83 protein-coding genes and 2 tRNA genes are annotated in these 104,013 nt (G+C 42.7%); 43 read left to right on the top strand and 42 right to left on the bottom strand.

The window, feature by feature from the left end; all coding sequences use genetic code 11:
• Positions 1–131: 131 nt before the first annotated feature.
• The 15 genes from PR799_RS16655 (at position 132) to PR799_RS16585 (ending at position 16,891) form a co-directional block, all read left to right on the top strand.
• Positions 132–1,079, top strand: coding sequence for a DUF6708 domain-containing protein (locus PR799_RS16655; protein WP_272522876.1), 948 nt, complete (start codon positions 132–134; stop codon positions 1,077–1,079).
• Between the two features lie 33 nt (positions 1,080–1,112).
• Positions 1,113–1,376 (top strand): PAAR domain-containing protein, encoded by a 264-nt coding sequence (locus PR799_RS16650; protein WP_272522880.1) that lies wholly within the window; start codon positions 1,113–1,115, stop codon positions 1,374–1,376.
• 4 nt (positions 1,377–1,380) lie between these two features.
• Positions 1,381–2,559, top strand: coding sequence for a hypothetical protein (locus tag PR799_RS16645; protein ID WP_272522874.1), 1,179 nt, complete (start codon positions 1,381–1,383; stop codon positions 2,557–2,559).
• A gap of 336 nt (positions 2,560–2,895) precedes the next feature.
• Positions 2,896–3,843, top strand: coding sequence for a DUF6708 domain-containing protein (locus tag PR799_RS16640; protein WP_272522872.1), 948 nt, complete (start codon positions 2,896–2,898; stop codon positions 3,841–3,843).
• Between the two features lie 108 nt (positions 3,844–3,951).
• Complete coding sequence (locus tag PR799_RS16635) at positions 3,952–4,218, top strand: PAAR domain-containing protein (protein ID WP_272522870.1); 267 nt, start codon at positions 3,952–3,954, stop codon at positions 4,216–4,218.
• Between the two features lie 4 nt (positions 4,219–4,222).
• The gene (locus PR799_RS16630) at positions 4,223–5,425 is read left to right on the top strand and encodes a hypothetical protein (RefSeq protein ID WP_272522868.1); all 1,203 of its coding nucleotides are present in this window, start codon (positions 4,223–4,225) and stop codon (positions 5,423–5,425) included.
• Between the two features lie 59 nt (positions 5,426–5,484).
• On the top strand, positions 5,485–8,862 hold the full coding sequence (locus PR799_RS16625; protein ID WP_272522866.1) for an ImcF-related family protein: 3,378 nt from the start codon (positions 5,485–5,487) through the stop codon (positions 8,860–8,862).
• A 20-nt stretch (positions 8,863–8,882) separates the two neighbouring features.
• Positions 8,883–10,493, top strand: a complete 1,611-nt coding sequence (tssA, locus tag PR799_RS16620) for a type VI secretion system protein TssA (RefSeq protein ID WP_272522864.1) — start codon at positions 8,883–8,885, stop codon at positions 10,491–10,493.
• A 23-nt stretch (positions 10,494–10,516) separates the two neighbouring features.
• Positions 10,517–12,268, top strand: coding sequence for a type VI secretion system baseplate subunit TssF (gene tssF, locus PR799_RS16615; protein ID WP_272522862.1), 1,752 nt, complete (start codon positions 10,517–10,519; stop codon positions 12,266–12,268).
• A complete protein-coding gene (gene tssG, locus PR799_RS16610) occupies positions 12,244–13,335 on the top strand; it encodes a type VI secretion system baseplate subunit TssG (protein ID WP_272522860.1) in 1,092 nt (363 codons plus the stop codon). The genes tssF and tssG overlap by 25 nt, the downstream gene beginning before the upstream one ends.
• A 15-nt stretch (positions 13,336–13,350) precedes the next feature.
• A complete protein-coding gene (gene tssJ / locus PR799_RS16605) occupies positions 13,351–13,890 on the top strand; it encodes a type VI secretion system lipoprotein TssJ (protein WP_272522836.1) in 540 nt (179 codons plus the stop codon).
• A gap of 1 nt (position 13,891) precedes the next feature.
• A complete protein-coding gene (tssE, locus tag PR799_RS16600; RefSeq protein WP_006662674.1) occupies positions 13,892–14,320 on the top strand; it encodes a type VI secretion system baseplate subunit TssE in 429 nt (142 codons plus the stop codon).
• A gap of 23 nt (positions 14,321–14,343) precedes the next feature.
• Complete coding sequence (locus PR799_RS16595; protein ID WP_272522835.1) at positions 14,344–15,690, top strand: VasL domain-containing protein; 1,347 nt, start codon at positions 14,344–14,346, stop codon at positions 15,688–15,690.
• Between the two features lie 111 nt (positions 15,691–15,801).
• The gene (locus PR799_RS16590) at positions 15,802–16,479 is read left to right on the top strand and encodes a DUF1345 domain-containing protein (RefSeq protein ID WP_272522833.1); all 678 of its coding nucleotides are present in this window, start codon (positions 15,802–15,804) and stop codon (positions 16,477–16,479) included.
• Between the two features lie 151 nt (positions 16,480–16,630).
• The gene (locus tag PR799_RS16585) at positions 16,631–16,891 is read left to right on the top strand and encodes a DinI-like family protein (protein WP_036952942.1); all 261 of its coding nucleotides are present in this window, start codon (positions 16,631–16,633) and stop codon (positions 16,889–16,891) included.
• Between the two features lie 170 nt (positions 16,892–17,061).
• Here PR799_RS16585 and PR799_RS16580 read toward each other — a convergent pair whose 3' ends face one another.
• Positions 17,062–17,301 (bottom strand): hypothetical protein, encoded by a 240-nt coding sequence (locus tag PR799_RS16580; RefSeq protein WP_154628176.1) that lies wholly within the window; start codon positions 17,299–17,301, stop codon positions 17,062–17,064.
• A gap of 161 nt (positions 17,302–17,462) precedes the next feature.
• Between PR799_RS16580 and PR799_RS16575 the strand changes: the two genes are divergently transcribed.
• From PR799_RS16575 to PR799_RS16565, 3 genes are all read left to right on the top strand, one after another.
• Positions 17,463–18,137, top strand: coding sequence for a response regulator (locus PR799_RS16575; protein WP_154628175.1), 675 nt, complete (start codon positions 17,463–17,465; stop codon positions 18,135–18,137).
• A complete protein-coding gene (locus PR799_RS16570) occupies positions 18,127–19,494 on the top strand; it encodes a sensor histidine kinase (protein ID WP_181477285.1) in 1,368 nt (455 codons plus the stop codon). Before PR799_RS16575 ends, PR799_RS16570 begins: the two co-directional genes overlap by 11 nt.
• A 182-nt stretch (positions 19,495–19,676) precedes the next feature.
• The gene (locus tag PR799_RS16565) at positions 19,677–20,252 is read left to right on the top strand and encodes a cysteine hydrolase family protein (protein WP_272522827.1); all 576 of its coding nucleotides are present in this window, start codon (positions 19,677–19,679) and stop codon (positions 20,250–20,252) included.
• 332 nt (positions 20,253–20,584) lie between these two features.
• On the opposite strand, the gene PR799_RS16560 is transcribed toward PR799_RS16565, so the two are convergent.
• Positions 20,585–21,109, bottom strand: a complete 525-nt coding sequence (locus tag PR799_RS16560; protein WP_272522825.1) for an anti-virulence regulator CigR family protein — start codon at positions 21,107–21,109, stop codon at positions 20,585–20,587.
• A 180-nt stretch (positions 21,110–21,289) separates the two neighbouring features.
• On the opposite strand from PR799_RS16560, the gene PR799_RS16555 reads away from it, so the two are divergent.
• The 5 genes from PR799_RS16555 (at position 21,290) to PR799_RS16535 (ending at position 27,409) form a co-directional block, all read left to right on the top strand.
• On the top strand, positions 21,290–22,540 hold the full coding sequence (locus tag PR799_RS16555; RefSeq protein WP_272522823.1) for a mechanosensitive ion channel family protein: 1,251 nt from the start codon (positions 21,290–21,292) through the stop codon (positions 22,538–22,540).
• Positions 22,541–22,848: 308 nt separating this feature from the next.
• Positions 22,849–25,278 (top strand): DMSO/selenate family reductase complex A subunit, encoded by a 2,430-nt coding sequence (locus PR799_RS16550; RefSeq protein WP_154628170.1) that lies wholly within the window; start codon positions 22,849–22,851, stop codon positions 25,276–25,278.
• 11 nt (positions 25,279–25,289) lie between these two features.
• A complete protein-coding gene (locus PR799_RS16545; protein ID WP_036952921.1) occupies positions 25,290–25,907 on the top strand; it encodes a DMSO/selenate family reductase complex B subunit in 618 nt (205 codons plus the stop codon).
• Position 25,908: 1 nt separating this feature from the next.
• Positions 25,909–26,685, top strand: coding sequence for a dimethyl sulfoxide reductase anchor subunit family protein (locus tag PR799_RS16540; protein WP_154628169.1), 777 nt, complete (start codon positions 25,909–25,911; stop codon positions 26,683–26,685).
• Positions 26,686–26,809: 124 nt separating this feature from the next.
• Complete coding sequence (locus PR799_RS16535; RefSeq protein ID WP_154628168.1) at positions 26,810–27,409, top strand: TorD/DmsD family molecular chaperone; 600 nt, start codon at positions 26,810–26,812, stop codon at positions 27,407–27,409.
• 61 nt (positions 27,410–27,470) lie between these two features.
• On the opposite strand, the gene PR799_RS16530 is transcribed toward PR799_RS16535, so the two are convergent.
• The gene (locus PR799_RS16530) at positions 27,471–28,013 is read right to left on the bottom strand and encodes a DUF924 family protein (RefSeq protein ID WP_154628167.1); all 543 of its coding nucleotides are present in this window, start codon (positions 28,011–28,013) and stop codon (positions 27,471–27,473) included.
• Between the two features lie 464 nt (positions 28,014–28,477).
• On the opposite strand from PR799_RS16530, the gene PR799_RS16525 reads away from it, so the two are divergent.
• On the top strand, positions 28,478–28,753 hold the full coding sequence (locus tag PR799_RS16525; RefSeq protein WP_154628166.1) for a hypothetical protein: 276 nt from the start codon (positions 28,478–28,480) through the stop codon (positions 28,751–28,753).
• Positions 28,754–28,828: 75 nt separating this feature from the next.
• Here the strand turns inward: PR799_RS16525 and PR799_RS16520 are convergent, their stop codons facing one another.
• The 5 genes from PR799_RS16520 to PR799_RS16500 are packed head-to-tail and all read right to left on the bottom strand — an operon-like array spanning position 28,829 to position 35,020.
• Positions 28,829–30,571 carry an acetyl/propionyl/methylcrotonyl-CoA carboxylase subunit alpha gene (locus PR799_RS16520; protein ID WP_272522818.1) on the bottom strand — a complete coding sequence of 581 codons (1,743 nt, stop codon included), beginning with the start codon at positions 30,569–30,571 and terminating at the stop codon, positions 28,829–28,831.
• Entirely contained in the window at positions 30,558–32,162 is a 1,605-nt protein-coding gene (locus PR799_RS16515) for an urea amidolyase family protein (protein ID WP_154628164.1), read from the bottom strand. Before PR799_RS16515 ends, PR799_RS16520 begins: the two co-directional genes overlap by 14 nt.
• Before the next feature lie 9 nt (positions 32,163–32,171).
• The gene (locus PR799_RS16510) at positions 32,172–32,978 is read right to left on the bottom strand and encodes a putative hydro-lyase (protein ID WP_154628163.1); all 807 of its coding nucleotides are present in this window, start codon (positions 32,976–32,978) and stop codon (positions 32,172–32,174) included.
• Positions 32,975–33,754 (bottom strand): LamB/YcsF family protein, encoded by a 780-nt coding sequence (locus PR799_RS16505; RefSeq protein ID WP_272522815.1) that lies wholly within the window; start codon positions 33,752–33,754, stop codon positions 32,975–32,977. Before PR799_RS16505 ends, PR799_RS16510 begins: the two co-directional genes overlap by 4 nt.
• A gap of 27 nt (positions 33,755–33,781) precedes the next feature.
• Entirely contained in the window at positions 33,782–35,020 is a 1,239-nt protein-coding gene (locus tag PR799_RS16500; RefSeq protein ID WP_154628161.1) for an NRAMP family divalent metal transporter, read from the bottom strand.
• 429 nt (positions 35,021–35,449) lie between these two features.
• On the opposite strand from PR799_RS16500, the gene PR799_RS16495 reads away from it, so the two are divergent.
• From PR799_RS16495 to PR799_RS16485, 3 genes are all read left to right on the top strand, one after another.
• Positions 35,450–36,112 (top strand): GntR family transcriptional regulator, encoded by a 663-nt coding sequence (locus PR799_RS16495; protein ID WP_272522812.1) that lies wholly within the window; start codon positions 35,450–35,452, stop codon positions 36,110–36,112.
• Positions 36,113–36,507: 395 nt separating this feature from the next.
• Positions 36,508–37,815: a glutamate/aspartate:proton symporter GltP gene (gltP, locus tag PR799_RS16490; protein WP_154602858.1), complete on the top strand. Its 1,308-nt coding sequence runs from the start codon at positions 36,508–36,510 to the stop codon at positions 37,813–37,815.
• 342 nt (positions 37,816–38,157) lie between these two features.
• Entirely contained in the window at positions 38,158–39,666 is a 1,509-nt protein-coding gene (locus PR799_RS16485) for a phosphoethanolamine transferase (RefSeq protein ID WP_154628158.1), read from the top strand.
• A 407-nt stretch (positions 39,667–40,073) separates the two neighbouring features.
• Here PR799_RS16485 and PR799_RS16480 read toward each other — a convergent pair whose 3' ends face one another.
• The 3 genes from PR799_RS16480 to PR799_RS16470 form a co-directional block, all read right to left on the bottom strand.
• Positions 40,074–40,361 carry a putative quinol monooxygenase gene (locus PR799_RS16480; RefSeq protein WP_272522810.1) on the bottom strand — a complete coding sequence of 96 codons (288 nt, stop codon included), beginning with the start codon at positions 40,359–40,361 and terminating at the stop codon, positions 40,074–40,076.
• Positions 40,362–40,804: 443 nt separating this feature from the next.
• Positions 40,805–40,880 (bottom strand) — tRNA-Thr (locus PR799_RS16475).
• A gap of 5 nt (positions 40,881–40,885) precedes the next feature.
• A tRNA-Ser gene (locus PR799_RS16470) sits at positions 40,886–40,973 on the bottom strand.
• Between the two features lie 215 nt (positions 40,974–41,188).
• Here PR799_RS16470 and rcsD point away from each other — a divergent pair.
• Both rcsD and rcsB read left to right on the top strand, forming a co-directional pair.
• Positions 41,189–43,888, top strand: coding sequence for a phosphotransferase RcsD (rcsD, locus tag PR799_RS16465; RefSeq protein WP_272522808.1), 2,700 nt, complete (start codon positions 41,189–41,191; stop codon positions 43,886–43,888).
• A 1-nt stretch (position 43,889) separates the two neighbouring features.
• Positions 43,890–44,540, top strand: coding sequence for a response regulator transcription factor RcsB (gene rcsB / locus PR799_RS16460; protein WP_154628155.1), 651 nt, complete (start codon positions 43,890–43,892; stop codon positions 44,538–44,540).
• Positions 44,541–44,781: 241 nt separating this feature from the next.
• Here the strand turns inward: rcsB and rcsC are convergent, their stop codons facing one another.
• Together rcsC and gyrA are read right to left on the bottom strand one after the other, a co-directional pair.
• Entirely contained in the window at positions 44,782–47,634 is a 2,853-nt protein-coding gene (rcsC, locus tag PR799_RS16455) for a two-component system sensor histidine kinase RcsC (RefSeq protein WP_154628154.1), read from the bottom strand.
• A 146-nt stretch (positions 47,635–47,780) separates the two neighbouring features.
• Entirely contained in the window at positions 47,781–50,384 is a 2,604-nt protein-coding gene (gyrA, locus tag PR799_RS16450) for a DNA topoisomerase (ATP-hydrolyzing) subunit A (protein WP_154628153.1), read from the bottom strand.
• Positions 50,385–50,713: 329 nt separating this feature from the next.
• Between gyrA and ubiG the strand changes: the two genes are divergently transcribed.
• The 4 genes from ubiG (at position 50,714) to yfaE (ending at position 55,476) form a co-directional block, all read left to right on the top strand.
• On the top strand, positions 50,714–51,436 hold the full coding sequence (ubiG, locus tag PR799_RS16445) for a bifunctional 2-polyprenyl-6-hydroxyphenol methylase/3-demethylubiquinol 3-O-methyltransferase UbiG (protein WP_154628152.1): 723 nt from the start codon (positions 50,714–50,716) through the stop codon (positions 51,434–51,436).
• A gap of 334 nt (positions 51,437–51,770) precedes the next feature.
• A complete protein-coding gene (nrdA, locus tag PR799_RS16440; protein ID WP_154602862.1) occupies positions 51,771–54,062 on the top strand; it encodes a class 1a ribonucleoside-diphosphate reductase subunit alpha in 2,292 nt (763 codons plus the stop codon).
• Positions 54,063–54,073: 11 nt separating this feature from the next.
• A complete protein-coding gene (nrdB, locus tag PR799_RS16435; RefSeq protein ID WP_036952796.1) occupies positions 54,074–55,210 on the top strand; it encodes a class Ia ribonucleoside-diphosphate reductase subunit beta in 1,137 nt (378 codons plus the stop codon).
• Between the two features lie 2 nt (positions 55,211–55,212).
• Positions 55,213–55,476, top strand: a complete 264-nt coding sequence (gene yfaE, locus PR799_RS16430; RefSeq protein WP_154628151.1) for a class I ribonucleotide reductase maintenance protein YfaE — start codon at positions 55,213–55,215, stop codon at positions 55,474–55,476.
• A 166-nt stretch (positions 55,477–55,642) separates the two neighbouring features.
• On the opposite strand, the gene PR799_RS16425 is transcribed toward yfaE, so the two are convergent.
• The gene (locus tag PR799_RS16425; RefSeq protein ID WP_006660307.1) at positions 55,643–56,983 is read right to left on the bottom strand and encodes an anaerobic C4-dicarboxylate transporter; all 1,341 of its coding nucleotides are present in this window, start codon (positions 56,981–56,983) and stop codon (positions 55,643–55,645) included.
• Between the two features lie 483 nt (positions 56,984–57,466).
• On the opposite strand from PR799_RS16425, the gene tyrP reads away from it, so the two are divergent.
• The gene (gene tyrP / locus PR799_RS16420) at positions 57,467–58,615 is read left to right on the top strand and encodes a tyrosine transporter TyrP (protein WP_442959927.1); all 1,149 of its coding nucleotides are present in this window, start codon (positions 57,467–57,469) and stop codon (positions 58,613–58,615) included.
• A gap of 206 nt (positions 58,616–58,821) precedes the next feature.
• On the opposite strand, the gene PR799_RS16415 is transcribed toward tyrP, so the two are convergent.
• On the bottom strand, positions 58,822–59,364 hold the full coding sequence (locus tag PR799_RS16415; protein WP_154628148.1) for a YfaZ family outer membrane protein: 543 nt from the start codon (positions 59,362–59,364) through the stop codon (positions 58,822–58,824).
• Between the two features lie 335 nt (positions 59,365–59,699).
• Here PR799_RS16415 and PR799_RS16410 point away from each other — a divergent pair, with 335 nt between their 5' ends.
• Positions 59,700–61,139, top strand: a complete 1,440-nt coding sequence (locus PR799_RS16410) for a catalase (protein WP_154602866.1) — start codon at positions 59,700–59,702, stop codon at positions 61,137–61,139.
• A gap of 88 nt (positions 61,140–61,227) precedes the next feature.
• Here the strand turns inward: PR799_RS16410 and menE are convergent, their stop codons facing one another.
• The 6 genes from menE to PR799_RS16380 form a co-directional block, all read right to left on the bottom strand.
• Entirely contained in the window at positions 61,228–62,643 is a 1,416-nt protein-coding gene (gene menE, locus PR799_RS16405; protein WP_272522802.1) for an o-succinylbenzoate--CoA ligase, read from the bottom strand.
• Positions 62,631–63,602 (bottom strand): o-succinylbenzoate synthase, encoded by a 972-nt coding sequence (gene menC, locus PR799_RS16400; RefSeq protein ID WP_272522801.1) that lies wholly within the window; start codon positions 63,600–63,602, stop codon positions 62,631–62,633. The genes menE and menC overlap by 13 nt, the downstream gene beginning before the upstream one ends.
• The gene (gene menB / locus PR799_RS16395; protein ID WP_154602869.1) at positions 63,602–64,459 is read right to left on the bottom strand and encodes a 1,4-dihydroxy-2-naphthoyl-CoA synthase; all 858 of its coding nucleotides are present in this window, start codon (positions 64,457–64,459) and stop codon (positions 63,602–63,604) included. Before menB ends, menC begins: the two co-directional genes overlap by 1 nt.
• A gap of 12 nt (positions 64,460–64,471) precedes the next feature.
• Positions 64,472–65,254 carry a 2-succinyl-6-hydroxy-2,4-cyclohexadiene-1-carboxylate synthase gene (gene menH, locus PR799_RS16390; RefSeq protein WP_272522800.1) on the bottom strand — a complete coding sequence of 261 codons (783 nt, stop codon included), beginning with the start codon at positions 65,252–65,254 and terminating at the stop codon, positions 64,472–64,474.
• Positions 65,248–66,927, bottom strand: coding sequence for a 2-succinyl-5-enolpyruvyl-6-hydroxy-3-cyclohexene-1-carboxylic-acid synthase (gene menD, locus PR799_RS16385; RefSeq protein WP_272522798.1), 1,680 nt, complete (start codon positions 66,925–66,927; stop codon positions 65,248–65,250). Before menD ends, menH begins: the two co-directional genes overlap by 7 nt.
• A gap of 156 nt (positions 66,928–67,083) precedes the next feature.
• Positions 67,084–68,409, bottom strand: coding sequence for an isochorismate synthase (locus PR799_RS16380; RefSeq protein ID WP_272522797.1), 1,326 nt, complete (start codon positions 68,407–68,409; stop codon positions 67,084–67,086).
• A gap of 717 nt (positions 68,410–69,126) precedes the next feature.
• Between PR799_RS16380 and PR799_RS16375 the strand changes: the two genes are divergently transcribed.
• Both PR799_RS16375 and PR799_RS16370 read left to right on the top strand, forming a co-directional pair.
• On the top strand, positions 69,127–70,338 hold the full coding sequence (locus PR799_RS16375) for an alpha-xenorhabdolysin family binary toxin subunit A (RefSeq protein ID WP_272522796.1): 1,212 nt from the start codon (positions 69,127–69,129) through the stop codon (positions 70,336–70,338).
• Positions 70,339–70,349: 11 nt separating this feature from the next.
• The gene (locus PR799_RS16370) at positions 70,350–71,357 is read left to right on the top strand and encodes an alpha-xenorhabdolysin family binary toxin subunit B (protein ID WP_272522795.1); all 1,008 of its coding nucleotides are present in this window, start codon (positions 70,350–70,352) and stop codon (positions 71,355–71,357) included.
• A gap of 79 nt (positions 71,358–71,436) precedes the next feature.
• Here the strand turns inward: PR799_RS16370 and nuoN are convergent, their stop codons facing one another.
• The 14 genes from nuoN to PR799_RS16300 form a co-directional block, all read right to left on the bottom strand.
• Positions 71,437–72,948, bottom strand: coding sequence for an NADH-quinone oxidoreductase subunit NuoN (gene nuoN / locus PR799_RS16365; protein WP_272522794.1), 1,512 nt, complete (start codon positions 72,946–72,948; stop codon positions 71,437–71,439).
• Between the two features lie 9 nt (positions 72,949–72,957).
• On the bottom strand, positions 72,958–74,481 hold the full coding sequence (gene nuoM / locus PR799_RS16360; RefSeq protein ID WP_272522793.1) for an NADH-quinone oxidoreductase subunit M: 1,524 nt from the start codon (positions 74,479–74,481) through the stop codon (positions 72,958–72,960).
• A 19-nt stretch (positions 74,482–74,500) separates the two neighbouring features.
• Entirely contained in the window at positions 74,501–76,357 is a 1,857-nt protein-coding gene (gene nuoL, locus PR799_RS16355; RefSeq protein WP_272522792.1) for an NADH-quinone oxidoreductase subunit L, read from the bottom strand.
• Positions 76,354–76,656: an NADH-quinone oxidoreductase subunit NuoK gene (gene nuoK / locus PR799_RS16350; RefSeq protein WP_006660292.1), complete on the bottom strand. Its 303-nt coding sequence runs from the start codon at positions 76,654–76,656 to the stop codon at positions 76,354–76,356. The genes nuoL and nuoK overlap by 4 nt, the downstream gene beginning before the upstream one ends.
• Positions 76,653–77,198, bottom strand: coding sequence for an NADH-quinone oxidoreductase subunit J (nuoJ, locus tag PR799_RS16345; RefSeq protein WP_036952750.1), 546 nt, complete (start codon positions 77,196–77,198; stop codon positions 76,653–76,655). The genes nuoK and nuoJ overlap by 4 nt, the downstream gene beginning before the upstream one ends.
• Before the next feature lie 12 nt (positions 77,199–77,210).
• Entirely contained in the window at positions 77,211–77,753 is a 543-nt protein-coding gene (gene nuoI / locus PR799_RS16340; protein ID WP_004259834.1) for an NADH-quinone oxidoreductase subunit NuoI, read from the bottom strand.
• A gap of 14 nt (positions 77,754–77,767) precedes the next feature.
• Positions 77,768–78,745, bottom strand: a complete 978-nt coding sequence (gene nuoH, locus PR799_RS16335) for an NADH-quinone oxidoreductase subunit NuoH (RefSeq protein WP_036952747.1) — start codon at positions 78,743–78,745, stop codon at positions 77,768–77,770.
• The gene (nuoG, locus tag PR799_RS16330) at positions 78,745–81,477 is read right to left on the bottom strand and encodes an NADH-quinone oxidoreductase subunit NuoG (RefSeq protein WP_272522791.1); all 2,733 of its coding nucleotides are present in this window, start codon (positions 81,475–81,477) and stop codon (positions 78,745–78,747) included. The genes nuoH and nuoG overlap by 1 nt, the downstream gene beginning before the upstream one ends.
• Before the next feature lie 88 nt (positions 81,478–81,565).
• Positions 81,566–82,927 carry an NADH-quinone oxidoreductase subunit NuoF gene (nuoF, locus tag PR799_RS16325; protein WP_036952742.1) on the bottom strand — a complete coding sequence of 454 codons (1,362 nt, stop codon included), beginning with the start codon at positions 82,925–82,927 and terminating at the stop codon, positions 81,566–81,568.
• Complete coding sequence (gene nuoE / locus PR799_RS16320; RefSeq protein ID WP_230086728.1) at positions 82,924–83,496, bottom strand: NADH-quinone oxidoreductase subunit NuoE; 573 nt, start codon at positions 83,494–83,496, stop codon at positions 82,924–82,926. The genes nuoF and nuoE overlap by 4 nt, the downstream gene beginning before the upstream one ends.
• A gap of 2 nt (positions 83,497–83,498) precedes the next feature.
• Positions 83,499–85,301: an NADH-quinone oxidoreductase subunit C/D gene (gene nuoC / locus PR799_RS16315; protein ID WP_272522790.1), complete on the bottom strand. Its 1,803-nt coding sequence runs from the start codon at positions 85,299–85,301 to the stop codon at positions 83,499–83,501.
• A 74-nt stretch (positions 85,302–85,375) separates the two neighbouring features.
• Complete coding sequence (locus PR799_RS16310) at positions 85,376–86,050, bottom strand: NuoB/complex I 20 kDa subunit family protein (protein WP_004912254.1); 675 nt, start codon at positions 86,048–86,050, stop codon at positions 85,376–85,378.
• Between the two features lie 18 nt (positions 86,051–86,068).
• Positions 86,069–86,512, bottom strand: a complete 444-nt coding sequence (locus tag PR799_RS16305) for an NADH-quinone oxidoreductase subunit A (protein WP_036952734.1) — start codon at positions 86,510–86,512, stop codon at positions 86,069–86,071.
• A 979-nt stretch (positions 86,513–87,491) separates the two neighbouring features.
• Positions 87,492–88,400: a LysR family transcriptional regulator gene (locus PR799_RS16300; protein WP_154602877.1), complete on the bottom strand. Its 909-nt coding sequence runs from the start codon at positions 88,398–88,400 to the stop codon at positions 87,492–87,494.
• An 810-nt stretch (positions 88,401–89,210) separates the two neighbouring features.
• On the opposite strand from PR799_RS16300, the gene PR799_RS16295 reads away from it, so the two are divergent.
• Positions 89,211–90,425: a pyridoxal phosphate-dependent aminotransferase gene (locus tag PR799_RS16295; RefSeq protein ID WP_154602878.1), complete on the top strand. Its 1,215-nt coding sequence runs from the start codon at positions 89,211–89,213 to the stop codon at positions 90,423–90,425.
• A gap of 372 nt (positions 90,426–90,797) precedes the next feature.
• On the opposite strand, the gene PR799_RS16290 is transcribed toward PR799_RS16295, so the two are convergent.
• Entirely contained in the window at positions 90,798–91,187 is a 390-nt protein-coding gene (locus PR799_RS16290) for a hypothetical protein (RefSeq protein WP_154628138.1), read from the bottom strand.
• 206 nt (positions 91,188–91,393) lie between these two features.
• Here PR799_RS16290 and yfbR point away from each other — a divergent pair, with 206 nt between their 5' ends.
• A complete protein-coding gene (yfbR, locus tag PR799_RS16285; RefSeq protein ID WP_272522789.1) occupies positions 91,394–91,975 on the top strand; it encodes a 5'-deoxynucleotidase in 582 nt (193 codons plus the stop codon).
• A 426-nt stretch (positions 91,976–92,401) separates the two neighbouring features.
• On the opposite strand, the gene PR799_RS16280 is transcribed toward yfbR, so the two are convergent.
• The 5 genes from PR799_RS16280 to yfbV form a co-directional block, all read right to left on the bottom strand.
• Positions 92,402–92,827 carry a hypothetical protein gene (locus PR799_RS16280; RefSeq protein WP_272522788.1) on the bottom strand — a complete coding sequence of 142 codons (426 nt, stop codon included), beginning with the start codon at positions 92,825–92,827 and terminating at the stop codon, positions 92,402–92,404.
• A 175-nt stretch (positions 92,828–93,002) separates the two neighbouring features.
• Positions 93,003–94,832 (bottom strand): SLC13 family permease, encoded by a 1,830-nt coding sequence (locus PR799_RS16275; RefSeq protein WP_272522787.1) that lies wholly within the window; start codon positions 94,830–94,832, stop codon positions 93,003–93,005.
• Between the two features lie 87 nt (positions 94,833–94,919).
• Positions 94,920–95,594, bottom strand: coding sequence for a sugar phosphatase (locus tag PR799_RS16270; protein WP_272522786.1), 675 nt, complete (start codon positions 95,592–95,594; stop codon positions 94,920–94,922).
• 68 nt (positions 95,595–95,662) lie between these two features.
• Complete coding sequence (locus PR799_RS16265) at positions 95,663–96,157, bottom strand: YfbU family protein (RefSeq protein WP_036952716.1); 495 nt, start codon at positions 96,155–96,157, stop codon at positions 95,663–95,665.
• Between the two features lie 161 nt (positions 96,158–96,318).
• The gene (gene yfbV / locus PR799_RS16260; protein WP_036952713.1) at positions 96,319–96,774 is read right to left on the bottom strand and encodes a terminus macrodomain insulation protein YfbV; all 456 of its coding nucleotides are present in this window, start codon (positions 96,772–96,774) and stop codon (positions 96,319–96,321) included.
• Between the two features lie 637 nt (positions 96,775–97,411).
• Between yfbV and ackA the strand changes: the two genes are divergently transcribed.
• The 3 genes from ackA to PR799_RS16245 all read left to right on the top strand — a co-directional run bounded on the left by ackA (position 97,412) and on the right by PR799_RS16245 (position 102,092).
• On the top strand, positions 97,412–98,614 hold the full coding sequence (gene ackA / locus PR799_RS16255; protein WP_272522785.1) for an acetate kinase: 1,203 nt from the start codon (positions 97,412–97,414) through the stop codon (positions 98,612–98,614).
• An 81-nt stretch (positions 98,615–98,695) separates the two neighbouring features.
• Positions 98,696–100,825, top strand: a complete 2,130-nt coding sequence (pta, locus tag PR799_RS16250; protein ID WP_154600249.1) for a phosphate acetyltransferase — start codon at positions 98,696–98,698, stop codon at positions 100,823–100,825.
• A 139-nt stretch (positions 100,826–100,964) separates the two neighbouring features.
• Positions 100,965–102,092 (top strand): hypothetical protein, encoded by a 1,128-nt coding sequence (locus PR799_RS16245; RefSeq protein ID WP_272522784.1) that lies wholly within the window; start codon positions 100,965–100,967, stop codon positions 102,090–102,092.
• 46 nt (positions 102,093–102,138) lie between these two features.
• Here PR799_RS16245 and yfcD read toward each other — a convergent pair whose 3' ends face one another.
• Positions 102,139–102,681, bottom strand: a complete 543-nt coding sequence (yfcD, locus tag PR799_RS16240) for an NUDIX hydrolase YfcD (RefSeq protein ID WP_154602882.1) — start codon at positions 102,679–102,681, stop codon at positions 102,139–102,141.
• Positions 102,682–102,953: 272 nt separating this feature from the next.
• On the opposite strand from yfcD, the gene PR799_RS16235 reads away from it, so the two are divergent.
• Complete coding sequence (locus PR799_RS16235; RefSeq protein ID WP_272522783.1) at positions 102,954–103,862, top strand: TIGR01777 family oxidoreductase; 909 nt, start codon at positions 102,954–102,956, stop codon at positions 103,860–103,862.
• Positions 103,863–104,013 lie beyond the last annotated feature (151 nt).

The following is a 104,013-nucleotide window of genomic DNA, read 5'->3' as shown; positions in this document are numbered from 1 at the left end:
GAATGAGCCACTGGATATCTATCAAGCCCGTTATGATAAACAGCAATCAGCGAACCAGCGCATTAAGGCTAAATTGAAGAATACCAATGAATTGTAATGGATGCCTTTGAACGTGCAATAGGATAACAATTATGGATATTTATGGATTACACCCCAAATTTAAGCTTAACCGTCCACTTACCAACAAAGAACGTGAAGGGCACCTTGACCAAAATAGACGGATTGAGTTAACTCACGAAGAAGTAATACCTGACCTGACTGTGATTCAAATTAATTCACATTATTTAGAGTTGGTTGATAAATTTTACTCAGGTCGTGGTTATATGAGTTTTTTAACTTCAATAAGCACTATATTAATTTGGGGTTTTCTTTTTTGGGTAGCAATATCAACTATTTTGCTTAATGAATATTCATCTAGTAAAATTTTTTTCATTATAGGTATAAGTATAATATCTATTCCTCTAGGTGGATTTATGGTGTTCTTACTCCGCACCGAATGGTTTGCCTGGACACACTATCCCATTAGATTTGATCGTAAAAACCAATTGGTTCATGTTCATAGAATTGATGGTTCAGTATTCACTGTGCCATGGCAAGATATTTTTTTCACAACCGGATTAAATTACCAAAAATCTATTCGAAATGATTATTACATTAGCGGTCATATTCTCGCGGATGATGGTATCACTATTATTGATACATTCTGCCTGCCTTTATCCCATCCAAAATTACATGCTGTGATGTCTCACTGGGAATTTGTGCGTCGATACATGGAAGAAGGACCTCAAGATCTTATTCAACAAATTGATTTTTGTTTACCGATTGACAAGAAAAAAGAGCGTTATTCCTTTACTTTTTTCTATTTAATGTCCTTATATAAAGGAGCACCAATTCTACTTTTCCCTTTATTTATACCGTTGGCATTCATCTTTAGTATACCCAGATATATTGGTATTCTTACCAGTCGCCTCCCTATTTGGCCTGAATCCATCCAAGCTCAATGCCCTGTCGATAAAGATGACCCCTACCGCTTAGATGCCACCACCAATCCCAAAAACTTGTGGAGAACCTTTTTTTAATGGTGATGATTTCGATACAATGGAGGAGACATGATGAAAGGTATCATTAGAATTGGCGATAAAACAACAGGTGGAGGATGCGTCGTCTCGGGTTCCTCCCACATGATATTTAATGGTATTGGCGTCGCACGCTTAGGTGACCCCGTTGATTGTCCTAAAAAAGGGCACAATAATGCCGTCATTGTGCAGGGGCATCCCACCTTTACCGATAATGGCATCCCCGTTGCCTTCGATGGCTATAAATGCAGTTGCGGATGCACATTAATCTCTTCTCTTTCTAATGCCAGTACGAGTTAAAAATATGCCCGTTGACTTACGCTCCTTACCCGATAGAGCAGCGAGACCCGCCCTCCCGTCAATAAAACGTTGGGGAACGTTTTTTGTCTCAATATTTTTGCTACTGAATCTCGTTAATCACCTTCTTTATTCAGATGCGGATTCAAAACCAACCCTTTATCTATTTTTTCTCACATTAGCCGTATGGGGGTGTTTTTATGCCATCCGGTATTTTATCTATTTGCTTGGAAAATGGCGGGCGGATGGTTGGGATAATGAAAGGGAAAGAGATAAACAATACAGAATAGCGCTAGGGCAACGAAAAATCACCTTACTCTCCCAATCGCTGGTTTTACCTCACGTCATTCATTGCAGTGATTTATCCACACAAATACTGGAGGCAAAAAAAACACGCCTTTTACCGAGTGAATATAATGACCGCTGTATTTATAGCGCCCATTTTTTTGATATTCACGCCCCCCTGTTGAATCGAATTATCAATCGGCTTAATCAGTTACTGAATACGTCTGCACTTAGCGCCCATATTCACCAACTTTCAGAACAAAGAGAACTGACTGTCATCCTGTCGCTCGGGCAAAACATTCAACTGAGTGAAACAGATAAACAACATCTTCACGAACAATTCGTGAATCACTTAGCCAGGCCTTTTAAAATACATTACCAGCAAAACGTTGATTCATTATTCATCGATAGCTGGTTAGATAATCTTCGCCAATATGATACCGTACTATTGATTAATCTCTATTTATTCGATGCCCCAATCAATCACCAAAGTGAAGTCGCACTGGCGCAATTATTTTCGTCATCATTAGAAACTCACAATACGTTTACTGCCTATCTTCATCGACCCGAAGTCATCACAGATATGAATAAGAACTCACTCAATGAGAAGTTAGAGACGGCAATCCTTTGGGCGAATACTTCCCCCACAAAAATCAAACACCTTTGGTTAACCGCACCGAGTGAAAAAGAGCGCTCATTCGTCATCAATAACGTTTCCTTACTCACCCATTACAGTCATTTTAAACTCATTGATATTAATCAGGTAATAGGCCATTCCGGGCACACTACGTTGTGGCTTAATGTATTTATCAGCGCAACACTCTGTGAAAAACATCGCCAACCACAACTTGTCATTGATGAACCCGATCCCTCCTACACCACACTCATCGCCCTGTCATAATACCGTTATTGATTTGTATTGTTTAAAATTCGGAGCACGGATATGCGAGTTTCATTACTTATAAACGCATTAAAGAAACCTTGGATAATATTATTACCCCTCATTATTATTGGCATTGTTCTATGTCTCATTTTATATTTTTCACCCCATCACTTAGAACGGTTTGTCAGCTTAAGCTATCAAGCTCAACTGTTTAAGATAACGTTTGCCAGTACCTTAATATTGATTTCTGGATCTTTAGTTTTCTTTACGCTATCACGTCTTATGAGGAAAGAAGCGTATAAAGCAAATGTGGATGGAAATGGAACAGTTTAAACGCGCAATAGGACAATAAATATGGATTATTACGGATTATTTCCACAATTTAAAATTAATAGACCATTAAATGAAAGTGAACTTGCAGGGAAATTAGAGCAAAAAACACGAGTAAATATCGATACGAAACAACTCATGCCGGATTTAAAAGTTATTACGATAAATTCTAATTACTTGGAAATAGTAGATAAATTCTATTCATCAAAAGGGATATTATCTTTAGTTGCATTTATCTTTTCCTTTGCATTTATCGGAGCCTTTATCTGGGTAATTATTGATACCATTATACAGTCTGATTATGAAGTAGACAGCTTGTTAGCAACTTCTCTTATTGCCTTTACATTTCTTCCGATAGGTCTTTGGATGTTATTCTTATTAAAAAAAGAGTGGTTCGCATGGACTCATTACCCTATTCGGTTTGATCGTAAAAACCAGTTGATACACGCGACACGTATTGATGGCTCTATCTTTACAGCTCCTTGGCAAAACGTATTTTTCACGACAGGACTAAATCATCGCAAAGAAATCGGCAAGGATTATTATATTAGTGGGCATGTATTGGCAGATGATGGCATCACGATTATCGATACCTTTTGTCTACCTTCATCACATAACAATCTTGACGAACTGAAAGCCCATTGGGAATTTGTGCGTCGTTATATGGAAGAAGGCCCACAAGGTATGAAAGAACGCATTCCTTTTTGTTTACCAATAGCAAATAAAAAAGAGAGTTTTGGATTTACCTTCTTCTACTCCATGACACAACATAATGGTACACCTGTGATCCTGTTTCCTATCACAGTACCGTTAGCCTTTTTATTTGCGCTACCTCGTTATATCGCAATTTTAACCAGCCGTCGCCCTGTCTGGCCTGAGTCTATCCAGGCTCAATGTCCGATAGAGAAAGATGACCCATATATTCTTAATGCCTCGATGAACCCAAAAAATCTTTGGAAAGCATTTTTTTAATTATTATGAATGGAAATTATATTTATTATTCAATTCTCTTCAAATGTGTATTTTACTTTAAAGCCGTCTCTATCATTTTCCAATAGCAAATCGTAAAGGGCTTTTATCATGAAAGGTATTATTCGTATTGGTGATGAAAATACAAGTGGTGGTCAAGTATTATCAGGTTCTTCATCAATGGTATTTAACGGCATTGGTGTCGCCCGCTTAGGTGACCCCGTATCATGCCCTAAAAAAGGGCATAATAATGTAGTGATTTCCCAAGGACATCCAACATTTCTAGATAATGGCTTACCTATTGCATTTGATGGTCATAAATGTAGCTGTGGCTGCACATTGATTTCCTCTCTTCCTAATGCCAAAGCGAGCCTCTAAACTGATGCCTGTTGATTTATTATCACTACCGCCAAAAGCAAAACGTCAAGATTTCCCATCAATTAAACAATGGGGCATTTTTTTTGTTTTATTATCAGTAGTCATTTATATTTCACATCGATTGCTAGTTTCCCAGTCGTTAATAGAAAAAATACCAGAGTTTAATTTACTCATTTTTACCCTCATAATTTGGCTAGGTTTATATTCTGTTAGATATATGTTTTTTCTTTTTAATAAATGGGCAGCTGATGGATGGGATACACAAAGACAAATAGATAAAGATAAAAGAATATCGATAGGCCAAAGAAAAGTTACACTTTTAGCACAAGCCATGATTCTTCCTCACATAACAAACTGCAAAGATTTATCAACACAAATAATTACCAGTAAAACATCTCTTTTGCCCCCTAACCTCATCAACGGTAAAGCAAGTTATTGTGCTCAGTTCATTGATAGCAACACTTCAGATGTAGAAAGAGTCATCAATAGAATTAAAGCGTTAATTAGTGAGCCATCAATGCTAACCGCAATCAAATGTCTATCAAACAATGTATCATTAAATATTTTAGTTTCGATTGGAGAAAGTATTATTCTAAATGAAAGTGATACTAAACAAATTAATCAAGAAGTTTCTCAATTACTCGAAAGGCCATTCAGTATTAATTATAAAGAACATATCCCAATTAGCATTGTAGATAACTGGTTAGATAAAATCTATGATTTTGAATACCTACTCACTATAAACCTTCATCTGATTAAACAACCCATTGATAAATATACAGAGGTTAGTGTAGCTCATTTATTATCATCACCTAAAAAAACGCTTAACAAATATATCGCTTTTATTCACCGACCTGAATCTATACCTCAGCATAAGCACAATACGCTGGAGTTAAGTAAATCTATTGATAATGCTCTCCTTTGGGGGAATGTCGGGCTAACCAAAGTAAAGTCTATTTTTCTTAATGCTTTTTCAATCAGTAATCTGGATAACACTAGAACAGAAGTTCTATTTACCGAAAGCGGAAGGAAAATTCCTTTATATAGTATTGATAATATTATTGGCTGTACTCAGCATGCCTCCCCTTGGGTTAACCTTTATATTAGTACTTCATGTTTAATAAAAACCGAAGCAGCCCAACTTGCGATTACACATCAAAATAATGAAATATTTGTTTGGACAGTTACCCCTCCAATCGGAATTTAATGCTTCATTACATTGAAACACATTAATTACTTTATTTTCATCGTATCTGGAGCCACGATATGAAATCTTATTTAATCTCCATACTAAAAAATTTAGAAAAACCATGGGTTATTCTATTAGTGTTATTCAGCATAGCTATAACCCTTGGCTTCATTCTTTATTTCTCACCAGAAATATTAGAAATTCAGCCTAATTCGGAAAAACAATATGATGCTTTGAATACCCTCGTATGGGTAACTGGTTTTATTGGCTTGGCTTCTATTATTGTTTTTACTGTTAGCCGCTGGATTGGTAAACAAGCTTATAGTGGTACAAAAAAAGCCTCAGATAATCTCATTAAAAATCATGATGACATAGAGAATGTTTTATTGTTAGAAGTCCTAAATACCCTAAAATCCCAATACGGCACTTTCTGGCATTCTAAAGTCTCCATTCAGCTCCTCCTCGGCTCCCACTCCGCCGTCGAAAAACTGGCCCCTAGCCTGACACAAGAAATCTGGCAAGAATGTGATGGAACCCTACTCATCTACGGTGGTGATATCGGGAGTTCTATAGATTCAGAGCGACTAGAAACCCTCAAACACCTACGCCGACGTCGTCCGCTCGATGGCGTGATTTGGGTGACTGAAAACAGCATTTCGTCCCAGCTTTTAGACAATAGCGTTACTTTCACTAACCTCAATACCGCAACAGCCCATAACGCCGGGCGTACTATCCAAAACCTCTTCCAAGAATTAGGTTGGCGTGCGCCAGTTTGGGTATGGAGTGTCAGTGACCAACAATCCCTTAGCGCTGTTGAAACGCCCGCTATTCTCTGCATGACAGAACAAAATATGCCTGCCGAGGCGCTATCCCCTAGCTTATTAAGCCTGATCCCCGCTCTTGTGATCAACGGAACCCAAGCGTTATTGCGTGAACAGAAACACACCTATCTGCTCGCCTTAGCCCAATTTCTACAAAACGGTGGCAGCCAGCAGCTTGCGACTGCATTAGCCCCACTCAATACCCAATTACGTACGCTGCCTTTTTCCGGCATCACATTTAGCCCTTGTATCAATCCGTTAAATCAGCAGCGTTTGCCAAATAGTTGGCACCCTGATACCCGCTGGAAAAGCTGGTTGAATGTGCAATCTGAACTGGCATCCGGTTTACAGCCTGCCTCTTTAGGCTTTGACAAAAAACGCCTCGTTCAATATGGCGCCGCTACCGCCATGACCTTATGGGGCGCAGGCATGATTGTCTCTTACTTCGCCAATCGCCAGCTTATCGAAGAAAGCTACCAAAGCGCGAGCGTCGCTGCTAACAACCAATTACCGGAGACTGAACGCCTCAAAGCCCAGTATGATTTTCAGCAAACCTTAGGCTTACTCAATCATCGTGAACAAACTTCTGTGCCTTTCTGGCTCCATTTCGGGCTAAACAGTAATCAGCCACTATTAGCCCATTTATGGCCGCTATATCAACAAACGGTATTACCGCCTTTGCGGGATACCATCGCTCAACAGTTAACTCAACAATTACAAGCCTATGCCCAGTTATCCCCTAACAGTGATGACCGTCGTCAAGCCACCCAAGGGGCGTATCAAACCCTAAAAACCTACTTAATGATGAGTACCCCTGAACGCATGGATCCCGCGTTTTTTACTGATAGCGTGCTCACTACCCTTCCCGTCCCGCAAGGGATGAACGAAGGCGAATGGCAAACCCTCGGCAAAGAATTACTCATGTTCTATGCCCAGCAGCTACCGAAGCATCCTGAATGGCAGTTAACCGCCAACAATAACCTAATTAATCAAAGCCGTACTTTACTCATTCGACAAATTGGTCAACGCAGCGAAAGTGCCACGCTGTATCAAGAAGTATTATTACAAGCGCAGCATCAGTTCCCAGATATGACCTTAGATGATATGACCGGCGATACCGATGCCAGCTTTTTATTCACCACCGATGAGTTTGTGTCGGGAATTTTTACCCGCAAAGCATGGGAAGAATCTATTCAACCCGCCATCAAAAAAGTGGTTGAATCCCGCCGCAATGAAATTGATTGGGTATTGAGTGATAGCCAGCATGAACTTAGCCAAGATATTTCGCCAGATGTGCTTAAACAGCAGCTCACCGAACGCTATTTTGCTGATTTTTCTGATAGCTGGTTAAACTTCCTCAATAGTCTGCAATGGCGCCATACTGAAAGTTTGTCCGATACTATTGACCAGTTATCTTTGATGAGCGATGTGCGCCAGTCACCGGTCATTGCATTGATGAATACCGTGGCTTATCAAGGGAAAACCGGGCGCCAGCAAGAAAAGCTCGCCGATTCCTTTATGAACTCCGCGAAAGACCTGCTCAACAAAGAACAAAAACCCGTCATTAGTCAGAAAGCCGACTTTACGGGTCCACTTGAAGATACCTTTGCCCCTGTTCTGAGTTTTGTGGATCCGCAAGCCACCACGCAAACAAGCGATAACCTCAGCCTACAAGCCTATCTCACCCGTATCACTCGCGTACGATTAAAGCTTCAGCAAGTGGTTAATGCGCCGGATCCGCAAGCGATGTCTCAATCCTTCGCACAAAGTATTCTAGAAGGTAAAAATGTCGATTTTGCCGAAGCGCGGGATATGGGCAGTTTGATTGCCGCCAGCTTTGGGCAAGAGTGGCAAAGCTTTGGGGATGCACTGTTGGTCGAGCCGATGACCCAAGCGTGGCAGCAATTGCTCACACCAACCGCCCAAGGCATTAATAGCGAATGGCAAAATGCCATTGTCAGTGAGTGGAACAACGCTTTCGGCGGACGCTATCCGCTCAAAAATACCCAAAGCGATATCTCCTTACCATTAATGGCGCAATATCTGCGTCCTGATAATGGCCGTATCCAACGATTCTTAGAAACACGTTTGCAAGGCGTATTACACAAAGAAGGCAATCACTGGGTACCGAATAGTACGAATGCACAAGGCTTACGCTTTAATCCTGCTTTTTTAACCGCGCTAAATACCCTGACAGAGTTAGGTGATGTGGCTTTCGCGAACGGGGAAGCGCGTCTCTATTTTGAAATGCGCCCGGGCACCAGTAAAAACGTGATGCAGACGATATTGGTGATCGATAAGCAAAATCTTACTTACGATAACCAATTCCCTGAATGGCAACGCTTTGTTTGGCCTGCGGACACGGTCGCGTCAGGGGCATCATTAACCTGGATGACCACGTCTTCGGGAACCCGACTCTATGGCGATCATCGCGGTGTTTGGGGTCTGATCCGTTTACTCGAAACGGCCAACGTTGCGCCTTATGCAGGCAGCACCAGTAGCTATACCGTTTCGTGGGTAACACCGGATGGCAACACGTTGAATTACCAACTGCGCACCGAAATGGGTCAAGGCCCGCTGGCACTATTAAAACTACGCAATTTCGTTCTACCTGAAAAAATCTTTTTGGATTAGCCATCGATAGGACATCACCTATGCCTTTATTAACTGCTTTGCGCACCGCTTGCTTTACTGGAAATCCGCTTGCCGCTAACCTGCTTGTTGAGCAACAAGTGGCACTATGGGAGCGCTGGCTACTGCCCATTACCGCCGAAAATCCAATGGGGGATGACCCCGGTTATGACGATGACTTCGAACGCATGAAAGAAGAAGTCAACAAACTTTCAGGCTCGGATACGGAGTTAATTTGCGCCCTTGCCGAGAACCTCCTGACCAACGTCTGCAAAGATGCGCGAGTTATCACCTACTATATTTGGGCGCGTTTGCATCGTGAAGGGGAAACGGGATTAGCCGATGGACTCGGTCTACTCGCAGGATTACTGCATCGCTACCATGACAGCCTACTGCCTTCGCGTCCAAATAGCCGAAAAGCCGCCATCGAATGGCTGGCAGGTCAACGTGTCCTCGACAGCTTATCTCTCTACCCTGAGGTGGATAGCAACGAATTTTCCCGCATTGTGGCGCTACTTAGCGCGATAGTGGATGAGTTTAATACATGGGATGAAGCAAGCCGCCCTAGCCTTGCTCCCCTCTTACGCGCCTTAGAAAATCGACTCGCCCAATCGGGAGGGGCTGATAGCGTCGTCCCGCAAAATATCAAAGCGTCGGAAAATGTCGCGACAAAGCAAACGGCCTCGGGTATCAGCCCTATCGCCCCCATCCAATCGGGTCGCGAACTGCTCGACCAAGCAAAAGTGCTCGCCAATTATCTACGTAATCAACCCAACGGTTGGCTGTCAGGTCATCGACTGATGAAATCCGTCCGTTGGGATACCCTACACCAATCGCCACCTCAGAACCAGCATGGTTGCACACGTTTAGCGCCACCGCGCTCGGATGCGAAAGCCCAATTAAAACGTTTATATTTGCAACAAAACTGGTTAGAACTCACCGAACAAGCCGACCGGTTATTTGCTGAAGGCGTTAACCATTTTTGGTTAGATGTTCAATGGTACTTACATCAAGCACTCAGTAAATCTCCCGCGCCTTGGGATGGTTGGGCGGACGTTATTGCCTCGGATTTAAAACAGTTTTTATTGCGCCTACCGGGGTTAGAAAATCTCGCTTGGGAAGATGGCACGCCTTTCGCTGATGAAGTCACGTTAGTGTGGATCAAACAGCAGATTCTAGAAGACAATATTCAGTCCCTCCATCACATGCCCGTTCAAGGCGCAGATGACGATGATAACGGCTCGATATTTGCCTTAGAGCAAGAAGCATTAACGCAAGCCGATACCGAAGGGGTAGAAGCCGCCCTAGCATGGTTAATGTCTCGTCCGAATATTCAGACCACCCGCCAAAAATGGCTATTGCAATTGGTAATGGCAAGAGTGGCAGAGCAGTTTGCCCGTCATGATTTGGCACTGAACTTATTGCGTGAATTAGATAATCGCGCTGAGCACATGCAACTGGCTGATTGGGAGCCGCATTCCCTGTTTGAAGTCAAAGCCCGCCAATTACAACTTCTGCGCGGTAAAGCACAACGTAACACACCGGATAAGGCCGAGTTACATCACCAAATGTCTGAATTATTGGCTCAATTAACTCGCTTAGATCCTGTCCGAGCGCTAGTACTCTACCCTTAAATTAATCAGTGAGAGTGATACGAATGGATGATTTAACCCTTCGCTATTATGATGCAGAAATGCGCTATCTACGCGAAGCTGCAAAAGAGTTCGCCCAAGCTCACCCCGACCGGGCGGCACTATTGGATTTAGACAAAGCCGGCATTCCCGACCCTTTTGTTGAGCGATTATTTGAAGGTTTTGCTTTTTCGATGGGGCAACTTCGCCAAAAAATTGATGATGATTTACCGGAATTAACGGAAGGATTAGTCAGTCTACTTTGGCCTCATTATTTACAAACCATCCCTTCCCTGTCCGTGGTTGAACTTGCACCGGATATTCACGATATGAAATTATCGTCGGTGATCCCTGCCAATTTTGAAGTACTTTCACGCCCTATTGGTGAGAAGAAAACCGTTTGTCGTTACCGCACCACGCGGGATTTAACCTTAAACCCCATTACGCTATCAACAGTGAATTTAACCACTGAGCCTGATGGGCGTTCCATGATCCGATTACGCTTCGATTGTGCAAAACTGGTCGATTGGAAACAGAGCCCTCTTGGTGCCATTTCCTTCTATTTAGCGGGTGACGTCCCGACCACTTACGCCCTGCATCTAGCTCTCACCAAACACGTCGCAGCGACCTATATCCGTTTACCATCATCCCCTGACCGAGTTCGTTTACCGCTGTGGTTTTCTCCCGGAGGATTTGCGGAAGAAGATCAATTGTGGCCCAAAGGAGATAGTACCTTCAGTGGCTACCAGTTATTGCTAGAGTATTTTTCTTTTCGCGAAAAGTTTTTCTTCGTCAACTTAAACGGGCTTGGTGAAATTCAATTACCTGAAGGATTAAGTCACTTTGAACTGGAGATTGTGCTCGATACCTTGTGGGATAGCGACATTCCATTAAGTCGCGATAACCTAAAATTGCACAGCGTTCCGGTGATCAACTTATTCAATATTGAAGCGGACCCTCTTACCGTTAACGGGTTAGAAAGTGAATATTTACTGCGTCCCCGCCGCCTACAAGATGGGCATACCGAAATTTATGCTGTCGATACGGTTCATGGTACAAGGCGAGGTGAACACATTCACTATGTCCCATTCAGCAGCTTTCGCCATCGAGGCGGCATGTTGCGCCGCAATGCACCAGAACACTACTACCACACTCGTGTTAAGCGCGGTGTTAGTGGGTTGCATGATACATGGCTGATTTTAGGCGGAGAACGTGAACAGCCGACCGCCGCCCTTGAAAGTGAAACCTTATCTTTGCAATTAACCGGCACTAACGGGCAACTTCCACGCAAAGCGCTGCAAAGTACATTGCTAGACAGAACCGAAGAAACACAACAAAACCAGCTGCAAGTTCGCAACTTATGCAAGCCAACCCTGCCTTGCTATCCCCCAGCCGAAGACCGTTTCCATTGGCGCGTTCTCAGCCACCTTGGCGCCAGTTTCCTCAATATGATGGATAACGTAGAAGTATTACGCGGCACATTGGCGCTCTATGACTGGCGAGAGGATGATTTAAACAGCCGCAAACTCGATGCCATGATCCACGTTGAACAGCACCTTATCGAGCGCTTCGAAAAGGGCTTTTTACAGCGTGGTATCGCCATCGATATCACCCTTGATAGCAACGGATTTAACGGTGAAGGTGATATTCATCTCTTTGGTGAAATGCTCAACCGCTTTTTCGCACTGTACACCGACGTGCATCTATTTAACCAATTGACTCTCCATATTTTACCAACAGGAAATAGTCTCACATGGACAGAGAACCATCCTCAGTAAATCAGCTTTTTGATGCGCTAGGGGAGCGTCTACCACGGGTTAACTTCTATCGGTTTTGCCAGCTGCTAGAACAGAGTAATAAACAACGCCCGCCACTTGGTAGCACCCAAGACCCGAAGACAGATATTATCCGGTTTCGTCCCCATCGTGGGATGGGTTTTCCTGTCACCGAAATTAAAGGTATCGACATTGAAGACCGCTACCGAGATAGCAATACGCCCAGTATTCGAACGACCTTTTTAGGGTTATATGGCGTCACATCGCCGTTACCCACCGCCTACCTCGATGACATCGCGCAACAACGGGAAGGCACCGAATCGCTTACGGATTTTTTGGATATTTTTAACCATCGGCTCACGACTCAATTTTACCGTATTTGGCGAAAATATTCCTATCCAGCGACCTTTTCCGCAGGTGGCGAAGATGAAACTTCCCAGTATTTATATGGCTTAATTGGCTTAGGAGTCCCAGGCACTGCCCAACATGTGCAAGCGCCTTTATCCCGCTTTCTCGCCCTATTGGGTACATTGCGTTTTCCAACCCGCACCGCAGAAGGCGTTGTGTCACTCGTTAAATTACTCGCGCCTGACACTCACGTAAAAATCAAACCCCATGACCCGCGGCGCATCGAGCAAGCTACTCAAACGAGGTTATCGTGCAGAACACCGATGACCTTAACCAATAAACCCGTTTTAGGTCAGTATTCTACCGATGTAAACAGCCAAATTTTGATTACCTTACAGACTGATAACTTTGATGAAGCCCGTAATTGGCTGCCAGATGGGCAGCTGTATCAAGACTTAATGGCGCTATTGCATGTCTACCTAGGGTCAAGAGTCAATGCGCGTCTTTGTCTCAAATTACCCAGAAAGTTGCTCCCTAACGCAACGTTAAGCACGCAATCTCACCAAGGTGTTCAACTGGGACGTACTGCCGCAATGGGTGCACTCGCGCCTAATGCCGCTCCCCGAGAACACATTATTACCTTAAATTTAGGGCGCTATCAGCGATTATCGGCAACATTACACTCTACGCCGCCCTCACATTACGCTAATTATCGATTCTAATTCTGGGACTCCCCTATGAAACACATCCCTTTATTGCCATTTTGCGGCAAAACATTGGTGCTTCTGACTGCATTAAACCTCGCTGGATGCGGGCTCACTCAAATGGTCAGTGATGGCACTCGCAGTGCAGCAAACGCGATATTTTATAAGCAAGTGAAAGTCGTCCATCTCGATTTCGTGGCGCGTGAAGCACTCAATACCGATGATACAGGCGCATCGCTGTCCACCATCATTCGCGTATATCAATTAAAAGATACGGAAAGCTTTGATGAGAGTGATTACGCGTCGTTATTTGCCAAAGATAGCCAAGTACTCAAATCCTCTCTCGTGGTCCAAAAAGATTTACGTATTCGTCCAGGTGAGTCGATTTCCCTCGATATGCCCCTTGAAGACGGCGCTGAATTTGTTGCCGTCGCCGTGATGTTCCATCACCCTGACCTTATTACCGACGACTGGCGCGTGGTGATCCCCAAAAAGCGGTTACTACCGGATGACCCACGCTTACTCACCCTCGCGGATAACTCCATGACCTTGAAACCACTTGGAGAAAAATAGCATGTCCCAACCTTCATTATATGAAATGTTGACGGGGTATTTTGCGGGTGGATTGGATATTGATGCTATCCCAGAACATGACCAAGTGATGGTCTCTGTGATGGACAATATTCGCCGCATTCTCAACGCCAGAGCGGGCAGTATCGAGCATCTTCCCGACTACGGGTTACCTGATATGAGTAAAATGATCCAAGGTCTCCCCGGTACCGCTCACAATATGATGACCATTTTATCGACAACGTTACTCAAGTATGAGCCCCGCATCAAATCACTCTCTTTAGTTTTATTACCACAAAACCGCTTTGGGGCACTCCATTACGCCCTTGAGGTTGAATTACATGAGCAAGGTTTGATCCGCTATGGCACTGAGTTTATGCCGGATGGACGCATTCTCGTGCACCATCTAAAAAAACAATTCGATACGATTTAAACCGACGACAGCGTGAGAAGACTATGAATCCAGATTTAAACACATTGCGCCTTGGTGGCGACCCGCGCACGCTGGCTGATTTTGCTGCGCTCAAAGAAGAATTAAATAAACGCTTTCACCCCGCCCGCCCTGATGTAGACTGGGCGCGAGCTCATGGGCTATGTTTGTCCTTATTCAACCAAAACGGCGCTGATTTACAAACTTGCGCGTGGTTTACGCTGATCCGCCAGCATCAAAATGGCATCGCGGGATTAAACGAAGGCTTATCTTTACTCCAACATTTACTGAGCCGCTACTGGCAAGGATTATGGCCACAACAGACCCATGCCCGAGTTGAAATCCTCGCTACGCTGAGCCAACAATTGATAACAGGGTTACGCGCCCATGCACCTGTTTATGCAGACCTGCCAGCACTGTATCAAACTGAAGCCACCCTCAACCAAATTGGACAGTTGCTGCAAACATTAGAGCTCAAACACCTCACTCAGCTGGAACGACTGCAAAACTTGCTCACCACCCAAGCCAAACAGCTCGAAAATACCGATGTTCAGGACAGTGGTTTTATTCCACCAACACCGCTCCAATTGCCAAAAACCTCACCATCATCATTTCATGCCCGTACCGCAGCAACGCCAATTTCCATCAAAGCCAATGCCACCATCAGCACACCAACACCGACCAAGCCTTCTTACCGCAAAGGCATTTGTGTGGGCCTGGCTTTCGGTATTGTGCTCACAGGCGCGCTGTGTGCAGGAACCTTGTATGCGTTACACCCGCAAATCAATAACCACGTTTTAGCGCAAGCGCTACCCCAGTTACCTGACTTTACGCCGAATATTGCCTCAATTCTTGAGCAACAATTACAACCTAATGCCGCGCAACCGAATAGTTTTTCTCCTGAAAAACTCAAGGTAATCGATAACTACCTCGTGGAATTAGAGTCCGTCTCCCCAATTTGGTCTCAGCAGTATGGATTAAGCATGGTGAGTTACCTCACGAAGCAATATGGTGAACGACAAGAAGTCAGCGCATTTAACGATAAATGGCAGCAAAATATACAAATTAACGCGTTATCTAACGATAAATTGCAACAATGGTCTGAAGGAATGGCAGAGTTAAATAATCTCAGTACGCGCTTAGACAGTCTCGATGGTAAACCTCGCAGCTATATCACGGGGTCTGAATTAAAAACCATTATTTTCAATGCCCGCCAGCATTTTAATCAAAGCGTTCCGTTAGAAGAAGAATTGCGTCGTCTTGAGCAACTTCAAACCCAAGGTTCCGTCCCAGAGTCTGAATACCAACGGATTGATAGCCATTTTAAACAACTACTCAATCGCTATGCCTTGATAAAACAAAGCGAAAAATAAACCTATTTATTCCTAAGCAATACCTGTATGGAGCACCTTATTCGTGCTCCATTTTTTTCAGTGATATACTCGTTTAAATTAACATGATAATTATTTTTCAAGGAATACCCCATGCTTCGCTGTGCTGCTCGTATCACCCACCAGCTACGTCATGCATTTCATTCTCGACCACGCTTTTTGGTCTCGCTTATTGTTGCTTTCATCACTTTCTTCGCTTTATTTAAAACACAAAATCTGATTATTAACTTAATTATCAGTTGGAATGCATTTGCGTGGTGCTATTTGCTGTTTCTGTTCCAGAGAATTATTAGCCACAATGTGAAAGACATTCGTAAGCTGACAAAAATCGAAGATGAAAGCGCGAGCATGGTAATATTTTTCTTGATGTCAGGCTGCTGCGTCAGTTTATTAGCCTTATTTTTTGCCTTGGGCGGACACAGTGATATCCCGAAAGCCGATAGAATTTACTCTTATATTTTAACTGCCTCGACATTGATATCCTCTTGGCTGCTCTTACCCACCGGCTTTACCATGCACTATGCCCATCTCTATTACGGTCATAGTGAAAATGAAAAACCGTGGCTAATTTTCCCCGATAAAATCACCCAACCCAGCTATTCGGATTTTATGTATTTTTCATTCACCATTGCCGTCGCCTCACAAACAGCCGATGTGGAAGTTGCCTCAACCCCTATGCGACGCGCAGTATTGCTCCAGTCCGTTATTTCATTTGTCTTCAATATGGCCATTTTAGGGTTGTGTATTAATATTTCTGCCAGCTTCTTTTAAAGGGTAAACACCCTTTATCGGAATAACTTGTCAAAATAAAAAGAGTTAGCCTGCTATCACAATAAAAAAATATTCAATGCGGGATATTGACAATATCACCATATAGATCTAAAAATACTGTATATTAACACAGTCTTTAGTAGAGGCTATTATGTTACGCATCGAAGTGTTATTTGATAAGAATTCACCACAAAAACCAAGTGGCTTGGTTTTACAAGCTTTAGAGTCTGAGATTTTACGCAAACTACAGTCACAGTACCCTGATATGGTCACTCGAGTAGGCTTTAGCTCTCAGCAGGCGATTAATATTTCAGGAACAAAGATTGCGGATGACAAATTACGCATTGAAGAGATCTTAGAAGAAATTTGGATGGATGACGGCTGGCTACCTGAAGCAAATACCGATGACTAGATGATTCGCAGAGAAATGGAAGGGTAATATCCATCTTCCATTTCTTAATTCATTATTCTTTGAAGTTAATCTGAATCACTTTCAATGTATTTCTGTCTATCACTTATACGCTTCTACGTATAAAAACCGATAGCACCACAATTCACTATTCCGCCATTGACGAAAAAGTATTAATAAAGTTTCTGACGAAGATACGATTTAAACTCATTCACCGGATTACGTTTCGTTTTACTCACTTCAAGTATCCGAGCCTCTACTAAGCAAGTTTTCGCATCAGTGCATCGCTGAACTTCATTTAATTTCGTCGGATTCAACGCCAATTGTGGCTTATTGAAACTCTCCCCCATAAATACCATGGCAATAAAAATAATCCCGATAAATAGAGGCACTTCAATATACGCTTGTTTCATGATGAATGCTCTTGTTATGGTTGTTGAGGGTATATTAGTGGTTTTGCATTTTAGTACCTTAATATTTGGTTAAACCAACCTTAAGGGATGCTTAAGGGGGTAAATATCCTAGTTGCTGGGTGAGCGGAGTCTGCTTATACTCCGCAACAGAGGTAATAAATATGAATATTTTATTGGTAGAAGACGATCTTCAGCTCGGCAAAGCGTTATGTCGTGGACTAGAATTAGCCGGATTTAATCCTTGCTGGGTCAGATTATTATCTGATGCTAAGCTGCAATTACAGACACGCAATTTTGATGTCATGCTTTTAGACTTGGGATTACCTGATGGTGATGGTCAAGAGGAATTAATTTCATGGCGCCAATCTGGAGAATCAATACCGATTATTATTCTTACCGCCCGCAATAAAATGGATAATTTAGTGGCGAGTTTAGATTCTGGTGCCGATGATTTCTTAACAAAACCCTTTGAGATGCCAGAGTTGATTTCTCGCGTAAAGGCTATTAGCCGCCGTATGGCTGGGTTTTCATCTGAAATTTGGCAATTGGATAATCTGCAATTAAATCCATTAAACCATCAAGTCACCTTGGATGGTCAATTATTATTACTCTCCGGCAAAGAATATCTGTTGCTATACGAGTTAATTAAAAATGCCGACAATGTCGTGCGAAAAACGGATTTAGAGCAACGTTTATTTGGCTTGGATGATGTGGAAAGTAACTCCCTTGAAGTCCACATTCATAATTTACGCCGCAAAATTGGTAAAGATAGAATTATTACTATCCGTGGCATCGGTTATTTACTAAAAAAAGAAGCGCAATCTGGTGAAGATTAAATCCTTTCTTGTCTACACATTTGGTATTCAGATTGGCGCAGTCATCTTTTTATGGCTGCTGCTAGTCGGTTGGTTACAATTTTTTTATCTACCTGATTTGGTCGATGATGATGAATTTAACCAACAACAGCAAATTGTCACACAAGGGATTGCGCGTACATTAGGTACAGTATCAGATACTCCAGAATATTTTGATAAGCTCGCGGTTATTCTGCAAAAAATGTATACCGATGCCATGGAAAACGGCATCGAAACTAGCTATAAACCGTATATGGTTGTGCGAGATAATCGGGGACATGTGTTATATCGCAATAGTGAAAAGATTTCGGACCCATCACTAAAATCGGTCGAGATGCTAACTGCCCAACATAAAGATTGGCATTTCACCTCTGCATGGGATGATGACCATACCCTCGAAGTTGTGATTGCAGAATCGTATCTTGAGCGACGAAAGTTAATTGGTAACCCAGCCGAAGGCACCGCCATTCCTCTTGCCTTTATTTTAGGCATAATGTTAATCGCTATTTTGATCACTGCCTATTTTAGTATTCGTCCAATTAAACAAGTCGCTAAAATTATTTCATCGCGTCAACCGGGAAATTTAACGCCGATTGATACCAAAGATATGTATAAAGAAACTCGCCCGATTATTTCCGCAATTAACCAATTAATGGCGCGAGTAGATGCCGCTAATTTACGCGAAAAACGTTTTATGGCAGATGCGGCTCATGAATTGCGGACGCCGATTGCAGCAGTGACAGCACAATTACATGTGTTAATGCATATCGATAATCCAAAAGAAAAAGCTGAAATTATTAATGATATGAAAGAGACATTAACGCGGGCCGCCTCTTTATCTCATCAATTAATTGATCTCGCACGTTTGGAAGCGGAAGATTTTGCCATTCGTAAGGAGAACATTGATTTACCGATGTTAATCAGTAATCTCATTTCATCGCACATTCCTTATGCTCTCAATAAACATATTGATGTGGAATTATCCAGTCCAGATTCTTTTTATATTGAAACTGATAAGCTGGCGCTGAGTAATGTGTTCACTAATTTAATCGAAAATGCGATTAAATATTCGCCAGAAAAAGCCAAAATAAAAGTGACACTGGCTGATCTCACCCCTTTTGGAGCCACCATTACAATTCAAGATAATGGACGCGGTATTCCAGAAGAGAGTCGTGCGCATTTATTTTCTCGCTTTTACCGTGTGCCTGGAACATTAGAAACAGGAAGCGGTTTAGGATTATCTATCGCCCATAACTTGGCATCAAAAATAGGTGCGACATTAAAAGTCACTGATGGATTAGAAAATAAAGGTATTGGATTTATTATTGATTTGCCTTAATTGAGTCGGTAGTCGAGAATAATACCATTAATTAAAATAATGTTATTCAGTTAACATCCCGAGTGCGCAATAAGCATTACAATCCCCTATTACGTTAAATTACTTAATTGTCATTAAATGACTTAATGGCAATTAAACGACTTAATGGCAACTAAACTACTTGGCCATAAAAAGGGGCAATAATGTCACAAGCGCTAATCATCATTGATCTTATTAACGATATTGTGGGTAAAAATGGTTTATCCAATAGCAGTTATTCCCAAGTCAATTCCCGCAATATTATTGAGAAGGCGAATCAAGCCGCTAATTACGCAAGAAGTCAGCGTATTCCTGTTATTTGGGTCAAAGTTGGCTTTAGCGATAATTATCAAGATATCCCCGCAGGCTCTCCACTTTTTTCACAAGCTAAACAGAAAGGCGCATTAAAATTAAGCGGCTATGGCTGCCATTGGGTGGAAGATTTGGAAGTTCATATGCAAGACAGGGTTATTATTAAGAAAGGCGTCTCGGCATTTGCAGGCAATAAGCTCCACCAATGGCTCAACGATAATGATATTACTCAGCTCTATTTTGGTGGCGTCAGTTCAGTAATGGCAATCCAAAGTAGTGTGAGACAAGCCCATGATTTAGGCTATTTTTGCCATGTCCTCGAAGATGTGTGTGCCGCTGCAACCATTGAACTACACGAACAAAGTATGCAGGCGCTGACGAGTTTAGCCACGATTTCATCCAGCAAGACGTTTATGCAAGGCAAATAACCGTCATAATGAGTATGATGTAAACAATAATTTACAACTTTCAGATTAAAAATTAGTTTAATATTTAAAATATCTTTTGGCTGATTATTGACTTTGATCAATAAAAAACTAGAATGCTCCTACGTGATCAAGATCACACATTAACATTCGGAGCGAACATGAAAAGCATCAAAGAATTTTTCGTTAACCTGCAAGAAGTTGTTGAATTACTGTCCAAGCGTTTTATGTAATTTGCTTTAAACTTTAGTTAAACCTTAGTCAATCAAACCTTTCATTTACCTCATTCAAGTATTTGCAAATTTTTGCTAACGGCCTTTTTTAAGGCCGTTTTTTTATTCAAATACGTTCTCAATAATTTCTGCCACTATCGCCGTTTTAATCGCGACTAACAGCAAATCTTTTCCACTCATTCGCCACTCATACCCTGAGTAAGTTGGCAAACAAGCTCTAAATGAGGCGGGTAACGCTTTTTTAGCAATTCCCGGCGGCAACGGCTTACCTCGACGGATCTGTTTTTCAATTCCAGGAGGAAGTCCTTGATAACCCACTAGCCCATAATTGATGGCAACGGGGCGAACATCGCCGAAATTGATATTAATACTAATCAAAGAGTTATCATAATGACTTGAGAATTTCTTCACATCACAGTCATATTTTTTGCCCTTATGTTTATGCTTTTTATTATGCTTATGATGGTGGTCATCATGATCATAATAATAATAGTCACCCTTATGCTTACCATTTCCTTCATTACCTTGATGGTTAGAAGCCAGAGCAAATAGCGGCATGCACATGAGTGCAGGCAGTAAGATAAACTGCAAAATAAATGGTTTTTTGGCTTTATTTTCGATGTGCATTTTATTGTGAATTCCTTACCATGCTGGGTCGTAAAACATTATGTCCCCAGTAAGAGGACAGCAATAGGAAATGGCTCATTCACAGTAATGTTATGTAAATGTTAGTAATTTCAGCCAAACTTAAGTCCTATTTGCTTATACTGGGTCGTCATTTATGGATAACGCAATAAAGGAGAATTTATGCAGCAGCAACTGCTCGACTGGGCTCGCCAGTTTAATCAAGACTATGCCACCCTCGCCTCTCTCTTAATGGTTCTTGGGCTGATACTGATTGTCGCCCTGATTTTGCATCTTTTTCTGCACAAAATTTTGCTTCCTACGATTGAAAAAAGAGGATTAAAAGCGGGTTCCGGTTGGCAACATCAACTCACCCAATATAATCTGTTCAATCGAATTGCCTTTATTATTCAAGGTATTGTGGTCAACATTCAGTCCACCTTATGGCTATCTTCGGGCTCAACGACACAAATGGTATTGAATGTCGCTTCCCAAGCATGGTGCTTGCTGTTTGGCTTGCTGGCTATTTATTCCATTTTAGATATCACGCTGGGCGTATTACAACGTGCGGCAAAAACGGCACATCTCCCGCTACGTGGAATTTTCCAAAGCATTAAGCTTATCGCCACTGTTTTAATTTCGATTATGATCATCGCGCTACTGATTGGTAAATCTCCGTTGATTATCCTCAGTGGGTTAGGTGCGATGACCGCTGTCATGATGTTGGTGTTTAAAGATCCGATTATGGGATTAGTCGCTGGTATTCAGCTCTCTGCGAATAACATGGTCAACATTGGTGATTGGCTGGAAATGCCGAAATACGGTGCAGATGGTGCGGTGATTGATATTGGATTGACTACGGTTAAGGTTCGAAATTGGGATAATACCGTCACCACCATTCCAACTTATGCCCTGATTTCAGATTCCTTTAAAAACTGGAAAGGCATGACCGAATCAGGCGGACGCCGTATCAAGCGCAGCCTACGTATCGATGCCAATAGTATTCATTTTTTGAAACCTGAAGAAATTAACAACTTTGAAAAAGCCAACTTATTAGAGCCTTATATTGAGAAAAAAATCTCTGAAATTCAGGTCTTCAACTCTGCGTTACCCGAAGATAAAGCGACGCCACTCAACCAGCGACGCCTCACAAATATCGGGACATTTCGTGCCTATATTGAAGCATATCTGCGCACTCACCCGCAGATCCATAAAAATATGACCATCATGGTTCGCCAACTGGAGTCAGACTCAAACGGTATTCCAATTGAGATTTACGCGTTTACCAACACGACAGTGTGGTTAGAGTATGAACGTATCCAATCGGATATTTTTGACCATATTTTTTCTATCCTGCCACAATTCAACTTATCTGTGCATCAGTCACCTACCGGTAATGATGTTCGATTCTTAGGTCATTCAGCGAATAAATAACTCATCATAGGTAACTTATAAATACTACTTAATGATTAGCGAACATGGCCAGCCTGCCTAGAGGGGGAAACCCCTCTTATACCCACAGATCACACCCTACCATTATATAATTTTGAATATAACGATTGATAATAAAAATAGAACAAAATGGGTATCCACGATAAAAAAACTCCTTATAAATTAAACAAATAAAAATATTTCCCTTGGTGTTATCAAGGATATTGTTGATGCATATCATGTTAGTGAGTGGGTATTTTTTCTAACATATTGAACATACCTAATACGTTATTTACATATAGGCAATGTCAATGCATAAAAATAAAACAAATACTCATTTCGCAGAACTGAGCAGGAGGGAATTTCTTCAGACCTCCGCAACCGTAGCGGGTGCAGCCGCCGTTGCAGGCTCAATCACTCTGCCTTTTGCTGCTCAAGCAAAAACACCAACCATCATGCCCGACGAAGTCAGTGAGAAAATCAGCTACAGCGCTTGTTTAGTCAACTGTGGTAGCCGCTGCCCTCTAAAAGTTCATGTGAAAGATGGCGTTATCAGCCGTATTTCCAATGAAACCATGTATGACGATTCAACACTGGGAGAGCACCAAATTCGCCCTTGTCTGCGTGGTCGTTCAGTTCGCTGGAAAACCTATAATCCAGATCGTTTAAAATACCCAATGGTGCGTGTGGGTAAACGTGGTGAAGGTAAGTTCAAAAAAATTAGCTGGGATGAAGCCACCACTATCATTGCTGAAAAACTGAAATACACCATCGATAAATACGGCAGCGATGCCATTTATTACCAATATGGTTCCGGTTCAACAGGTGCCAACTTGCATGGTCGAGCGGCCTGTAAACGTCTTTTAAGTTTAACCGGTGGATTTTTAGGTGACTACGGGACTTATTCCTACGCACAGCTAATGGAAATCACGCCATATGTTTACGGCAGTGTGGAAGAGTCTTATTTAACTGAAATCCAAAACTCCGATCTCGTGGTGATGTTCGGTCATAACTTGGCTGAAACCCGTATGTCCGGTGGTGGTCAGTTCTATGAAACGCTAAATGCCCTCGATAAGAGCAAAGCAAAAGTGATCATTATTGACCCTCGCCGCACCGATAGCGTCACAACGTTAGGCGCTGAGTGGATCCCTATTTATCCGGGTACTGACGCCGCGTTAGTGGCAGCCCTGGGTTATGTGATGATCCAAGAAGGCTTAACCGACGAAGAATTCCTGAAAAATTACTGTGTGGGCTGGGATGAATCAACCCTGCCAGCTTCAGCGCCACGTAATGCCTCTTACAAAGATTACATCTTGGGCAATGGTCCTGATGGTATTGCGAAAACCCCTGAGTGGGCGAGCAAATTAACAGGTATTTCGGTTTCACGTATCATTCAGTTAGCCCGCGAAATTGGTAACGCTCAACGTGCTTGGATCTCACAAGGCTGGGGCTTACAACGTACCGAAAATGGTGAGCAAGCCTGTCGCTCTATCATGATGCTGCCTATTATGTCTGGCAATATTGGTCGTTCAGGGACTAACACTGGTTTATGGGGTAACAGTTTTGCCTATCCAGTGGCTGGATTTGGCTTACCGAACCCAGTGAAAGCGTTGATCCCTACGTATATGTGGTCAGAAGCGATTGTGCGCGGTAAAGAGTTAACCGCTGAAAATGGTGGGATCAAAGGCGTTGATAAGCTGAATAACGACATCAAATTTATGTGGTGTTATTCCAGTAATGTCATCGGAAACCAGCATGGTGACTTGAATAAGACCCATGAAATTCTGTCTGATGAATCAAAATGTGAGTTTATCCTTGTTTGGGATAACCACGACACTCCATCGGCAAAATATGCGGACTTACTGCTGCCAGATGTGACCACCGTCGAAACAAACGACCTGATCAATAACTCCTATGCAAGTGGGGCTTATCACTATCTGGTGCGTCTACAAAACGCCATTGAACCACTGTGGGAAAACCGTCCAAACTACGATGTATTAGTCGAAATTGCAGAAAAAATGGGCGTGAAAGATCAGTTCACTGAAGGCCGCACCTACGCAGAATGGATTGAGTTTTGCTACAACAAAACTCGTGAAAAAATGCCTCATTTGCCTGAATTTAGTGAGACTGATGGTGCGGGGATTATCGACCGTAAGTTCCTCAATAGCGCTGAAAACGTGGCACTGAAAAGTTTCCGTGATGACCCAGTGAATAATCCACTGAAAACGCCATCGGGCAAAATTGAAATTTACTCCGAAAAACTGGCTGAACGCGTGAAAAACTGGGAACTTCCAGAAGGTCAGCGTATTCCGGCTATTCCTGAATATTGTGTGAATAAAGAAGGTGTTGAAGCGCAAGCCTCACAGAAAAAACACTCTTTATTAATGACGGGCTTCCACGATAAAGGTCATGTTCACTCAACCTATTACAACGTGGCTATGCTGCGTGAGGCTATTCCTCATCAATTCTGGTTAAATCCAATTGATGCACAAGAACGTGGTTTGAAGAATGGCGACTTAGCTGAAATCTTCAATGATCGCGGGCGTATTCAGATTAAGGTCAAAGTGACTGAGCGCGTCTTACCGGGTGTGATTGCGGTGCCTCAAGGTGCATGGCGCACATTGAATACCGAAGGTTTAGATGTTGGTGGTTGTATCAACACCCTAACCTCCCATGTCCCTTCTCCTCTGGCGAAAGGCACACCACAACATACTAACCTTGTTGAAGTCAAACGCGCTTAAGGAGTTAATTGATGAAACAGTATGGCTTTTATTTTGACTCCACAAAATGCACTGGCTGTAAAACCTGTCAGGTCAGTTGTAAGGACGAAAAAGATTTAGATTTAGGTCCTAAGTTCCGTCGTGTGTATGAATTCGGTGGCGGTAGCTGGCAGAAACAAGACGGTATTTGGCAACAAAACGTCTATAGCTACTACCTGTCTATTTCGTGCAACCACTGCTCGAACCCTACTTGTGTAGAAGGTTGCCCAACGGGTGCAATGCACAAACGCAGTGAAGATGGCTTAGTGGTTGTTGACCAGTCTATCTGTGTAGGCTGTCGTTACTGTGAACTGCGCTGCCCATATGGTGCACCACAGTTTGACGAAAAGAAAAAACTGATGAGCAAATGCGATGGCTGTTATGAACGTGTCGCAAAAGGAATGAAGCCGGTTTGTGTAGAGTCTTGCCCGCAGCGCGCTTTAGATTTCGATGACATTACCGTTTTACGTGAGTTACACGGTACGGAGTGCGGCATTGCACCGATGCCAGATCCAAGCCTGACTAACCCGAATATCGTCATCAAGCCACACAAAGATGCTAAACCATCGGGTGATAAAAGTGGCGAATTGAAAAACCCTGCGGAGGTCTAATATGCATGAGTTACCACTGGTTTTCTTTACTGTCTTAGGGCAATCCGCGGCGGGTTTATTTCTGTTAGCTTATATTGCGAAAAAAATGGGGTCAATCGACGATAAGCAGCTGAAAACAGCTAATATTATCGGATTTATCATTGTGATGATTGGCTTGGGTATTGGCGCACTGCACGTCGGCCAACCTCTGCGTTTCTTCAACATGTTGTTGGGTGTCGGTCGCTCACCAATGAGTAATGAAGCGTTCTTAAGTGGCGTGTTTGTGGGCTGTGCTGCCGCGACGCTGTTTTTCACTCACTTTGTTAAACAAGCGGCTCTGCGCGAGCTGTCTAACATTGCAGCGGTGATTTCAGGGTTAGCGTTCGTTTGGTCGATCCCGCAAGTGTATAACATTGCGACAATTGCTAACTGGGATACCCAATTCACGACACTGCAAATGTGGACAACCCTGTTTGTGGGCGGTGGTGCACTTGCAATGGCAATCGGTGCTCGAGGTTTAGGATTAACAGCATTTTTAGTCGGTACCTTTGCGATTTTTGCCAGCCGTGCCAGCTACCAAGCATTTTTAAGCGAAACTGCACCCGCATTAAGTGCAGAGCAGACTGGCTTTTGGGGCTTCCAAGTGATTGTATTAGCGATTGCCTTAGCAGCGTTCGTTGGCTTCGCTATCAAGCAGCGTTCACCGAAAATTCCATTACTGACCTGCGCAGCCGCCGTATTACTCGCAGAACTGTCTGGTCGTATTGCCTTTTATAACCTGTGGCAAATCACCATGTAAGGTGCTATAACCGCAGATTATGGTTAGCAGTATAAGATAAATAATAATATAAGAGCCTGAATTCAGGCTCTTTCTTTTAAGTTAATTGAAGCTTTAAATTAATTGCAGCTTTATAGGTAATATCATGCAAACTCTCGATACCACACTTTTTCGTATTTTAGGGGGAATGTTTTACTACTCTCCTGAAACTCCCACGTTTCAAACCTTGCAACCTGTACTGCGTGAAATTCCATCCCTGTATGATTGGCAGGAATCCACTCAGCTGATTGCCGATTGCGAAGCATTAAGTGATTACCCAGCAGACTCGCTTACCTATGATTTTTCGATTCTTTTTGAAGGTCAAGGTGCGATGCCAGCACCACCATGGGGATCTGTGTATCTGTCTCATGACAACACCGTTATGGGGGATTCCACCAGCGCCTATCGCCAGTTTTTAATGTCTCATGGGTTGGTTACTGATACGGGATTACGGGAACCGGAAGACCAATTTGGTCTGATGTTAATGGCCATTTCAGCACTGGCAGAGCAAGGTCAAGACGACGCCATTGTGGAATTACTCGAACAGCATTTATTGCCTTGGGCGGAACGTTACTTAACGTTAGTCCAGCAAACATCAACTGAACATGGGTTTTACCCTACCCTTGCCAAAATCACTCAGGCCTATTTGGCTGGCGTGCAAAAACAGCTAGGTTTACAGCCTGCCACGGCCGAGCTTTTTCGTTAATCAACCTTAAAAGAAAATGAGTTTGCGAGTATGTAAGCAAACTCATTTTTATATAGACGAATTAGAATGACGAGTTAGGTTGCTGTAAAAAGGCAATTTCTTCTCGAGTTGACGGTCGACCAAGGATCTCGTTACGATGCGGATAGCGCCCAAACTTATCGATAATAGCCTTATGACGCATTTCATAATCCAGCGTACTATCATCCCCCAACATACGGAATAGCTCCACCGCTTGCAGGTGGATAAAGCTTGATTCTGAATGCATAAATGGCATCAACATAAATTTTCGCTGAGATAGCGTAAGCAGATGATAATCCGGCTGTTTAATGGCTTCTTGTGCCAGCGCTAGCGCCATCGCATCTTGCGCGAATGCTTTTGGGGTATCTCGCCATAAATTACGGGAAAACTGGTCAAGAATAATAATTTCCGCTAAACGGCCGCGAATAGAGACTCGCCAATAAGCCAGCTCCCCTTTTGCCGCCTGTTCACTGAGCGCAGTAAAACGTTTTGCGATGGTTAAGTCGAATTTCTCGCTTTTTTCAAACCACTGTTTTGGGGTTGATTCTTCAAACCAAAATGAAAGCACTTCTTCCATGGCATTCATAAGTTACCTATTTATATTATTATTGCGATTATTATTACGATATCGGGTTCATCGTAGATAAAAATAGTTCAAATTGACAGGATGGAGATCTGAAAACACAAATTTGCAGATAAAAATTTTGTTATTTGCGAGCTAGCCCTAAAATAATCGCGATAGCACTCTGTAACTTCCTACTGTTTTTACTACATCACGTTTTTATCGCATCACGTTTTTATTGCATCAAGACAAGTATTCTTTTTTTGATAATGATAAATGCTCGATCACACATTCTTATTTGCTGTTTAATGTGAATTTAAATTTATCTATCGTATGAATACATACATTTATTTAATCCAATGTTAGAATTTGACTTATATTTTATAGACAAAGCATTTTATAGACAAAGAACACGCCCCTATATATTGAGCGTGTTAATTTGACATCTTGGGTGTACTTCATTAGCGGTGAGTGGGAAGGCAAGATAAATGGCAGGACATATGGTACTTATCGGTTGGGCTTTGTGGGTCAGTCCTTGTGGCACTGATTCATGCGATGCATTACCCGTGACCGAAACCATTTTTACCCAAGAACAGTGCATGAGCCGAAAATCCTATTTAGAGGCGAAACGCCCTAATTTGTTTTTCTTATGTGGTGAGGTTTATCGTGATAGCGATGAAATCGCCAAAGAGGAAAAAAATATCGTACCCGCACCTAATCCACCACTCCCCGTACGCAACTTACCGGAACGTAAATCACGTTGAGTTAGGATCAAATAGGTAAGGCGGTGGTCGTTCGCCACCCCCTATTAACAATTAATCGCCATTAGCAATTAACGATTAAATAATCTCCGCAATTTTATTATCTGCATTGATAAAATCCCCTTGTTTAACCGTATATTTCAGTTCCCCTGAACGGTGGGCAATAACTTGAACTTCCATTTTCATTGCCTCCATCACACCAATGATGTCCCCTTCTGTCACCTTATTTCCTTGAGGAACTAACCAGTTGAATAGCACGCCAGAAATAGGGGCATTCACGCTGTTAGGGTTATTTTCAACGCTTTGAGTCGCTGGGGTAACCGTCGTTGGATTCACTGCCATTCCAGCAAACAGTTGCGCGGGCAAACCCAGTTCGCAACGTTTCCCGTCAATTTCAATAAATGACCGTGTTAACGGGAGTTCGGCTTGTGGTAATTGGCGTTTCGCAGGGGAAATTTCAACACTAAATTCCGTTTCAATCCAACGGGTATGCACCTTAAAGTTCTCACAAAAATCCGCTTGCTCCATTACCGCACGATGAAAAGGCAATACGGACGCGATCCCTTCAATGTTAAATTCCGCTAATGCGCGACGCGCACGTACAATCGCTTGTTCACGAGTTTGCCCCACCACAATCAGTTTGGCCATTAACGAGTCAAAGGTACCGGGAATGGTTTTGCCTGTTTCAACGCCACTATCAACACGGACGCCTGGGCCTGATGGCGCATCAAAACGTAAAATGGTTCCCGGAGTCGGTAAGAAACCATTTCCGGCATCTTCTGCATTGATACGAAATTCAAAAGCATGACCACGAGGCTTAGGGGTTTCTTGAATACTCAGAGGCAAACCTTCAGCAATGCGTAGCTGCTCAACCACCAAGTCAATGCCTGCCGTTTCTTCTGTAACTGGGTGCTCAACCTGCAAACGGGTGTTCACTTCTAAGAAGGATAAGGTACCTTCTTGGCTTAATAAGAACTCGACCGTTCCAGCGCCCACATAGCCCGCTTTACGGCAAATATCCGTGGAAGCGCGAATGATTTGCTGTTCCAGTTCAGGGGCTAAAAACGGGGCGGGTGACTCTTCCACCAGCTTTTGGTTTCGGCGTTGCAACGAACAATCCCGCGTTCCCACGACAACAACGTTACCGTGGGTATCAGCGATAACTTGCGCTTCAATATGGCGCGGGTTATGCAAAAATTGCTCAATAAAACATTCCCCGCGACCAAATGCCGCTGTCGCCTCACGCACCGCAGAGTGGTATAGCTCTTCGACTTCGTGCATCTGCCACGCCACTTTTAAACCGCGACCACCGCCGCCAAATGCGGCTTTAATTGCGATGGGTAGCCCATGTTGATGGGCAAATTGCACCACTTCTTGAGCGGTTTCAACGGGATCTTTGGTTCCCACAACGAGCGGCGCACCGACTTGTAAAGCAATATGGCGGGCTTGAACTTTATCCCCCAAAATATCAATACTTTCAGGGCTTGGTCCAATCCAAATCAAGCCTGCTTGTTGCACTGCTCGCGCAAATTCAGCACGTTCAGAAAGGAAACCGTAGCCCGGATGCACCATCGTTGCACCGGATTTTTTCGCTATCTCAATCAGTTTCTCAATGTTTAAGTAGCTCTGCGCTGGGGTATTGCCACCTAGCCCATAAGCTTCGTCCGCCATGTTGACATGCAATGCGTCAATATCGCTATCGGCATACACTGCCACAGACGCAAAACCATAATCGCGGCAAGCACGAATAATACGTACGGCGATCTCACCGCGGTTGGCAATCAGTACCTTATGCTGTGCATTTTTATTATTGGTATTCATAAGCTTCATGACTCCCTTCAAGTTGATAAAATTCACGTAATGGATTAAAGCGGATTTTGCCATTCACAGGGATTTGCCCTGCAAGATCCAAATGATAGTCACACACCGCCCCTATCACCGGATATCCTCCCGTCAATGGGTGGTCATTTAAAAATAAGACCGGCTGCCCATTAGCGGGGACTTGGATGGCACCAATACAGGTACCTTCACTTGGTAATTCATGCAACAGCTCTCGGCTTAGCGGCACTTCACCCGCAAGGCGTAACCCAATACGGTTTGAGGCGGCAGTCACCTGCCAAACTTGCTGGCGCAGTAATTCCGCTGCTTGTTCAGTAAACCAATCTGTTCTAGGCCCCATCACCACATCCAGTACCACCACATCATCTGCGGTCGGGTAGTCAAAAGCTGGTGATTCTGTGAGTGAAATCGCGCGATGGTTCATTTTTTGATAAATCGATAAAGATTGCCCAACCATTAATGGTGCGGGACCAACCTGAGCTAACGTATCGAATGAGCAGCTTTCAAGAACCGGTGTCACAGAAAAGCCCCCACGTACTGCAAAATAGCTACGTACACCTTTAGTTGGGCGTCCTAATTGAATGACATCCCCTTTCGCGAGGTGAATGGGGTGGTAAGTTGCTGAGGTGTATATCTGCCCATCTTCCGTCGTGATGGTGACAGGACATTCAGCACCGGTAATACCAACCAACAGGTCTCGATTAGCACGGACTTTTAAGCCGCCTTGCGTCACTTCCAATACGGTGGATTGCGTGCAGTTACCCACCAAACGATTGGCACTGTATAGCGCCGATTTGTCCATCGCCCCTGATTCGGAGATCCCTAACGCGGATTGCCCTATACGCCCTTTATCCTGAAATAAAGTTTGTAGCCCGGTCGCCAGCACAGTGAGATCGTAAGTTTGGCTCTCATCGATAGGTTTAATGTCCGTTTGGCTCGGTAAGCTATAGCTCACGGGACTCTTGCTTTGGTCAACAAATTGCACCCGATAACCCGCTTGTAAGAGTGCTGGCTCTGGGCGATTAATATCCCATACGGCTAAATCTGTCTGACCTATCAGCTGCCAACCGCCTGGGCTGGCTTGTGGATACACACTGCTAAATTCCCCCGCCAATGCCACTGAACCAGCAGGAATTCGCACGCGAGGGGATTGGCGGCGCGGTACCTGTAATTGGGCTTGCTTCGAGACCATATAACCAAATCCGGGGGCGAAGCCGCTAAAGGCCACCAAATATTCACTTTCAGTATGACGGCGGATCACCTCTTCAATAGAGATGCCTAAATACTCCGCGACTTCCGATAAATCTTCCCCAGTATAGTGCACCGGAATCGTGATTAATTTTCCCGTTTTGGATTCACCGCCTTCAATATTACGAAGAGAAATTTGCTGCACGATCGCATTAACATGCTCAATGGCTGGGTTATAACGCACTAATACCGTTCGTGCCGCTGGGGTTATCTCTTCAATGCCTTTAATCGGGTAATGCGTTAATGAGTCCGTCAGTGCCATCGTCTGTTCGAGGCTCGGCAGTTCAACCATAAACGCGCTTAAATTGACAGGTAAGAAACGCATAAGCCTCCCCTATACGTGGTAAGCATTGTCAGGAACATCCGTGATAAACATATATCCCGGAGCATGACTCAACGCAAAAGGAACACCCGATTTCATCACCGCTGCTTGAGGCGTCACACCACAAGCCCAAAATACGGGAATTTCACCGTCTTCAATGCGGACGGCATCCCCAAAATCAGGGCGCATAATGTCTTGGATCCCCAGTAATTCAGGTGCGCCAATATGTACGGGAGAGCCGTGTACCGCGGGGAAACGCCCCGAAATCATAACGGCATCGGCAACACGATCGGCAGGGATTGGGCGCATGGATACCACGAGCTCGCCCTCTAAACGCCCCGCAGGGCGACATAGTTGGTTAGTTTTATACATCGGCACATTGGAACCATCAGAAATGTGGCGGACATCAATACCCGCCTCTATCATCGGTGTTTCAAAGGTAAAACTGCAACCAATCAAGAAAGTCACTAAGTCAGGATGTTGCTGATAAATGGCCGTCGCATCCGTTATTTCATCCACCAGCTTGCCCTGTTCCCAAACACGATAACGAGGAATATCGGTACGCAGATCGGCACCTTCGGCTAACACTGTTTGCCAACTCCCTGATTCGCACACATCCAAAACAGGGCAACTTTTGGGATTACGTTGAGCATAAAGTAGGAAATCAAACGCCCAATCTCTCGGCAACGCAATCATATTGGCTTGAGTCATTCCCGGCGCCATACCTGCTGTGGGTTTATCATAGCCATAGCGAATCGCTTCTCTCGCCACTTTCGCAGCTTGAATTGCCTCTTTTGAGGCTTTCATTAATGCATTCATGCTTGGCCTCCCTTTCCTGCAAATGCACGGATACCGATCCCTTGCAGCTCAAAGAGTTCACGCACTTTTCTCGCCATCTCTAATGCACCGGGGCTATCCCCATGTACACAAATGGAACCTGCTTCAACGGGGGTGAATTTTCCATCAATAGCGAGTACACCGCCTTCATTCACTAACTGCAACATGCGCTTAGCCACTAACTCTGGATCATGCAGAACGGAACCCGCTAGCTTACGAGAGACCAGCGTACCATCGCTGTTGTACGCTCTATCCGCAAAGGCTTCTGCAACCACATTCAATCCGCTCTCTTTTGCCCAGCCAATCAATGGGGCCCCCGCTAATGCCACCAGCGTTAACTGGTTATCAATCCTCAAGATCCCATCAATGACAGCCATTGCTTGGCGCTTGTCATGGGCGATGGTGTTATACAGCGCACCGTGAGGTTTGACATATTCCACTTGGGTGCCTGCCGCCGTTGCAAGCCCCTTTAATGCACCAATTTGATAAATCACGTCTGCGGTTAATTCGTTAGACGCAATATCCATATTTCGACGACCAAATCCAACTAAATCCGGATATCCCACATGCGCTCCTACCGTCACCCCCTGCTTTTGTGCGGCAATGAGCGTTTGGAGGATCCCATCGGGAGAGCCCGCATGAAATCCACAGGCAATGTTGGCGCTACTGACAATGTTCAGCATTGCCTCATCATTGCCCATTTTCCATTGACCAAAACTTTCACCAAGATCGCTATTTAGGTCGATTTGCTTATTCATTATTGTTCCTCAATCCTTGATAACGGCTTATTTTAAGTAGTTGAAAATTGCACTCACAGACATGGCGCCCATATACCACGTTAAGGCACAGGTCACGACACCCGACCACAGTAACCAACGTGGGTAATGATAGCCTTCCATTAAATCTGCACGTTTCCAGCCAATATAGACAAACAAAGTCAGACCAATCGGTAAAATCAAGCCGTTAAAACCACCAGCGAAAACCAATAAAGCAGCTGGCGCGGTTCCCATTAACAGGTAAACAGCCAATGAAATGGCAATGAACAGGATAGTGGCAATATTACGTTGTCTTTCCGTAATGGACGATTTGAACGCTTTTAAGAAGCTCATGGAGGTATACGCTGCGCCGATAACGCTAGTCAGTGCCGCCGCCCATAAAATTAAACCGAAAATACGCAAGCCAAAGTTACCCGCCGCGGCTTGGAAAGCTTGAGAGGCAGGGTTCGCCGCTTTACCTGAAATATCAATCGTCACGCCACTGGCAACCACACCTAAGATGGCTAAAAACAGGACATAGCGCATTACGCCGACGACGATGATTCCTTTGGTCGCCGCACTAGACACTGCTTTGATGTTTTCTACGCCAACTTCGCCTTTATCCAGTAAACGATGCGCCCCTGCGTAGCAGATATAGCCACCGACCGTTCCGCCAACAATCGTGGTGATCATCGCAAAATCAACGGTGTCTGGGAGTACGCTTTGACGTAGTGCTTCACCAATTGGTGGGTTAGATGCAATCATCACAAAGAGGGTTAGACCAATCATGACCAAACCTAATGCAATGATTAATCTATCAATAAAACTACTGGCTTTGCGGGACGAGAATATATAAATCGCTAAGAGCGCACTGAGTAAACCACCCCATTTAGGGTCGAGACCAACAAGTGCGTTCAGACCTAAACCTGCCCCGGCAATGTTACCGATATTAAATATCAATCCCCCAAAGATGACTAATACAGCCAGCAAATAGCCACTTCCGGGAATTGTTGCATTGGCGATATCGGATGAGTGCATTTTCGTGAGTGTCACCACTCGCCAAATATTTTGCTGTACCACGAAATCAATCACGATAGAGGCTAAAATACCAAAAGCAAATGCGGCACCTAAAGTCACGGTAAATGTCGCGGTTTGAGTGATAAATCCGGGACCAATCGCTGATGTTGCCATTAAGAAAATAGCGCCAATCAGCGAGGAACGGCGTTTCTTCACATATTCTGCTGTCGAGATATTTTCATGAGCTGCCATATGCATACTCCTCTGTAGTTTTTGTTGTTATCTGTATTTTGATGTTGTGCAAGTTTTTTAATACTGAACTCATTTGTAGAGGCAATTTTCGTGCCATTGTTCTATCAATAGTATGGATTGTTAATTTATTGAATACGGATTGTTGAACAATTAATACGGAGCGATGAATAATTAAGCAATCAAAATCGTTTCTGGTAAGTTAAAAATCAAATCTTGATCACTTTTTTAACAATTAATGTTTATCTGTAACATTAAGAATGAGAGGCGTAATACGTCAAAGCACCAATTTAGTGCTCAAAAAGGAAAATGCCCTGAATGAGTGCATAAAAGGAGTCTTGCTGCCCTACAGCGAATATGTGAAGATAGCGCTCAAATACCTGTTTTAATGAACTGTTCACCCTACTTTTCTTCAACTAGGCTCGCCTTTTTATGAAAAAACAGTCCGTCGCACAAACCTTGTCAGTCACTATCGCAGAAACTATCCGCCATAAAATTACGATTGGTGAGTTAACGCCGGGGCAACGTTTATCAGAAGCTGCATTGAGTGAAGAGCTGGATATTTCTCGTAATACTTTAAGGGAAGTCTTTCGCGTATTAACCCAAGAAGGTCTACTCACCTACGCTCCCAATAAAGGGGTGTATGTTTCCGTCCCAGATATGGCGGCAATTATTGATATTTACCAAGTACGTCGATTAATTGAATGTGATTCATTGACCCATGCTTATGCACTGCATCCTGCCGTTCAAAAAATGAAACTCGCTGTCGCTGAAGCTCGAGAACATGAAAAAACGGAGAATTGGGTGGGTGTCGGTACCGCCAATATGAAGTTTCATACCGCGATTGTGGAATTGTCGGACAGTGAAAGGTTAATTAAGCTTTATCATAATATTGCCGCAGAGCTACGTTTAGCTTTTGGTCATTTAAATGATGCCAAACTGCTCTACGCTCCCTATATTGATAAAAACTACGCTATTTTAGAATTACTTGATGCGGGTAAAAACCAAGAAGCTGCCACTGAACTTCTGCACTATCTGGATTTATCTGAACGAACATTACTTGCCGCCTACAAACGCAGTCAATCACTACTATAAAATCCTCAATGTTGCGGGTTGCTCACTTTATTCACTGTCTTTTGTTGCCCCTTTATTTTTTTAATTCAATATCTATGCAAGATTATTTGCATAGATATTGCAGAATTAAACACTTCATAAAAATCTCAACTCACAAAAATTGTATTTAACAATCTTTATAGATTAGATTAATCACTTTTTGTTATCAATTTATCAACACATACAGATACAAACAGAAATAAATATTAACAAAACATTCTATTTCAGAAACTTAATTTACAATTTGTTATAAGTAACCATTGTAAATAACTCTACTTTCTCGAATAAATGATTGTGGTTTTTCCGAATATTGGTTATAAAACTGAGCATAATAAAAATACAATGTTAAATATTATTAATATAAATGAGAATTATTTATGACACTAAACAACATCGTTCCAAAAAAACCGTTTAAATTTGGTTTAGGGTGGCAGATTCTAGTTGCGCTTATTTTAGGTGTTATCGTTGGCGCTTTATTGCACGAAAGCGTGGAATACAAAGATTGGTTAATACTGAATGTTCTCTCTCCCGCAGGTAAGATTTTTATTCAATTAATCAAAATGATTGTTGTACCTATCGTCATTTCGACCTTGATTGTGGGGATCGCTGGTGTCGGGAATACAAAACAATTAGGCACGCTAGGTTTCAAAACTATTCTTTATTTTGAAATCATTACTACTATTGCCATCATTGTGGGTATTTCGTTTGCCAATATCTTCCAACCCGGTGTGGGCATTGATATGTCTCAGCTCACTCAAGTGGATATTTCTCAGTACCAAAAAACGACACAGGAGGTTGCTAGCCATCCTTCAGGGATCGTGAATACTTTATTATCTTTGGTACCGAGCAATATTTTTGCTGCTATGGCGAGTGGCGATATGCTTCCTGTGATCTTCTTCGCGGTTTTATTTGGTTTAGGTTTATCCTCTTTACCCGTAGCCAAAAAACAGCCGCTATTAGATGTTCTGCAAACTTTTTCTGAAACCATGTTCCGCGTGACTAACATGATTATGATGTATGCACCAATCGGGGTGTTTGCATTAATTTCCGTCACCGTTGCAAACTTTGGATTTACCTCACTGGTTCCTCTGCTGAAGTTAGTTATTTTGGTTCACTGTGCGATTATTTTCTTCGCCGTTGTGGTACTTGGAATTGTAGCTCGTTATTGCAAAATTAATATTTTTACTCTGATGAGAATATTGAAAGACGAGTTGCTGCTTGCTTATTCCACAGCCAGCTCTGAAACTGTACTTCCACGTATTATGGATAAAATGGAAAAGTATGGTGCGCCAAAATCTGTCACCAGTTTCGTTATCCCAATTGGTTATTCATTTAACTTAGATGGCTCCACTTTATATCAAAGTATTGCCGCCATTTTTATTGCTCAGTTATATGGTATCGAGCTGTCATTAGGGCAAGAGCTTATTTTAGTCTTTACCTTAATGATCACGTCAAAAGGGATTGCTGGGGTTCCGGGAGTTTCATTTGTCGTCTTGCTGGCAACGTTAGGTTCTGTGGGGATTCCATTGGAAGGTTTGGCATTCATTGCTGGTGTTGACCGTATTCTCGATATGGCAAGGACTGCACTTAATGTGGTTGGTAACGCGTTAGCTGCCTTGATTATCGCCAAATGGGAACACAATTATGATGAGAAAAAAGCCCGAGAGTATGAGGAAAGTTTTTAATTAAAGACTAAAAATCCAGGCTCTTCTTATTTCTAACTAAAGCCATCTTTAAAATATTAAAGATGGCTTTGAATCAACGTGTTCATCGTTGATCTCCCCTCACCCAGTCTTATGATAATCATTTTAGCATTCAATCAGTTATGCTAACATTACCTAAAATCAGTTGATTAATAGAAATAATATCTACCCTTATCAAAAAACGATTTATTAAATATTTTTTATTGCGCTATTATTTCATTCTACTGCTGATATTTGTACACTATTAGATCTACGATTGATATATACTCAATGACGACCCGCTAAGCGATAACCTCTTACTCAAAAACAGAAATTGATGAAAATATGCACAACCTAGTGAAAAATAATTTCTTATTAAAATTTATTGCGTTATTTTTGTTCTTTACCGCTATTCATTATGCAATGGGTTACCACTTCAAGATTTTCTACATCCTGGCTATCACAGGAATATTAATTGTCGTTAATGACTATCCTAAAGTGTATAAGACCATTATTGCCATTTATGCTTTGGTGGGTATCAGCTATCTACCTGTAGGGTTACTTTACGGCTATCCCGATTATAATATCTTTTCATCTTTTTATTATACGGATAGCGAGGAAGCTAAAGGCTTTCTTAAAAACATCAATTACAAGTATTATTTATTCTCAATTCTTCTCCTGTGCTTCAGTTATTTCATATTCAAATTGAAGTTTGAAGTGAATAAAAAAAGCAAATATGTTTTCTCTGCTATTTTTTTGATAATCACCGCGATATCCCCTATTAAAGCTCTTTCTGAAGGAAGCTGGCGGTTGCTTTTAACATCTGGATTACCTGAGTATCGTTTCTTTACTGAAAGTCTTTTTTACCTAAACTATTTACAGCAAGAAAAAAAATCTATTGAAGGTGATGATACCTTTGAAACAGTCACCTCCAATCCTAAATATCATGTTTATGTTATTGTTATTGGAGAAAGTGTTCGCCGTGACTTCATACACAGTTATGGCTTTCCAATAGAAAACTCCCCTTTCACCGATACAGTAAAGGGCTATATATTCGATAATTATATTTCTGCATCAGGTTCAACCAACCTTTCGTTGTCGAATACCTTATCTTTATATCCTCAAATGCAAAATAATATTATTTCTCTCGCAAACAAAGCGGGTTTCAAAACTTTTTGGATTTCGAGACAAGGCACTTACGGTAAACATGATGGTCCTGTAGCATCAATCGCCAAGCGCGCAACACATGCTTATTTTGTAGGTGGTAGTGCATTACTCGATAATAATGTTATGTCTCAAGATGCCCCTGTAATCCCTAAGTTTATTGAATCCTTAGAGCAGCCGGGTCAACATAAACTTATTGTGGTGCATTTAATTGGTAGTCATTCACCATTCTGCGATCGGATTGATAATACTTATGAGCAATTTCATATAAGTGACAAACTCTCTTGCTATATTCAATCTATCAAGAATACGGATGTCTTGTTATCTCAAATACAACAGCTACTTATAAAACAAAATACATCATGGTCTATGCTTTATTTCTCTGACCATGGGCTGTCTTTTATCGATAATCAAACTGATCTGATCCATGGTGATAAAACACGGCAAAATTTTGAAGTCCCGTTTTTTATTACATCGTCTGATTCGACTCAACGAGAGGTTATTTCTACTCGTCGAAGTGCAATGAGTTTTATGACATTATTCTCTCAGTGGACAGGAATATCAGAGAAGAGCATTTCTCAATCATGTCTAATGATTTCTAATCAAGAATGTGAAAATCAAAATACCGTCATTAATTTTGATAAAGATCCAATGAGCTTTGAACGGCTCAATCATGACGAAAAAAAATAAAATACCAATCAAAGGCGATAAATTAACTCAGTTTATCGCCTTTTTAATAGTTATTTTTACGTAATTTGAAATTTAATTAGTTACTTATGTGATATTTTTTCGCAAGATTTTATTTCATTACTACGCTAAATATACACTTTAATTTAGGTCATTCTTTATTTGGATCAGCAGCAATGAATCAGGTCAGACGCTTTCTTTTATTCTTAAAAGTTTTACAGCACCTAATGATTATCTTTGTGTTTACGCTGTCATATTTTCTGTTTCAGAATTGGCTATAATTCGATAACGTTGAGCTTAAATCAAATCCCCCCTTTTCTAGTAAAGTAATAAACCGACTATTTAGGGGGAAACTTCTGAGAAGTTATTTGGATGGGTTTTACATAAAGTATTAAATGTACTATTCCGTGTTAAAACGCCGCATCCATCAAGATAAATTTAGGCTCCGCTCTTTGATAGTGATTGATCATTGGTACTAATCGTTGAAAGTGTTCAGACGCACAATGTGAATCTAATGCAGCACGATTCGGCCACTCTTCAATAAAAACAAAATGCCCAGGATCCTTCTCATCAATATAAAGGTCATAAGCAATACATAGCGGTTCTTTCTTTGTGGCTTCAACAAGTGCCTTATAGAGCGGCAACACAGTTTCTACCGCTTCCGGCTTGATAAAATCTTCAGCAATGACTTTTAGCATGGTAATCCTCTTTGTTTAGCTTGTTAAAATTCAAATCAATCCCTTTCAACTAAGCGAGCCTCAAAGCTCTTATTGAGTCAGCTTAACATCCACATTTCTAATTATCTGCGCTAATTTGGCCTTATCATCATCTGAAAGATAATCATGGTATTTTTCAACAAAGCGCTAGATTCGCTCTGCCCCAGCAATAATTTTCCCTGCGGCTTTATTGATGTCATCTTGATGGGTATTCATGTTGGAACCTCATTAATCTACGCCATGACAAAGAAGGTATCATGCGTTTCATAAATAATCATCAAACTAACCTTTGCATGATATATGTTAATTACTGAAAACTTACTCAGCATATAGGGTAGTGAAAGTACAAGAAAGAAATAAGGAAATGGATAAATGACTGACAAAGAAAAAACCCGCTACATCTTTCGATGTAGCGGGTTCTTATTTGGTGCCGGCTACCGGAGTCGAACTGGTGACCTACTGATTACAAGTCAGTTGCTCTACCAACTGAGCTAAGCCGGCTAATTTGGCGGAGAGATAGAGATTCGAACTCTAGGATGGTTTCCCATCGGCGGTTTTCAAGACCGCTGCCTTCAGCCGCTCGGCCATCTCTCCATGGGGCGCGATTATGGAGGAATCACGGGGGCTTGTCTACCCCTGATAGTAAAATAATTGCATTTTTTTGTTCGTTTGACTAATCTTCACTCAATTGTTCTCTATTGCCCTAAAAAAATGCTAATATCTGTGCAAAATCAGTGTCTATAGCGTACCTAGGCGTATGATTTTTAATCTGATTAATCTAATTTGCCAGTGTGACGGCGTGGGACTGTATGTACAAACAATCATTATTAAAACCGAATGTTCTTTCTCGCATTTTTATTGTCTTTATTGTGTTGCTCGTCACAATGCTTTCGTTGTCCCTCTATAATTACTATCACGCATGGATGTTGGCGCACCAAACTGCTATCAACACCCTCGCTAATCGGCTCGCTTATCAAATTGAAGATTATCGTTATCAAGCAGGTCACATCTATAAGCTTGCGAATGATAAAACCACACCAGACTCTGTTAACGACATTTCTGTGACAGAAATGCGCCACGATGTTTATTGGCTGAGTAGTAATAACCAGACCATTGATTCCATCGTCTTTGGTCTCAATAAACCAAGCAGTAAAGTCTTAGCGACAAAGCTCGCGAACTATATGGAGATTGTATGGGGAGCGAGGAATGAATTTAACTCCATGTACTACCTGAATGGCCAAGACAACTCCTTAGTGCTGGTAACCACCCATTCCATCCTAAAACCAGAGATACGATACAAAGAAAGCTATCTGACGCTAACCGCGGAAGACAAACGCTCGGATATGATCACTCAATCGACATTATTAGATCGCCGTGAAGTCATCTCCAATATGCAGAAAAATGCGCAGGATAATGTCTACTTCTATACCTATCGTTTAGTCTTTAACTCGCCAGGGCGCTTAAGTAGTGTGATCTCCTTTGATATTTCTATCAATTCAATCCTCCCTTTTACGCTACAGGCCGATGATATTTCGATCTCACAGCGCCCAAACAATCAAGAAAATAGCCAAGCGGCCAGCAAACTCATTGGCGCCAGCTTGATGCTATCTCAACCCATTGAAGGTACGAATTACCAGATTAACTATACCCTTTCACTGAAAAGTATTATTTTCGGGGTACTAAGTTACAATTTTTGGCTAATTACCTGCATGATTGCGGTCAGTGTTTTGGCCTTGATCACCACAATGTTTATCCGCAAGCGTATTATTTCACCCAATGCTTCAATGCTGGATGAGCTTCAGTTTAAAGATGCCCTTAATAATGACATTCTTAGCCATATTTCTTATGGCATCCTAGTCTTTGATTTTAATAGCAATAAAAAGCTATTGAGCAACAGTATCGCGAACCACTTATTACCGTCTATGGATCTGATACATATCAAAGAGATGGCAACCGATCATAATGATATCATTCAAGTTTCAATAGAAAACAATATCTATGAAATCATTTTGGTGAAAAGCTTAATTAAAGAAAACACCATTTTGTTTATCATCATAGATAAAGATAAAGAAGTTCTGACGCAAAAACGCCAAGAAATGGCTACGCGTGAGCACCAAAGAAATATCCAACTTAGAAAAGTGGTTTTCGAGAATATTTGTCAGGAAATTTTGCCTGCCATTAACCAAATTGATGCCAAATTTAATCAATTGAGCATTTCACTCGACGAACCTAAAAATCCATTATTATCTGAAATTCAAAACCAACTGTTTTATATCAATAATTGGTTTAGAAATATCGAGCTTATTAGCCAATTGGAAACTCAACAGATTGAGTTTAAAACAGAAAAATTTGCAATTGGTCAGATAATTAATCAATTTCTTAAACAAAATTTAGCCCATTTAAATCGTAAAGGACTTTCGTTCTATTTTTATAACAACATAAATCCGGACTCATTAATTGAAAATAACCCGGATTATTTCCAAACTTTATTCCAATCAATTTGGGAATATTCAATAGAAACTACAGCCTTTGGTAAAATTGTTGTTTCAATTGACTACATCGCAGAAAAAAATGAAATTTCTATTGATATAAAAGACAGCGGAATTGGATTAACTCAGATTGAATTGAACAACTTGCAAAGCCCATTCACAGGGAAAACACAAAGTTCAAATCAATTTAAGCGTTCTGGCATGACCTTTTATCTCTGCAAATTATTAACGAAAAAAATGCAGGGAACATTTAGTATCAAGTCAAGTGATGCTATCGGAAGCCACTATCAAATTAGGCTTCCAGCGCAACCTCAGATGCAAAGCCATGAATACCCTGCTCTGCTTGAAGATATTTATATTCGATTGAATATTCAGAATATTGATGCACGTCGGATTGTTAAACAGACCTTATCGCATTATGGTGCTGAGTTTCTTGATATTGATGAAAGCTCGCCACATAGTAATTGGGATCTCTTAATCGCCGACAATGATGACGTTTCCTTTAATAACATAATTAAAATTAAGGGAAATTTATCTTCAATGACTTGTATTGACCCAAATTACATTGAAGTTAACTACAATTTCGCGGATGAACTTATCGATGCTATCTCACTATTGATAGAACAAGCAGATAAGACAGAAGATAATGATGAATCCGACCTACCTTCATCACTCATTCTACGAGAAAATAACTCTCACTCGAATAATTCTGTCGATAATATTCTTTCAGGCTATCATTTAATTCTGTCGAAGAGCGATTATAAAGATTTGTTTATCTCAACAGTACCGATAGATATTAATAAACTGTATAATAGTGAAAGTGTTGCGAATTTAACCGAATTAAAAGACACTGCACATCGTTTAAAAGGAGTTTTTGCTATGCTTGAATTCCATTATCTTCATAAACTTTGTGAAGATTTGGAACATTACATAGCAGATGAAAACGGATTTGAAATAAAAAATTGCATTAGAGAACTGGATGTCTCAGTGAAAAGACTAATGCCAGAAGGTAACCAATAATATGAATAACCTAAATGTCATTGTTGCCGATGATCATCCTATTGTTCTTTTCGGTATCAGAAAGTCGCTTGAACAGATTGAATGGGTAAACATCGTCGGTGAATTTGAAGATTCTACTTCTTTAATTAATAACTTAGCGCGCCTGAATGCAGACGTTCTGGTTACTGATTTGTCTATGCCTGGCGATAAATACGGCGATGGTATTACATTAATTAAATACATTAAGCGTCACTACCCTGACTTATCGATTATTGTCCTTACCATGAACAATAATCCGGCGATCTTAAGCGCTATTCTTGAGCTTGATATTGAAGGTATCGTACTAAAACAAGGTGCGCCTGCTGACTTACCAAAAGCACTAGCAGCCTTACAAAAAGGGAAGAAATTTACCCCTGAAAGCGTCAGTAAATTGCTTGAAAAAGTGAATGCGAGTGGCTATGGCGATAAACGTTTATCACCAAAAGAAAGTGAAGTTCTACGCTTATTTGCTGAAGGCTTCTTAGTCACTGAAATTGCTAAAAAACTGAATCGCAGCATCAAAACCATTAGTAGCCAGAAAAAATCGGCGATGTTAAAACTGGGTGTTGAAAATGATATCGCACTGCTGAATTACCTTTCATCTGTCAGTATCGACAACACGCCTTCTGAATAACCGTTTTTTTTTGCGCTAAAATAGAAGCCCTTTATAGGGCTTCAGACCATTGACAAACCCATCAGGTTTGGAAATGGCTCTTTTGGGTTGTAAAATTAACAAGGAAAATCAATTTATTGATTTTCGACTGATAACACAAAGCAGGAAAAACGACGCTTTTATCCTGCTTTGTCATCAACCTCAAGCCCGTTATAGGGCTTTTATTTTTTCTATTCAATAGATTAGCTATCTAACCAGTGAGTCATTCACTGGGTTTAACATACTTCACCAGCGATTCCCGTAGCACGCTAATCGATGTAGGCTTCGAGAGACAATCATTCATGCCAGCATCAAGACAACGCTGCTTCTCTTCCGCCATGGCATTTGCCGTTAACGCCACAATCGGCTGCTTAAAGCCTTGTTCTCGCAACGTGCGCGCTAATTGATAACCGTCCATATTGGGCATATTCACATCAGAGAGGACGATATCTGCATGATTATGCTCAAGGAATTTCAGCGCATCTAATCCATCGACTGCTGTATTAGTCATAAAGCCAATGCTTGCCAGCTGTTCTGTCAATAGCATCCGGTTAATAGGATGGTCATCAACAATCAAGACTTTAAACGTATTCAAATCTGCATCGGCACCTTCGAGATCGTGGTTTTCTAAACTCTCTTTACTGCCTTGAGCCAGCTTAACAATGATTTTATCAATCAACATTGGCAACTTATCGAGCTGATAAGTGTTATAAAGCCAAGTATTTGGTTGAGTTTCAAATAATTCACCTGAATATAAACTACTGAGTTTGAGTAAGTTTCTATTCTGTAAGACAACACTTTCTTGGCTATCCGTGATCAACAAGTCATACGTCTCATTGATATCAATGGATGAGCCCGTCACCACATTAAAATCATGGTGTTCGAGCAATCTTACAAGAAAATCAATTAAGAATGCATTTTGTCCCGTTACGGCTATACGGTAATTTTTTCGGTACTCCGGAATAGCGGGTTCTAAATATTGCTGGCCGTATAGTGGAATGCGGATCGTAAACGTACTTCCCAGCCCCGCTTGAGAATCCACTCCAATGTCACCATCCATCAAGTTGATGAGTTTCTCGCAAATAGCGAGCCCTAACCCTGTTCCTTTGTGCCCATTATTTTGATCGTAAACTTGGAAGAAGGGATCAAATAATTGCATAACCACTGCTGGGGTCATTCCAATCCCCGAATCTTTGACCTCAATTTTTAAATAATTTTCATCTTTCCAAATATGCAACATCACAAAGCCCGAGTCCGTAAACTTTATGCTGTTATTCACAATGTTGGAAATAACCTGTTGTAGACGCACTGGGTCGCTAAGCATCAGGTCTGGAATGTTAGGCTCAATATAAGAGTAAAGCGACACTTGTTTTTTAGTCGCCAAAGGCACGTAATTAGCAAGGACATAAGCAAATACATTACGGCAATTGAATAGCTTATTTTCGATTTTCAATTGCTTGGATTCAATTTTAGAGAAATCCAAAATATCACTGATAATCTGCAACAGCAGCGATGACGAGTTATCCATCGTAGAGACTAATCGAAGCGCTTTATCTGATAAATCATATCGTTGTAATAATTCAATATTACCGATAATCCCATACAATGGCGTTCTCAATTCATGGCTTACCGTGGCTAAGAACATCGATTTCGCTTGGTTCGCCTGATCCGCAGCATCTGCGACATCCTGTAATGATTTTTCCATCTGCACGCGGATACTAATATCGATCAATACGCAGATAGCTACATCTTCATTTTGGTAACGTGAATTCACAAAACTAATCTGTAGATGGGTGCCATTTGTAGCAACAACATCAATGTAATTGCTAGATTTTTGGCGAATAATCATCAAGATGCGCTGTTTATCATCTTCACTCAGCAAGCGAAAATAGTTATGTGCGAGCTCATTACTCAGAATATTGCCGCCATCACTTAGCCTTAGAATAATGATCCCAACAGGGGCTGACGCCACAATTTTATGGTTAAACTGTTCATGCTCTTCAAGGCGAATAGCCGTATTGGCTGCTGGTTCTAGCATTCGTCTTTCTAATAACCAAATTAAAAAGAAGATTAACGTACCAGATAGGACATTAATTAATATTGCGTAAATTATTGATGTTTTTAAGTTATCGATTAAATACGATGTTTGGATTGAATAAATAACCGTTAGCTGCGAAGACGCTAAGCGCTTCTTAAAAAACAGCTGAGTATAATCAGAGTTAAAACCGAAATAATTTATCTCTCCAGATGTCAGTAATGGTGAATTTTTAATATTCGCATCTGACGAAGTATAGAGAACCGGTTGATTTGATGAGTTAATTAATGTGATTTCAACGGCCGGATTATTGCGTAAATTAAACTGATTTAAGTTGATCGCACGCTCAATCCCAATAAAACCAACAATTACGCTTTTCCTATAAATAGGGATCATCAAATAGAGTTGACCATTTGATGGTTGAGAGCTGTGAATAATAGTATATAAATTACGCTCTTGCCCCTGCTGCCTTAGCTGCTTATAGATCCGCGTATTGTCATAGACCACTTTTTTTAACGTATCAATATCAGAAACAGCAGCGCGAATTGAATAATCCATCATGCAATAACTGCCTGTTCCAAAGACAAATACGTGATTTAAGCCTTGGGGTACCGCAATGCTATCTTTCCAGAAAACATTAAGTTGTTCAAAAGCAGAAAGGTAGTTCTGAGTTCGCTGCTTAAATACATCACAATCTGCCGATGGCATGAGTGGGTATAGCGAGTACGACGTGGATGTGGGTAAAGTGATATCTTCTTGTTGAATACCCACTTTTTGTTGATGTTCTTCGTCTTTGAGCCGTTGCTGTTCTGTCATGGAATGGATCAGGCGAAGAGTAGCATTCGACTGCTGAATGTAAACTTGCAGGTTTTCATAACCAGAATGGAATTGCTGGCGCAGATCAGATTTATGCTCATTAAACTGGGTATAAAGGAAAAACAGAGTGATGAAAAGCCCCATTCCCCATAGCATAACGCCTAGGACACGAAAAAGATCTCTAGATAATCTGAGGGATGTTTTAAACGAGGGTAAATATCTCAATCCGTTACCTACAAGTACATTATCACTATTACTGAGTATACTCGATTAACTCAATGAAAAGCGACAACCAATAACTTCCATGTCTATTGCTAGTGTAAGATACAAAAACGGGCGGATAATCCGCCCGTTTCATTTATGGATGAAACTTACTCTTCGGTATCTGCATCCGTTTGTGCTTCGCTGTCGACATCAATACCCTCTTCATCGGTATTTTCATCATCTTCAGTTTCAGCAACACGCTGTAAACCAACAACTTTTTCATCTTCAGCAGTACGAATCAACGTCACACCTTGAGTATTACGTCCAACGACGCTAACTTCAGAAACGCGGGTACGAACCAGAGTCCCTGCATCCGTAATCATCATAATTTGGTCGGTATCCTCAACTTGGATAGCACCAACAACTTGACCATTACGCTCGCTCACCTTAATAGAGATAACCCCTTGAGTTGCACGAGATTTTGTTGGGTATTCTGCTTCTTCAGTACGTTTGCCAAAGCCGTTTTCAGTCACGGTCAGAATATGGCCTTCACCACGAGGAATAATTAAAGAAACAACCTTATCGTCGTCCATTAATTTAATACCGCGAACACCTGTCGCTGTACGTCCCATCGCACGAACCGCATCTTCTGCAAAGCGTACAACTTTACCTTGCGCAGAGAACAGCATGACTTCATTGCTACCGTTGGTTAAATCAACACCAATCAGTTCATCGCCTTCGTTCAAGTTTACGGCAATAATACCGGCACTTCTTGGGCGGCTGAAATCTTGTAGAGGGGTTTTCTTCACAGTACCGCTCGCGGTAGCCATAAAGACATAATAGCCCTCTTCGTATTCACGCACTGGTAAAATCGCGGTGATACGTTCATCTTGCTCAAGTGGCAGTAAGTTCACAATTGGACGTCCACGAGCACCACGGCTAGCTTCAGGCAATTGATAGACTTTCATCCAATATAAGCGACCCCGACTTGAGAAACACAAGATAGTATCGTGGGTATTCGCCACCAACAGACGCTCAATAAAGTCTTCCTCTTTAATACGCGCTGCAGATTTACCTTTACCACCACGGCGCTGTGCTTCGTAGTCAGACAATGGCTGATACTTCACATAACCTTGGTGAGATAGCGTTACCACCACATCTTCTTGGTTGATCAAATCTTCAATATTGATATCTGCGGTATTTTCAGTGATCTCAGTACGACGCGGGTCGTTATAAGCATCACGAATCGCTTCTAACTCTTCACGAATAACTTCCATTAAACGCTCAGGGCTACGCAGGATAAACAGTAATTCTTCGATTTGTTTCAGAAGTTCACGGTACTCTTCCAGCAGTTTTTCATGCTCAAGACCGGTTAATTTCTGTAAACGCAGATCCAAAATCGCTTGTGCTTGCTGTTCAGTCAGGAAATATTGACCTTCATGAACACCATATTGTGGCTCTAACCACTCAGGACGCGCAGCATCATCACCCGCACGTTCCAGCATTGCAGCAACGTTACCCAGATCCCAAGAACGGGCAATCAGCCCAGCTTTTGCTTCTGCTGGTGTTGGTGCTTTACGGATCAATTCGATAATTGGGTCGATATTCGCCAGTGCCACCGCCAACGCTTCAAGGATGTGCGCACGGTCACGGGCTTTACGCAGTTCGAAAATAGTACGACGTGTAACAACTTCACGACGATGGCGAACAAACGCGGCAATAATATCTTTCAGGTTCAAGATTTTTGGTTGACCCTGATGCAGAGCCACCATGTTGATACCGAAAGAAACTTGCAGTTGAGTCAGTGAATACAGGTTATTGAGCACCACTTCGCCAACAGCATCGCGTTTAATTTCAATAACAATGCGCATACCGTCTTTGTCAGACTCATCACGCAGTGCACTGATACCTTCAACGCGTTTTTCTTTAACTAATTCCGCAATTTTTTCAATCAAGCGCGCTTTGTTCACTTGATACGGAATTTCGTTGACGATAATGGTTTCACGGCCATTTTTCTCATCAACTTCGACCTCGGCACGCGCACGAATGTACACTTTACCGCGACCGGTACGATACGCATCGATAATACCACGACGACCATTGATAATAGCGGCGGTCGGGAAATCTGGGCCTGGGATGTGTTCCATCAAGCCTTCGATACTAATATCTTCGTCTTCTATATAAGCTAAGCAACCATTAATCACCTCCCCTAAGTTGTGCGGAGGAATATTCGTTGCCATCCCGACGGCAATCCCCGAAGAACCATTGACCAAAAGGTTAGGTATCTTCGTTGGCATGACTTCTGGGATTTGCTCTGTACCATCATAGTTAGGAACAAAGTCTACGGTTTCTTTTTCTAAATCAGCCAGCATTTCATGGGCAATTTTCGCCATACGGATTTCCGTATAACGCATTGCAGCGGCGGAGTCTCCGTCAACTGAACCAAAGTTCCCCTGACCATCTACCAGCATGTAGCGCATAGAGAAAGGCTGCGCGAGACGGACGATGGTCTCATAAACGGCGCTGTCTCCATGTGGATGGTATTTACCGATGACGTCCCCGACGATACGGGCAGACTTTTTATAGGGTTTATTCCAATCATTTCCCAGTACATTCATCGCAAATAACACTCGGCGGTGTACTGGCTTCAGCCCATCTCGAACATCTGGAAGTGCACGACCGACGATAACGGACATTGCATAATCCAAATAGGAACTTTTCAGTTCTTCTTCGATATTGACTGGGGTGATTTCTCTGGCAATCTCGCTCATGGAACCACTGTCCCTCATAACTTCAGATTCAAAGAGTAAACTATACCACAACTCCCTTATTTAATTAAGAGATAAGAGAAGTGAGTATTTGTCTTTCAAGCTATGTATAATAGCGGAAAAATGCGCTTATGTGTCCGAATCTTGTAGATTTTCAAGCAATAGTCTCTCAAGGATTTTCATATTTGGTCCATAATCCCAATAAATTAACTCACGGGCGACTATCGTCCCATTACGAATTCCAACCTATTTTTGCATTTTGCAAAATAAATATAGTCCAATAGGTAAAAATAAGTAATGCGAGGATAGAAATAGATATAGGAGTTCCTCAGATGAATGATACCCAAGACCAAGCGTACCTAAACGTCGACAAACAAGAAATTGAAAAGTTTGAATCGATAGCGTCACGTTGGTGGGATCTTGAAGGCGAGTTTGCCCCATTGCACCGTATTAATCCGCTGCGTTTAGGCTACATCATGCAACGTGTAGACGGCATTTTTGGTAAAAAAATCCTCGATGTTGGCTGCGGTGGCGGTATTTTATCTGAAAGCATGGCGCGCGAAGGTGCGGATGTCACGGGTTTAGATATGGGCGCAGACCCGTTAATGGTCGCTCGTCTACACTCTCTGGAATCCGGTATTCCTGTAGAATACGTCCAAGAAACCGTCGAACAACATGCGGATAAACACCCTCAGAGCTACGATATCGTGACCTGCATGGAAATGCTTGAACACGTCCCAGATCCAGAATCTGTGGTAAGAGCCTGCGCGAAGTTAGTTAAGCCTGGCGGACATGTTATTTTTTCCACCATTAACCGCAACAGAAAAGCATGGCTAATGGCTGTCGTGGCAGCGGAATATGTGATGAAAATGGTTCCGAAAGGCACCCACGATGCCAATAAGTTTATCCGTCCATCCGAATTAATTAGCTGGGTCGATAAAACGCAATTAAAAGAACAACATATGATGGGGCTGCATTATAATCCAATCACCGATAAATTTTGGTTAGGGCCTAACGTTGATGTGAACTATATGCTGCATACGATCAGCGAATAAATAGCAAGCGGTACGTTTAAGAAAACAGCAAACGGTCTCAACTTTACAAAATAATTTTTAGTCAAATGTCGGTAAGTCAATTTTTAGCAACTCCACTTCTCATGCTGCTTACCGACATGATCAATTTTTCTTATCCAGTTGTTATCCACAAGAACCATCAAATTTGTACACTTGATAAAATCACACATTAACATTATCTTGTTATTAGATTCTTAACAAACTACTACATATAGTGGTCATCACAAATTTAATATACAAGTCTCATGACCATCCATCATGAGCTTTTTTACGTTTGGGACCCTCTATTTGTAACTCAACCAAGGTGTACTTGCTCATGAACCAGAGTCTGTTAGTCACAAAACGTGATGGACATAAAGAACGCATTGACCTCGACAAAATCCATAAAGTTATTACATGGGCGGCGGAAGGTCTTAGTAACGTATCAGTTTCACAGGTGGAGTTACGTTCTCAGATTCAGTTTTATGATGGGATCAGAACTTCTGATATTCACGAAACGATGATTAAAGCCGCTGCTGACTTAATCACCGGTGAAACACCAGATTACCAATACCTTGCTGCACGCTTAGCGATTTTTAACCTGCGCAAAAAAGCCTATGGCCAGTTTGAGCCACCAAAATTATATGCCCACGTAAAACATCTGGTTGAGATGGGTAAATATGATAAGCATTTGCTGGAAGACTACTCTGAAGCAGATTTCGAGCAAATGGATGGTTTTATTGACCACTGGCGTGATATGAACTTTTCCTACGCCGCTGTTAAACAGCTAGAAGGGAAATATTTAGTTCAAAACCGTGTCACCGGTGAAATCTACGAAAGCGCCCAGTTTTTATATATTCTGGTTGCGGCATGCTTGTTTTCTCATTACCCACAAGCAACCCGTTTAGATTACATCCGTCGTTTCTATGATGCGGTATCAACATTTAAAATTTCTTTACCTACGCCAATTATGGCGGGGGTACGTACACCGACACGTCAATTCAGCTCTTGTGTTCTGATTGAGTGTGGTGACAGCCTTGATTCTATCAACGCAACCTCAAGTGCTATCGTGAAATATGTGTCTCAGCGTGCCGGTATCGGTATCAACGCGGGTCGCATCCGTGCACTGGGTAGCCCAATCCGTGGTGGTGAAGCCTTCCACACTGGCTGTATCCCATTCTATAAGCATTTCCAAACTGCGGTAAAATCTTGCTCTCAAGGTGGCGTACGCGGTGGTGCAGCAACCCTGTTCTACCCTATCTGGCACTTAGAAGTAGAAAGTTTATTAGTCCTGAAAAACAACCGTGGTGTTGAAGGTAACCGTGTTCGCCATATGGACTACGGTGTGCAGCTCAACAAATTAATGTATGAGCGCCTGATCAAAAACCAAGATATCACCCTGTTCAGCCCATCGGATGTTCCGGGCTTATATGACGCGTTCTTCGCCGATCAAGACGAATTCGAACGCTTATATGTGCAATATGAGCAAGATGAGAAAATCCGTAAATCCAGTGTGAAAGCGGTAGAATTATTCTCATTGATGATGCAAGAACGTGCATCCACAGGCCGTATCTATATTCAAAACGTTGACCACTGCAACACCCACAGCCCGTTTGATCCGCAGGTTGCCCCTGTTCGTCAATCTAACCTGTGTCTGGAAATTGCACTGCCAACTAAACCATTAAATAACGTTAATGACGAAAATGGTGAAATTGCCCTGTGTACGCTGTCTGCATTTAACTTAGGCGCAATTGAAAGCCTCGACGAGTTAGAAGAGTTAGCTATCTTAGCGGTTCGTGCATTAGACGCACTGTTAGACTACCAAGATTACCCAATCCCTGCTGCGAAGAAAGGCTCCATGGGTCGTCGTACTCTGGGTATTGGTGTGATTAACTACGCTTACTACTTAGCGAAGCATGGCGTTCGTTACTCCGATGGTAGCGCCAACAACCTGACGCACAAAACGTTCGAAGCGATCCAATATTACTTATTGAAAGCCTCAAATGAATTGGCAAAAGAGCAAGGCGCTTGCCCGTGGTTCAATGAAACCACCTATGCACAAGGTGTGTTACCTATCGACACTTACAAACGTGAGCTCGATAAATTAACTGACGAACCACTGCATTATGATTGGGAAGCGCTGCGTAACGATATTAAACAATACGGCCTGCGCAACTCAACACTGTCTGCATTAATGCCATCAGAGACCTCGTCTCAGATTTCGAACGCGACTAATGGTATCGAACCACCGCGCGGTTATATCAGCATTAAAGCATCAAAAGACGGTATCCTGCGCCAAGTGGTGCCAGATTACGAAAATCTGAAAGGTGCTTACGAGCTATTATGGCAAATGCCTTCCAATAGCGGCTATTTGCAGTTAGTTGGGATCATGCAGAAGTTTATCGACCAGTCGATTTCTTCGAACACAAACTATGACCCAACCCGTTTCCCGAATGGCAAAGTGCCAATGAATCAACTGTTAAAAGATTTATTGTTAGCCTATAAGTTTGGTGTGAAAACACTTTACTACCACAACACCCGTGATGGTGCTGAAGATGTTCAGGGGGATCTGGAAGAGGTTGTTGAAACCGCAGATTCTGATTGTGAAGGCGGAGCTTGTAAAATTTAATAGGGATGGTTATGTCACATTCATACACGATTTTTTCTCAAAAAAAGAATAACCAGCTGCTGGAGCCGATGTTTTTCGGCCAGCCTGTGAACGTTGCCCGTTTTGATCAGCAAAAATACCCTATTTTTGAAAAACTGATTGAAAAGCAACTCTCATTCTTCTGGCGCCCAGAAGAAGTTGACGTGGCGCGCGACCGTATTGATTACAATGCGCTGCCTGATCATGAGAAACACATTTTTATCAGTAACCTGAAATACCAAACGCTGCTCGACTCTATTCAGGGTCGCAGCCCTAACGTGGCATTTTTACCACTGATTTCAATCCCAGAATTAGAGACTTGGGTTGAAACTTGGTCATTCTCGGAAACTATTCACTCACGTTCATACACGCATATTATTCGTAATATCGTGAATGACCCGGCGATTATCTTTGACGATATCGTTGAGAATGAAGAAATTCTGAAGCGTGCAAAAGATATTTCTGAGTACTACGACACGCTGATCGAAATGACCAACTATTATCATATGTTTGGTGAAGGGACGCATACGCTGGGTGGTAAACAAGTCACCGTTTCACTGCGTGCACTGAAAAAGCAACTTTATTTATGCTTAATGAGCGTTAACGCCCTTGAAGCAATTCGTTTCTATGTCAGCTTCGCGTGTTCTTTCGCCTTTGCAGAGCGCGAATTGATGGAAGGTAATGCAAAAATCATCAAGCTAATTGCTCGCGATGAAGCGCTACACTTAACAGGGACTCAGCATATGCTGAATCTGTTACGCTCTGGTCAAGACGACCCTGAGATGGCAGAGATTGCCGCTGAATGTGAAGATGAATGCTATCGCCTGTTTGTCGATGCGGCAGAACAAGAAAAAGAGTGGGCTGAATATCTGTTCAGCGAAGGCTCTATGATTGGTCTGAACAAAGATATTCTGTGCCAGTATGTCGAATATATCACCAACATTCGTATGCAAGCAGTTGGTCTGAAATTACCATTTGAAGCGCGTTCTAACCCTATTCCATGGATCAACGCATGGTTAGTGTCTGACAACGTTCAAGTGGCGCCACAAGAAGTGGAAGTCAGCTCTTATTTAGTCGGTCAGATTGACGCTGAAGTTAACACCGATGATTTGAGTGATTTCGAACTGTAATTATGGCAAGTCATAAAATCACCCTGCGTCTTACGCAGGGTGTGCAAGTCCCCTACCACACGGATGTTCACACCAGTTTATTGGACGCCCTTGAAGATAGCCGAGTGCCTGTCGAATACCAATGCCGAGAAGGCTACTGTGGCTCATGCCGCGTAACATTATTAAAGGGAAAGGTTGGATACAAACAGAAGCCTTTGGCCTTTGTTCAAGAGGGTGAAATATTACCCTGTTGCTGCCATCCGCTTTCCGATATTGAAATCGAGTAGCGGCCCAAGTAATACGGGGTCTATCTAACAATAAAAAGCGATTGCTTTGATGACTCGAGCAATCGCTTTTTGCTTATAAACTTTTTACTTATAAAATAATACCTAAAATAATGCAGGTTGCAGGTAGGCAGCTAGCCCCCTGCAATTTAAAGTATGACGGGTATCTTTATAAATAACCGTACATTGCAGCAAAAATCCAACCAAACACACAGGATACACCCACCCCGATTAAGCCCGGCAGAATAAAGCTATGGTTGATAACAAACTTACCAATGCGCGTGGTACCAGAACGGTCAAATTGAATTGCCGCAAGGTCGCTTGGATACGTTGGCAGGATATAATAACCATAACACGCTGGTGCAGATGCGATAATGTACGCAGGATCAACACCGATACCCAGAGCAATTGGCACCACCGCTGCTAATGCCGCAGCTTGCGAGTTAACAAACTTCGATACCAACAGCAAAATCACTGCATACGCCCAAGGGAAATCTTTGACTAATGAACCTAAAGTGCCTTTGATTTCATCCATATGGGCGCCGAACATGGTTTCAGCCATCCACGCGATACCATATACCGCCACGATAGCAATCATCCCTGAACGGAATACTTCGTTTTTAGAAATCTGTCCTGGATTGGTTTTACAAATGATAATGATCAGCGCACCCGCTAATAACATGAACATCTGGATCACTAATACCATCGATAACGGCTTACCGTTAATTAATGGTCTGAGCTCAGAAAATGCGCCCAGTAATGCCACCACAACGATAGATGCTAAGAAAATCCACATTGCTACCCAGTTAATTTTTGGCAATTTTTTATCTAACAGCGTAACGCTATCACCATAAACATAGTCATGGTTTTCAGGCACAGAGATAAATTCTTGGAATACCGGGTCTTTATCCAGATCTTTACCGCGGAACCAGCTAAAGATACCTATCGCTAAGATACCGATTAAGGTTGATGGGATGGTGATTGCCAGTAAATCTAAAAATTCCAGTGACTTACCGTTGATGGATACGCCATTTAACATGGCGACTAAAGAGACAACTGCCACGGAAACAGGGCTAGCAATAATCCCCATTTGCGCCCCGATACTACTCGCCGCCATGGGTCTTTCAGGACGAATATTATTCTTGATCGCTGCATCGTAAATGATTGGCAAAATGGTATACACCACATGCCCAGTACCACACAAAATGGTTAAAATACAGGTAACGAAAGGTGCAACAATAGAAATGTATTTTGGATTTTTACGCAGTAAACGTTCTGCGATTTGTAGCATAACGTCCAAACCGCCTGATGCTTGTAAGGTTGCTGATGCTGCAACAACAGCAATGATAACAAGCATAACGTCTACAGGCGGTTTTCCTGGAGGTAAACCAAAGCCAAAGACAAGTATAACTAGGCCAACACCACCTAGCAGCCCGAGCGCCATCCCCCCTTTTCTTGCTCCGTAGAACAAGCAGACAAGAATAATGGCAAGTTGAATCATAAAGTCCATAGGTCCATCCTTTATTTATAGGTTTCCCTTATTATCCAGATGGTCTTAACGTATTAATTTGATTTATATTAATTTAAAAAACAATATTGTTTTATTTTCATTCCTAATATTTTGCCCTCATCACAAAATTCCCCTTTAGTTGCTGCCATAATGCTCAGTTAAGTAATATAATGAGTAAAATCAATCTAATAAACCCCATTTTTTAACATTTAAACCCCACCACGGTTACCCTTTCCGTCATTCTTTAACATCATTTCACACATCGTTATCAACACTTCCTTTAGGGCAAACATTAAAGAATCTTTTATCTTATTTAGACTGTTAATATATATTTACACTCACTGTAATTCAGATTTGACAGAGTAATCGCAATCGCATAATCTGCTTAAATTATTAATAACCCCAATTCAATCAGAGGAATTTGTGAAGAATCGTACCCTTGGCAGTATTTTGATCGTGGCAGGAACAACAATTGGTGCAGGAATGCTAGCAATGCCGCTAGCGGCAGCGGGTGTTGGCTTCACTGGAATAGTATGTTTGTTAATAGGTTTATGGATGCTAATGAGTTATACCTCATTACTACTGGTCGAAGTTTATCAGCATAATCCTGCCAATATGGGTCTCGGTAGTGTTGCGAAAAAGTACCTCGGCCCCGTTGGTCAAATTGTCACGGGTTTGAGTATGTTATTACTGATGTATGCTCTGACAACTGCCTATATTGGCGGAGCTGGGGTGCTTATCTCTGATAGCCTATCCTCTTGGTGGGGGATCACCGTTTCGACTCAAACAGCCATTATTATGTTCACTATTGTTGGTGGTGCTGTGGTCTGTGTGGGAACACACTCTGTTGATTTTATTAACCGTATCCTTTTTACCGCTAAGACGATTTTCTTAGTGATCATGCTTGCCGTTATGATGCCTCATGCAGAGGCGGTTAACCTAAGCACCATGCCACTCGAAAAAGGCCTTATACTCGCCGCGGTTCCCGTGATTTTTACCTCTTTTGGGTTCCATGGAAGCGTACCAAGTTTAGTCAATTACATGAATGGTGATGTACGCAAACTGCGTATCATTTTCATTACAGGGAGTGCAATTCCTCTGGTTGCCTACATTTTATGGCAGATTGCGACTCTCGGCGCTATCCCATCAAATACATTTATGGGGATCCTTGCCCAGTCTTCAGGCTTAAATGGACTATTAACCGCTATCCGTGATGTCGTTGCCACTCCACGCGTGAATATGGCGGTTGCCCTATTTATGGATTTAGCGTTAGCGACTTCGTTCTTAGGTGTGGCTTTAGGTTTGTTTGATTACCTTGCAGACTTATTTAAGCGCAGCAATGATTTTATTGGTCGTGCGCAAACCACGCTGCTGACCTTCGTACCACCGTTACTTGCCGCCCTATTCTTTAGTAGCTTTGTACAGGCATTAACTTACGCCGCTGTCGCATTATCAGTCCTAGCATTAATCATCCCAGCACTGTTAACGATGCGCGTACGTAAGTTAGAAGCAAATGGCATTTACCGCGTCAAAGGTGGCACACCAATTTTAGGTTTAGTTCTACTATGCGGTATTGCGGTCATCGCCATTCAGTTCGCCATTGTAGCCGGTTTCCTACCGAATGTTGGTTAATCCCCACAAAATTCCACTCATAAAAAAACACCCCAATATGGGGTGTTTTGCTTTTTAAGCTTTTAAAAATGTCTAAATCTATTTTTCAAAATAGTTCATGTTGTAGCTAGGCGGCAAACGCGCTAATCCCTAGGAGCATACACAAGTATGTGACTAGGGTTAGCAAGAGCAGCCAACAACGCTACAACGTGAAGTATGAAGAAAAATTAAAAGGACAGGCCGGCACCTACATACCACCCATCTGCTAACTTCTCATTACGATCATCATGCGCGCCTTTCATCTCAATCAGACGATAACCCGCATCAACTGACAGCGGTTTAAACACGGTGTAACGCGCACCTGCTTTCGCTTCCATGTAGGATTTGCTGCCTGAAGTCAGTGATTCTGGTGCGCCATACGCTTCACCGTAGAAACTTAATGATGGCAGTGCTTGCCAGCTTAATCCGCCGCCTAATGCTGCCGCTGCACCATCAGAGCCATCTTCTGGAGATAAATACAGCGCTTTACCGCCAACATAGGCATTAAATGGTCCTAATGGCAGGCCGAACGTTGCACCTAGGCTACCTAACTGACCATTGTGGTCACTGCGCGCCCATGAGCCATTAAATGCTAAACCAGAACCTTGAGTTCCTAAACCAGCACTTAATTCTGTAAAATGTTCACCCGCACTGAAATCAGCAGAAATTGCTTGAGCAGCACCCATATAAAATGCAGAGGTCGCTGCAACAGCTAAAAGAACTTTGCGCATTATCATTTCCTTTATTATTAAAAATTAAAGTATCTTGACGATGTTACGTGATTTAGTGCACGTACTCAGTCTTTTTTGCTTAAATTTACGTTAGAACACCGTTTAACGCACAATAAGTGAAATTCATCAGTGGTTTACTTCAATTCAATTCTTCATTTCCTGACTAAACTTCTTACTATGATTACAGTGATTGGTCAGAGCGATTAGATAATTAATTCTTTGCTTATTATACTGTTCATCAAGTTTATTATAGAGATGAAGTGATATTCTACAAATATTCATCCAGTTAGTTACTTTTGTGTAGTCTATAAATCTAATAGCTTGGGAGTATTGTGATGAAAAAAAGAGGTCTAACTACCGCTTCAGGCGCACCTGTAGTGGATAACAATAACGTGATGACTGCGGGCAAACGTGGCCCGATGCTGTTGCAAGATGTTTGGTTTTTGGAAAAGCTCGCCCACTTCGATCGTGAAGTGATCCCAGAGCGCCGTATGCACGCTAAAGGTTCAGGAGCATTCGGTACTTTCACTGTCACCCATGACATTACCCGCTATACCCGTGCTAAATTATTCAGTGAAATTGGCAAGAAAACTGATTTATTTGTCCGCTTCTCCACCGTAGCAGGTGAACGTGGTGCCGCTGATGCCGAGCGCGATATTCGTGGTTTTGCCATGAAATTTTATACCGAAGAAGGTAACTGGGATATGGTGGGCAACAACACCCCTGTATTCTATCTACGTGACCCGCTGAAATTTCCAGACTTAAACCACGTCGTTAAACGCTGCCCTTACACCAATATGCGTAGTGCAGCCTATAAATGGGATTTTTTCTCTCATTTACCTGAGGCACTGCATCAATTAACCATTGATGTGAGCGACCGTGGATTACCAAAAAGCTATCGCTTTATGCATGGCTTTGGTAGCCATACCTATAGCTTTATCAATGCGAATAACGAACGTTTTTGGGTGAAATTCCACTTCCGTAGCCAGCAAGGTATCGAAAACCTTATGGATGACGAAGCAGAAGCGCTGATTGGTAAAGATCGTGAAAGCTCTCAACGTGACCTGTTCGATGCTATCCAACGTAAAGAATATCCTCGCTGGAACTTACAGATTCAGATCATGCCAGAAAAAGAGGCGTCAACCGTCCCTTATAACCCATTTGATCTAACCAAAGTGTGGCCACACAAAGACTATCCATTGATTGATGTGGGATATTTTGAACTGAACCGCAACCCAGATAACTATTTCTCGGATGTGGAACAAGCTGCATTTAGCCCAGCGAATATCGTTCCGGGCATTGGATTCTCTCCAGACAAAATGCTGCAAGGTCGCTTATTCTCTTACGGGGATACTCAGCGTTACCGTTTAGGTATTAACCACTATCAAATTCCGGTGAATGCGCCACGCTGCCCATTCCACAATTATCATCGTGATGGTGCAATGCGCGTTGATGGCAATAGCAGCAATACCGTAACCTATGAGCCAAACAGCGCAGGTATGTTCCAAGAACAACCGGACTACAGCGAACCGCCATTATCAATCGAAGGTGCGGCTGATCACTGGAATCACCGTGAAGATGAAGATTACTTCAGCCAGCCTCGTGCACTGTATGAATTACTGGACGATGCCGAACATCAACGTATGTTCCAACGTTTAGCAGGCGAACTGATTGAAGCGTCAGAAGAGACACAAAAACGTCAAATCGAGTTGTTTAAGAAAGTACACCCAGAATACGGTGCTGGTGTTGAAAAAGCGCTGAATGCGCTGAAATAAGCAAAAGTCTCCTGTTATAACCAAGCGCTAGAGCTTTCTAGCGCTTTTATCTATTCCTTAATTAATTCATTCCACGATTAATTCATCACTATCTCTGTGTTAACACCCACTGCTTCACCCGCTGGCGAGACACTTTAATCCCCCCAGCTTTCAATTCAAGATCTAAACGATAAAATGCGATTGGGAATTGATACGGGGCTAATTTATCTTTTAGCCAATCCGCCAGCATGTTCAAGTCGATTGATTCATTAGCTTCGATCACTGCCACTGGACGCTGCCCAAATTGCACATCATCAACAGGAATAATAAAGCTTTGGTGCACATCAGGATGCGCATTGATCACCGCTTCAATATCTTCCGGCTGCACACACTCCCCACCACTGATAAACAGATTATCCAAACGGCCTAAAACCTGATATTCACCCTCAATAAAGGCGCCTTTGTCATTGGTTTTAAACCAGCCATCCACTAAATTTAAAGGATGTAATTGACCATCAAACCAATACCCTAAGGATTGGCTATCCGACTGAATTTGAATTTCATCATCCACCAGCCGTACTTGTTTACCCGTTAACGGAAGCCCCACACCTTTCTTACCATCTGTACGTTTAGCACACACGGTTGACGCCATTTCTGTCATCCCATAACCGCTCCAGCAGATAATACCGCGCTGCTCGGCTAGCGCCGTTAAACTGGTTGGGATCATGGCACCACCCAACAACACTTCTTTCAACGAAATATTCAATGGCATCTCGTCATTCAATAACCGCCACAGCTGAGTCGGTACTAATGATGCATGGGTGACACCCTGTAATGCTTCTGGCAATGGTGTAGAACGAATAGCGAGTTTTGCACCGCTCAGTAACCAACGCCATACAATCCCTTGCCCTGAAACGTGAAATAATGGCAACGAGAGTAACCAGCAATCCTCTTGCTGATAATTCATGGCATTCAGTACGCCAGCCGCACTGTTCAAGTGAGCCGAAACACTGTGTACTGCGGCTTTAGGTAACCCGGTTGAACCTGAGGTTAAAATTAGCGTTGCAGGTTGCCCTGCGATTTTCTGAAAGCTTACAGAAGGGAAATTATCATATTCAATAAAATGATGATAAAGCTGGTGGTCCAAATGGCGATAATCCGCTAACGCGTTCTGCTCATCGGTAAAATCAATCACTGCACCAATATCAAGATGCGGTAATAATTCATTTAATAACCGCTCAGGAAGGCGAGGATTAAGAGGCAAGACTTTCGCCCCACAAGCTAGCAATGCCAATTGACTGAGTAGTAATTCGACGGAATTTTTACCGCGCAAAGCGATACATTGCCCTTCTTTCACACCTTGCATCGTGAAGTAAGTGACTAAATCGGCAATTTGCTGATTTAACGCCGCCCACGTCACCGCGTCAGTATCCGTAAAAAGTGCAATGTTATTCGGTTGAAGACTGGCCCAATGCTGCCAAGGCCAGTCGGTAAAGCGGCTAGACGACAATGTTAACTCTGCCATACAACCGTCAGTTCATCTAACTGTTGAACAGGAATTTGGCATTGTGGCCAAGGCCTCACTAACTGAGATTGGATCAGTGAAACCGTATCTAAGCCTGGAATGGTGTTCGGTGTTAACCAATTTGCGACCCGCGCCAATTGGGTTAAACCAAAGCTACTTTCGATGGAGGAACTGATCACGGCTTGCATCCCTAACTGATGAGCTTGTTCCACCAAACTACGGCAATAACTCAAGCTGCCCGTTAAGGTCGGCTTAATGATAATCGCCGCCACACCCGGCTGTGCTTCGACTTTGAAGCCTTCTTCACGCACACTTTCATCCCATGCGATAGCGATGCCAGTCTCCGCGGAAAATTGCAAAGATTCCTCACGGGTTTTACATGGTTCTTCAAGAAACGCAATTCGTGCACGGTAATCTGGATTCACATATTTAGCAAAACCATCTGCTTTTGCTCGAGTCCAGCTACGGTTAGCATCTAAACGCAGCTTTAGCTCAGGCACCGCTTCCAATAATAAGTTTGCCACCATGCCATCACGTACAGCTTCGTAGAGCCCCACTTTCACTTTGGCGACTTTTTCCCCATCCATGGCATCGAGGCTTAGGATCAGGTCATCGGGGTCACCGCTACATAATGGCGCTTTACGATAATCCGCTTGTTTTGGAAGCTCACCGGTCAGCTCTGCTAATGCACAGCTACAGCCAAAGGCAACTGAAGGTAAATGGCTTGGCGTCATTGTGCCTTCATTCACCCATTCATTTAGCCATGCGATGGTGTCTGCGGTTGCTTCTTCCAAGGTTTCACGGCTAAATTCTGGCAGAGGTGAAATTTCCCCCCAGCCTTCGCTATCCCCATCTTGTAAACACACCAAAAGCCCATCACGGGTTTTTAGTCGTTGATAGCGAAGGATAACGCCTGCCTCCATCGGCAGGCTGAACGAGTAAAGTTTGGCTTTTCTCATTATGGGTTACGCTTATATTTAGAGAAATCTGGCGCACGTTTTTCGTTGAATGCGTTACGCCCTTCTTGACCTTCATCCGTCATATAGAACAGCATCGTTGCGTTACCCGCTAGCTCTTGCAGACCCGCTTGACCATCACAATCAGCGTTCAGTGCTGCTTTCAAGCAACGTAATGCCATTGGGCTATTTTCCAGCATTTCACGGCACCAGCGCACAGTTTCTTTTTCTAAGTCAGCATAAGGTACAACAGTGTTTACCAGACCCATATCTAACGCTTCTTGGGCATTGTATTGACGGCACAGGAACCAAATTTCACGGGCTTTCTTTTGACCGACGATACGTGCCATATAAGATGCGCCCCAACCGCCATCAAACGAGCCAACTTTAGGGCCGGTTTGACCGAAAATCGCGTTATCGGCTGCGATAGTTAAATCACACATCATATGTAAAACGTGACCGCCACCGATAGAGAAACCAGCAACCATTGCCACGACAGGTTTTGGACAGGTACGAATTTGACGTTGGAAATCTAATACGTTCAGATGGTGCGTACCGCTTTCATCGCGATACCCGCCGTAGTCACCACGGATTTTCTGGTCACCACCTGCACAGAAGGCTTTTTCGCCTTCACCCGTTAGGATGATAGTCCCGATATGGTCGTCATAACGCGCATCTGACAATGCTTGGATCATCTCTTTCACGGTTTGAGGACGGAATGCATTGCGCACTTCAGGGCGGTTAATGGTAATTTTAGCAATCCCTTCTGGGGATTTGTGATATCGAATATCATCAAAACCTTCTGAGCAATCTTGCCACTCAATCGGTGCGTACAGTTTTTCTTCGCTTGGATAAATCATTATCAAGTTCCTTTAACCACAGTGTGATAAAAAATAGTGAAGTGCAGCTGCGTAATGTTGGGGATTTTCCCGATGCGCATTATGCCCTGCATTCTCAATTAGCGTAAACGGCAATGCATATTGTTGCGAAACGCCTCGAAATTTTTGGTCTTTCTCACCGCAAAAATAGCAGTAAGGGACCGATAATTGCTTTAGTGACTCGACTAAAAAAGGCTGTTTGGATAACGACGTGTTTTCCAACATATCAGCGACTGCTAACGGGTTATTTTGACTCCGTAATCCCACCAGCTTTTCACGTTGGGCAAGAGTAAGGTCGGCAAAAACCGCTTGTTGGTACCAGTCATTCAAAACCTGTTCGATAGGCTGATGACGAAAACGCTCGGCCCAGCGATGGTCGTTATCCGCACGCGCAATACGTTCCTGTTCATTCGGTAAACCGACATTGCCCCCTTCTATCACCAAGCCTTGTAGCCCTTTATGAGCGCTAAAGCAGGCAAAGTGCATCGCTAAGCGTGCACCGAGCGAATAGCCAATCAACACATATTGTGAAGCCGAGTAATGCGCTAACAACTGAGTCAGTTGCTTGTCAAAATCCATAAAGCCTTGGCAATCGATGCTATGTGAATCACCATGCCCGGGCAAATCGACCACTAAACGCGGATAATTGGGGCAAGCCTCAACAATCGATGACCAATCATCGTGACTACCTAATAAACCATGAAGGAAAACTAACCACGGTGTTTTGTCACCGTTGGCAGGTTGATCCTGACTCGGATAATAGTGCGCAGCTAGCACGGTAAACTTTCCACGTCTTGCAGTAGCTGTTTGAGTGTTCGGGCGCCTTCATCCCCATCAACCACTAACTCAATCAGCAGTGTACCGTGTTGCTTGAGCCAGAATTCTTGCACTGTCTCTTTTAAGCTCGACCAATCTGTTGGCGCGCGGTATTGCAGACCAAACATCATCGCCGCACCTTCAAAGCTTACATTTTGTGGCATGCAATAATAGTTTTGGCGAGCTTCTGGGGAGGTTGGCAGCATCGAAAAAATTTGTCCGCCATTATTGTTTACTATAATCAATACGCTAGGAGCTGAAGGTTCACGCAATAATGCCAAACTGTTTAAGTCATACAGGGCGGAGATATCTCCGACGATACCGAGTGTTGGCTTCGCGGTTGCTCGCTGTACGCCAGCCATCGTCGAGATCAAACCATCAATGCCACTGGCACCACGGTTACTAAATACCGGGTAACCCGCTGGCAATTGAGCCAGTGCATCAATTAAACGCACAATTAAGCTATTCCCCACGAAAAGTTGCCCGCGAGGCGGGAGAAGCTCAGGGAGTTGATGCGCTACCGCAGCTTCAGAAAACTGGTTTTGCAGCTGAGTTTGAACATGTCGCAAAGTACGATTTGTTAAGTTCGTTAAGCCTTCGCACCATGCACCGCGCGGTTGAGCAGGATGTTGCTCTATCCACCCTTTTACGCTGCAAGTGAGCTTACGCCCCTGATGGTTGGCAGGATCTAAACGCCCAGGGATGGTATCAATTATCCAGTACTCTTGAGGATGACACTGGCTTTGCCACTGTAATGCGCGTTTTCCCGTTAAGCTGGAGCCAAATTGAACCACTAACTCTGCTTCATCTAACCAAGCTTTGGCGTTTGGGTGCTGTAACCATAAATCAGCACATGGATAAGGTTGTCCAGTCTGAGAGAGCACATCACCGATAACTGGCCAACCAAGTTCTGCAGCCCATTTTGCAACAAGCTCGCCATCGCTGCTACTCATACGTCCAGCGATAACGACCCCTTTTTTCTGGCGCCAAAAATACCAATCCACCACCAATGCGACTGTGTGAGTCGAAGGTTCACTTAGCCACGGGTGAGACGATTGCCACCAATCACCTAAACTCGCTTGCCACTCAGTTTCCCCTTCCGTTTCACCATATAATGGTTCAGCAAAAGGACAGTTCACATGAAATGCCCCATGGCGCAGCTGATTCATCCCGTTATCTAGCGCAGAAACCAACCATTTCGCTGAAATATCGCGAGTGGGTCTTGGCAGCATTAAACTTTCGAATGGATGGCTAGCAAAAATGTGGGTTTGGCGAATAGCCTGATTAGCACCACAGTCAATTAATTCTGGTGGTCTATCTGCCGTAAGGAAAATCACTCTTTCCCCGGTTAATCCCGCTTCTATCAATGAGGGATAAAGGTTAGCAACCGCTGTACCAGAGGTGACAATCACACCAACAGGTTCGCCACTCGCTTTCGCAAGCCCAAGAGCAAGATGACCTAATCCGCGCTCATCAAAGTGCGTATGGCAATGCAGTTTTGCATTATTTGCAGCAGCTAACGTTAACGGCGTAGAGCGAGAGCCGGGAGCAATACAGATATTTTTCATTCCGTGGCGGGCTAGCGCCTCAATAATTACCTCTGCCCAACGGAGATTAAATGCTGAATTCGACATAATGTGCTCGGTAAATTATTCATGATGCTGAGTGTAATAGGATTGAGAAAAATTTCTTGATCTCAAAACAATTTTTCATGAACTAATTGAAAATAAAAAAGAAATAACCATTTTAGCTATAGGGTTTTTAGCCTATTTTTCATTGTGCTTGGTTTTTCATTGCGTTTTCAGTAAGGATTTTAGCCCAGCCGCTTTGTTTTCAATTTCTTCCCACTCTTGCTCGGGATCTGAACCGCTCACAATCCCTGCGCCTGAATAGAGGGAAATTTGGGCGCCATCAATTTGAGCACAACGCAGCGAAACCGCAAATTCACTGCGATTTAAACTGATAAAGCCACCTGTTCCAGCATACCACCCACGAGAAAATGGCTCGTGTTCGGCAAGGAATTCACGGGCAACGCGACGGGGTAAACCACATACCGCTGCTGTCGGTTGTAAACGCTGCAAACAGTCACTGTCTGAAGGCGCTAGCAGCGTTGCTGCAATAGAGCGATATAAATGTTGGATTTTTCTCAGACGGATCACCTTCGCGGGTGAAACATCAATACCTGTTACTGCACCTTGTAATTGCTGACAAATATCATCAACCACCACTAAATTTTCATGCTGGTTTTTACTGTCTTCCATTAACCATTTAGCATTTTCAGCCGCAATCGAATCATCGACATGGTTCGCAACTGTGCCAGCTAATGCTTCAGAGTTAAGTTGAGTACCTTGGCGCAAGTAAAGACGCTCTGGCGTCGATGACATAAATCCGGAATGCGCACTAAACGCCATCATAAAATGGTAGCAATGGTGATTCACTTTTTGGCTAGCGGATAGAAACTCTGCCACAGTGATAGGCTGAGATAGAGACAATTTGGTTTCCCGAGCCATCACCACCTTTTCCATTTTGCCTGCTCGCATATCGTGAATTGCCCCAGTGAGTAATGCACACCATTCATCATGATCGGGTATATGCTGCTGTCCAATGATTTGAGTAGATAGTGGGAATACGTCGTTCGATGCCGAATTTAGCTGCTGTATAAATACAATCGCAGCTTGGAGATCCTGTGCACCATCAATGTTTAGCGCAACCGTCACCGTTGAGCGCAAGCGGAAGATTTCTAATCGAGGTAGAAAATAGAATGCGGATTCTCGCTTAACGGTTTCATTGATACCTTCCCCCACACCATTCCAACCATTTAGCCCCCATAATCGCATATCGGGAATTTCAGTATGCTCCGAGATAAATTGCTCAGCATCCGTAATTGCATTAAATGATTTTACTGTGCCTAAAGCGCTGCATTCCTCTGAACCAGTACGATGATACCAATAGAACTGAGGGTAGCTATCTTGGGACGATAACCACGCTAATCCCGGAAACGCCTCTTTTGTGTCCATCTTCCACGCTAAGCGGGTATATTCGTTAGAATTGAGTACTAATGTAGACAAATGGGTCAGAATTTCAGCTAATAATTTATCAATTTTTGTTTTTGTCACTTTAGATTCCCACTGCACCATCACAACGACATCGATTTACTTATAATTATTATATATCGCAATGTAATTTATTAATACATTCATTATTAATAGCACAAGATGTTTAAAAAACCGTCAGATAAAAATCAAAAATGATACGATTACGACATGTGCACGTTTTCGAAATCATGTCATATCAAGTTGTTAAATAAGAGCTTATACCCTTATCATTTGTATAAATTGACTATCAAGTTGCGAATTAAATATAAAATATTAATAATTCACCTTATAAACTATTTTTATTCTCTAATTAATTCTAGACATTGAATTCTAATTAAGATTAATTTCTTATTATTTAAAAACCATAATATTCACTTAGAAACTCAGTGACAGCTCTATATCTAAGTTTGAAAATGGTAATTTATGTAATAGATAAATATTTAAAACTACAACCAATGAGTTATTTTTTAGCGCTGATTTTCATTTTTTAATATCAACATAAGCTCTGCGTTTCTAGTAGGTTATGCGTTATAACTTTGAACGTGATAAGCCTATTGTTTATTACTATTAAAAACTTATAACGATAAAAATTTCACAGTAACTAGAAATCCATCATCATTAGAATCTTATAACTATTAAAAACGAAACGTAAATCGATAAATTAATCATCTAAGTAATAAGATAATTAGCTCTCTAACTTTATCATTCCATCTTCATTTAATTAATTGGAAATCCAGAATGAATACTCAGCTTAACTATGACCGAATTATTGAAAAGGAAAACATTGGCGATGCAACATTGGCATTATTAACCAATCAAGATTCCTTATCCGCAAGATCCGCAGGTATATTCACCCTTGAAGATTTAATTAATATTCACCGGCACATCCAGTTTGCTTTAACCCTTCCCACTAAAGAAATTGATATTTTCAAATGGTTCGGTATTAATGATGAAAATGATTCATTACTGCCAGCTAATGAGTTAACTGAGACAATCCTGAGTATTCGTAAACACGCCAACACCTGGGATAATGTTGAGCTCAAAGTGAAAGAGCAATCTATCGATTTATCTTTAACCAGTCGTAACATCATACAAACTGGCGCCCAAATTCTTGAATATATTAACCATATGCCGATTATTCAAAAAATCTCAGACAGTTTAGACGATTTATCGGAGAGTGATTTAAATCAGATTACATACCAAAACGACGATCAACAAATTGCCACCGAACTTTTAAGTATTTTGCATTTAATAAAAGGAGATATAAAACAGCAATCGATTAAAACCATTAAAATTAAAAACACAGTCTCAGATTTTCGAGCTCATATTACCGGTGGATATCTTTCAGACTATACCCATGTAGATTCATTACTCTTCACAATAAAAGGACTATATCAACAATTAGAATCTAACGAGGCCCCCAGCAATAACGAGTCATTCTATAAAGAACTTATCGCCTTTAAGAAAAATGAACTACACCAATTAGAGCAGGAGTATAGCCACTTTGTTAAGCTTTGTTTTACAGGACTTGCGGGAGGCATTATTGGTTTAGTGATTACAGGCAGTATTTTTGGCGTAAAAGCAGAAAGCATCCGTGATAGGAAGAATAAATTAATTAAAGAAATCGAAGAAATAAATCACAAATTGCATCAAGAAGAGCTACTACAGAAAACTATCTTTGATATTCAAATTAATTTACAAAAAATTGAAGGCTTATTTAAAGATGCACGTCTCGCTATTGACCACTTAGATTATATGTGGCTCGTAATCCTCACAGAGGTTAAACAATCTATTGATATATTTGCAAGGATAAACAATGCAGAAAAACTGATCCGGTTTATCACGCAATTCAAACGTATCATCACATCTTGGACTTCTATTCAAGATTATTCAGTTCATTTGATTAAGCTATTTGATGAGCTACAAATCAATGAAAAAAACTCACAATAAAAGGCGTTAATATGCATGATAACCTCGATTTACCTATGCTACCCTCCATTGATATCTACCAATTAAGGTGTATTTCAAATAGCATTAGTTCTTTCAATAAAAATATTCTTAATTATGATTATATTATCTATGGTCGAATTCAAAAGATCGCAATTAAAATTGAAAGGCTCAATGAACTGATTAGAAATTCCGTTCCCATTCTAAAAATTAAATTGAATTATATTATTAGAAATGATGATTATGCATTGCTATCGTCTGAAAACAGTGATGATTTATCAGATATGCGCCGAAAAATTGCGATTACAGGCTTTGTAGATGACTTAATGGATGTCAAATTCGAACTTGAAAAGCTTATTTCAAAAACACGCTATACATTAGAATCATTATTAGTTTTTCATTTAAATGAGCCTAACAAACTAAAGCTTTCACAATATACCAAACAAAAAGAGTTTCTTGTGAACTCTAAAAATAGTAAGCAATCCAAGGTCAACGAATTAAATAACAATCTCTCTGTGATCCTCGCTGCGGAAGATATTATATTAAAACATAAAATTACAGATTTCTTTGACCGATATTTTCAGGGGAAAGAACTTATCGACTCTATTGAGATTCAACCCAATAAAAAAGACATTTTGAAAGCGGCTATTAGTTATATCCGTAACTTATTAACCATGGTGGATGATGGGCTCGAATTTAGTCAACTGGTTGATGTAAGAATCTATATCAGTGACCAAATTATTGAGGCGCGCGAAGAGATAAATACGATGGATAATAATATATTTCGACTCTCGCAGCTCATGAGCTATGCCAATGATATCAATCAAATAGAGGTCCACAAACAGACCATTATCACTCAAGCTAGTGCGTTAAAATCTTATTGGGAATCTTGGTGTGGGTTTATGAGTGAAAAAGTCTCTGAGGAGTGTTTGAATTTCAGTCAAATTAAAACCGTTAGCCAAATGCTAATGACCTATTTGAACGATATTGAGTATCAATATCAACGACAATTACCAGATTAAAAAAAGCCCCGTTACTGTTAAGTAGCGGGGCTTTTATCGCAACTGATTTGTTGACTCTAAACGAGTTATCTATCTAAACTTAGTTAAGAGGTGGCAGTGTTGATGTAGCAATATCAATAATCGGTTGTGGCCACAGACCAAACACGATAATCGCTATCGCACACAGCGCCGCAAACACAGTTCCCAACGTCATTTTTTGTGGGCCAGTATAACGGTCTGTATGTTCTGCATCACGGCTATACAAGCTCGCCATAAAGCGCAAGTAGTAGAATAATCCAAGTGCACTACCTACCACAACAGCCCCAGTTAACCACCACAATTGTGCGTAAACGGCCGAAAGAATGGCATAGAACTTACCGATGAATCCAAGCGTAATTGGAATACCCGCTAGAGATAACATCATCACTGTCATCACCATTGCCAAGACTGGCTTGTGCCAGAATAAGCCGCGAAATGCACTAAAGTCATCTTGGTCATCACCACGGTATGGGCTCGAAATCACGCTAACCACACCAAACGCCCCCAAGCTCGCTAATAAATAGCTCACTAGGTAGATAGCAATGGTGACTTGCGCCAATTGAGCATCCACACGCATTGCCACTAACGTAACCAGTAAGTAACCCATATGGGCGATAGATGAGTAACCAAGCAGACGCTTAGCGCTCTTCTGAGTCAATGCCAGTAAGTTACCAAACAAGATTGACGCAATTGCAATCACACCAACAACAGCTAATAACGTATCTGTTTGCGCGATACCATCAACATGTGTAATCGGTGCTTCTAAGAAGATACGAACCAATACCGCAAAGATAGCGATTTTACTGCCGGTTGCTAAGAAAGCGGCAACAGGCGCAGGCGCACCTTGATAAACGTCTGGCGTCCATAATTGGAATGGGAACAACGATAATTTAAAACCGAAGCCCACAATCATCATGCCTAAACCGACTAAAATCAGAGGCGCGTGAATGCTGCTATTCGCTAAGCTTTGACCGACTACGCTGAAGCTTAAGCTACCTGATTCTGCGTATAATAAAGCGATACCAAACAGCAGGAATGAAGACGCGGCTGCGGATAACACCATATACTTGATACCCGCTTCTAAAGTACGGCTACGCTCAAAGGTATAAGCAACCAGACCAAACAATGGGATAGAGATCAATTCGATACCGATAAACATCGAAGCCATATGGTTCGACATCCCCAGCAGAACGCCACCCGTTACCGCAATGCTCAATAAGAGGTAAAACTCTTCTTTGTTATCATTAAAGCCTTCTAACCAATGATAAGCAAAAATAGCGGTACCCATACCTGCGATCAGAACCAGTCCTGAGTAGAACAGAGCAAAACCATCAACTAACAGCAGTGAAGTCACTGCTCTTGGCAGTAATGCTTCCTCACCCACTGATGTAGGAATGGCATAGCCATTAACCCAAATCAGTGAAACAAATGTCAGGAGAAAGCCAACAACCGTTATTGCGGCACTGGTTAAGTGATCTCGCCGCCACGCAATTGACAGCATCACAATCACTGCGGTCAATCCGGAAAGGATTAACGGCAGCATTGCTAACACTTCTAAAGTTGTTATTGTCATGGCGAATTACTACCCTTGTGTTGAAAGTGAAGCAGAATACAGGTTATGTAGTGTTTCCATCGAACCCGCAGACGTATCTAAGATAGGTTGTGGGTAGAAACCAATGATAACCAATAAAGCCGCCAGAACCAGTAAAACACCAAACTCACGAGCCGTTAGCCCTTTCAGTTCAGTTTCTGATTTCGGCGTTCCGTAGTAAGTCTGCTGCATCATCCAGAGTGCATAGATAGAGGCAAACACCACACCAAACACCATAATACAGGTCACTAATGTGAATTGGCTAAAGCTACCGAAGAAGATCATGAACTCGCCGATAAAGTTACCTGTGCCTGGCATACCTAAAGTTGCTGCGGCAAAGAACAGGGATAAACCCGGTAACCATTTGATGCGTTTCCATAATCCACCCATCATACGCATATCACGGGTCTGAGTACGTTCGTACAACTGACCACTGATAATAATCAGCGCCGCACCCGACAGACCGTTAGTAATCATTTGCACCACTGCACCTTGATAGGCCAGTGTTGATGCTGCGTAGATAGCAACAGTCACAAAGCCCATGTGGGACAAGCTACTGTACGCCGCTAAACGTTTAATATCCGTCTGTTTGAATGCTAACCATGCACCGTAGAAGATACTGATCACACCCAGCGTCATTGCCACTGGCGTGAATTGCAGTGAAGCTTCAGGAAACAGTGGCAGTACAAAACGTAATAAACCGTATGCGGCTGTTTTCAGCATGATACCGGAGATATCGACAGAACCCGCCGTTGGCGATTGTTCTTGGGTATCGGCCATCCAACCGTGGAATGGCACTAATGGCATTTTTACTGCGAAAGCAATAAAGAAGCCCAGCATCAGTAAGAAACTAGCAGTACCTGACAACGCACTTTCAGTACCTAACAACGCGTTATAGTCGAATGTCAGTTCATTGAACGCAATCCAGTGAAGGATAACCAAACCGACAATCGCCACCAGCATGATCAAACCACTGACTTGCGTATAGATAAAGAATTTTGTCGCTGCCTTAACATGTTGACGGTTACCTGACCCTTTGTGTCCCCAATTCGCAATCAGGAAGTACATCGGGATCAACATCATCTCCCAGAAGAAGAAGAATAAGAACAGGTCAACCGCCGTAAAGATCCCCATCACACCTGCAATAATCCATAACAGGTTAAAGTGATAAGCACCTTGGTTCTCTTGCTGTTCGCTCCACGAACTGAGGATTGAAAACGCGCCCATGATGGCGGTTAACACCACCATCAATAGCGATAATCCATCAACCGCTAACGAGAAATTGATACCTAGCGCAGGGATCCATTCCGTTGAGTATGTACTTTGCCACTCTGGAATACCTTGCGGGTTAACCAGCGAATAATCCCCTTGCGCCCAAAATAGTACCGCAAGGATAAGCGTGATCCCCATTGTCCCCAGCGCAACCCAACGAGGTGCACGGTGACTAAATCGGTCAGCCTGCCAGCTTAGCAGGGCACCGATAAAGGGAATAAGTATTAGCCAATATAATTGCATGGCGCAATGTGTCCCTTAATTAAACCAAAAGCAGCAGAGCAAGAATCAGCACTGCACCCAGCCCCAGAGAGGCAACATACCAACGGATCTGACCGTTTTCACTCACTGCTAGCCCTTTGTTTGCCCAACGTGAAAGATGTGCAGGGATATTCATCAGTGAGTTAATCGGATCGCTTTCGAGTAACCATGCAATCCCTTTGAAAGGTTTTACAAAAATTACATCATACAACCAGTCGAAGCCCCATGCGTGGTACCACCACGTTGAGAAGAAACGACCAATTGCTGTTTTCGCAATCGCATCAACGATAGAACGTCTAAACAGATAGAGGAACGTCGCAATCAACAGACCTGCGATAGCAAAACCACCCGAGATAGCTTCGATGAACAGTTTACCGTCTTCAGCTTCCATTGGTTTTGCAGGGAATACGCCCTCTAATGGCTGATGGATCATTGCACCCACGAAGGTTGCGAGAATTGCCAAAATAGCCAGTGGTATAGTGTGAGTGATGCCTTTAACTTTATGCGCTTTGATTTTTGCTTCACCGTGGAATACGATGAAAATCATACGGAAGGTGTAAATTGCGGTCATTAATGCACCGAGGATACCCGCCCATAACAGCACAGTTTGTCCATCCACTTTCGCGCCCCACAAGATGGCATCTTTACTGTAGAAACCAGAAGTAAACAGAGGCAACGCGGCCAATGCACTACCACCGATTAACATCACAATATAAACGAATGGAATCTGCTTACGCAGGCCACCCATCTTGAAGATGTTTTGCTCGTGATGACACGCGATGATCACCGAACCTGCGGACAGGAACAGTAATGCTTTGAAGAAGGCGTGAGTCATTAAGTGGAAAATTGCCGCATCCCATGCTTGTACGCCCAGCGCCAAGAACATATAGCCAATCTGGCTCATAGTCGAGTAAGCAAGAACGCGTTTGATATCCGTTTGAACCAGTGCTGCGAAACCTGCAAACAGCAATGTTACCGCACCCACAACACCCACTAAATGCAGAATGTCTGGTGTTAACAGGAATAGCCCATGAGTACGCGCAATTAAGTACACACCAGCAGTAACCATGGTTGCGGCGTGGATCAGTGCAGAAACAGGTGTTGGACCCGCCATCGCATCGGCTAACCATGTTTGTAATGGTAACTGAGCTGATTTACCGACTGCGCCGCCTAATAACATCAGCGTTGCCCAGTTCAGCATCGATAAGCCTTCCGGAGACAACTGAGCCGCACGTTGTGCCATTTCGCTGAAGTTTAAGGTGCCCAGTTCGTTGTACAGGATAAACATGCCGATAGCCAAGAACACATCACCGATACGGGTCACGAAGAAGGCTTTCATTGCCGCTTTGCCGTTCTCTGGGTTAGTGTAATAGAAACCAATCAACAGATAACTGCACAGCCCTACCCCTTCCCAACCCAGATACATCAGCATCATGTTATCAGCCAGCACTAATACCACCATGCTCGCGATAAACAAGTTAGTGTAAGTGAAGAAACGTGAGTAACCTTCCTCGCCACGCATATACCAAGAGGCATACACATGAATAAGGAAGCCCACACCCGTTACCACACCTAACATGGTCAGAGAAAGACCATCAAGGGACAGGCTAAATGGAATGGTGAAATTACCCACAGACATCCAAGTCCATAACATTTGTGGGTATGGCTCATATCCACCATTAGCTAAAACAGGTTGGGCTAAAAACTCAGAGCCTGCATAAAATGCAACTAGAGCGGCCAGACCCACTGAGCCTGCACCGATAATCGCAGATACATTTTCTGACCAACGACCGCGGGAAAATGCGAGAAGCACAGACCCTAACAGCGGGAACAGAATCGTTAAATAGAGTAAGTTCATTCGCGCATCTCACTGACTTTATCAATGTTCAGGTTTTGACGATGACGATGGAGTTGCAGTAACAACGCCAATCCAATACTCGCCTCCGCTGCCGCCAGAGTGATTGCCAGAATATACATAATCTGACCATCTGGTTGCCCCCAAAAACTGCCCGCGACCACAAAGGCTAATGCCGTTGCGTTCACCATGATTTCCAGTCCGATCAGCATGAAAAGCAGGTTGCGGCGAATAACAAGACAACTCAGTCCCATTACAAAGATAATTGCCGCTAAAATCAGACCATGTTGAAGAGGTATCATTGTTTCTCCCCCGCATTACGGCTGTTGCTGACAAGATCAGCGCTGTTTTCTGAACGGTCACGACCCACGTGGAAGGCAACAACCAGACCCGCGAGTAATAATAACGATGCTAATTCAACGGCTAAGACGTAAGGACCAAACAAGCTGATACCCACTTCTTTCGCTGTGATAATCACACCTTCCGTTTTTTCTTGGTGAGAAAGGCTGGTGATCCCATACACTAAAATACCCAGTAAAACAGCAGATAACACTGCGGGACCAATCCACGTTTTCGGTGTTAACCAAGCGCGCTCTTGTTCTTGTACTGAGCGACCTAAGTTCAACATCATTACCACGAAAACAAACAGAACCATAATGGCGCCAGCGTAAACGATAATCTCCAATGCTCCGGCAAAATACGCACCGAGCGAGAAGAACACCATTGACAGTGCCAACAGAGAAACCACCAGATACAGTAGCGCATGCACTGGATTGGTATTAGTAATCACCCTCAAAGTTGCTAGAACAGCAACTAGACCGGCGATATAAAATGTAAATTCCATGAATATCGCTCCTTACGGCAACAGGTCTTTGACGTTGATAGGTTTCGCTTCGTTATCCGCTTCGCCTTTATCTTTACCTGCGATCGCCATACCTGATTTACGGTAAAAGTTATAATCAGGGTATTTACCTGGCCCTGAAATCAACAGGTCGTTTTTCTCATAAACCAGATCCTGACGACGCCAATCTGCCATTTCGAAATCTGGCGTCAATTGGATTGCCGTGGTTGGGCAAGCCTCTTCACACAGACCACAGAAAATGCAGCGGGAGAAGTTCACGCGGAAAAATTCGGGATACCAGCGTCCATCTTCGTGCTCGGCTTTTTGCAGTGAAATACATCCCACTGGGCAAGCAACCGCACACAAGTTACACGCAACACAACGCTCTTCACCATCAGGATCGCGCGTTAGCACGATGCGCCCACGGTAACGGGGTGGCAGATAAACCGGCTCTTCTGGGTACATTTGCGTTTCCCGTTTATCGAACGCATGTAGACCCACCATCCAAATACTGCGTACTTGGGTGGCGAAACCGACCAATAACTCTTTTAATGTCATGGTTCAATCACCCCTTACTGAGCGTTGTATAAAATCACTGCTGCGGTACCCAGCAGGTTAAGCAGTGTCAGTGGCAGACAAATTTTCCAGCCGAAGGACATTACTTGGTCATAACGTGGACGCGGTAATGAAGCACGGATCAAGATGAACATCATCATGAAGAAGGCTGTTTTAATCGCAAACCACAGGAAAGCAGGCAGGAACGGACCATGCCAACCACCAAAGAACAGCGTTACAATCAGCGCGGACACCGTCACGATACCGATATATTCACCCACGAAGAACAGACCGAATTTCATCCCGGAATATTCCACATGGTAACCGTCGGCAATCTCTTGCTCCGCTTCTGGCTGGTCAAATGGGTGACGGTGACATACCGCGACACCCGCAATCGCAAACGTGATAAAACCAAAGAATTGTGGGATCACGTTCCACATACCCTCTTGGGAATTCACGATGTCGATTAAGTTGAATGAACCCGCTTGTGCGACCACACCCATCAATGACAAGCCTAAGAACACTTCATAACTCACCGTTTGAGCTGATGCACGCATCGCACCCAATAAGGAGTATTTGTTGTTACTTGACCAACCGGCGAACAGTACCGCGTACACAGCCAGACCTGCCATCATCAGGAAGAATAAGATCCCGATGTTCAGATCAGCGACGTGCCAAGTCGGACTGACTGGCACAATGGCAAACGCTAAGAACAGAGAACAAAATGCGATAACTGGGGCAAGCGTAAAGATTTTCTTGTCCGCAAACTCTGGGATCCAGTCCTCTTTAAACAGCATTTTGAACATGTCGGCAATCAGTTGTCCCATTCCAAATGGACCCACACGGTTAGGACCGTAACGGTTTTGGAATAGACCGAGAATACGGCGTTCGCCGAGACTCATGTATGCCCCGCAGGTCACGACAACCAGCAAGATGACAACCGATTTAAGGATGGAAATCAGGACTTCCATCACCGCAGGAGAAATCCAATCCATCATGCGCCCCTCCGCAGATTATTCACTGACACGCCCGCCATTACCGGAGCAATTCCTGGCATACCCAGAGGTAAACCGATTTGCCCCACAGCAAGGTGCTGACTAATACGCACTGGCAGGTTAAAGGTTTGACCTGCATGACTAAATTCAGCTTTCACGCCAGTATTTAGCCCCAGTGCTGCCGCATCTTGCGCGTTCAACATGATATAAGGCTCTGGCATACGCTGCTGAATGACATCAGAACGTTGTGAGGTTTCATCACTACCAAACAGATGATAGTAAGGCGCCACAACCCACTGTGCTTCGCCGCTTTGGTAAGCCGCAGGAACCTCAGTGAAGTACGCTAATTTGCTTTCTGTCGAATTGAATAAACGCACGCCCGGATCACCAAAGAGTAAGTGTCCGCCCACTTCCGCTTGGAATTTGTTCCATGCTTGTGGTGAGTTCCAGCCCGGTGCCCATGCAAATGGAATTTGCTGGCGTGGCGCTTTCGGTTGGTTATTCCCTTCCATTGAGAACGCAAATGGTGAGTCTATATCTTGCGGTTGACGCGGTTCATGAACCGATTTGTCCGCCAGCATTGCCGTACGGCCGCTGTAACGATGCGGTTCACGCGCCAGTTTCTGTCCACGAATGCGGAAAGAGGCCTTCGGTGCCGTATCTCTAATACCCGCAAACTGTGGCAGAGCTGCCACACACTCTTCGATAACGTGGTCTAATTGCGACCAATCCGCATCACGTTGCTGTGCTTCAGTTTGCAGAGAATGCATCCAGCGCCAGCTTTCGTTCATCACGATGCTGTTATCGTAGTAAGTTGGGTCAAAGACTTGGAAGAAACGCTGAGCACGACCTTCTTGGTTGATAAGCGTACCGTCTGCTTCCGCAAAACTTGCCGCTGGCAGCACTAATGTCGCTTTATCCATGATGTCCGTGTGCTGGTGGTCTGCCACGATCAGGTGCTTCAATTTCGCTAATGCGCTATTGACGGCATCCACGGTGCTGTGACGGTAAAGGTCATTTTCCATCACGATAGCCACATCCGCTTCGTTCGCTTCAATGCGAGAGAACGCATTCTCTAATGGCAATGCGTTCATCATCGCGAGGCCAAAGCTGTTGGCATGAGACGCGACATAAGACAGACCGACGTTCGCCCCTTTCGCTTTCAGTGCAAATGCGACGTTAGCTGCGGCTTCGATCATCGCATCGCTAGCGCTATGGCTACCACTGATAATCAGCGGTTTTTTCGCACCCGCTAAAGCTTGAGCCACAGTTTCTACTTTCGCTTTCACATCAGCTGGTAAATCATTCACTGCTGGTGCGTCACCGTTGATCAGGTTAGCAATCGCAAAACCGAAACGCGCTTGATCAGCCACTGGTGCACGGTAGTTGTAAGCCGCGACATCATCTAAACGCGTGTCATCCACGTTAGTGATAAACAGCGGGTACTTGGCATGTTGACCAATGTTTTGAATCGCTGCGATTTGCCAGTCAGCCACTTTCTGTGCCGCTGCCATTTCACGAGCTTTGCCTTTCACCGCTTGGCGAACAGATAATGCCATACGTGCGCCCGTCTGAGTCAAATCTTCACCCAGAACTAACACCGCATCGTAGCCTTCGATTTCACGCAATGTAGGGGTGTAAACACCGCCGTTTTGCAGGATGTTTTGCATCAGCGCTAAGCGACGCTGTTCATCCTTAGAAATGCCGGAGTAGAAGTTTTCCGCACCGACTAAAGCACGCAGTGCGTAGTTGCTTTCAACGCTAGCACGTGGAGAACCGATACCAATCACTTTCTTCGCTTGATTGATGATCTGCGCACCGCTTTGCATCGCTTCAATCGCCGAAACCACCTGCTGTACGCCATCTTTGGTTAACAGCGCTTGGCGAGGACGGTCTTTACGGTTTACGTAACCATAACCGAAGCGACCACGGTCACACAGGAAGTAATGGTTTACAGAACCGTTATAGCGGTTTTCAATACGGCGCAGTTCACCATAACGCTCACCTGGGCTGGTATTACAACCGATGCTGCACTGTTGGCAGATACCCGGTGCAAATTGCATATCCCATTTACGGTTATAGCGTTCTGAGTGCGTTTTGTCGGTGAATACCCCTGTTGGGCACACTTCGACGAGGTTACCGGAAAATTCACTTTCCAGCGTGCCGTCTTCAGTACGACCAAAGTAGACATAGTTATGCGCGCCATACACACCTAAGTCGGTGCCATCAGCATAATCTTTGTAGTAACGAACGCAACGGTAACACGCGATACAGCGGTTCATTTCATGACTAATGAATGGACCGAGATCTTGGTTTACGTGCGTGCGTTTTGTAAAACGATACTTACGCATGGTATGACCGGTCATCACCGTCATATCTTGTAAGTGGCAGTTACCACCTTCCTCACAGACTGGGCAGTCGTGTGGGTGGTTGGTCATCAGCCATTCAACAACACTTTCACGGAATTGTTTGGCTTCTTCATCATCGATTGAGATGTAAGTACCTTCCGTTGCCGGTGTCATACAAGACATCACGAGGCGACCACGAGTGTCATCCGCGTTTTGATACTGCTTCACCGCACACTGGCGGCAAGCGCCAACGCTTCCCAGCGCCGGATGCCAGCAAAAATAAGGAATATCTAGCCCCAACGATAAGCAGGCTTGTAACAGGTTTTCAGACCCGTTTACGTCATATTCTTTGCCGTCTACATATATCGTAGCCATAGTCAGCATGCTTCCCAAAGGCCCGCTTTAGCAGGCGTTAAACATAAATACGTTCTTCGTCAAAAATTCGTTTAGCGGTTGCTCAATCGCTAAATGCTTACCAACGCTGCTTGAGCAGGTTTGGCTGGATCCCGGCAATCTGCACGATGTTGCGCAGATCTTTTTTCGAGATACCCGCTTCGAACTCTCCACGGAAATATTTGATGGCGCTTTGTAATGGCTCAACCGCACCTGGTGCGTGTGCACAGAAGGTTTTGCCCGGTCCTAAGAAACGGCAAAGTTGTTCAAGAGTTTCGATATCCCCTTCTTGACCTTCGCCTTTTTCCAGTGCCTGTAGAATTTTTACGCTCCACGGCAGACCATCACGACACGGTGTACACCAACCACAGGATTCACGCGCAAAGAAGGTTTCTAAGTTACGCACTAAAGAAACCATGTTGATTTCGTTATCGACTGCCATCGCTAGCGCTGTACCTAAACGGCTGCCTGCTTTTGCAATGTTTTCGAAATCCATCGGTAAATCGAGGTGATCGTTGGTCAGGAAGTCAGTTCCTGCGCCACCCGGTTGCCATGCTTTGAGTTTTAATCCATCACGCATACCGCCCGCATAGTCTTCTAAGACTTCACGTGCCGTTGTACCAAATGGCAGTTCCCACAGACCCGGATTTTTCACGCGTCCAGAGAAACCCATCAGCTTAGTGCCCGCGTCTTTACTCTTGCCCGCGCTTAAATCGATATACCACTGGTCACCGTGCTCTAGAATTGCAGGCACGTTACAGATAGTTTCGACGTTATTCACGCAGGTCGGTTTACCCCATGCACCTGAACTTGCAGGGAATGGTGGTTTAGAGCGTGGGTTTGCACGACGACCTTCAAGGGAGTTAATCAGTGCAGTTTCTTCACCGCAGATATAACGACCTGCACCGGTATGCACAAATAGCTCAAAATCAAAGCCCGAACCGAGAATGTTTTTACCTAAGAGACCCGCTGCTTTGGCTTCTTCGATGGCGCGACGTAAATGTTTCGCCGCTTCAACATATTCACCACGTAAGAAGATATAACCACGGTAGGCTTTTAATGCATAAGCGCCGATGATCATCCCTTCCACTAATAAGTGAGGTAGTTGTTCCATCAATAAACGGTCTTTATAAGTGCCCGGCTCCATTTCATCCGCGTTACATAAGAAATAACGCAGTTTCATGTTTTCGTCTTTTGGCATTAAACTCCATTTCAGACCCGTCGAGAACCCTGCACCACCACGACCTTTCAGTCCGGCGTCTTTGACAAGGTTAACCACTTCATCAGGAGCCATGCCTTTGAGGGCACGTTCGACACCTTTGTATCCGTTTTTGCTACGATACTCATCTAACCAGACTGGCTGCGCGTCATCGCGTAGGCGCCATGTTAATGGATGAGTTTCCGCAGTACGGATCACAGGGTTTGCGGAGAAGTTTGTCATGGATACTGCTCCAGTAGCTTTTGAATATTTTCAGGCTGCACATGACTGTGGGTATCGTCATCGATCATCATCGTTGGACCCTTGTCACAGTTACCTAAGCAACAGGTTGGCAGCAGCGTAAAGCGACCATCAGCGGTGGTTTGACCTGGGCGAATACTCAGCTGTTTAATAATTTCAGCTTCTAAGCCTTGGTAGCCCGTAATATGGCAAACAACGCTATCGCAATAACGAATAATGTGGCGACCCACTGGTTGACGGAAAATTTGGCTATAGAATGTTGCCACGCCTTCTACGTCACTCGCAGGAATACCCAAAACTTCAGCGATAGCGTGAATAGCGCCATCTTCGACCCAGCCACGATTTTTTTGCACAATTTTCAGCGCTTCAATTGACGCCGCACGTGCATCTTCGTAGTGGTGTTTTTCCCCTTCAATTTCCGCACGCTCATGTTCGGTTAAAACAAAACCGTGATTAACTTGCGGTTCGAAGGTATTCACCACGTCAGACTGGCTGTTACAGCCGCATTGGCCAGTGCCACATTGACCTTGTTTATCTTGTTCATTATGCATGGTTAGCGATCCACATCCGACATTACAAAATCGATACTACCCAGATAGACAATTAAGTCAGAAACCAAGCTACCTCTGATTGTCGCCGGAATTTGCTGCAAGTGCGCATAACTCGGGGTACGAATACGTGTACGATAGCTCATGGTGCTGCCGTCACTGGTTAGGTAGTAGCTGTTGATCCCTTTGGTTGCTTCAACCATCTGGAATGATTCGTTAGCTGGCATTACCGGGCCCCAAGACACTTGTAAGAAGTGGTTGATTAGGGTTTCGATATGCTGCAATGTGCGCTCTTTCGGCGGCGGCGTTGTCAGTGGATGGTCAGCTTTAAATGGACCTTCAGGCATATTCTTCAGGCACTGCTCAAGAATACGGATACTTTGACGCATCTCTTCCACTTTGATCATTACGCGGTCATAGCAGTCACCGTTATGGGCGATTGGAATGTCGAATTCAAAGTTTTCATAACCTGAATAAGGACGTGCTTTACGTACATCAAAATCCACACCCGTTGCACGTAAGCCTGCACCCGTCACACCCCACGCTAATGCCTCTTCCTTGGTGTAAGATGCCACACCAATAGAACGGCCTTTCAAAATGGAGTTTTTAAGCGCTGAAGTCACATAGGATTCTAGGCGTTTCGGTAACCAGTCTAATAATTCACGCAGTAATTTATCCCAGCCACGCGGTAAATCGTGAGCAACCCCACCGATGCGGAACCATGCTGGGTGCATACGGAAACCGGTGATCGCTTCAATCACGTTGTACACTTTCTGTCTATCAGTGAACGCAAAGAACACTGGCGTCATCGCACCAACGTCTTGAATATAGGTACTGATATACAGTAGGTGACTGTTGATACGGAACAGTTCAGACATCATGACACGGATAGTTTTTACGCGATCCGGTACTTCGATACCTGCCAGTTTTTCAACCGCAAGAATATATGGCATTTCATTCACACAACCGCCGAGGTATTCGATACGGTCGGTATAAGGAATGTAGCTATGCCATGACTGACGCTCACCCATTTTTTCTGCACCACGGTGGTGGTAGCCGATATCGGGAACGCAGTTAACAATCTCTTCACCATCCAATTGCAGCACGATACGGAATGCACCGTGAGAAGATGGGTGGTTTGGCCCCAAGTTCAGGAACATGAAATCTTCGTTTTCATTTCCGCGATCTAAGCCCCACTCTTCTGGTTTGAAAGTCAATGCTTCCATTTCCAGATCTTGCTTTTGCTTAGTCAAAACAAAGGGATCGAATTCCGTGGCGCGCGCAGGGTAATCTTTGCGCAGCGGGTGACCTTCCCAGCTTGGAGACATCAGCAGGCGACGTAAATTTGGGTGACCATGGAAGGTGATCCCGAACATGTCCCACACTTCACGCTCATACCAGTTGGCATTGGGGAATAAAGAAACCACCGATGGCACGTTTAAGTCTTTCTCATTAAGAGCCACTTTCAACATGATGTCGCGGTTTCGGTCAATGGAAATGATGTGGTAGAACACACTAAAGTCTGCGTCAGGCAGACCTTGGCGATGAATACGCTGGCGTTCATCGACTCCGTGTAAGTCGAACAACATCACATAAGGTTTAGGTAGTTTCTTTAAGAAATCTACAATTTCCAGTAATTGTTCACGGCGTACCCAAACCACTGGCATGCCAGTGCGGGTTGCTTGAACTGAAAAGGCATCCGGGCCAAATTGGTTGCGCAGTTCCAGAAGCACAGGATCATTAATGTGATCTTGTGTCTGCCATTCTGGCTGATTATGACTCGCTTGCGCTATCTGATCTGTCATCATTCTTCACCATAACGCTTGATCAGGTTTATTATTTCGCAACAACATTGCTCTGTTACGCTGTATGGCTAAAAGCCTTAAATTTCGTCAGGGGTACGCAGGTTGGTTACTGCGATACGTTCACCGTGTTTTCTTTCTCTTTCTGACTGCATATTCGCACGATAAACACCCTGATCACCGACAACCCATGAAAGTGGGCGACGTTCTTTGCCGATGGATTCTTGTAACAGAAGGAGAGCCTGCATATAGGCTTCAGGGCGTGGTGGGCAGCCTGGAATGTACACATCCACGGGAATAAATTTGTCGACGCCTTGAACAACAGAGTAGATGTCATACATCCCACCTGAGTTCGCACATGACCCCATGGAGATAACCCATTTTGGTTCAAGCATTTGGTCATAAAGGCGCTGGATGACGGGAGCCATTTTGGTAAAACAAGTTCCCGCAACAACCATAAAGTCGGCTTGACGAGGAGAAGCACGCAGTACTTCCGCACCAAAGCGGGCTACGTCATGAACAGCCGTGAACGACGTCACCATTTCTACATAGCAACATGAAAGACCGAAGTTGTATGGCCACAGAGAGTTTTTACGTCCCCAGTTCACCACATCATGAAGTGCATGGGATAATTTCCCCATATACACACTGTTTTCAACTTGCTGCTCAAGGGGATCAGTAACGATTTCTTGAGTTTGCAGTGGGTAACGGTCGTTCTCACCGTTCGGATCTATGCGGGTGAGCGTATAATCCATTGTATAATGCCTCGCTTTTTACTGCGGATGACGATTGCTGATTTTAATAACTTCACTAGGACCTTTAACTGCGCGACGTGAACGGATTGGAGTCCAATCGAGTGCACCAACGCGGATCAGATAAAATAATCCCGCCAACAATACCAAGATAAAAATAGCGGCTTCGATGAAACCGACCCATCCCGCTTCGCGGATGGCGACAGACCATGCAAATAAGAACATAGCCTCCACATCGAAGATCACGAAAAACATCGCGACCAAGTAGAACTTGGCTGACATACGAAGACGAGCACTACCGACAGAGTCAATACCTGACTCGTAGGGAACGTGTTTTGTTCTGGCTTTGGCGCGGCTACCCAAGAAATGACCTGCGGTCAACATGAAAGCGCAAAGACCAATAGCGCCGAGAAGGAATATAGCAAAGCCCCAGTTATGGGCTAACTCTAGGATTGATGTAGACATACTCGTTGCTTACTCATTACTTATGGTACTTAACTGCTCTTTTTTATAACACGGCAGTATTGCACCACAATTGCCCAGTTAATCGAGAAGAAAGACCAAAATTGACCTCAAAACTAAAAGATCCCCCCAAACTAAAATCAGCCTGACGACTGCCGTTTGGTTTGCCCCTCTCTCACTACATTTTATTTTGCTCAAATGAGACAAAATAACCGTATTTATTACAAATAATTCACACGTGAAAAACATCTGCGAAACAAAAATAACTCATTAACTGCTAAAACGTGTCAGTGTTACTATACACAAATAAACACGCAAAGTAGTCTAACTGATTATTCGCTTTTACTACACCATTATCTCAGGAAAAACCTGTCTTAACAGACGAAAAAATGTGCTTTTTATTTGATCTAACGCACAGATTTATTGAAAAAATACTCAATTTGTTTACATAACATCCGAATTTAATTTAAGAGGCAGTAACGAATTTTTATTCATCATCCCCACTAAGCCTATGACTACTCTCAGCTATTTTATCAATTCAGCAAATAAATATTGTTAACAGCGTAACAAATCGTTAACTAACTAATGAATTTCATGTTATGCCATATACATCACAATTATTTCATGCTCTTACGCGTAAATCCATACTTAATAAGTGGTTAATCCGTGTATTTTGTCACCTATTGAACAGAAACATTGTTCACTTTTTTATCACCTCGTTATTAAGTAAAATATCGTACTGCAAAAATCGCATTCCTCCCCTATTAACCACTTAATGAGTACGGTCAGTAAATTTCAGTTAAGAACATTTTGATAACAATTGGAATGCGTAAAATTGTGAAGACGGTTTTTAGGCGGGATATTCATAAAAATAAAACGGCTGAGTCAGGATTAACTGATTCAGCCGGATAATATCACTCTATGTATGTTTGACACTTATCATTGATAAAAACCCTATTTTATCGATAAGGACAAATTGCTCTTATTGGGCGCTGTTCTCAGTTTGGTCCGCAACGGCATAAGAGATTTTTTTGTTTTCAATGGCATTAAAGACAGTGAGCACAAAATCTTTTTGCTCATCCGCATTTTTATATAACCAGTACTGAATATCTGGCAGACGCGGTAAACCATCTGACTCACCTAAAACACGCAGATCTGCGTTTTGCATTTCCATTGGGCGAGCAGTCACTCCGACTTCTGCATTCACCGCAGCACGAACCGCTGGTAATGATGCAGCTTCATAAGCCACATGCCATGGTAAGCCTGCTTCATCTAATGCCTGAGTACATAACTTACGGTATGGATTCGTTTCATCCATTACCACCAATGGGATTGGCTCATTTGTACGTAGCTGAAAATCAGGTGCGCTGTGCCATAAAATCGGGACAGTTCTTAATGCTGTTTTTGGGTGCTGAGGAATACGGCTTGTCGTCAATGCTAAATCAATTTCATGATTATCTAACATTGACTCAATAAACTGAGCACGTTTAATTCTCACTTCTACCGCGATGCGTGGAAATACGGAGGCAATACGGTTTAGTAAGAAAGGTAATAAGATATCGACTGTATCGTCGGATGCCCCGATACGCAATTCACCATCTGCATCGTTATAGGTTAAAGATGCGGTGGCATCGTCATTCGCACGTAAAATCTGTCTCGCATAGCCGAGTAATTGCAAACCGTGGGCGGTTAATAGCTTATTACGCCCGTGGCGTGCAAATAATTCACGACCAACTAATTGCTCTAAACGTTGCATTTGCTGACTAACAGCGGACTGGGTTCGACATACTGCGGCAGCAGCAGCGGCAAAAGTGTTAAGATCAGCCACTGCGACAAATGTGCGTAGTAAATCGAGATCTAAGTTCATTATGGGACGATTGGAATTTATCATCGTACATTCTCTTTATATAATTTTATGATACCTGGTGTTTCTGCTCTCCTCCGTGAGAATCAGCGAGTCTTAAAAATAATCCAACTTTTTGCATTTCTAATCCGTAGATCTGCATTTATTGTATTCAATACTCTATATTGCTATATCTATTTGATAATTAACTTAAACAGCTCAATTATCCAATTAGCGTTTTAAATTTCTATCAATTAAAGCGGGGTTGATTAACATAAAACTCAATAAGCACGAAATAATTGAAGAAGACTAAATAGTAACATATTTAATGTAGTTGCAATTATTTTAATGTAAGCTCTTTATGTAACATATGATGTAAATTAACAATTTTATTAATTATCAATACACTAAACATTATAACCACGGTTTCACCAAGAATATTCTCATTAAAATAATCAATATTGCTAACAAAAAAAGCCAAAAACCCCCGAAAACACCCCGACCAATAGTTAAATTTATTTCTAATTTAATGATTTAAGATGCAAACTTACAGAGTGATACAATTTTTGTCACTTTGCCATTACACGACTTTTCCGCCATTTTTTTACGACTCATTCACTAACACACTCCAAAACTACGATAATTATCAGAATTAGATTCCAACTTAATGACCATAATTAGAGCCATCATCTAACTTATTCAATACTTTAAGATAGCACATATCTGTTTTATGTCTAAACCAACCTTTTGCACCAAAAATTATCTAGCATCTTCAAAAGCTTCCGAGGGAGGAGTACAGTAGATAGTAACGCCGGAAGTCCCCTATGATTGCGAGCCCGTTAGGGTAATGAGAGAACCATGAATACGATAATGAAATCCAATAAGCTCGATAATGTTTGCTATGACATTCGTGGGCCAGTTTTAAAAGAAGCGAAACGCTTAGAAGAAGAAGGCAATAAAGTCCTAAAACTGAACATTGGTAACCCGGCACCGTTTGGCTTTGAAGCACCTGATGAGATCCTCGTTGATGTCCTGCGCAATCTGCCAAGCTCGCAAGGTTACTGTGATTCCAAGGGCTTATATTCTGCGCGTAAGGCAATTGTTCAACACTACCAAGCCCGTGATATCCACGATATGACCGTTGAAGATGTCTATATTGGTAACGGTGTATCGGAATTAATCGTTCAAGCCATGCAAGCGCTATTAAACAATGGCGATGAAATGCTGGTTCCAGCCCCTGACTATCCACTCTGGACAGCCGCTGTTTCGCTATCAGGCGGTAATGCTGTTCACTATATGTGTGATGAACAACAAGGTTGGATGCCGGATATTGACGATATCCGCAAGAAAATCAGCCCACGTACCCGCGGGATTGTCATCATCAACCCAAATAACCCAACAGGGGCGGTGTACAGCAAAGAGCTATTAATGGAAATCGTCGAGATTGCTCGTCAACATAGTTTGATTATCTTCGCCGACGAAATTTACGATAAAATTCTGTATGACGATGCGCAGCACCACTCTATCGCTGCACTGGCACCTGACTTACTGACTGTCACGTTTAACGGGTTATCAAAAACTTATCGCGTCGCAGGTTTCCGCCAAGGCTGGATGGTATTAAATGGCCCGAAAAAACAAGCCAAAAGCTATATTGAAGGGTTAGAAATGCTGGCATCTATGCGCTTATGTGCTAACGTGCCAATGCAACACGCTATCCAAACAGCATTAGGCGGTTACCAAAGTATCAGCGAATTTATCCAACCAGGTGGTCGTTTATACGAGCAGCGTAACCGTGCATGGGAACTGATTAACCAAATTCCTGGTGTCTCTTGTGTTAAGCCACAAGGCGCCCTGTATATGTTCCCGAAAATTGATATTAAACGTTTTAATATCCACGATGACCAAAAAATGATCCTTGACCTGTTACTACAAGAAAAAGTGTTATTAGTTCAGGGAACCGCATTTAACTGGCCACACCCAGACCATTTCCGTATTGTCACCCTCCCTTATGCAGATGACTTAGAAATGGCAATCAATAAATTTGGTCGTTTCTTAGAAAACTATCGTCAATAAATTTTCGTTTTATCAAAATAAAATAGCCCAAATAAGGGCTATTTTTTTATCTTAATAAAAACAAGTTTCTTTATGAAGCTCTAAATTCAATAGTCTTTATTAGATTAATTAAATAATAGAAATAAAGTAAACAGCTGCTAAGAAAAATAGCACTAATATAATTGGGAAATATTTCATTTCATCCTCGATCAGTTTAATTATATACCTCTCGATTATAGTGACTAAAAATATCAAATCAATTTATTATTGGATGATAACTTGTTTACTCTTTTACGTCTTATTTAGATAATTGAGTATGGATACTCTCAATTTAACTTTTTTATTTCATTCTTTTTTGATCATTTCATTGCATGATTATGAATCGAATATTAATTATAGCCAAACTTGATTCATACTGTCAGAACAACGATCTCCACTGTCTAGAACTGTGTAAATTCGTTTAGACTCGCCATTGACTCCAATAATTACATGCCCCTCCGTCGGACTTTCCGTTTCATCAATAGAACAATCATACATAGGTTCTGAGCGATAACGTGTATTTTCTTGAGTCACAATGTCTAAAATCCAGTAATCTCGCGGCTTTCCAATACCCCGTTGATAAATAAACTCCATCGCATTTTTAATAATCGCCCCTTGGGGTACATCCTTTAGTTCAACAGTGGATGTTCGTAATGATAAGTGTGTAAGTTTCATCAATTTTAAGGGCTCTCCCCAAAAGTTCTCTAATGTAACCGTACCTTTTGCTGATAACGCGATTTCCATATAATCTCCTCGATGCTATTGGATTGATGGTTGGATAATTAATGGGAATTTTAATGCATTTCTTCCTATACTTAATTCATTTAAAACATCAGCTTTCATTAAGTTATATTCACTTATTCATAATAGAAGCGCTTAATATTAAATATAAATTTACTTGTATCTGATGTATGATTTTCACATATGATTATTTCAATCAAGGAGGAATTATGAGTTACTTTTTTGCCCATCTTGCTAGAATGAAACTCATTCATCGCTGGCCCCTAATGCGTAATGTGCGGACTGAAAATGTTTCAGAGCACAGCCTACAAGTCGCGATGGTGGCACATGCGCTCGCAATCATTAAAAACCGTAAATTTGATGGTAATGTTAACGCCGAAAAAATTGCACTATTCGCCATGTACCATGATGCAAGTGAAGTCATCACCGGTGACTTACCAACGCCAATTAAGTATCATAATCAGCAAATTGCCCATGAATACAAAAAAATAGAAAAATTCGCGCAGCAAAAATTACTGGATATGTTACCTGAAGAGCTGCAAGAGGATTTTAAATGCTTGCTAGTAGAAGAGCTGCAGTCTGAAGAAGAACATTTTATTGTAAAACAAGCAGATACTTTATGTGCCTATTTAAAATGTTTAGAAGAGCTATCTGCAGGCAATAGCGAATTTAAGCTCGCCAAAAGGCGCCTGGAAAAAATGCTCGCTGAGCGCAATAGCCCTGAAATGGAATATTTTATGAAAACGTTTGTCCCGAGTTTTACGCTTTCATTAGATGAAATCAGTCACTAAGGAAATATAAGGAATGGCGAATGTCATTCCTACTTTTAACATCCTGTTCAGCTTGATGTACACTTCCACTTACTTATCTACAATATCGTTTATTTAGATGTTCGTGATTTTTATCATAAAACATAATGAGTCATTCATGCTTTATTTTCAATTGAAACAGGATAATGGACGTATAAATTTTCAGATTCGCCATTGATGCCAAGAATCACTTTTCCTTCATCGGCTCTTGTCATCGAGCAATAAAATTTGCTCTTTGTATGATAGCGTTTTCCATCTTCTGTTGTTATATCTACATACCAGTGATTATAAGAATCCTCGGTATCTAGCTCGTAACTGAACCACATAATATTATCTATCTTTATTTTATCGGGTATATCATGATAAATAGTTCCGCCATTTTATTTCATCCTGAATTAAAGTTATTTATTATAAAACCTCAATCAATTCTGTCTTGCATCCTGATGATGATGAAAATGCGATATATAATGTTTTCGCCGCACCATTCACACCAATAATCGCATCTAAAGAATCATAGAAGACATAAGAACAACGAAATCTGTCTTTCGTTCTAAAAACTCGCCCACTTTTAGTATGCATGGTCATATACCAATAGTCATACCGATCCAGCTGTCCCAGAGCCGTTCGTATGAAAAACACTTTTTTTAGCTCTGTTCGATCCGCAATATTTGCTAATTCAACTGTTGTTAACATATGTCTCGTGTCATCAATTATACCTGAAACATAATGTTCTAATCGAACAGAAACTAATTCTTCACCCCAATAGTTTTCGAAAGTACAAAAACCATCATTTCCATAAACTACCACTTTCTCTTTTGTTATTTCAGTATTCATTATTACCTCACCATAATTATCTGTTAATTTTAAGGATTGTTCCGGAAATAAAAATAACAAGATTCAACGGATAGGCGGTAATGGATTAAATATTACGAATTGATCTTTATCATCATGGGCAGTAAGTTTTATTGAGTTTAATAGCGCCTTAATAAAGTAGGCGCTATTGATTTAATTAGAATGGGAACAAGATAGGGATCACTGCCACACTGATAAACATGACGATAATCGTAAAAGGGACGCCAATCTTCAGAAAATCAGCAAATTTATAACCACCGGGACCCAATACTAATGTATTCACAGGGGAAGATACTGGCGTCATAAATGCAGCGGATGCCGCGATACCAATCACCATCGCAAAAGGTAATGGAGAGACTTCCATTTGGCGCGCGGCAGCAATGGCAATCGGTGCCATTAATACTGCAGTGGCCGTATTGGAAATAAACAAGCCTATCGTCGCGCATAGAATAAACAAGCAGACTAGCATGACATGAGGTCCCAATCCGCCAGCGATCTTCATCAGTGCGTCTACCGCGAGGGCTATCCCCCCGGTTTCCTGTAAAGCGATAGCGAATGGCATCATCCCAACAATCAAAATAATGCTCGGCCAATGAATTGACTTATACGCACTTTCCATATCAATACAGCGAAATTTCCCCATTAATAGACAGGCAATTAATGCTGCAATAAAGTTAGGAATTTCATTGGTGACCATCATCGCCACCATGAGTGCAAGGCAAAATAACGCATGAGGGGCTTGTGAGGAGGCTGGTGCAACGGCCTCAACCTCAGCGGCTAAGTTCAATACGATAAAATTACGTGGTTTGGTCGATAGAATACGGATCAGCTTCCAGTCCCCAATGACCAGCAAAATATCCCCTAAGCGCAGAGGTTCATCCACCAGCTTTCCATCAAGGGCCTTTCCATCACGGCGGATCCCTACGATGTTTAAACCATATCGGGTACGAAATTTAATCTCTCGTAACGTTTTACCCAATAATTCTGAGTCTGGGTTCATGGAAACTTCCGCCATCCCTACATCCCTTGATTGCTCGGAAAAATAATCCCCGCGCAAGATCATCGGTTCAAGAAGTTGCTCACTGCAAAATTGGCGCAGTTCATCGTCAGTCACTGAAATATCAATCAGCAAAACATCGCGCTCGCGTAACTCAGTTCCCCCCGTTGCACTCACCATCACACGGCGAAACTTACGCCAGCGCTCAATCCCCACCACGTTTGCGCCATAACGGGAACGTAAATGAAGCTCATCAAGCGTGTGTCCTATCAGTGAAGAGCCTTTACGAATAGCTAATCGGCGAGCGCGTCCTGCTAATTTATAATCGCGGATCAGGTCACGGAAACTGCGTTGATATTTAACAGGTTGTTTATCCGGCTCATTACTCCCTAACCAGCGACGAGTTAGCCACATATAGCCAATACCCGCGATTAAAATAAGCAGCCCTATCGGGGTAATTGAGAAAAATTGAAAGCTGGGTAATCCTTCGCGAACTAATTCACTGTTCACCACCATGTTGGGCGGTGTTGCGACTAATGTCATCATACCGCTGATTAAGCCAGCAAAGCCCAGCGGCATCATTAATCGACTTGGTGAGGTTTTCATCCGTGCCGCTACACTGAGCACCACCGGAATAAAGATAGCGACCACGCCAGTGGAGCTCATAAATGCACCGAGCCCCGCCACCGTCATCATTAAAAAGACCAGCATTTTACTTTCGCTGCTGCCTGCGACTCGGACGAGCCACTCCCCCATTTGGTAGGCAATTCCGGTACGAACCAGACCATCACCGATGACAAATAGAGCGGCAATCAACAAAACGTTAGGATCCGCAAAACCCGCCGTTGCCTGTTGTAAGGTCAGTGTGTCACTTAATACAAACGCCACAATCACTAATAAGGCAACCACATCCATGCGGACTTTATTGGTAGTAAATAGAACAACCGCTATCAATAGTAGGGTTAGCACCCACAGCAATTCTCCGTTCAAAGTATCCCCTTTCGACGAAAAAAAACAGGCTAAAGATTTTAGTTAGTTAAGCATGTTTTTCAGAGGATTTCTTTGATTAGATCGTAATTAGGCGTTTTTCGATACGAAAAGCTCAAAATAGCCGTTATTGTCAGGGCCTGTCACGGAAATTTGTTCTAATGTACTAATAATTGCAGAGATTTCATCTCGTCTTGGCATACCTTCAGGATCATGAACCGCAATCACTTGGCAACCCGCACTTAATGCTGAATGGATCCCTGCTGGTGCATCTTCAAAAGCAATGCACTCTTCAGGAGGCAGCTCGAGGCTTTTCGCCCCTAATTGGAACGGTTCTGGATCAGGTTTGCCTTTAGAGACTTTTTCAAACGTGACCCAGTGCTTCGGCTCAGGTAAACCCGCCGCTGCTCGGCGTCCGTGAGCAATTGGCACTGTGCCCGATGTTACAATCGCCCAAGGGGCACCTAATTTATTCAGTAAAGATAACAGCGCTATTGCACCTGGCAGTGCAACAACGCCGTCCATATCTTCGCTTTCCATTTTCTCTAACCAACGAAAATGGCTTTGCAGCTCTTCTTCGCTTGCATTGGGTAGGAAATGACGCAATGTGGTCATTGCTGGTTTTCCATGGATATAGTCGATAATCGCTTGATGATCTTCACCAATTCTATCGCCGAATAAACACCAACAGCGCTCAACGACAGCCAGTGAATCCGCCAATGTTCCATCGAGATCGAATAAAAAACCTTTTGCTTTTAACTTCACATCAAACCCTTTTTTAGAAAATCAGCTACCTAATACAAGACGTCAATGCGTCCACCTAAAAAGATAGGTTAAGCATTGAGAATTTGAGAAACCTCAACCGCTGAAAGGTGATATTGGCGAGGACAAGCTTGCCAAATTTTCAGCATTCTTAAATATTTATCCCACATTGGTGTTTGTGAGTTAAAGCCATGAGTTCCGCTATCGAAATGGGTGTAGCGCCCTTCTGTATTGACCATAAAGCGCACATAACTCAGATAACGCGCTTCCGTTGCGGCATCAAAGCCCAAAAACTGCACACGACGACCATCCACACCATGTTTGTCTTCCATGTTGCCATAAGAAACTTGCAGCGCATGGTACATTTCCATCACTTCAATAACCGTACGGCACGTTTGCTCGCTGAGTTCACCAAAATCCCTATCCAGCTCGCGCATTTGTAAACCAAATCCACGCTCAATGATAGTTTGTAGACGGCGGTAACGCTCTGCGTTATCCGGGTCTAACATGGTCATCATTTTATATTGATTGGATAAAATTAAGCGTTCAGCATTGGTCATTTCCATCACAGCTCTCCGTTGATAATTTTCTGCAATCTTCGCATTCAATGTTGATAATGCACAGATTAAATATCACTTTTATTGATCTAAACAGTTGTTTTGCGTTAATTACTGTTAAGTAACGGTTTGTTATCAAATCGAATGCTAAATAAGGTTCGATGAACCGTTTAGATATCTTCCATAAAGGTATGATCTAACTGATTGAACGCTTTTTTCAAAAGTTCGGCTAACGCCATATAGTCAGGCTGCTGCTCAACGGGTGCCATCGCAATTCCCGCTTCGGTAAATTTATCGCGAATTTCATAGAACCAGCTTAATAACCCTGCCGGTAATGGTGTGACAGCACGCTTACCTAACCACCATAACCCTTGCATTGGCAAGCTGCAGGCAAATAATGCCGTCGCGACAGCTGGACCTAACTGCCCGCCTAGTGCAATTTGCCAAGCCAGCGTAAATATCGCAATGGGCGGCATAAAGCGGATCCCAAACCGAATCGCTTTATTGATACGTAGTTCAGGAAACAGTGGCGTTAGCTTTTTTTCCATAGGAAAAACCTTCAGATAGTGATTACCTAATCTGAAGCGTTTAAAAAAACCTGGAGGGGTACTTTGCATTGTGCTCATCAATTAATTTCCTACTACTTATTCATTTTTTACTGCCATTGATTTTCAGTGACTATCAATTTCAATCGGTCATCACAAAAACAATATCAATCTATGGCTAGCTTACGTCAAATTCAGCGTGAACGCACACTCAGTTTTTAAGTTAATTTTCACAAATTTAGCTTTAATTAAGCTAACTTAAATGAAACCCGCTATTCTCTTGAATACGTAACTCACCGCTATAACTACACTTTATATGGCATTTATGATTTTAATCAACCAAACGCCCTATTTTTAAAAAAAACGTATAAAATATAAAATAGTTTTAGTAGAATCGACCGTAATTAGAATTACTGCCGAACTATGTTACTTAATAGTTCTCTTTAATAAGTCAACAACAGTGATATATTGGGGTTCTGCACGTTATTTCAACACGATACTGTGACTTATTTTTCACAGTTATTTAACAGCATCACGTAACGTTTGCGCGAGAAAACCCTGTAAAATCATCGACCCATGTGCTTTTTTGCACATATCATGATATCAATCATGAATTGGTCGGATATAAATGCGCTAGGCTCTAGCGAATAACATTTTTCAACTAAGTCTGTGTGTCCTCATAACGGGCTTCACAACATCAACTAAGATAGGTATTTCCATGTCAAGTAAGCTGGTACTGGTTTTAAACTGCGGTAGCTCCTCACTGAAATTTGCAATCATCGATCCGACTAATGGAGATGAATTTCTATCAGGTTTAGCTGAATGTTTTAATTTACCTGAAGCTCGTATTAAATGGAAAATGGACGGTGAAAAACATGAAGCACCTTTAGGTGCAGGCGCTGCGCACAGCGAAGCACTGAACTTCATCGTAAACACAATCCTGGCTGCTAAGCCTGAATTGTCCGCACAGATTTCCTCTATCGGTCACCGTATTGTTCATGGTGGCGAGAAATTCACTTCTTCTGTTCTTATTGATGACGAAGTCATCGCAGGTATTAAAGCGGCAATCCCATTCGCGCCATTACATAACCCTGCTCACCTTATCGGTATTGAAGAAGCGAGAAAATCATTCCCTCATCTGATCACCAAAAACGTAGCGGTATTCGATACAGCATTCCATCAGACAATGCCTGAAGAAGCTTACCTGTATGCACTGCCATACGAGTTATATTCCGAGCACAGCATCCGTCGTTATGGTGCGCACGGTACTAGCCATTTCTATGTTTCTCGTGAAGCGGCGAAAAAACTGAACAAGCCAGTTGATGAACTGAACGTTATCACTTGCCATTTAGGTAATGGTGGTTCAGTATCTGCTATCGTTAACGGTAAATGTGTTGATACATCAATGGGTTTAACTCCATTAGAAGGCTTAGTCATGGGGACTCGTAGCGGTGATATCGACCCTGCGATTATTTTCCACTTACATGATTCATTAGGCATGAGCGTTGACCAAATCAACAAAATGCTGACTAAAGAATCTGGCTTACTGGGCTTAACTGGCGTGACTAGCGACTGCCGTTATGTTGAAGATAACTACGGCACTAAAGCGGATGCAACCCGTGCAATGGATGTGTTCTGCCACCGTTTAGCAAAATATGTTGGTGCGTACAGCGCGCTGATGGAAGGTCGTCTTGATGCAATTATCTTCACTGGCGGTATCGGTGAAAACTCTGCACAAGTGCGAGAAATTACGCTGAAGAAACTGGCAATCCTTGGTTTCGAATATGACCACGAGCGCAACTTAGCTGCACGTTTCGGTAAAGAAGGTGTTATCACCACCGACAACAGCCGTCCGGCACTGGTTATCCCAACCAATGAAGAGTTGGTGATCGCCCAAGATGCTGCACGCTTAACAGCATAAAGACTTTCTTGCCGCCAGCCTTATGCTGGCGGTACTGCTTTAGAGTAACCAAAAAACGAGGTTCCTGTGTCCCGTACAATTATGCTAATTCCTACTGGCACCAGCGTTGGTTTAACCAGCGTTAGTCTGGGTGTCGTCCGCTCAATGGAACAAAAAGGTGTCCAGCTGAGTGTGTTTAAACCTATCGCACAACCACGCGTTTCCGGTAATAAAGACCAAACTACTGAAGTTTTACGTTCACACTCCAGCATCACAACCATTGTTGAACCACTAACAATGGAATATGTGGAATCTCTGCTGACTTCATCAAAGAAAGATATTTTGATGGAAGAGATCGTGGCGCGCTACCACGACCACACTAAAGATGCGGAAGTGATCCTAATCGAAGGTTTAGTCCCAACTCGCAAGCACTCTTTTGCACAATCACTGAACTACGAAATCGCCAAAACTTTAGGCGCTGAAATTGTCTTTGTTACTGCGCCGGGCAATAGCTCAATCCAGCAAATGCAAGAGCGTTTAGAGCTGGTTCGTAACGAATTTGGTGGCCAACGTAATGAAAGCATCATTGGGGTTATCGTTAACAAAGTTAACGCACCCGTTGATGAGCAAGGTCGTACTCGCCCTGACTTGTCTGAAATCTTTGATGATTCCACCAAAGCGACTGTGGCCAATATCGATGCCAAAGCGCTGGAGTGTTTAAATCTGCCAGTATTAGCGTCAATTCCTTGGAACTTTGACCTGATTGCCACTCGTGCAATCGACATGGCAAAACACTTAAATGCAAAAGTCGTCAACGAAGGTGAAATCAACACTCGTCGCGTTAAGTCCGTCACTTTCTGCGCACGTAGCATTCCACACATGCTGGAACACTTCCGCCCAGGTTCATTGTTAGTGACTTCAGCTGACCGCCCTGACGTGCTGGTTTCAGCCTCTTTGGCGGCAATGAATGGCGTAGAAATCGGGGCTATCTTACTAACTGGTGGCTATGATATCGATGCACCTATTCGCAAACTTTGTGAACAAGCATTCGAAACGGGCTTACCTGTGTTTATGGTGAACAGCAACACATGGCAAACTTCGCTGAATCTGCAAAGTTTCAGCCTTGAAGTTCCGGCTGATGACCATGAGCGTATTGAAAAAATTCAAAACTATGTGGCTCGCCACATTAGCAGTAACTGGATTGAATCTCTGGTTGCAGACTCTGAGCGTCCAAACCGCCTGTCTCCTCCTGCATTCCGTTACCAGTTAACTGAACTGGCTCGTAAAGCAGGCAAACGCATCGTGCTACCTGAAGGTGATGAGCCACGTACCGTTAAAGCAGCATCCATTTGTGCTGAACGTGGTATCGCGACCTGCGTACTGTTAGGTAATCCTGATGATATCCGCCGCGTTGCGGCATCTCAAGGTATCGAATTAGGCGCTGGCATCGAAATCGTTGACCCAATTAAAGTTCGCGAAGAATATGTTGCTCGTTTAGTCGAACTACGTAAAAGCAAAGGCATGACCGAAGTCGTTGCTCGTGAACAACTGGAAGATAATGTTGTTCTGGGCACATTGATGCTGGAAAAAGGCGAAGTAGATGGTCTAGTCTCTGGTGCAGTTCATACCACTGCAAACACCATTCGCCCACCATTACAGTTAATTAAAACTGCGCCAGGTAGCTCATTAGTTTCTTCTGTATTCTTTATGCTGCTGCCAGAGCAAGTGTTTGTTTATGGTGACTGTGCGATTAACCCAGATCCAACAGCAGAGCAACTGTCTGAAATCGCAATTCAATCTGCGGATTCAGCAAAAGCGTTTGGTATCGAACCTCGCGTTGCAATGATCTCTTACTCTACGGGTAATTCCGGTGCGGGTAGTGATGTTGAGAAAGTACGTGAAGCAACACGTTTAGCGCAAGAAAAACGCCCTGACCTGATGATCGACGGCCCATTACAGTACGATGCTGCGGTAATGGCTGATGTGGCAAAATCTAAAGCGCCAAACTCGCCAGTTGCGGGTAAAGCAACTGTATTTATCTTCCCAGACTTGAACACCGGTAATACCACCTATAAAGCAGTACAACGTTCTGCTGACTTAGTCTCTATCGGTCCAATGCTGCAAGGTATGCGTAAACCTGTTAACGACTTATCCCGTGGCGCACTGGTAGACGATATTGTTTACACTGTTGCACTGACTGCGATTCAAGCGGTACAAAACGAAAACGCATAATCTTAGTTATTAAGCTTTGAGTTAAAAGGTCAATCCAGAAATGGGTTGACCTTTGTTTTTTCATCGTTATATGAAAATGATATTCCCCTCATTTCATATCATTAACCTCTATATTTTCACAAAAATATTGAGAATGATTATGATTATCCCCCAAAGAGTCAGTATTAAGTTTGAACAAAAAAAATTAACAGATTATTTTAAAGATACCGTTAAAAATGAGTTTTCCCGTAATATAATCGGTATTAAAAATATTCAAGAAGCCGAAAAAGGTGTCTGTTATGGATTAACACATGCTTTCTTATTTTATGCCCATGCAAATGATGAAAAAAAATATATAAAAAATCTGGCGATAGCATTGAAAAAAACACATAACTCCAAGGAGAATATTCGCCATTATCACACTTTTTTAAATGATGCTTTTTGTCAAATTATTTATAGACAGAAAATAATTGATTATGTTTTGAAGATTGACCATGCCATAAAAAAATTTGATTTTTCAAATGATAACCGAGAGTTAAAACAAAGAAATATGCTTAACTCAATCAATGCGGTATTTTTTAAAAACAGTGCATTATTACTGGATAATATAGGGGAAAATGATGTCATTAATTTTAAAAAATTATTACATCAGTTATATTTTTATACCTATTCCACATCAGCAAGTGCCAGGGAGAATATATTAAAAATGAAAAGTCAATTTGAACTTAATTTAATGAAATCAACTGCTCGAGAAATTAAGAAAAAATGTTCTAACTTTGCAATGACTGATTTATCAATCAACAGCATTAAACCATTTTTTGAATTAGTTAAAAACCACCAGAAAAAAATCATTAAGCATCAAATAACACAAAGAAATAGCCAATATAATATAAAATATGACACCTATACGACTATTGATAATAACGTAAATTTAAATTCACAAAATTATATAACCTTTGAGCAATTCAAGCAGCGCATTAATAATCGACTACAGCAACAGAAGGATACCATTTGTGATTTTCTGACTAAACATCATGCTATGGGGATCACGATTAAACATATCAACGATAAAATCATATTCAAGTTCTTTGAGCCTAATAAAGGTCTTTATATAACAGAAAATAAGAAAAAGTTTTTTAATCTCATTGAAAAAACAATATCTCAGCAAGAGTGCTTTGTTAATGCTCTAGATGAGAAAATCATCGAGGTTAATACCTCCTACGCCGATAAACTTCATCAATATCCGCTATCCAATAAAATCAAAGAACCTAAATTTTATAAATCATAAAAGTACAAAAGGACTACCAAGGTAGTCCTTATTTCAATACTCGCATTTACTCTGGGTTTGAACAGCTAATCGCTTTATCCGCTTCATTATTACGCGTTAACCATAATGACAGTGCTTTAAGCGAATCTGGCGTAAATTCATCACAACGAGCGGTAATTTCCTTGGGAGTCAACCAAGTTACTTCCACGACTTCACTTTCTTGCAAAGCAAAAGGACCGTGACTCACACAACTAAATAATCCACCCCACACGCGGCAAATTTCATTTTCATAATAGAAAGTACCATGTTCTGCAAACGGAACACCTGCAATCCCCAATTCCTCTTCAGCTTCACGCTTAGCTGATTCAAGGATCTGTTCATCTTGCATCACGACACCACCCGCCGTCGCATCCAAAAGCCCTGGGTAGAAATCTTTAATGTCCGTTCTCCGTTGCACCAGAATTTTACCCATTCCATCGTGCACCACGATGTAGGTCGCACGGTGGCGTAAGTTTTCTGCACGCATTTGGCTACGAGTTGCTTGCGCTATTACATTATTATCTTCGTCAACGATATCTACCCATTCGACGAATTCGGTCTGTTGTTCCATCCTGAAAACCTTATTTAGCTTGTCCACCAAAATACTTTGATACAAGGTATTCTTTTCGCATATATGTTGCAAGAGATCCTACCCAAATTTGACCTTGCTTTCCATCACAAAAATCAATGCATCTCTTTAAGATACAGTACAAAATTCTTTTTTGTGAAGCGTTAACTGAAACCCAACAATTCCCATTTGCAAATGCTATAGTTATCTTTATAGGGTGGTAAAAATTGGATTATTTAGAGTGTGATAGCGCTCTAAATATGGGGGGATAAAAAATGAGAATTCTAATAACAGGCGGAACAGGGTTAATTGGCACCCAACTGGTTCAAACGTTAGTGATGCATTCACATCAGGTCACCGTATTAAGCCGTTCACCGCAAAAAGTATATAGTTTATTTTGTAAAGCCGTTGAGTGCTGGACAACCCTTCAAGATAAAACCGACCTCGATGGCTTTGATGTGGTCATCAACCTTGCCGGTGAACCTATCGCAGAAAAACGCTGGACAGCAGCACAAAAACAGATCCTCTGTGACAGTCGCTGGAAAATTACGCAACAATTAACGAACTTAATCAAAGCCAGTCAAAACCCGCCAAGCGTATTCCTGTCAGGCTCTGCTGTAGGCTACTATGGCGACCAAGGTCAATCCGTCGTGACGGAAGAGGATCAACCCCATGATGAATTCACCCATCAACTAGCTGCTCGCTGGGAAGCTATTGCCCAAGAGGCGCAATCGGATAAAACCCGAGTGTGTTTATTACGTACTGGATTAATTTTATCCCCTAACGGCGGTTTGCTCGCCAAAATTCTGCCTATTTTTAAAATGGGTGCTGGCGGGCCGATTGGTCATGGAAAACAATATATGCCGTGGATCCATATTAACGATATGGTGAAAGCGATTTTGTTTTTAATGGAAACACCGAATTTATCAGGTCCGTTTAATATGACGTCGCCTTATCCTGTCCATAATGACCAATTTGCTGCCATAATGGGAGATGTACTCAATCGCCCTTCCTTTATCCGCACCCCTGCATTTGCAGTCAGAGGTGTACTTGGGGAATCCGCAACATTATTGCTTGCTGGGCAGCAGGCCATTCCAAAACGCTTAGAAGAGGCTGGCTTTGAATTTGAATTTATTGAACTGAGAATTGCTTTGGAAGATTTATTGGTTTCCAGTGGAAGCTAACTCATTTTTACGCGTCTAACACCATAATATCCCTGCCATCTCGTGATATATAATGAGATGGTTTCTACCGTGTTTTTCTTTACAACTATCCTGTTTAAATCATTCCTGTTTAAATCATTTTCATTCACACTTATTATGCATACATTCAAAT

It is taken from the genome of Providencia sp. PROV202, assembly GCF_028479565.1.
In the GTDB taxonomy this organism is placed as follows: Bacteria; Pseudomonadota; Gammaproteobacteria; order Enterobacterales; family Enterobacteriaceae; genus Providencia; species Providencia zhijiangensis.
Note: the sequence above shows the minus strand (reverse complement) of the source record. Positions and strands in the feature narration are given on the sequence as shown.

Coding starts and splice junctions, on each gene's coding strand:
- PR799_RS16310 (WP_004912254.1), bottom strand. CDS start 86,050: ATGGATTATACGCTCACCCGCATAGATCCGAACGGTGAGAACGACCGT.
- tssG (WP_272522860.1), top strand. CDS start 12,244: ATGGACAGAGAACCATCCTCAGTAAATCAGCTTTTTGATGCGCTAGGG.
- nuoN (WP_272522794.1), bottom strand. CDS start 72,948: ATGACAATAACAACTTTAGAAGTGTTAGCAATGCTGCCGTTAATCCTT.
- nrdB (WP_036952796.1), top strand. CDS start 54,074: ATGTCACATTCATACACGATTTTTTCTCAAAAAAAGAATAACCAGCTG.
- nrdA (WP_154602862.1), top strand. CDS start 51,771: ATGAACCAGAGTCTGTTAGTCACAAAACGTGATGGACATAAAGAACGC.
- nuoM (WP_272522793.1), bottom strand. CDS start 74,481: ATGCAATTATATTGGCTAATACTTATTCCCTTTATCGGTGCCCTGCTA.
- PR799_RS16290 (WP_154628138.1), bottom strand. CDS start 91,187: ATGGAAATCGCGTTATCAGCAAAAGGTACGGTTACATTAGAGAACTTT.
- yfcD (WP_154602882.1), bottom strand. CDS start 102,681: ATGGAACAACAGACCGAATTCGTCGAATGGGTAGATATCGTTGACGAA.
- PR799_RS16535 (WP_154628168.1), top strand. CDS start 26,810: ATGCAAACTCTCGATACCACACTTTTTCGTATTTTAGGGGGAATGTTT.
- PR799_RS16655 (WP_272522876.1), top strand. CDS start 132: ATGGATATTTATGGATTACACCCCAAATTTAAGCTTAACCGTCCACTT.
- PR799_RS16505 (WP_272522815.1), bottom strand. CDS start 33,754: ATGAATAAGCAAATCGACCTAAATAGCGATCTTGGTGAAAGTTTTGGT.
- PR799_RS16510 (WP_154628163.1), bottom strand. CDS start 32,978: ATGAATGCATTAATGAAAGCCTCAAAAGAGGCAATTCAAGCTGCGAAA.
- yfbR (WP_272522789.1), top strand. CDS start 91,394: ATGAGTTACTTTTTTGCCCATCTTGCTAGAATGAAACTCATTCATCGC.
- nuoH (WP_036952747.1), bottom strand. CDS start 78,745: ATGGATTGGATTTCTCCTGCGGTGATGGAAGTCCTGATTTCCATCCTT.
- PR799_RS16295 (WP_154602878.1), top strand. CDS start 89,211: ATGAATACGATAATGAAATCCAATAAGCTCGATAATGTTTGCTATGAC.
- PR799_RS16555 (WP_272522823.1), top strand. CDS start 21,290: ATGCAGCAGCAACTGCTCGACTGGGCTCGCCAGTTTAATCAAGACTAT.
- PR799_RS16300 (WP_154602877.1), bottom strand. CDS start 88,400: ATGATAAATTCCAATCGTCCCATAATGAACTTAGATCTCGATTTACTA.
- tssE (WP_006662674.1), top strand. CDS start 13,892: ATGTCCCAACCTTCATTATATGAAATGTTGACGGGGTATTTTGCGGGT.
- PR799_RS16500 (WP_154628161.1), bottom strand. CDS start 35,020: ATGGCAGCTCATGAAAATATCTCGACAGCAGAATATGTGAAGAAACGC.
- nuoK (WP_006660292.1), bottom strand. CDS start 76,656: ATGATACCTCTTCAACATGGTCTGATTTTAGCGGCAATTATCTTTGTA.
- PR799_RS16245 (WP_272522784.1), top strand. CDS start 100,965: ATGATTATCCCCCAAAGAGTCAGTATTAAGTTTGAACAAAAAAAATTA.
- PR799_RS16375 (WP_272522796.1), top strand. CDS start 69,127: ATGAATACTCAGCTTAACTATGACCGAATTATTGAAAAGGAAAACATT.
- PR799_RS16265 (WP_036952716.1), bottom strand. CDS start 96,157: ATGGAAATGACCAATGCTGAACGCTTAATTTTATCCAATCAATATAAA.
- PR799_RS16575 (WP_154628175.1), top strand. CDS start 17,463: ATGAATATTTTATTGGTAGAAGACGATCTTCAGCTCGGCAAAGCGTTA.
- nuoE (WP_230086728.1), bottom strand. CDS start 83,496: ATGCATAATGAACAAGATAAACAAGGTCAATGTGGCACTGGCCAATGC.
- PR799_RS16480 (WP_272522810.1), bottom strand. CDS start 40,361: ATGCTAAAAGTCATTGCTGAAGATTTTATCAAGCCGGAAGCGGTAGAA.
- PR799_RS16560 (WP_272522825.1), bottom strand. CDS start 21,109: ATGCACATCGAAAATAAAGCCAAAAAACCATTTATTTTGCAGTTTATC.
- PR799_RS16425 (WP_006660307.1), bottom strand. CDS start 56,983: ATGGACTTTATGATTCAACTTGCCATTATTCTTGTCTGCTTGTTCTAC.
- ackA (WP_272522785.1), top strand. CDS start 97,412: ATGTCAAGTAAGCTGGTACTGGTTTTAAACTGCGGTAGCTCCTCACTG.
- nuoF (WP_036952742.1), bottom strand. CDS start 82,927: ATGACAAACTTCTCCGCAAACCCTGTGATCCGTACTGCGGAAACTCAT.
- menE (WP_272522802.1), bottom strand. CDS start 62,643: ATGGCAGAGTTAACATTGTCGTCTAGCCGCTTTACCGACTGGCCTTGG.
- PR799_RS16595 (WP_272522835.1), top strand. CDS start 14,344: ATGAATCCAGATTTAAACACATTGCGCCTTGGTGGCGACCCGCGCACG.
- rcsB (WP_154628155.1), top strand. CDS start 43,890: ATGAATAACCTAAATGTCATTGTTGCCGATGATCATCCTATTGTTCTT.
- ubiG (WP_154628152.1), top strand. CDS start 50,714: ATGAATGATACCCAAGACCAAGCGTACCTAAACGTCGACAAACAAGAA.
- menD (WP_272522798.1), bottom strand. CDS start 66,927: ATGTCGAATTCAGCATTTAATCTCCGTTGGGCAGAGGTAATTATTGAG.
- PR799_RS16585 (WP_036952942.1), top strand. CDS start 16,631: ATGTTACGCATCGAAGTGTTATTTGATAAGAATTCACCACAAAAACCA.
- PR799_RS16370 (WP_272522795.1), top strand. CDS start 70,350: ATGCATGATAACCTCGATTTACCTATGCTACCCTCCATTGATATCTAC.
- menB (WP_154602869.1), bottom strand. CDS start 64,459: ATGATTTATCCAAGCGAAGAAAAACTGTACGCACCGATTGAGTGGCAA.
- PR799_RS16545 (WP_036952921.1), top strand. CDS start 25,290: ATGAAACAGTATGGCTTTTATTTTGACTCCACAAAATGCACTGGCTGT.
- PR799_RS16485 (WP_154628158.1), top strand. CDS start 38,158: ATGCACAACCTAGTGAAAAATAATTTCTTATTAAAATTTATTGCGTTA.
- PR799_RS16565 (WP_272522827.1), top strand. CDS start 19,677: ATGTCACAAGCGCTAATCATCATTGATCTTATTAACGATATTGTGGGT.
- menC (WP_272522801.1), bottom strand. CDS start 63,602: ATGAGAAAAGCCAAACTTTACTCGTTCAGCCTGCCGATGGAGGCAGGC.
- PR799_RS16520 (WP_272522818.1), bottom strand. CDS start 30,571: ATGAATACCAATAATAAAAATGCACAGCATAAGGTACTGATTGCCAAC.
- PR799_RS16650 (WP_272522880.1), top strand. CDS start 1,113: ATGAAAGGTATCATTAGAATTGGCGATAAAACAACAGGTGGAGGATGC.
- PR799_RS16495 (WP_272522812.1), top strand. CDS start 35,450: ATGAAAAAACAGTCCGTCGCACAAACCTTGTCAGTCACTATCGCAGAA.
- nuoI (WP_004259834.1), bottom strand. CDS start 77,753: ATGACATTAAAAGAGTTATTGGTCGGTTTCGCCACCCAAGTACGCAGT.
- PR799_RS16550 (WP_154628170.1), top strand. CDS start 22,849: ATGCATAAAAATAAAACAAATACTCATTTCGCAGAACTGAGCAGGAGG.
- PR799_RS16640 (WP_272522872.1), top strand. CDS start 2,896: ATGGATTATTACGGATTATTTCCACAATTTAAAATTAATAGACCATTA.
- PR799_RS16625 (WP_272522866.1), top strand. CDS start 5,485: ATGAAATCTTATTTAATCTCCATACTAAAAAATTTAGAAAAACCATGG.
- nuoC (WP_272522790.1), bottom strand. CDS start 85,301: ATGATGACAGATCAGATAGCGCAAGCGAGTCATAATCAGCCAGAATGG.
- PR799_RS16635 (WP_272522870.1), top strand. CDS start 3,952: ATGAAAGGTATTATTCGTATTGGTGATGAAAATACAAGTGGTGGTCAA.
- yfaE (WP_154628151.1), top strand. CDS start 55,213: ATGGCAAGTCATAAAATCACCCTGCGTCTTACGCAGGGTGTGCAAGTC.
- PR799_RS16540 (WP_154628169.1), top strand. CDS start 25,909: ATGCATGAGTTACCACTGGTTTTCTTTACTGTCTTAGGGCAATCCGCG.
- PR799_RS16525 (WP_154628166.1), top strand. CDS start 28,478: ATGGCAGGACATATGGTACTTATCGGTTGGGCTTTGTGGGTCAGTCCT.
- tssF (WP_272522862.1), top strand. CDS start 10,517: ATGGATGATTTAACCCTTCGCTATTATGATGCAGAAATGCGCTATCTA.
- PR799_RS16410 (WP_154602866.1), top strand. CDS start 59,700: ATGAAAAAAAGAGGTCTAACTACCGCTTCAGGCGCACCTGTAGTGGAT.
- PR799_RS16530 (WP_154628167.1), bottom strand. CDS start 28,013: ATGAATGCCATGGAAGAAGTGCTTTCATTTTGGTTTGAAGAATCAACC.
- gltP (WP_154602858.1), top strand. CDS start 36,508: ATGACACTAAACAACATCGTTCCAAAAAAACCGTTTAAATTTGGTTTA.
- tyrP (WP_442959927.1), top strand. CDS start 57,467: ATGCTAGCAATGCCGCTAGCGGCAGCGGGTGTTGGCTTCACTGGAATA.
- PR799_RS16645 (WP_272522874.1), top strand. CDS start 1,381: ATGCCCGTTGACTTACGCTCCTTACCCGATAGAGCAGCGAGACCCGCC.
- PR799_RS16515 (WP_154628164.1), bottom strand. CDS start 32,162: ATGCGTTTCTTACCTGTCAATTTAAGCGCGTTTATGGTTGAACTGCCG.
- tssJ (WP_272522836.1), top strand. CDS start 13,351: ATGAAACACATCCCTTTATTGCCATTTTGCGGCAAAACATTGGTGCTT.
- tssA (WP_272522864.1), top strand. CDS start 8,883: ATGCCTTTATTAACTGCTTTGCGCACCGCTTGCTTTACTGGAAATCCG.
- rcsD (WP_272522808.1), top strand. CDS start 41,189: ATGTACAAACAATCATTATTAAAACCGAATGTTCTTTCTCGCATTTTT.
- PR799_RS16630 (WP_272522868.1), top strand. CDS start 4,223: ATGCCTGTTGATTTATTATCACTACCGCCAAAAGCAAAACGTCAAGAT.
- gyrA (WP_154628153.1), bottom strand. CDS start 50,384: ATGAGCGAGATTGCCAGAGAAATCACCCCAGTCAATATCGAAGAAGAA.
- PR799_RS16280 (WP_272522788.1), bottom strand. CDS start 92,827: ATGAATACTGAAATAACAAAAGAGAAAGTGGTAGTTTATGGAAATGAT.
- nuoL (WP_272522792.1), bottom strand. CDS start 76,357: ATGAACTTACTCTATTTAACGATTCTGTTCCCGCTGTTAGGGTCTGTG.
- PR799_RS16305 (WP_036952734.1), bottom strand. CDS start 86,512: ATGTCTACATCAATCCTAGAGTTAGCCCATAACTGGGGCTTTGCTATA.
- PR799_RS16580 (WP_154628176.1), bottom strand. CDS start 17,301: ATGAAACAAGCGTATATTGAAGTGCCTCTATTTATCGGGATTATTTTT.
- yfbV (WP_036952713.1), bottom strand. CDS start 96,774: ATGAGCACAATGCAAAGTACCCCTCCAGGTTTTTTTAAACGCTTCAGA.
- PR799_RS16235 (WP_272522783.1), top strand. CDS start 102,954: ATGAGAATTCTAATAACAGGCGGAACAGGGTTAATTGGCACCCAACTG.
- PR799_RS16415 (WP_154628148.1), bottom strand. CDS start 59,364: ATGCGCAAAGTTCTTTTAGCTGTTGCAGCGACCTCTGCATTTTATATG.
- nuoG (WP_272522791.1), bottom strand. CDS start 81,477: ATGCTGACTATGGCTACGATATATGTAGACGGCAAAGAATATGACGTA.
- pta (WP_154600249.1), top strand. CDS start 98,696: ATGCTAATTCCTACTGGCACCAGCGTTGGTTTAACCAGCGTTAGTCTG.
- nuoJ (WP_036952750.1), bottom strand. CDS start 77,198: ATGGAATTTACATTTTATATCGCCGGTCTAGTTGCTGTTCTAGCAACT.
- PR799_RS16590 (WP_272522833.1), top strand. CDS start 15,802: ATGCTTCGCTGTGCTGCTCGTATCACCCACCAGCTACGTCATGCATTT.